Below are 113,509 nucleotides of genomic sequence, written 5' to 3' on the forward strand. Positions count from 1 at the left end.
CAGCAGCACCGATGACAGCATCACCACTTGGCTGCCCCTGAGGAACCCGGCGAGCACGGACATTTCCCACCCCGTCCCACCCCGTCGTGCCTGCCCCACCCGCGACGCGCGCCATTCTAGGCGGGCGGAGCCGTCACGGAGGCCGTCGTGCCCTGCCCGATACCGCGCGTGGAGACGGCGAGTTGGGCAGGGCACGCGGGAGGTCACAGCGCGGAGATCTCCTCCGTCAGATCGTCCAGGCCGAGCGAGCCCAGGGACAGGGCCGCCATGTGCCACGCCTTCAGGTCGAACGCCTCGCCCCGCGCCGCGCGGGCCGCGTCCCGGCCCGCCAGCCAGGCCCGCTCGCCGAGCTTGTAGCTGATGGCCTGCCCCGGCATGCCCAGGTAGCGGGTCAGTTCGGAGCGGGTGTACTCGGGCTCCTGGCCGGTGTGGGTCATGAAGAACTCGGTGGCCAGCTCAGGGGTCCACACCTCGCCGGGGTGGTAGCTCTCACCGGCCGGGACCTTCAGCCCCAGGTGCATGCCGATGTCGATGATGACCCGCACGGCGCGCAGCATCTGGCCGGAGAGGTAGCCGAGACGGTGCGCCGGGTCGGTGAGGTAGCCGAGTTCGTCCATCAGCCGCTCCGCGTACAGCGCCCAGCCCTCGGTGGCCGCGCTGACCGAGCCGACGCTCACCTGGTAGCGCGAGAGCCGTTCCTGCACCAGGACCCACTGCGCCAGCTGGAGGTGGTGCCCGGGGACGCCCTCGTGGTACCAGGTGGAGACGACGTTCCACACCGGGAAGCGGGTCTCGCCCAGCGTCGGCAGCCAGGTGCGGCCGGGGCGGGCGAAGTCCAGGGAGGGGCGGGTGTAGTACGGGGCGGCGGCGCTGCCGGGCGGGGCGATGCGGGCCTCGACGCGCTTGATCGGGTCGGCGAGGTCGAAGTGCGTACCGTCCAGGTCGACGATGGCGCGCTCCATCAGGTCCTGGAGCCACCGGCGCATCTCCTCCTCGCCGTCGATCGCCTGGCCCTTCTTCTCCAGGTGGTGCATCGCGGCGAAGGTCGACTCGCCGGGCAGGATCTCGGCGGCCACCGCGTGCATCTCGCGCTCCAGGCGGTGGAACTCCTCCCAGCCGTAGGCGTAGGCGTCCGCCAGGTCCAGGTCCGAGCCGGTCCAGCGGCGGGCGGAGAGGAGATAGCGTTCGCGGCCGACCGCGTCGGGGGTGCCGGCCACGGCGGGCAGGTAGTCGTCGCGCAGGTAGGCCCGCAGTTCGGCCAGGCCGCCGGTCGCGGCGTCGGCCGCCGCCGCCAGTTCGGCGCGCCGGGCCTCGGGGCCGCTCGCCGCGAAGGTGCGGTACCAGTCGGACTCCAGCCAGGCGTCGAGCTGTTCGATGACGGTCTCGACCTGGCGGGGCGCGGCGTTCAGGCCACGTCCGGTGCCCGCGCGCAGCGATTCGGCGTAATCGCGCAGCGCCGCCGGTACGTTGTGCAGGCGGCGGCCGATGACGGCCCAGTCGTCGTCGGTCGTGGTGGGCATCATCAGGAAGACGGAGCGCTGCTGTTGCAGCGGGGAGAACAGGTTGCTGACCTGCCGCAGGTTCTCGCCCGCCTCCTCCAGGGCGAGCGAGGCGCCCAGCCGTTCCCGCAGCAGCCGTGCGGCGCGCCGCTCGTCGGCCGACTCGGCCAGGCCGGCGCGTTCGGCGGCGTCCAGGGCGGTGAGGGTGTCGCGCTCGACGGTGGCGAGGGCGGCGTGGCCGTCCGGCGAGTAGTCGGGGAAGCCGTCCGCGCCGGGGTTGACGCCCAGTTGGGTACCGACGACGGGGTTGAGTTCCACGAGCTGGTCGACGTAGGCGTCGGCGATCCGGCGGGGCGTGGTGGGGGAGGAGTCAGATTGCTGCATCGTGCCATCCTCTACAACACGCGGACCAAAGGGAAGGAACGTCTGTTCGATTACCGCGTATCGTCGGGCGCACCATGACCACTGATCCCTTACTGATCGGACGCGACCACCCCGCCGAGGTCCTGCGCTCCGCCGTACGCCGGTCCGCCGGGAGCCACGGCGGGCTGATCCTCGTGACCGGTGAGGCGGGGATCGGGAAGACCACCCTGGTACGGCGCACGGCCGAGGCGGCGCGCCGCGAGGGCGCGCTGGTACTCAGCGGCTCCTGCTGGGACTCCGCCCACACCCCCGGCTACTGGCCCTGGGTGCAGGTCCTGCGGGCGCTGCGGCGGGAGGTCCCCGGCGCGCTCGCCGGGCCCGCAGGACCGGCGGACGGCGGGCGGGCCGGCCGGGAGGGCCCGCTGGCCGCGCTGCTCGGCGAGGGCCGGGCCGACGAGGGCGCGGACGAGTTCGCCCTCCACGACGCCGTGACCACCGCGCTGGTGACCGCGGCCCAGGAACGTCCGGTCCTGGTGGTCCTGGACGATCTGCACTGGGCGGACGGCGCCTCCCTGCGGCTGCTGGAGTTCGCCGCCCGCCACACCTGGTTCGAACGCGTGCTGCTCGTCGGCGCCTACCGCGACTCCGAGACCCGGCACCCCCCGCCCGCCGGGGCCACCACCCTCGTACTCGGCGGCCTCGGCCGCGCCGCCACCGGCGCGCTGCTCGCCCGGACCACCGGCCGCGAGCCCAGCCAGGAGCTGATCGACGAGACGCACCGGCGCACCGGCGGCAACCCGTTCTTCATCGAGCAGACCGCCGCGCTCGGTTCCGTCCCGCCCGGCGTGCGCGACGCGCTGCACCGGCGCCTGGGGCTGCTGCCCGCGCCGGTCGGGGCGCTGCTCACCGATGCCGCCGTACTGGGACGGGAATTCGCCCTGCCGCTGCTGGCGGCCACCGCCGGGATACCCGTCGCCGAGGCGGGGGAACTGCTGCGGCAGGCGCTCACCGCCCGGCTGGTCACCGCCGGGGAGGAGCCGGAACGGTACGCGTTCGCGCACGATCTGGTCCGCGAGGTGCTGTACGAGGCGCTGCCCCCGAAGCGGTCGCGGGAGCGGCACGCCGCCGCCGTCCGCGCACTGGAGGGCGCCGGCCGGGTCCGCGCCGCCGAACTGGCCCGGCACGCGCTGCCGGCGGGCGACGCGCTCCCCGCGGCCCGCCGGGTGGAGATCCTGACGGCCGCCGCCGGGGAGGCCACCCACCGACTGGCCCACGAGGAGGCCACCCGCCACCACCGGCACGCGCACGAGGTGGCACGCGCCGCCGGCGACACCCGCCACCAGGTGCTGACCGGGCTGCGCTACGCAGAAGCGCTCCAGCGCACCGGCGCCTCGGCACGCGCCTGGGAGGTCCTGCGCGACACCGCGGACATCTCCCTCGCGCTGGCCGACCCCGGGCTGCTGGCGCGGGTGGCGCTGTCCCTGTTCCAGACCGAGGGCGAGGGGGAGCAGGAGTTCAGGACCGAGTTGCTGCTGGCCGCCACCCGCGCCCTGGACTCGGTGGGCCGCGCTGCCGAGGCCGGCGCCGTGGAGGGCTGGTCGGGTCTTGAACGGCTGGCCCGCAAGGTGGCGCTGCGCGCGGCGGTGCACGCCCGCCGGGGCGGCGACGACGAGGCGCTCGCCTTCAGCCTGTGGGCGCGGCACAGCACCATCTGGTCGCCGGGGCACGCCGACGAACGCGAGGTGCTCACCCGGGAGATCATCACGCTCGCCCGGCGCGGCGAGGACCTGGAGGCCGAGCACTTCGGCATGGCCCTGCGCTGGGTCACCCTGGTGGAGCTGGGCGATCCGCGCTTCGCGGAGGCGCTGCGCGAGTTCACCGCCGTCGCCACCCGGCACGGCTCGCCCCGGTTCCGGGTGTCGGTCCTCATCGACGAGTCCATCGCCGCCGCGCTGCGCGGCGACTTCGCCCTGGCCGGGCGCCGGTTGCGGGAGTTGCGCGCGCTGGACGCCGACACCGAGATGCACGCGGGGCAGTTGGCGTTCACGCAGATCCATCTGGGCTGGGCGCTCGGCATGCTGCGCGGGGACGCCGCCGCGCTGGAGGCGCTGACCGGGCGGCTCGACCCGGCGGACCACCCGTGCGGCGAACTGCTGGCGGGCATCGCGGCGGCGCAGCGCGGCGACCGGCCGGCGGTGCTGCGCGCGCTGGCCCGCACCGGCAAGGACGGGGCCCGGTACGCGGGTGATGTGCTGGCGCTGTGGCTGCGGTTCCAGGCGATGGCCGCCGCCGTCACCGGGGACCGGGAGCTGGCGTCCCGGGCCCGGGACGCGCTGGCCCCGTTCGCGCGGGAGTGGGCGGTCTCGCTGTACGGGTTCGACATCGGCGGGCCGCTGGTGCTGTGGCGCGGGGTCGCGGAGTCGGCGCTCGGGAACACCGGCGCGGCGGTGGCCGCCTTCGAGGCGGCGGTCGCCTCGGCGGAGCGGATGGGGGCGCGCCCGTGGGTGGTGGAGGCCGGGTCGCGGCTGGCGGCGGCGCTGGCGGAGCGCGGCGCGGCCGGGGACGTCGAACGGGCCGCCGCGCTGGGGGAGTCGGTACGCACGGAGGCCGCCGCGCTGGGGATGGCGCGGCTGGCCGGTGGCAGGACCCCGCCGGCGGCCGGCCCGGGGACGGCGGCGGGACGGACGGAGCGGGCGGCACGGGCAGCGGCGGCGGGCAATGAGTTCCGGCTGGCGGACGGCGTGTGGACGCTCACCTACGACGGGGTCACCGTCCACGTCCCCGACGCCAAGGGGCTGCGCGACCTGCGGCAGCTGATCGCGCGGCCGGGCACCGACATCCCCGCCGTACGGCTGCTCGGCGGCGACGGGGCCGGGGCCGCGCCCGCGCCCGGCTCCGATCCGGTCCTGGACGAGGAGGCGCGGTCCCGCTACCGGCGGCATCTGGCCGCCCTGGACGAGGAGATCGACCGGGCCGCCGCCCTGGGGAAGGACGACCGGGCCGCCGCGCTCGACGCGGAACGGGCGACGCTGCTGGCCGAACTGCGGGCCGCCGCGGGTCTCGCCGGCCGCCCCCGGCGGCTGGGCGACGCGGCCGAACGGGCCCGCAAGACGGTCACCGCCCGCATCCGCGACACCCTGCGCAGGCTGGACGCGCGCCATCCGGCGCTCGCCGCCCATCTGCGCGCCACCGTGTCCACCGGCACCCACTGCGTCTACCGCCCGCACGACCGGCCGGACCCCGGAGCGGCCCCGGCTCACTTCCGGTTGTAGGCCCGCATCGTCAGCGTCCCGAAGACGGCGGTCAGCAGCGCCGACGCGATCAGGACCCAGCCGATGTCGCCGGCCACCGGGGCGCCGTCCATCAGCCCGCGCACCGCCGCCACCACCCTGGCCACCGGGTTGACGTCGACGAAGCCCTGGAGCCAGCCGGGCATGGTGCCGGGGTCGACCAGGATGTTGCTGAGGAAGGACAGCGGGAAGATCAGCATCATCGACACCCCCATGACCGACTTCTCCGAGCGCAGCAGCATCGCCAGATACGTCCACAGCCAGGAGAAGGCGAAGGAGAACAGCACCAGCAGGCCCATTCCGGCCAGCGCGCCGGCGGCCCCGCCGCCCGGCCGGTACCCGAGCACCAGGCCGACCGTGAGGATGACGGCGCAGGCGACGGTGTACCGGAAGGCGTCGCCCAGCAGATAGCCGACCATGACGGACGGCCGCCAGATGGGCAGGGTCCGGAACCGGTCGAAGACGCCCTTGTCGATGTCGGTCTTGACGGAGACCCCGGTGTACATGGTGGTCATCACCACGCTCATGACCATGATCCCGGGGAGCAGGAAGTCCAGGTACTCGCTCGTCGAGCCGGCCAGCGCGCCGCCGAAGAGGTACGTGAACATCAGCGTCATCATCACCGGGAACGCGGTGACGTCGAAGAGCTGTTCGGGGACGTGTCTGATCTTGAGCATGCCGCGCCAGCCGAAGGTGAGCGAGGCGGACAGCGCGCTGGGGCGCGGTGGCCGGTCCGCCGGGGCCAGGACGGTCCCGAGCGCTCCGAGGTCCGCCACACCGGTGTCGGCGGAGGTGCCGGGCCCGCCGTCGGCGGGGGTGCCGGTCGTGGTGTCCACGCTGGTGCTCATGCGGCGGATGCCTCCTCGTGTGCCGTGGTCCTTGCGGTGCCGTGGTCCGTGCCGGTCAGGGCGAGGAAGACCTCGTCGAGACTGGGCTGGCCCAGCGAGAACTCGTCGACCGTGATGCCCGCCGCGCCGAGTTCGGCCAGTGCCCGCGCGGCCGGCCCGGCGGTGCCCCCGGCCGGTACCCGCGCGGTGAGCGCCACCGGGTCGGCGCCCGGCCGGACCTCGGTGCCCAGCGCCGCCGCCAGCACCTGCCGGGCCCGCTCGCGCTGCGCGGCGTCGCGCAGCCGGACCAGGACGGTGCCGGCGCCGACCGAGGCCTTCAGCTCCCCGGGGGTGCCCTCGGCGATCACCCGGCCCGTGTCGATGACGGCGATCCGGTCGGCCAGCCGGTCGGCCTCGTCCAGGTACTGGGTGGTGAGCACCACGGTGGTGCCCTGCGCGACGACGGCGCGCACGATGTCCCACACCTGGTTGCGGCTGCGCGGGTCCAGGCCGGTGGTCGGCTCGTCCAGGAACAGCAGCTCCGGTGTGTTGACGATGCTGGCCGCGATGTCCAGGCGGCGGCGCATCCCGCCGGAGTAGTTCTTCACCTGCCGGCCGGCGGCGTCCGTCAGCCCGAAGACGCCGAGCAGCTGGGCCGCCCGGTGGCGGGCCGCCGGTTTGCCGTGGCCCAGCAGCCGGCACAGCAGCACCAGGTTCTCGGTGCCGGTCAGGTCCTCGTCCACGGAGGCGTACTGCCCCGTGAGACTCACCCGGTCCCGTACGGCGGCGGCCTCCCGCACGACGTCGTGCCCGAAGACCAGCGCCCGCCCGGCGTCCGGGCGCAGCAGCGTGGCCAGCATGCGTACGGTGGTGGTCTTGCCGGCCCCGTTGGGTCCCAGCACCCCGTACACGGTGCCGGCCGGCACGGCCAGGTCCACCCCGTCGACGGCGCGCTGGGCGCCGAAGGTCTTCACCAGCCCTGTCGTCTCGATCGCGAGACTCATGGGTCCCCCTGTGTCTTCCGGTTCGCGTCCGTTCACCCGTGGGGCGCGAGATCCGGTCCAGCGGGTGCTGGACGGGAGTTGACCTCAGGTGAGGTTGAGGTTTTAGCGTCGGCTCCATGAGCGATCTGAGGGAATACCCCACCGAAGAACTGGCGGCCCAGCCCATCGGCTACTGGAGCACGGCGGTGAGCCGGGCGGTCCTGGGCCGGATCCGCGCCGAGTTGTCCACGGAGGGACTGACGCAGCCGCACTGGTGGACGCTGAACCACGTGGCGGGCGACCCGGGCGGCTGGGAGCGCGGCCCGCTGGCACGCAAGCTGCTGCCGTTCGCCGATCCGGGCACGGAGTTCGGGCCGGTCTTCGACGATCTCGTGGCGCGCGGCTGGCTGACGGAGAGCCCGGAGTTCACCCTCACCGGGGCCGGCGAGGCGGGCCGGCTGCGGGCGCGCGCGCTGCTCGGGGCGGCGCACGAGCAGATCCACCGGGGGGTGCCGGCGGGCGAGTACGCCGCCGCCGTCAACGTTTTGCGCCGGATGGCCGGCAATCTGGGCGGCGTCAGCGATCTCCCGTAGCGGCGGCCTGTGCCGCCGTCAGCGCGTACTCGACCTCGCCGTGCTCGGAGCCGGGGATGGCCTCCGGCCAGTCGCCGAAGTAGGTGCGGACGAAACGCAGTCCGGCCTTCTCCATCACGCGGCGCGAGGCGGCGTTGACCGCCATCGTGTTCGCGGTGACGCGCCGGGCCCCCAGGTCGGTGAAGGCGGCGGCGAGCAGGGCGCGGGCGCCCTCGGTCGCGTACCCCTGGCCCCAGACGGAACGGTTCAGCCGGTAGCCGAGTTCGAGAACGGCGGCGCTGTCCTCGTCCACCGGCAGCAGCTCGAACCAGCCCAGGAACGCGCCCGTCGCGCGGTCCTCGGCCGCCCAGAAGCCGGGCCGCCCACCCAGACAGGGGTAGCGGCGGGCCAGCCGGGGCAGGACCCGCTCCCGTACGTCCTGCGGCGTCCTGGGCCGGCCGCCGTTGATGTACCGCATCACCGCGGGGTCGCTGTCGAGCCCGAGGACCAGCGCCGCGTCGGACGCGTTCTCGGTGAAGGCCCGCAGGGTCATCCGTTCCGTCGCGCGCATCAGGGACGCTCCGCCCGTCGCGTGTGGTCGGCGATGGCGCCGACGATCAGCGGCCACAGTTCGCGCGGCCGGTCGTGCCCCATGTCGGGGACGAGCAGCAGTTCGGCGCCGGGGACCAGTTCGGCGGTGCGCCGCCCGCCGCTCGGGTCGATGAGGGTGTCGTCCAGACCGTGGATGACCAGGGTCGGCACCCGCAGGGTGCGCAGGGCGTCCGCGCGGGAACCGCTCAGCACCATGGCGCCCAGCTGACGCCCCGCCGCCTCCCGGATGGACGTGGCCGTAGCCACGGGCGGCCAGGTCCCGCAGGCCGGCCGGGTCCGGGTAGCGCCGGGAGGACCACACCAGGGCGCGCTCGGCCGCCGCGATGTACCCGGCGCGGTCGGCCGGCGCGGGCCGGGAGAGCGCGGCGCGGGCCTCGGGGGTGGACTGTCCGTAGGCGCTCTCGCCCGTCGAGGACATCATCGAGGTCAGCGTCAGCACCCGCTCGGGGTGCTCGATGGCCATCGTCTGGGCGATCATGCCGCCCATCGACGTGCCGACCACATGGGCGCGTTCGATGCCGAGCGCGGTGAGCAGGCCCAGACCGTCCGCCGCCATGTCCCGCAGCCGGTAGGGGACCATCGCGCGGGCGGCGTCCAGGTCCCCCGCCTCGACGGTGGCCATGAACCGACCCACGTCCACGGGGTGCTCGTCGAACGTCGTGGACAGGCCGCTGTCGCGGTTGTCGTACCGGATCACGTAGTGGCCCCGGCCGGCGAGCGCCCGGCAGAAGTCCTCGTCCCAGGCGATCAGCTGGGCGGCGTACCCCATCACCAGCAGCACCGGCGGATCGGCGGGGTCGCCGAAGGTCTCGTAGGCGAGGGTGACTCCGGGGGACGCGTCGGCGAACGGCATGCCCCGGATCCTGCCAGGCGACCTGAGCGGACGCAGCCGAATTGTCCGGGCGCCGGCGTGGCTACGCGTCGTAGTCGACCTCGACCGTGCCGGTGACGGGGTGCGACTGGCACGGGAGGATGTAGCCGGCGGCCAGTTCCTCCTCCTCCAGGGCGTAGTTGCGCGCCATCCGCACCTCACCGTGGAGCAGCCGCGCGCGGCAGGTGCCGCACACGCCGCCCTTGCAGGAGTACGGGGCGTCGGGGCGGTTGCGGAGCGTCGTCTCCAGCACCGTTTCGGCCGGGCGGGGCGGCCAGGTGTCGCGGCGGCCGTTCAGGGTGGCGGTCAGCAGCGCCCCGTCGGCCACGGCGGCCGGGGGTGGCGACGCGGCGGGCTCCGTACCGGCGTGGAAGAGCTCCGCGTGTATCCGGGTCCGGGCCACCCCGAGCGTGTCCAGCGCCGTACGCGCCTCCTCGATCAGCCCTTGCGGGCCGCACAGATACCAGGCGGTCACCTCCAGTACCGGCACCAGGGAGGGCAGCAGGGCGCGCAGCCGGCCGGCGTCCAGGCGTCCGGTGGCGGGCCCGGTGTGCCGTTCCTCGCGGGTGAGGGTGTAGAGGAGTTGCAGCCGTCCGGGGTGGCGGTCCTTCAGTTCGGCCGCCGCCTGGAGGAACATCGTGGCCGCGGCGGTGCGTTCGCTGCGCAGCAGCGTGAAGCGGGCCCCGGGGTCGCGGGCCAGGGCGGTGGCGGCCATCGACAGCACCGGGGTGATCCCGGAACCGCCGGTGATGGCGACCGCGTGCCCGCCGCTTCCCCCGGCCGCGCCGCGCAGCGTGAACCCGCCCACCGGGGGCAGGACATGCAGGGTGTCGCCCACCGCGAGGTCCTTGACGGCGTGCGCGGAAAAGGCGCCGCCGGGCAGGTGCCGGACGCCGATGGTCAGTTCGCGCACCGGGCCGTCGGCGAGGGGCACCGGGCCCGAGACGGAGTACGTGCGGCGCAGTTCGGCTCCCGACGCGTCGTGGTGACGGATCGTCAGATGTTGTCCGGGCGCGTAGCGGAAGGTGTCGCCCAGCGGCTCGGGCACGGCGAGGGTGAGCGCCACCGCGTCCTCGGTGAGCTGCTCGCGGCGGGCGATGCGCAGCGGGTGAAAGGCAGCCACCTCAGATCTCCTTCATGTGGTCGAAGGGCTCGGCGCACTGGGCGCAGCGCCGCAGCTCCATGCACGCGGTGCCGGAGAACCGGCTGATCAGCGGGGTGTCCACGGCATCGCAGCGCGGGCAGTGGATGGCCAGGGTGAGCGGCGTGCCCGCCGCGGCGCCGCCACCGCCCCGGGGCGGGGCGATCCCGGCGGCACGCAGCTTGCGGCGCCCGCTGTCGGTGATGTCGGCGGTGGACCACGGCGGGGTCAGCACGGTACGGACCACCACCTCTGCGACCCCGGCCGCGCGCAGCGCCGTGCCGATGTCGGCGGCCATGGTCTCCACGGCCGGGCAGCCGGTGTAGGTGGGGGTCAGCTCCACCTCGGCGCGGCCGGGGGCGGGCAGCCGGACGGCGCGCAGTACGCCGAGTTCGGCGAGGGTGAGAACGGGCAGTTCGGGGTCGGGCACGGCTCCGGCGACCGCGTACAGTTCGCGCTCGCGCTCGCTCACCACACCGGGCGCCGTACCGGCCGCCGCGGGCCGCCGCGCCCCGCTCACCACACCGCCCCGGGGTGGCTGCGGTGCAGGTGCTGCATCTCGGCGAGCAGCCGCCCGAACGGCTCGGTGTGGATGCCGTGCCGCCCGCCGCCCGCCGACCAGGCGGTGCGCGGCGGCGGCCCCTCGGGCGGGGTGAGGGTCGCGGTGTTCAGGGTGGCGGTCACCCGCTCCCGCCACGACTCGGCCAACTCCTCGTCGGTGTCGAACAGTTCTCCGGTGTACGGCCACAGCGCGTCCACCGCCCGCTGGGTGCGCGCGTGGCTCTCCGCCGTGCCGTCGCCGAGCCGCACCGTCCACAGTTCGGCGTGGTCGCGGTGGTAGGCGGTCTCGCGCACCGCCTTGGCCGCCAGCGGCAGCACCGGGGCGAGCTGCTCGTACCGCAGCTCCTGCCACACCGAGAAGTACAGCTGGCGGATGATGGTGTGCGCGAAGTCGCCGTTGGGCCGCTCGACCAGCTGGACGTTGCGGAAGTCGCGTTCGTCACGCCGGTAGGCGAGTTCGTCCTCGTCACCGACCAGGGAGAGCAGCACCCGGGCCTGCCCCAGCAGGTCGAGGGCGATGTTGGCCAGCGCCACCTCCTCCTCCAGCACCGGGGCGTGGCCCGCCCATTCGGCCAGCCGGTGGGAGAGGATCAGCGCGTCGTCGCCGAGTCCGAGCAACTCCTCCCGCTTCACAGGTGCTTCACCCCGTCCGGGATGGTGTAGAAGGTCGGGTGCCGGTAGGTCTTGTCGGCGGCCGGGGCGAAGAACGGGTCCTGTTCGTCCGGGGAGGAGGCGGTGATCGCCGCCGCCGGCACCACCCACAGCGAGATCCCCTCGCCGCGCCGGGTGAACAGGTCGCGGGCGTTGCGCAGGGCCAGTTCGGCGTCCGGTGCGTACAGGCTTCCGGCGTGGGTGTGCGCGAGTCCGCGCCGGCCCCGGACGAACACCTCCCACAGCGGCCAGTCCTCGGCGCTCATGCGGCCACCACCTCCTGCCGCGCGCGGCGTTCGCGCTGTTTGTCCGCGTGGGCGGCGGCGGCCTCGCGCACCCAGGCGCCCTCGGCGTGCGCCCGGCGCCGCTGTTCGAGTCGCTGCTCGTTGCAGGGCCCGGCGCCGCGCAGCACCGCCTTGAACTCGGCCCAGTCGATGGGCCCGTGGTCGTAGTGGCCGCGTTCCGCGTTCCAGCGCAGCGCGGGGTCGGGGAGGGTCAGCCCGAGGCTCTCGGCCTGCGGGACGCAGATGTCCACGAAGCGCTGGCGCAGTTCGTCGTTGGTGTGCCGTTTGATCTTCCAGGCCATCGACTGCCGCGTGTGCGAGGACTCGGCGTCCGGCGGCCCGAACATCATCAGCGAGGGCCACCACCAGCGGTCGATCGCGTCCTGGGCCATCGCGCGCTGCGCGTCCGTGCCGCGTGCCAGCGCCAGCAGCAGTTCGTACCCCTGCCGCTGGTGGAAGGACTCCTCCTTGCAGACGCGCACCATGGCGCGCGCGTACGGGCCGTACGAGCAGCGGCACAGCGGCACCTGGTTGGTGATCGCCGCCCCGTCCACCAGCCAGCCGATCGCGCCGACGTCCGCCCAGGTGAGGGTGGGGTAGTTGAAGATCGAGGAGTAGCGCTGGCGGCCCTCGTGCAGCGCGTCGAGGAGATCGGCGCGGGCCACGCCGAGGGTCTCGGCGGCGCCGTACAGGTAGAGGCCGTGCCCGGCCTCGTCCTGCACCTTGGCGATGAGGATCGCCTTGCGGCGCAGCGAGGGGGCGCGGGTGATCCAGTTCGCCTCGGGCTGCATGCCGATGATCTCGGAGTGGGCGTGCTGGGCGATCTGCCGGATCAGGGTGGCGCGGTACGCGTCGGGCATCCAGTCGCGCGGCTCCACCCGTTCGTCGGCGGCCAGTGTCCGCTCGAACGCTTCCGTCAGTCGCGCGGTGTGCGGGTCATGGGTGTGCGGGTCCGTCATGGAGCGGTCCTCCCGTCGATCCTCACCGACCGATCGTTCGGTCTGATGGTGGACGGAGGGCACGAACGTGTCAAGGCGGCGCACGACAGGTAGTACCGTGCTCGGGTCAAGCATGTGCAGTCTGGGGGAGCCGGCGGAGCATGGTGCCAACCGATCAGAACGATCAAGCCGATCAGTCAGGACCCGCCCGGGGTGGGACGGCGCCGCGGGACACCGCGACCGTACGGCTCGGCAGCCTGTCGCTGCCCGCCAGACTGACCATCGCGCTGGGCATCGGGGGCCTCGCGGTCTTCGCCGCCTGGCACGCGTTCGCCGCGTTCCTCTTCGTGGCCCCGTCCAACACGATCACCAAGGATCACGGACCGGCCATTCGCGGCTACATCTATCCGGAGTTCGAACAGAACTGGAAGCTGTTCGCTCCCAACCCCCTCCAGCGCAATGTCGCCGTCGAGGTCCGCGCAGAACTCACCGACCCCGCCGACGGCAGCATCGAGACCACCGACTGGATGGACCTGACGGCCATCGACGTCGCCCATATCCGGCACCAGCCCCTCCCCAGCCACACCGCCCAGAACGAACTGCGCCGGGCCTGGGACTTCTACGTCTCCTCGCACGACGAGGACGGTGCCCCGCGCGGGCTGCGCGGCGAGCTGTCCGAGCAATACGTCACCCGCATCGCGCTGCTGCGGCTGGGCGAGAACCTCGGCTACGACCTCGACACCGTGGAGCGCATCCAGCTGCGCTCGGCCACCACCCGCGTCCCGGCGCCCGCCTGGAGCGAGGAGAACATCGACACCACCACCGGCTACCAGGAGCTGGAGTGGCGCACGGTCCGCGCCGAGGACCTGCCCGGCGGGGGGAACACCCAGTGAGCACACCGAGCACCCCGAGCACACCCCGTACGCCGGACGCCCCGGGCACCCCGGACACGCCGGCCTCCGAACCCCCGCCCTCCCCCTTCGCCGGACTCGGCAAGAAGTTCGACGCATCCCTCGGCCGGGGGATCGGCCACATCACCCGCCGCGCCCTGGGCCCGTACCAGACGGCCATCGTACGGATCGGGTTCGCCGCCACCTGGCTGATCTTCCTGCTGCGCGAATGGCCCCACCGCTCCGAGCTGTACGGCCCCGACAGCCCGTGGGGCTGGGACATGGCGCAGCGCCTGCTCGCCGACAACGGCGCCTTCACCGTGCTGATGTGGTCCGACTCCACCCTGTGGTTCGAGTTCGTCTACCACGCGGCCATCGCCGCCAGCATCGGCATGCTGCTCGGCTGGCGCACCCGGCTGATGAGCGTGCTGTTCATGCTCGGCGTGCTGTCCCTGCAGAACCGCTCCATCTTCATGGGCGACGGCGGCGACAACGTCATCCACCTCATGGCCATGTACCTGGTGCTGACCCGCTGCGCCCAGGTGTGGTCGCTGGACGCCCGCCGCCGCGCACGGCCCGGCCGCACCGACCGCGCCGACATCGTCGTGTGGTCGGTGACCGGCGCCGCCCTGCTGGCCTCCCTGCTCAGCGGCAACCTGACCAGCCCCGTCTGGTCGCTGTTCCTGACCGGCCTGTGGCTGGTGTTCGCGGGCTGGTGGCTGCTGGAGCGGTACGCGCCGGCCGGTGAGCCGCGCACGGTCGCCGACATCCTCGGCAACCTCATCCACAACGCGACCCTGCTCGTCATCATGTTCCAGGTCTGCCTGATCTACGCGACGGCCGGCTGGTACAAGATCCAGGGCTCGCGCTGGCAGGACGGCACCGCCGTCTACTACCCCATGCAGCTCGACTACTTCACCCCGTGGCCCATGCTGACCGACCTGCTCAGCAACAGCGGCCTGGTGGTGATGGCGCTCTCGTACGGCACCGTCTTCGTGCAGGTCGCGTTCCTGTTCGCGCTGCTGAACCGGCGCGCGAAGAACGTCCTGCTGTTCCTGATGATCGGCGAGCACATCGGCATCGCGGTGCTGATGGGGCTGCCCTTCTTCTCCCTCGCGATGATCGCGATGGACGCCGTGTTCCTGCCCACCGCGTTCCTGCTGTGGCTGGGCTCGCGCACCGGCCGGGTACGGGACCGGCTGCTGCGCCGACCCCGACCGGGCGGGGGGACGGCACCCACCGGCACGGCGGCGCCCGCCGGGGCCACGCCCGGATCCGTACCGTCCCAGCTCCCGATCCCGCCGCAGGCCCCGCGCGACACCCCCGCCTGGGCGGACAAACCGTGAGCGGAACGGAACTGCCGAGCGGGACCGTCCTGCTGGACGGCTTCCACGCGCTCAAGCACGCCCTGCGCTTCGGCGCGCACATCACCGAGGCGCTGACCACCGACAAGGCCGCCGCCCTCACCCTGGCCGGGCAGCTCGCCCCCGACCTCACCGACCGCCTGGACACGCTGCTGACCGAGGTGTCCGCGCCGCAACTGGCGGCCCTCACCCCGCGCCCGCACCCCACCGGCGTGGCCGCCCGCGCGCTGCGGCCCGACCAGCACCTGCCCGACACCGGGCGCACCGCCCCCACCGTCGTCCTCGACAACCCCCGCCACCTCGGCAACATCGGCGCCGTCATCCGCCTCGCCGCAGGCAGCGGCGCCGCCGGCGTCATCACCACCGGCACCACCGACCCCTGGCACCCCAACGTCGTACGCGCCGCCGCCGGCCTGCACTACGCGCTCCCCGTCGTCCACCGCGACGGCCCGGCCCAGCTGCCTCCCGGCCCGCTCTACGCGCTCGACCCGGACGGCGCGGACATCCGTACCCTCACCACCCCCATCCCGCCCGACGCGCTGCTCGCCTTCGGCTCGGAACGCCACGGCCTGTCCGCCGCGACCCGCGCCCGCGCCACCCACCTCATCGCGCTGCCCATGCGGCCCGAGGTCTCCAGCTACAACCTCGCCACCAGCGTCGCCATGACCCTCTACCACTGGCTGCTCACCTCGGCCCCGGCAGCGGGCGGGGCCGGGCCCGAGCGCGGGCCGCACCACGGCCCGGACGCCGCGCCGCACTGAACCCGCGCCGCGCCACGACGCCCCGCGTCGCGGCGTCGTGCGGCGCCGGAGAGCGGCGAACGACGGCCCGGTACGCGGCCACCCTCACCCGGAGGAGCCGCCAGGCCCACGACCAGCCCGATGAGCCCGGCCAGGCCCACGGCACAGGCCACCCCGCCGAGGAACAGCAGGCCACCGGCGGTCGGATGAGCCGCGTACGGATCGAGGGCACCGTCCTCCTCCAGCCGCCCCCGGCAGACCCGGCACACCCCCGCATCCGCCCGCGTCACTCCCCCGCCCCCCGGTCCAGCTCCAGCTCCAGCTCCAGCTCCAGCAGCGGATTGCCCGGCCCCGGATCCACCCGCAGAAACCACTCACTCACCAGCCGGAACACCCGGTGCGCCGGCACCGCACCCGTGTGCCTCAGCGCCCAGCGCTCCACCCCCACCGACTCGTCCCGCACCGCCCCCGACTCCGCGCCGCAGGTCAGGCACACGGTCCGGAAGATCCCCCGGGGCACGCCCTCCCCGGTCTGCTCCGCCAGCACCCAGGCGGACCCGGCCACCACGAGCCGCCTCACAGCGCCTCCACGTCCTCGGGCAGCACGCACCACTCCCGCCCCCCGCCCTCGGGCCGCAACCACACCCACCCCACCTGGTGATCCATCACCCGGCCGGTCAGGTCGCGGACCGTGTCCCGCACCACCGAACCGATCTCCGGTTCCTTCTCCGGCCGCTGCCGCTCACCACTCATCCGGACGGTCTCCTTCCGTAGGGGGAGAAGCCTCGCGTGGAAGAGCCGGGCAAACCCATCCCAACTCCCTATAGGACGGCCCTATAGTCGGCGCATGGGCACTGGTGACACTCCGGATCTGTGGTCTCACCCACGGCTGTCGGCCGCCGCCCGGGAGGGTGACTGGGGCGCGGTCCTGCGGACCTACCGGTCGCTCACCGGCCTGAGCCAGACCCGGATCGGCGAACGGACCGGCCTGGCCCAGCCCGACATCTCCGCCATCGAGCGCGGTCGACGCGCCGTCACCTCCGCCGAGGTGCGGCAGCGGATCGCAGCCGGTCTCGGGATGCCGAACGCCCTGCTCGCCGGGCCGGACGGACCCTCAGCGGCACCATCACCCCCCGTCGCGTCCCTGGCCCTCGGCGGCGCCGCCCCCGACGCCGACCTGTTGGAGCGCATCACGGGAACGGTGCGTGAGGGGCGGCGGGTTGACGCCCCGACGCTCGACTGGCTCGACCGGCTGCTGGCCGAACACCGCCGCGCCGAGGACACCATCGGCTCACGCCCCCTGATGTCGGTGATGAGCCAGCAACTGTCCACGGTCGTGGACCTGCACGCGGGAGCGCGTGGCCCCCTGGGGCGCCGCGTGGTCCGGCTGGCGGCCGAGCACGCACAGTTCATGGCCTGGATGACGCACGACCAGGACAACACCGCCGCCGCGCTCGCCTGGTACGACCGCTCCCACGAGTGGGCGCTGGAGGCGGGAGACGCGGGCCTGGCCGCCACGACGCTCAGCATGAAGGCCCACATGGCCTGGTCCAAGCACCGGCCGGGGCGCTGCGTACGGCTGGCGGAGGCCGCCCGGTGGTCGGCTCCCGGCGCCTCGCCGGGCGTGCAGGGCATGGCGGCCCAGATGGCGGCCCGGGGTTACGCGCTGGGCGGTGACGCGTCGGCCGCCCACCGGCTGCTGGACGAGGCCCAGGAGCTGATCGGCCGGGCGGCCCGGCGGCCCGAGGACGAACCACCGTGGATGTACTTCTACGACGAGACGTGGTTCACCCTGCAACGCGGCATGGCCGACATGCATCTGGGCGACTGGCCCCGGGCGATCGAACAGCTCACCACCGGGCTCACCGGCCTGCCCGCCGACTACCGCCGGGACCGCGCCTGGTACCGCTCCTGTCTCGCCGCCTGCCTCGCCCGGCAGGGCGAAGCGGCGGCCGCACTGGACCTGGCGGTCGCCACGGCCCCGGACGCCGACGCGGTGGGCCGGCCGTACTCCTGGCAGCATCTGCACACCACCGCCGCGACACTGTTGCGCCACCGCGCTCCGGAGGGGCGCGCCCTGCTCGCCGTGCTCAAGGAGTACGGCAGCCCCTGACCACCGGTGCGCGTCCCCGATGGCCGGCCCCCGAACGCGTCCATGGGCCGCGCTCTCAGCCCTCGCGGCGTTGTCAGTGGTGGCTGCCATGCTGCGGGTATGGCTGAGAGTGTGAAGGGCCCCGCGAGTTATTTTCCGTCGATCGAGAAGACGTACGGCAGGCCGATCGCCGAGTGGAAGACGCTTCTGCGCAGCTCGCCCCTGACCAAGCACGGGGAGCTGGTCTCCTGGCTCAAGGCCGAGCACGGCCTGGGGCACGGGCACGCCAACGCCCTCGTCGCCCACACCCTCGCGGAGGACAAGGGCAAGTAGTCCACCGCACCCGGGCGGCGCCGGGTGGTGTCCGGCGAGGGGGCCGGGTGGCGGTGGTGGCTCGCGCCGGTAGAGGGCACCGCCGGGGCGGATCGGCCCGTCCGTCAGCGGCTTGAGGCAGGCGTGAGGGCCTGTTCCAGCAGGGTCTCCGCAGCCGCGCGCGCGTGCCGACCGTAGTCCGCCTCGTTCAGCACCATGGCCCGGCTGGCCGCTCCGTCAGCGAGGGTCACCAGCTGCTCGGCGAGTGCGGCGGGTTCACGGCAGCCCAGTTCCGCCACCAGATCGGCGACCAGCCGCACCATCCGGAGCTTCTGTTCCCGCGCGTACGCGTGGATCGGATGCTCCGGGTCGGGGAACTCCGCCGCCGCGTCGATGAAGGGGCAGCCCCGCACCGAGGACGTGTCCGTGGCGGGCTGTTCGAACAAGCTCAGGAGCCGCTCGCGCGGGCCGAGGTCCTCCCGGGCCAACACGCTCTCCATGGTGTTCCCCGAGGAGACCAGCGCCCGCAGGTGGGCGATCGCCAGGTCGTCCCTGGAGCGGAAGTGGGCGTAGAGGGTCCGCTTGGAGACCGGTGCCCGCTCCGCGACCTGCTCCATGCCGGTCCCCGTGATCCCTTGATCCGCGAACAGCCGGGCGGCGGCGGCCAGGATGCGGTCCCTGGCGCCTCGTCCTCCTCGCCGTGTCGTCTCACTCATCGCGTCCATGAAGAAAGTATACGTCTGCGTTTACTTTTCTGGGAGCACAGGGCTACCATCGATCCACAGGTAAACGGTCACGTTTACCTGTCCTGCCCCGTCCCTGAGGAGCCCCCATGAGCCAGTCCGCCCCCACCGAACTGAGCGGCTACGCCGAGAAGCTGATCCGCACGCGGCGTGCCACCCGCGCCTTCCGGCCCGAGCCCGTGCCCGAGGAGACGATGCGCGCGATGTTCTCGCTGGCCGGTGCCACGCCGTCCAACTCCAACGCGCAGCCGTGGCGGGTGGAGGTCGTCAGTGGCGCGCCGCGCGACCGGCTGGCGGCGTCCCTCCGGGCGGCCCACGCCGCACGGCGCACGTCGATCGAGCTCCCGTACAGCGATGACCTCTACTCACCGGTGCAGCAGGACCGGCGAGCCGCCTTCGGCGGCCGGCTCTACGGGGCACTGGGCATCGGCTTCGACGACCACACGGCGCGGGCCGCGTATGACGCCGAGAGCCTGGGGTTCTACGGCGCACCGCACGTCGCGTTCCTGTTCGTCCCCGAACAGGACAACGCGCGGCTGGCCGCCGATGTCGGCGCCTACATGCAGACGCTCCTGCTCGCGATGACCGCCTACGGCGTGGCCAGTTGCCCGCAGGGACTGCTGAGCTTCTACGCGGACGAGGTACGCGCCGAGCTCGGCGTCACCGAGGGGAAACTGCTCCTGGGCATCTCCTTCGGACACGCCGACGACGCCGCACCCGTGAATCACATCGTCACGGAGCGCGCCCCGCTGGCGGAGACCACGACGTTCCACGGCTGAGCGTTCACGTGTTCCGGGGGCACGGGGCCGAAGGGCCCCTTCCCGCACTCCCCCGCTTGCCGCGCCCGCCTGGCGGGAATCCGGCGGAAGGTGGCAGCGCAGGACGTGTTGCGGGCGCGGCCCGGTTCATAGCGTCGGGTGGTGAACAAGTTTCTGCTGAGTGTCCATGTGCTGGCGGCCATCATCGCGATCGGTCCGGTGACCGTCGCGGCCAGCATGTTCCCCCCGTACGTCCGCAAGGCGGTGGCCGACCCGGACGATCAGCGGACGGCCGCCGCGCTCGGGCTGCTGCACCGGATGTGCCGGGGGTACGCGGCGGTCGGCATCGTCGTGCCGGTCTTCGGCGTGGCCACCGCCATCGGGCTCGGGGTGCTCACGGACGCCTGGCTGATCGTCTCGATGGTGCTGACCGCCGGGGCGGCGGCCCTGCTGCTGGGGCGGATACTGCCGGTCCAGGCACGGCTGCTGGTGCCGCAGGGCGATGCGGCGCTCCAGGAGAGCAGGCGGCTCGGCATGACGGTGGGCGTCTTCAACCTGCTGTGGGCCGTGGTCGTCGTCCTGATGATCGTGCGGCCGGGGTCAACGACGGGCGTGTGATCAGTCCTTGACGGCCCCCGGCAGTGCCTCCCGCTGCCAGCCGACCGCAAGGATCTGCCCCACGGTGAGTACGCCGAGCGCGACCCAGATGGCGGCGGACACCTGCATGGCTTCCTCCAGCAGATGGACCGCCCCCATGTACGCGGCGGTCGGCAGGAGGAAGCCGACGACAGCGGTCACCGTGTGGAGCAGACCGGCGATCGTCGTGCCGATGGTGCCGGTGAGACTCCTGAGAGCGAAGTGCCCGAAGCGCACCAGAACAGTGGCCGTGGCGACTCCGGCGGCCACCGCGCTCAGGACGAGCAGGATGGTCACGGGCGGCAACGCGTCGTCGGGGAGCCGACGGAGAGCGGACTCGATGGGCGCCGGTCCCTCCAGCACGCCGGTCCGGGCCGGCCAGCACATCAGCAGCAGAGTCCCGAGCGACGCCCAACCCTGCCACGGCAGCGGCCCTGCGACCGGCCCCGGTGGGCGCGGCCCCGGCCGGTTCGCCGGGCTCTGCCGCTGCCCTGGGGGATCCGGCGTCTGCGGCACCCGGATCGTCCTGCGCAGCGTCCGTTCCTGACCGGCCAGTTCGGCGAGCGCGTCCGCGACGGTGGGGCGGTCGGCCGGGTCCTTCTCCAGCAGCCCGGTGATCAGCGACGCGAGCCGGCCCGCACGGCGCGGAGCGGGCGGCGGGTCGAACAGGACGGCCGTCAGGGTCTCCGTCGCCGTGTCCCGGCGGAACGGCGAGACGCCCTCGACCGCCTCGTACAGGGTCACCCCCAGCGAGAACAGGTCCCCGCCGGGCGCGGTCGTGCCGCGTGCCCGTTCGGGGGCGACGTACTCCATCGATCCCAGCAGCGCCCCGGTGACGGTGAGCGTGGTGTCCTCCTGGTGCACCGCGATCCCGAAGTCGGTGAGCAGCGCCCGGCCCTCGCCCGTCAGCAGGACGTTGGCCGGTTTCACGTCCCGGTGGACAATGCCGGCCTCGTGGGCCGCGCCCAGGGCCCGCAACAACGCCTGGGCGATGCCGGCCACCTCGTCCACCGGCAGCGGCCCGCCGCGAGCGATCCGGTCGGCGAGCGAGCCGCCCTCCGCCAGCCGCATGACGATCCACGGTGCGTCGTTCTCGATGACGACGTCGTAGACGGTGAGGACATCGGGGTGGTCGCGCAGCCGGGCGGCGTTGCGCGCCTCGCGTGCGGCGCGTGTCAGGCGTTCGGCCCGGTCCGTCTCCGGCAGGGCGGCGGGCAGCCGGAGTTCTTTGATGGCGACCGGCACCCCGAGCCGGTTGTCACGGGCGCGCCACACCCGCCCGAAGCCGCCGGACCCCAGTTCACCGTCGAGTTGATAACGTCCCCCGATATCCACCCGGTTCAGCGTACGCAGCGTCCCGCAGGCCCACTAGACCTTCGCGCGGAAGGCCCTGCGGTAGGCGCGGGGGCTGACGCCCACCACGCGGGTGAAGCCGTCCCGGAAGGAGGTCGGCGAGCCGCAGCCGACGTCCACCGCGATCCGTTCGACGGGCTGGTCGGTGGTCTCCAGCAGGGCCTGGGCGTGCCGGATGCGGACGCGGTGCAGCCAGCGCATCGGGGTGGTGCCGGTCTGTTCGCGGAACCGCCGGTTGAGGGTGCGCACCGACAGCGCGGCGTGTCCGGCGATGGCGGCCAGGGTCAGGTCGCGGTGGGCGTTCTCGCGCAGCCAGGCCAGCAGCGGTTCCAGCGAGGAGCCGTCCGGGGCGGGCGGCTCGTGGTTGATGAACTGGGCCTGGCCGCCGTCCCGTTCCAGCGGACTGACGGCCGCGCGGGCCACATTGGCGGCGACCGCCGCTCCGTGGTCGCCCCGGATCATGTGCAGGCACAGGTCGAGGCCGGCGGAAGCTCCGGCGGAGGTGAGCGTGCGGCCGTTGTCGACGTAGAGCACGTCGGGGTCGACGGTGATCGCCGGGTAGCGGGCGGCCAGCAGCGCGGTGCCCATCCAGTGGGTGGTGGCCCGCTGTCCGTCGAGCAGCCCGGTGGCCGCCAGCAGGAACGCACCGGTGCAGATCGAGGCGACCCGCGCGCCCCGGTCGTACGCGGCGCGCACCGCGTCCCGTACCCCCGGCGGCAGCGGGTCGGGCGGATCGTCGACGCCGCTGAGGATCACCGTGTCGGCGTCCGTCAGCGCCTCAAGTCCGTGCGCCACCCGGACGGTGAACGGCCCGGCCGCGATCTCCGCGCCCGGGGCCGTACCGCACACCCGTACCCGGTAGGCGGGGCTGCCGTCCGGGAGGCGCGCCCAGCTGAAGGTGTCGACGGGGTTCGACAGGTCGGAGGGCACGACCCCTTCCAGGGCGAGCACCGCCACGCTGTGGGAGGGGGCCATACCCCGGATTATCCAGACCCCGGATCAGCCGGGCCGGCGCACCTGCACCGTACGGAACCTGGGGGTGACGAAGGCGGCGTCCACCAGGGCGGCGTTGGCGGCCGGGTTGCCGCCGGAGCCGTGCAGGTCGGCGAAGGCCGCGGTCTGGTTGACGAAGACGTCGCCGGTGAGGTTGAGGGAGAGCTGCGCGCGTTCGTCGAGGCAGACGCCGACCAGTGCGCGTTCGACGTCGGGGGAGGTGGTGTAGCCGGAGACGGTCATGGCGCCGTGGGTGCGGATGGTGCGGCGCAGGACGGCGAGGGATTCGGTGGTGGAGGCGGTGGCGACGGCGAAGGCGATGGGGCCGAAGCACTCGGCCTCCACCGGTTCGGTGCGCTTGACCAGCAGCGGGGTGCGGATGGTCGCCTCGGGGTGTTCGGGGTGTTTGACGGTGCGGGAGGGCAGGGCGACCTCGCCGAGCGAGGCGGCGCTCTCCAGCCGGTCCAGGACGCCCTGGTTGACGATGGCGCCGAGCAGTCCCGCGGCGCGGGTGTCGTCCCCCAGCAGCCGGTCCACGGCGGCGGCCAGGTCGGCGACGACCTCGTCGTAGGTGCGGTGTCCGTCGTTCTCGGTGGTGATGCCGGCGGCCGGGATCAGCAGGTTCTGCGGGGTGGTGCACATCTGGCCGCTGTAGAGGGAGAGCGAGAAGGCGAGGTTGGCGAGCAGGCCGCGGTAGTCGTCGGTGGAGTCGATGACGACGGTGTTCACGCCCGCCTTCTCGGTGAACACGCGTGCCTGGACGGCGTTCTCCTCCAGCCAGTCGCCGAACGCGGTGGAGCCGGTGTAGTCGATGAGCGCCACCTCGGGGCGCAGCGCGAGCGTCTTGGCGCTGCCCTCGCCGTCCCGTTCGGCCGCGAGCGCCACGAGGTTGGGGTCGAAGCCGGCCTCGGCGAGCGTCTCGCGGGCGATCCGTACGGTGAGCGCGAGTGGCAGGACGGCGCGCGGATGCGGCTTGACGAGCACCGGGTTGCCGGTGGCGAGGGAGGCGAAGAAGCCGGGGAGGCCGTTCCAGGTGGGGAAGGTGTTGCAGCCGATGAGGAGGGAGATGCCCACGGGTACGGGGGTGAAGTCGTTGGTGAGCCGCAGCGTGCCGCGCCGCCCCTGGTCCTTGGCCCACGGCGCGCGCTCCGGCGTACGGGTCTGTTCCTGGTAGGCGTGCGCGATCGCTTCGAGCCCCCGGTCCTGGGCGTGCGGGCCGCCGGCCTGGAGGGCCATGACGTACGCCTGTCCGGTGGTGTGCATGACGGCCTGGGCGAACTCGGGGGTGCGGGCGCTGATCCGGTCGAGGATCTCCAGGCAGGTCAGCGCGCGCTGTTCGGGTCCGGCGTCGCGCCAGGCGGGTACGGCGTCGAGCATCGCGGGCAGCAGGACGTCGGGGTCGGGGTGCGGGTAGCTGATGCCGAGCGGGAAGCCGTACGGGGAGACCTCGGCGCCCACCCAGTCGTCGGTGCCGGGCTGGCCGGGGGCTTCGAAGCGGCCGCGTTCGCGCAGCGCGGCGAAGGCGGCGGCGCCTGCCGTCCCGTCGCCGTACGCCTTGGGGTGTTCGGGGTACGGGGACCAGTGGGAACGGGTCCGGATAGTCTCAAGTGCCGTGTCCAGCGTGGCGCGATGGCGCTGCGAAGATGTCATGGCCGGGACCAACTCCTCGTCGGCGGCAGTCAGGGTCGAGTGCGTCGGACATGCACGATACTGCTACCGAACGATCGGTCGGGCAAGACCGCGGAAGCGTGAAGAGGAAGAGGGAGAGCGCCCAGTGAGCGCGAGAGCCACGTACACGCCGGAGACCTTGCTGGAGGTCGCGGTCGCGGTGTTCAACGAGCGCGGCTACGACGGCACCTCGATGGAACACCTCTCGCAGGCCGCCGGGATCTCCAAATCCTCCATCTACCACCATGTGCGCAGCAAGGAAGAGCTGCTGCGGCGCGCCGTCAGCCACGCGCTGGACGGGCTCGCCGCCGTGCTGGAGGAGCCCGGCGCCCGGCAGGGCCGGGCCATCGACCGCCTGGAGTACGTGACGCGCCGCACCACCGCCGTCCTGATGCGCCGGCTGCCGTACGTGACGCTGCTGCTGCGGGTGCGCGGGAACACGGACACCGAGCGCTGGGCGCTGGCGCGGCGGCGGGAGTTCGACCAGCGGGTGGCGGCGCTGCTGCGGCAGGCGGCGGCGGAGGGGGATCTGCGGCCCGAAGTGGACGTACGGCTGGCCGCGCGGCTGCTGTTCGGGATGATCAACTCGGTGGCCGAGTGGTACCGGCCGCCGTCCGAGGAGGACCCGGACGCACTGGGCGTGGTGGACGAGGCCGTGGTGGACGCCGTGGTGAGCACCGCTTTCGCGGGGCTGCGGCTGCACCGCTGAACCCGCGCGCCCACCTGCCGCGGGCAAAGCGGTCCGGCATGTGCCACACATCAACTACTGTTATCGGCCAACCACTTTATTGACGGGGGCGTTGTCCGAGCCGCGCGCGCCAAGCACGCTTACCCCGGGGAGCCCATGAACAACGACCGTCTCATCGGACGCGCGCCCACCGCGCACCACCCGGACCAGGCGCCGGGGCGAGCGCCGGGACAGGCGCCGGCGCAGGCCACGGGACCGGCCACGGGACCGGCCAAGGCACCCGCGCAGCCGCCGGCGACGCCGCCACGGGTGCACGGACCGGCACCCACCCGGGCCCAGGCCCCGGCACCGGCGCCCGCACGGGAACCGGCGCAGGACACGAGCCCGCCGGCCGAGGCCGACTGGGACGAGGCGCAGGACTTCATCCGCCTCTTCTACTCCGAACACCCCGACCAGCCGCTCCCCCTCACCCTGCGGCTGCACCAGGTGCGCGAACACATCGAGCACACCGGCTCGTACCGGCACACCACCGACGAGCTGACCTTCGGCGCCCGGGTCGCCTGGCGCAACTCCAGCCGCTGCATCGGCCGCCTGTACTGGAAGAGCCTGCGCGTCCTGGACCGGCGCACCGCGCAGACCCCCGAGGAGATCCACACCCACCTGTGCGACCACCTGCGGGTGGCCACCAACGAGGGCCGCATCCGCCCGGTCATATCGATCTTCGCGCCCGAGACCCCGTACCGCGAGGCTCCCCGGGTCTGGAACAGCCAGCTGATCCGGTACGCCGGCTACCGCCGCCCCGACGGCACCGTCATCGGCGACCCGGCGCACGTCGAGTTCACCGAGAAGGTGCGCCAGCTCGGCTGGCAGGCGCCCGGCGGCTGGTTCGACGTCCTGCCGCTGGTCATCCAGGTCCCCGGCGACAAGCCCCAGCTGTTCGACGTGCCGCGCGAGCTGGTGCTGGAGGTGCCGATCGAGCACCCCGCCTACCCGCAGATCACCCGCATGGGACTGCGCTGGCACGCGGTCCCCGCGATCTCCCACATGCGGCTGTCGATCGGCGGCGTCAACTACCCGATGGCGCCCTTCAACGGCTGGTACCTGGGCACCGAGATCGGCGCCCGCAACCTCGTGGACGCCGACCGCTACAACCTCCTGCCGGTCATCGCCCGGCTCCTCAACCTGGACACCAGCAGCGAGACCACGCTGTGGCGCGACCGTGCCCTGGTCGAACTCAACATCGCCGTCCTGCACTCCTTCGCGGCCGCCGGCGTCAAGGTCTCCGACCACCACACCGAGTCCCAGCGCTTCCTCACCCACCTGGCGCGGGAGGAGGAACAGGGCCGCATCGTCCCCGCCGACTGGAGCTGGATCGTCCCCCCGATCTCCGGCGGCATCACCCCCGTCTTCCACCGCTACTACGACGAGGCGGAAATGCTCCCGAACTTCTACCTGGACGACGACGCCAGGGCCCGCAGCGAAGGCAAGTGCCCCGTCCAGCACCACGCGTACTGACCCGGTGGCCGGCGCCCCGGTGATCGCGGCCTACGCGTCGGCGGCGAAGGAGCCGTAGGACGGCTTGCCGGCCGGGCGGTACGTCTGGATGGTGACGCCGTGGGGCGTCACCGCGGAGCTGACCAGCGTCAGTGCCGCGGGTTCCGAGCCCTCGGGGAACAGGCGCTTCCCGGTACCCAGCACCACCGGGAAGATCAGCAGCCGGTACTCGTCGATCAGCCCGGCCCCGTGCAGGGTCCGCGCCAAATCGCCGCTGCCGTGGATCTGGAGCTCCCCGCCCGGCCGCTGGGGCTCGCGCTGCTTCAGGGCCGCCACCTCCGCCACCACGTCGGAGCCGAGCTGCGCCGAGTTACGCCACTCCAGGCGCAGCTCGGGGGTCCGGGAGGCCACGTACTTGGGCAGGCTGTTGAGCTGCCGCGCCACCGGCGGCTCCGCCGGGTCGGGAACGTTGGGCCAGTACGAGGCGAAGATGTCGTAGGTGCGCCGCCCCAGCAGGTAGCCCTCGCCCGCCCGGAACCAGCCCGCGATCGCCTCGCCGAACTGCTCGTCCGCGTACGGGAACGTCCATCCGCCGTGCGGGAAGCCGCCGCTGGTGTCCTCGTCGGGGCCCCCGGGGGCCTGCAGGACGCCGTCGAGGCTGAGGAAGGTGTGCAGGGTGACCGGGGTGCCCATCATGCTCTCCTGGGTGCGCAACGGATGCGGGGTGGCGGGACGCCGAGATCTCGTTCTCTCACAGGGCGGACCCGGCACCGGGCGCAAACTCACCGGCGTTCGGGCGGTGTCTTCTCCACCTGCCGCACCGGGCGGCGTTCGGGCAGCAGATCCGTTTCTTCGAACACCAGCAGCGTGCGGGTGCTGATCACCTCCGGAATGGCCTGGATGCGGGTCAGCACCAGCTCCCGCAACTCCCGGTTGTCCCGCGTGTGCACCAGCAGCAGCACATCGAAGTCCCCGCTGACCAGCGCGATGTGCGCGGCGCCCGGCAACCGCTCCAGGCGGGCCCGTACCGTGCGCCAGCTGTCCTGGACGATCTTCAGCGTGATGTACGCCGCCGCCCCCTGCCCGGCCCGCTCCTGGTCGACGCGGGCCGTGAAGCCCCGGATCACCCCGTTCTCAAGCATCCGGTTGATGCGGGCGTACGCGTTCGCCCGGGAGATGTGCACCCGCTGGGCGACCTCACGGACCGAGGCCCGCCCGTCCGCCCGCAGGTGCAGCAGGATCGCGCTGTCAATGGCGTCGAGGGGTCTGGCGGGGTTCGAAGTCATCTGGTCCTCCGGCATATGGAGCGGCCTCCCCTTTCTGGACGTACTGCACCCATAGCACGCCAATCGGGGCCAGCAGTCCACAGCGCCCGACCGGCTCTGGCCAACCTGCCTCATCAACCGAACAATCGGTAGGGAGATGGAGCAGGAGACGCGAGAGGGGAGGCGCGGACCCATGACCGTGCTGCACGAACCACCAACGTCGTCACCCACCGGACCGACCGCCACCGAACCGGCCGCCACCACGGAACCCCCGCCCCCCTGGCGGCGCGGCCCCCGCACCGACCCGGCGCCGCTGCTCCCGGAGACCGAGCCGTACCACGTCCTCGGCACCCCCCGCGAACAGCCCGACGCCGACCCCGGGCTGTGGCGCGAACTCCACCGCCAACTCGTCCTGGGCCGCCGCTACAACCAGCAGGCCACCGCCCTCACCCGGCAGGGCAGGCTCGCCGTCTACCCCTCCTCCACCGGCCAGGAGGCGTGCCAGATCGCCGCCGCGCTGGTTCTGGCCGAACAGGACTGGCTGTTCCCCAGCTACCGCGACACCCTCGCCACCGTCGCCCGCGGCCTGGACCCGGTCGCCGCGCTCGGCCTGCTGCGCGGCGACTGGCACACCGGCTACCGGCCGCACGCTCACCGCATCGCCCCGCTGGCCACCCCGCTGGCCACCCAACTGCCGCACGCGGTCGGCCTCGCCCACGCCGCCCGCCTCAAGGGCGACGACGTGGTCGCCCTGGCGCTGGTGGGCGACGGCGGCACCTCCGAAGGCGACTTCCACGAGGCGCTGAACTTCGCCGCCGTCTGGCAGGCACCGGTGGTGTTCCTGGTCCAGAACAACGGCTTCGCCATCTCCGTACCCCTCGCCCGGCAGACCGCCGCCCCGACCATCGCCCACAAGGCCGTCGGCTACGGCATGCCGGGGCGGCTGGTGGACGGCAACGACGCACCCGCCGTGTACGAGGTGCTGGCCGAGGCCGTGGGGCGGGCCCGCGCCGGCGGCGGGCCGACCCTGGTCGAGGCGCTGACCTACCGGCTGGAGGCGCACACCAACGCCGACGACGCCACCCGCTACCGGGAGGACGCGGAGGTCGCCGCCTGGCGCGAGCACGATCCGCTGCCGCTGCTCACCGACGCGCTGCGCCGGCACGGGCTGCTGAGCGAGGAACACGAACAGGCCGCCCGGGACGCCGCCGAGGAGATGGCGGCCGGGATGCGCGAGCGCCTGAACGCCGAACCGGTGCTGAACCCCGACGAGCTCTTCGCCCACGTCTACGCGCGGCCGACCACCCAGCTCACCGAACAGGCGGCGCGGCTGCGGCAGGAGGCGAGGACCCGATGACGATCACCGAAGCCCGCTCGGCCACCCTGGCGGAGGCGCTGCGCCGCGCGCTGCGCGACGCGCTCGCCGAGGACCCCTCGGTGCACCTGCTGGGCGAGGACATCGGCACGCTGGGCGGGGTCTTCCGCGTCACGGACGGCCTGGCGACGGAGTTCGGGGCGCAGCGGTGCGCCGATACGCCGCTGGCCGAGGCCGGCATCCTGGGCACCGCCACCGGCATGGCGATGTACGGGCTGCGGCCGGTGGTCGAGATGCAGTTCGACGCGTTCGCCTATCCGGCGTTCGAGCAACTGGTCTCGCACGTCGCCCGGATGCGCAACCGGACGCGCGGCGCGATGCCGATGCCGCTGACGATCCGCATCCCGTACGGCGGCGGCATCGGCGGCGTGGAACACCACAGCGACTCCTCCGAGGCGTACTACATGGCCACCCCTGGGCTGCACGTGGTCACGCCGGCCACGGTCGCGGACGCGTACGGGCTGCTGCGGCAGGCCATCGCCTCCGACGATCCGGTGGTGTTCCTGGAGCCGAAGCGGATGTACTGGTCCAAGGACGCGGTCGATCTGGACGCACCGCCGCAGGTGCCGCCGCTGGGGCGGGCCGTGGTGCGCCGCCCCGGTACCTCGGCCACCCTCATCACCTACGGCCCCTCGCTGCCGCTGTGCCTGGCGGCGGCGGAAGAGGGCCGCGCCCGGGGCTGGGACCTGGGCGTGGTCGACCTGCGCACCCTGGTCCCGTTCGACGACGCGACGGTGTGCGCGGAGGTACGGCGTACGGGGCGGGCGGTCGTGGTGCACGAGGCGACCGGTTTCGCGGGGCCGGGCGCCGAGATCGCGGCCCGGATCACGGAACGGTGCTTCCATCACCTGGCCGCGCCGGTGCTGCGGGTCACCGGCCACGACATCCCTTACCCGCCGCCGCTGCTGGAACGGCACCATCTGCCGGACACCGCCCGGATCCTGGACGCGGTGGCCCGCCTCCAGTGGGAGGAGTGAACGCCATGACCGAGACTTTTCTCCTCCCGGACCTGGGCGAGGGCCTCACGGGGGCCGAGATCGTGCGCTGGCTGGTGGAGGTCGGTGAGGCGGTGACGGTCGACCAGCCGGTGGTGGAGGTCGAGACCGCCAAGGCGATGGTCGAGGTCCCCTGCCCCTACGCGGGCGTGGTCACCGAGCGGTTCGGCGCGGTCGGCGAGGAAATCCCGGTCGGCTCCCCCCTGGTCAGCGTCGCCCACCCGGCGACCGCCCCCGGCCGGGGTCCGACGCCGGGCACCGGCACGGACCCGGCCGACGGCGACACCCCCGCGGCCCACAGCACCGGCATCGCCCCGAACGGCACCGCACCGCACGGTGTCACGGCCACCGGCGCCACGGCCACCACCGACGGTACGAACGGCCCGAACGGCGCGAGCGGTACGAACGGCCACGGGACGCCCACCGCCCCGCCGAACGGCGAACCGTCCGGCGGCGGTTCCGGTCAGGTCCTGGTGGGCTACGGCACCGGCACCACCACCTCCCCCGGGTCCCCTCCCCCGCCCCCTCCCTCCGCCTCCTCGTCCCCCGCCCGGTCGGCGGTCGCGGTGATCTCGCCGCTGGTGCGCAAGCTCGCCCGTGACCACGGCATCGACCTGCGGACCGTGCAGGGCTCCGGGCCCGACGGCCTGATCCTGCGGGCCGACGTCATGGCACGCACCGCACCGCCCACACCCACACCGCCCCCGCCCGCATCGGCGTCCCCGCGCGGCCAGGACCCGGCCGGGACGGCGCTGCGGACTCCGCTGCGCGGCATCGCGGCTGCCGCCGCCGCCAAGCTCAGCCGCAGCAGAACCGAGATCCCCGACGCCACCTGCTGGGTGGACGCCGACGCCACGGAACTGCTCGCCGCCCGACGTGCCACCGAACTCCCGCTGCTCGCCCTCCTCTCCCGGATCTGCGTCGCGGCCCTCGCCCGCTATCCGCAGCTCAACGCCACCTTCGACGCCGCCACCAACGAGATCGTCACCCTTCCCGCCGTCCACCTCGGCTTCGCCGCCCAGACCGACCGCGGTCTGCTGGTCCCCGTCCTGCGCGACGCCCACACGCGCACCACCCGTGAACTGGGCGCCGAACTCGCCCGCCTCACCGAGACCGCCCGCGCCGGCACCCTGTCCCCCGCCGAACTCACCGGCTCGACCTTCACCCTCAACAACTACGGGGTGTTCGGCGTCGACGGCTCGACCCCGATCCTCAACCATCCCGAGGCGGCCATGCTCGGCGTCGGCAGGATCGTTCCCAAGCCATGGGCCCACGAAGGTGAGCTGGCCCTGCGACATGTCGTCCAGCTGTCGTTCACCTTCGACCACCGCGTCTGCGACGGCGCGGTAGCCGGAGGCTTCCTGCGCCACGTGGCCGACCGGGTGGAATCCCCCCTCTCCCTTCTCGCCGATCTCTGAAGCCGCCCCCATCGGACCTTCGCCGGGCCGCGCCCCCGGCTCTGGGGGCAGCTCCCGGCCGAAGGCCGACTCGACCTTGAGGCCGCGCGGCACCTGCCATGCGCCGCGCCGCCGGATCCGCCCCCCGCCGGGGCGATCGTGGCGGTCATCCCGGCAACGTACTGCCGCACCGACGACCCGGACCCGCACCCGGCCGGCCCGCCGGCCACCACCGGCCGTCCCTCAGTCGACCCATACGGACCTGCCGATCGAGGCGGAAAAGTCGCCGGACGTGCCACCGGGCGCGATGACTTCGGCGATCGCCCCCGTGCAGTCCCGGTTCTGGTAGACGAGGGCGTACTCGTTGGTGAAGTTGTAGACCTTGAGCGGCAGCTCGGGGACGTTGACGCAGCCGCTCGGATTGGTCACGAACCAGTGCTGGCCGCGCAACTCCCCGTGCGCCGCGGACGCCGGGGCGGCGAGACCCACCCCCGACCCGACGGCGATCGCCAGCAGACCGGCCACGGCGGCGAGACGAGACCCCATCACACTCAACTCCTCGGAAGAACATCGCCGGGGTGGCGGACCCGCCCCGCGTCGATCGTTCGCTACTCAGCGTAGTTGCGCATCATCACTGCGTCATCACTCCGGAGAGTGAAAGGGCCCCGTTCGCGAGATGGCCGAGCGGGCCACCCTCTGGCTGCCACGCCTCGTCTACAGTGCGGAACGTGACGGCCGACCATCCCGCGTTCGACGCGATCGTGCTCGCCGGCGGCGCCGCACGCCGCCTCGGCGGCGTGGACAAAGCGGCGGTGACGGTCGGCGGCCGGCCACTGCTCGAACGTGTGCTCGACGCCTGCCGCGACGCGGGCCGCACCATCGTCGTGGGCCCGGCCCGCCCCACCCGGCGCCCCGTCCACTGGGTACGCGAGGACCCGCCCGGCGGCGGCCCGCTCGCCGCGCTCGCCGCCGGAGCCGCCCACGCCACCGCCCCCCTGGTCACCGTCCTCGCCACCGACCTGCCCTTCCTCACCCCCGACACCCCGCGCACGCTCATCGGCGCCCTCCCCCCGGCCGCGGACGGCGTGCTGTTCCAGGACTCCGAGGGCCGCGACCAGCCCCTGACCGCCGTCTACCGCACCGCCGCCCTGCGCGCCGCGCTGGGGGCGCTGCCCGCGACCCGGCACGCCCCCCTGCGTACGCTGCTCCCGGCCCTCGACCTGCACCGGCTGGCCGGGGCCAGCACCACGTTCGACTGCGACACCTGGGCGGAGATCGCCACCGCCCGGGACCGGATCAAGGAGCATGGGACCGTGCTGGACGAATGGATCGCCGCCGCCGCCACCGAACTCGACATCGAACCGGGCGAACACCGCACCGTGCTGCTCGACGCGGCCCGCGACGTCGCTCACGCGGTCGCCCGCCCGGCCGCGCCACTGACCACCTTCCTCATCGGGTACGCCGCCGCCAAGCACGGCATCACCCCCGCCGAGGCCGCCCGCCGGGTCACCGCGCTCGCCGCCCGCTGGGAGGCCGAGAAGGACTCCGGAAAGGACTCCGGCGAGGACTCCGGGAAGACGCCCGGCGGGGAAGCCGTGCGCCAACGCCGCGACCAGGACGAGCAGGGCCGCGGCGAGGAGGGCCAGGAGGGGAAGGTCCAGGGGGGGAAGGAGGCGTCCGCCGGGACGTCATCAGGGGGTCCGGACGGCAAGGAAGGGCACCCCGCATGACCGACGAGTTCGACGACGCCCTCGCGCTCGCCAACGGCCACCGCCCGCATGAGCGCCACCCCCACCGCACCCAGGAGCACCCCACCACCCCCGCCGCCCCCGTCATCCCCGACCCACCACGCGCCCCCGACGAGCGCCCCGTGCCCCCGCACACCTGGGAGTCGGCCCGCACCGTCGCGTACCGCAGCGCGGTCCCGCTCACCCCCCGTCGGCTCCCCCTGGACCGCGCCCTCGGCCACACCCTGGCCGCCCCGCTGACCGCCCTCACCGACCTGCCCGCCTTCGACACCGCCGCCATGGACGGCTGGGCGGTCAACGGCCCGGGCCCCTGGGAACTCGCCGGCGGCCCCGGTCTGCTGGCCGGCGCCCCCGGACACCCCACCCGGCTCGGCGACGGCCAGGCGCTGCGCATCGCCACCGGTGCCCGCGTCCCCGAGGGCACCACCGCCGTCGTCCGCGCCGAACACGCCACCGCCCGCGGCGGCCGGCTGCAGGGCCGCCTCCCCCGCCTGGGCGCCGACATCCGCCCCCGCGCCCAGGAGTGCCGCTCCGGCGCCGAACTCCTGCCCTCCGGAACCCGCCTCACCCCCGCCGCCCTCGGCCTGGCGGCGGCCGCCGGCTACGACGAACTCGCCGTGCACCCCCTCCCGCGCGCCGAAGTGCTCGTCCTGGGCGACGAACTCCTGCACCACGGCCTGCCGCACGACGGCCGCATCCGCGACGCGCTCGGCCCGATGACCGGCCCCTGGCTGGCCGCCCTCGGCGCCGAGGTCCTGGTCACCCGCCGCCTCGGCGACGACGCCGACGCGCTGCGCGAGGCCATCGAGACCAGCCGCGCCGACCTCATCGTCACCACCGGCGGTACGGCCGCGGGCCCCGTCGACCATCTGCGGTCCACCCTGCGCGCCCTGGACGCCACCACCCTCATCAGCGGCGTCACCGTCCGCCCCGGCCACCCCATGCTGCTCGCCGAACTGCCCGAGCACGGCACGCCCGTCGTCGGCCTGCCCGGCAACCCGCTCGCCGCCGTCGCCGGGCTGCTCACCCTGGCCGCGCCGCTGCTGCACGCGCTCTCGGGCCGGATGCCGCCGGTCACCCGCACCGCCACCGCGGGCGAGGCGTTCGGCGGCCACCGCACCGACACCCACCTGGTGCCCGTACGCTGCCCGGCCGGTGACGGCGGCAGCGGCGAGGGCGGAGGCGCGGGCGTCGCGGTGCCGCTGAACTACGCGGGCCCGGCCATGCTCCGCGGCATCGCCGCCGCGTCCGCCCTCGCGGTCGTCCCACCGGGCGGGGTCGCCCCCCACGACCCGGTCCAGCTTCTGGAGCTCCCGCCGGCATGAGACTGCCGAGGCTCGCCGCCTTCCCCACCGTCGCGCCCCAGCGCGGCGACGTCGACGACCAGTCGCACGGCGTCCATCTGCCGCGCTCGGTCGGCGGGCCGCTGCTCCAGGTGGTGCGGCGGCTGTTCATGGCGACGGCGGTGATGGCCGCGGCCGTGATCATCGTCTACTTCGACCGGCACGGGTACCGGGACAACATCACCGGGGAGCCGGTCGGCTTCCTGGACTCCCTCTACTACGTCACCGTCTCGCTCTCCACCACCGGCTACGGCGACATCGTGCCGGTCAGCGACAAGGCGCGGCTGCTGACGACGTTCCTCATCACACCCCTGCGCATACTGTTTCTGATCATCCTGGTCGGGACGACACTGGAGGTCCTGACCGAGCGCACCCGCGAGCAGTGGCGGCTGGCCCACTGGAGGAAGATCTTGCGCGACCACACCGTCATCGTCGGCTTCGGCACCAAGGGCCGCAGCGCCGCCGAGACCCTCATGAGCACCGGGCTGACCCAGGACCAGATCGTGGTCGTCGACCCCAGCAAGGGCGTGGTGGCCGCCGCCAACGCCGCCGGCTACGCGGGCGTGGTCGGCGACGCGACCCGCAGCGACGTGCTGGTACGGGCGCGGGCGGACCGGGCCCGGCAGATCGTGATCTCCACCCAGCGCGACGACACCGCCGTGCTGGTCGCGCTGACCGCGCGGCAGCTCAGCAAAACGGTCAAGATCGTGGCCTCGGTCCGCGAGGAGGAGAACGTGCCGCTGCTCAAGCAGTCCGGCGCGGACTCGGTGATCACCAGTGCCAGCGCGGTGGGCCGGCTGCTCGGCCTGTCGATGATCAGCCCGAGCAGCGGCGCGGTGATGGAGGACCTGATCCAGCAGGGCAAGGGGCTGTCGCTGCGGGAGCGGCCGGTCACCAAGGCGGAGGCGGGCCGTTCGCCGCGCGAGGTCGAGGACCTGGTCGTCTCGGTCATACGGGGCCACCGCCTGCTGCCCTTCGACCACCCGGACGCGGCCACCCTGGAGCTGACGGACCGGCTGGTGGTCATCCACCGCATCCGCGAGGCGGACGAGACGCTGCCCGTGCCGCCCGACGGGGAGCGGGGCACGCCCCGCAAGGGCCCGGGCTCCTGGCGCATCCCGCGCCGCTGACGCCCGCCACGACGCCCGCACCCGCACCCGCACCCGTCGTCCCCGGGTGACGGTGCCGGTCCCGGAAACGGCTGGGGCGTCCCCGGCCGGGGCGGGCGATCGACGATAGCGTCGGGGCATGCGAGCGATCACGATCACGAAGCCGGGCGGGCCCGAGGCGCTGGTGTGGAACGAGGTGGCGGAGCCGGCGGCTCCCGGCGAGGGGGAGGTGCTCGTCGAGGTGGCCGCCGCCGGCGTCAACCGGGCGGACCTGCTGCAGCGGCAGGGGTTCTACGACCCGCCGCCCGGGGCCTCGCCGTATCCGGGCCTGGAGTGTTCGGGCACCGTGGCGGCGGTCGGGGCCGGGGTACGCGGCTGGTCGGTGGGGCAGCGGGTGTGCGCGCTGCTGGCCGGCGGCGGGTACGCGGAGCGGGTGGTGGTGCCGGCCGGGCAGTTGCTGCCGGTGCCGGCGGGGGTGTCCCTGGTGGAGGCGGCGGCGCTGCCCGAGGTGGTGTGCACGGTGTGGTCGAACGTGTTCATGGGGGAGGGCGGGCTGCGGGCCGGCCAGACGCTGCTGGTGCACGGCGGGGGCAGCGGGATCGGGACGATGGCGATCCAGTTGGCGGTGGCCCGCGGTGCGCGGGTCGCGGTGACCGCGGGCAGTGCGCGGAAGCTGGCGGTGTGCCGGGAGTTGGGGGCCGAGGTGCTGGTCAACTACCGGGAGGAGGACTTCGCTCAGGTGCTGGCGGACTCCTGCGATCTCGTGCTGGACATCGTCGGGGCGCAGTATCTGGACCGCAATCTGCGGGCGCTGGCGACGGGGGGCCGGATCGCGGTGATCGGGCTCCAGGGGGGCCGCAAGGGCGAGTTGAACCTGGGGGCGCTGCTCGCCAAGCGCGGCACCGTCACCGCCACCTCGCTGCGGGCCCGCCCGGCGGCCGGGAAGGCGGAGATCGTGGCGGCGGTGCGCGAGGGGGCGTGGCCGCTGATCGAGGAGGGGCGGGTGCGTCCCGTGGTGGACCGTGAGCTGCCGATGAGTGAGGCGGGCGAGGCGCACCGGATCGTGGAACGCAGCGACCACACAGGGAAGATCATCCTGACACCCTGAGATTTTCCCCGTGTTCAGGATGCCCGTTTCCTTCGCATATGTGACGCTGGTTACATCATCGGACGGTCTACGGAGGATCGAGCGCCGTGAGGGTGTGGGTGTGGACGGAAGTCATCATGATCGCGGCGGCGCTCGCCACCCTTCTCGTGCTGGCGGTCCCGGCCGCCCACGCGGACGGGGCCGCCGACCACAGCGTCGGCCAGCAGCGCGGTGAGCCGGCCCCGTACCGCGAGGCGGACCCGGTGGTACGGGGCGGCGAGGTGCTGCCCGTCCTGCCGCTCGGGGCCGGACTGGCCTGCCTGGGCGCGGGCCTTGGCGTCCTGGCACTGCGACTGCGGCGTATCTGACGTGTAACAAGACGCCCGCCGGTTTGCCAAGGGGGGAACATACTCGGTATACATACGCGGTATGTCCATCCGCTACGGCCTGCTGGCCCTCCTCGACCACGGCCCGAAGTACGGTTCCCAGCTGCGCGCCGAATTCGAGTCCCGCACCGGCGCCACCTGGCCGCTCAACATCGGCCAGGTCTACACGACCCTCGGCCGCCTCGAACGTGACACGCTCATCGAGCCCGCCGGTGAACGCGACGGCAAGCAGCAGCGCTACCGCATCACCGAGTCCGGACGCCGCGAGCTCGCCGAATGGTACCGGCAGCCCGTCGACCGCACCCACCCCTCCCGCGACGAACTCGCCATCAAGCTCGCCATGGCCGTGGGCACCGAGGGCGTCGACGTGGCCGGCATCATCCAGGCCCAGCGCCGCCACACCCTCAAGGCCATGCAGGACTACACCCGCCTCAAGGCCCAGGCGCTCGCCGACGGCGGCCCCGAGTCCGGCGAGGAGATCGCCTGGCTGCTGGTCCTGGAACAACTCATCTTCTCCGCCGAGGCCGAGGCGCGCTGGCTGGACCACTGCGAGTCCCGACTGCTGCGCCTCGCGGCCCGGCGCCCCGCGAGGCCGCTGACCGGGACCGAGCCCGATGACAACGGCGCCGACGAACACGTCCACCACGCACAGCACACCGATCACCGCGATCACCACCACATCACCGGGGGAAGCACCGCATGACCAGCCCGAACACCACCGCCAACGGCAACACGCCCGTCCTGGAGCTGCGCGCCCTCAGCCGCGTGCACGGCACCGGCGTCACCACCGTCCGGGCACTGGACAACATCGACCTCACCGTCCGGGCCGGTGAATTCGTCGCCGTCATGGGCCCCTCCGGCTCCGGCAAGTCCACCCTGCTCACCCTGGCCGGCGGTCTGGACACCGCCTCCAGCGGCCAGGTCCTCATCGAGGGCACCGACCTCGGCGCCCTCACCAAGAGCCAGCTCGCCAAGATCCGGCGCACCAGCATCGGCTACGTCTTCCAGGACTACAACCTCATCCCGGCCCTCACCGCGGCCGAGAACATCGCGCTCCCCCGCGAACTCGACGGCATATCCGCCCGCGCCGCCCGCAAGGAAGCCCTCGCCGCGCTGGAGGAGATCAACCTCGTCGACGTCGCCGACCGCTTCCCCGACGAGATGTCCGGCGGCCAGCGCCAGCGCGTCGCCATCGCCCGCGCCCTCGTCGGCGACCGCCGCCTGGTCCTGTCCGACGAGCCCACCGGCGCCCTCGACTCCGAGACCGGCGAGGCCGTGCTCGCCCTGCTGCGCAAGCGCTGCGACCAGGGCGCGGCCGGGGTCATGGTCACCCACGAGTCCCGGTACGCCGCCTGGGCCGACCGCGTCGTCTTCCTGCGCGACGGCTCCATGGTCGACCAGACCGTCTCCCCGTCCGCCGAGTCGCTGCTCACCGGCGAGGTGGCGCAGTGAATCGCACGCTCAACCGCTGGCGGCTCGGACTGCGCATCGCCCGCCGCGACGCGCTGCGCGCCAAGGGCCGCAGCGCCCTGGTCGTGGCCATGATCGCGCTGCCCATCCTGGGCGTGGCCGGCGCCGACCTGGCCGTGCGCACCAACCAGCTCTCCACCGAGGAGAGCCTGGCCCGCCAGATCGGCACCGCCGACGCCGAGTACCAGGTGTACGAGGCCGGCACCCCGATCATGCAGCACCCGACCAACGACGACCTGTGGTCCTCCTCCTGGGAGGAGGACGACAACGCCCGCGGCGAGGAGCCCGAGGCCGGGGCCGAAGCCGCGGACTTCCGCATCGAGGACCACCTCCCGGACGGCGCCACCGTGCTGCGCGAGCGCACCGGGTACGCGGACGTCACCACCGACTACGGCGTCATGTGGGCCGACATCCAGGAGACGGACCCCGCCGACCCGCTCAGCCGCGGCAAGTACACCCTGCTCAGCGGCGAGTGGCCGGCCGGCCCCGGTGAGGTGGCCGCCACCGAGCAGTTCCTGAGGGACAGCGGGCTGCGGGTCGGGGAGGACGTCGAACTCCCCGAGATCGACCGGACCGTCCGCATCACCGGCTCCTACGAGCTGCCCAACGACCTGAAGTCCACCGAGCTGCTGGCGCTCAACGACACGCTGCTGCCGCTGCTGCCCCGCGAGGACGGCGGGGACGACGCCCGCTACCTGGTCGCCGTGGACGGGGGCGTCAGCTGGGACACGGTCATGGAGGCCAACACCCACGGGCTGAAGGTCCTCTCCCGCCAGGTGCACCTGAACCCGCCGGCGGACAGCGAGATCCCGCTGGTCCAGCGCGCCGACTACCACCGCTGGAGCTCCGGCGGGGAGGCCGAGCTCTACGCCGTGCTCGGCGTCGCCATCGCCCTGGTCGTCCTGGAGATCTGCCTGCTGGCAGGCCCCGCCTTCGCGGTCGGCGCCCGCCGCTCCCGCCGCCAGCTCGGCCTGGTGGGCTCCAACGGGGGCGACCAGGCCCAGCTGCGCGCCATCATGCTCTCCAGCGGTGTCGTGCTCGGCGCCGTGGCGGCCGTGGCCGGCATCATCCTGGGCATCCTCGCCGTCTTCCTCGCCAGGCCCTTCCTGGAGAGCATGAACGGCGCCCGGTTCGGCGCCTGGGACTTCCGCTGGGCGGAACTGCTCGGCGTCGCGGCCTTCGCCGTCTTCATCGGCACGCTGGCCGCCCTCATCCCCGCCATCAACGCCTCCCGCTCCTCCGTCCTGGAATCGCTCACCGGCACCAAGGGCGTGCGCCGCGGCAGCAGGGCGCTGCCCATCGCCGGAACCATCGCCCTCATCGGCGGCACCTCCCTCGCGCTGTTCGGCGGCCTGTCGATGAGCAGCATCGAGATGGTCGGTGTCGGCGCCGTCATCGCCGAACTCGGCCTGGTGGCACTCACCCCGCTGCTGGTCGGCGGCTTGGGCCGGCTCGCCCGCTTCCTCCCGCTGTCCGGGCGCCTGGCCATGCGCGACGCCGCCCGCAACCGGGGCCGTACGGCGCCCGCCGTCGCCGCCGTGCTCGCCGCCACCGCCGGTGCGGTCGCGGTGGCCACCATCATCGCCAGCGGCGAGGCGGACCAGCGCGCCGGATACATCCCCGACCTGCCGGACGGCACCGTCGCCCTCACCGTGTGGAACGCCGGCGAGGACCAGCTGGACCCGCTGCGCGCCGCCGCCGACAAGACACTGCCCGTCACCGATCGCGCCGACCTGTCCTCGGCCGTGCCCGCGCTGCCCGCCTGCGGGTCCGGTGCCCGCGACGAGTGGGGCAACAACCTCTCCGACTGCTACATCGAGGTGGTCACCCCGCCCGAGAAGATCTGCCCGCTGTGGGAGGAGGACTCGGACCACACCGAGGAGGAGATGCGCGAACTCCGCCAGGACGAGCGGTGCATGTGGAACAGCGACGGCGGCTGGGGCCTGAGCAACCTCGGCTCGATCGCCGTGGGCGACGCCACCATCCTCAAGGTCCTGGGCATCGACCGCCCCGAATACCGGGAGACGCTGGAGAACGGCGGGGCCCTGGTCTTCGACACCAACCGCATCGAAGACGACGGCACCGTCACCCTCAACCTGTACGACAACTGGGACAGCGAGAAGCCCACCGACGTCGCGGTCCTGCCCGACAGCCGGCTCGTGGAGGGCAACGGCTACGGCGTCGACGCGCTGATCACCCCGGAGACCGCCGAGAAGGCGGGCCTGGCCACCACGTTCGCCGGCAGCTACTACGCCACCTCGCACGTGCCCACCAGCGCGGAGGAGCAGGCGTTCCGCGGTGAGATCGACGACCTGACGCTCGCCGCCACCGACTGGCGGATCGAGAACGGCTTCAAGGCCGACAACTCGGCGGCGATGCTGATCATCGCCCTCGCCGCCACCGTCATCGCGCTGGGCGCGGCGGGCATCGCCACCGGTCTGGCCCAGGCGGACTCCGAGGCGGACCTGGCCACCCTCGCGGCGGTCGGCGCGGCACCCCGCATCCGGCGTACCCTCTCCGGACTCCAGTGCGGACTGATCGCCGCGATGGGGGTGGTGCTGGGATGCCTGTCGGGGCTCGTCCCGGCGGTGGGCCTGGTACTGGCCAACTACCAGGACCGGCTCAGCTGGTGGAAGGAGGATCTCGCCGCCGGCTGGCAGGTGGGCGAGCGTCCCGAGCTGCACCTGGCGCTGCCGTGGGAGACCTTCGGCCAGCTCATCGTGGTCGTGCCGCTCATCGCGCTGGTCTTCGCCGCGCTGCTCACCCGCTCCCGGGTGACCCTCGCCCGACGCGCGGGGTGACCTTCATTGCATGATGGAGGTATGACTCAGCCGAGGAATGAACCCTCTCAGGAGAGCCAGAACCAGAACCCACAGGTCCTGGTCGTGGGGCCGGACGGCATGGCGCTCGCCGGTGCCGCCCCGCGCGAGGGCGAGGGCGGCGGCGACGAGCACTCCGAGGTTCCCGTGACGGAGATGGTGGAGCAGCCGGCGAAGGTCATGCGGATCGGCAGCATGATCAAGCAGCTGCTGGAAGAGGTCAAGGCGGCCCCGCTGGACGAGGCCAGCCGGTACCGGCTCAAGGAGATCCACTCCAGCTCCGTGAAGGAGCTGGAGGAGGGTCTCGCCCCGGAGCTGGTGCAGGAGCTGGAACGGCTCTCGCTGCCGTTCACGGACGACCGGCTGCCCACCGAGGCGGAGCTGCGGATCGCCCAGGCGCAGCTGGTCGGCTGGCTGGAGGGGCTCTTCCACGGCATCCAGACGGCGCTGTTCGCCCAGCAGATGGCGGCCCGCGCCCAGCTGGAGCAGATGCGCCGGGCGCTGCCGCCCGGGGCGCTGCCCGACGAGGGTGAGCACCCCGCCGATCCGCACGGCCCGGCACGCTCGGGTCCCTACCTCTGACGGGCGACACCCACGAGGAACGAGAAAGGCGCCGGCCCCTGGGGGCCGGCGCCTTTCCGCCGTTCCGGTGTGACCCGCCCGGGGCGGTCAGCCCCAGGTGAGCAGGCGCCTGGGGTGTTCCAGGACGCCCGCGATGTCGGCCAGCAGCCGCGAGCCGAGTTCGCCGTCGATCAGGCGGTGGTCGAAGGACAGCGCCAGGGTGGTGACCTGGCGGGGCTTGACCTTGCCCTTGTGCACCCAGGGCTGGGCCTTGATCGCGCCGACGGCGAGGATCGCGGATTCCCCGGGGTTGAGGATCGGGGTGCCGCTGTCGACGCCGAAGACCCCGACATTGGTGATGGTGACGGTGCCGCCCTGCATGTCTGCGGGGGTGGTCCGGCCCTCGCGCGCCGTGGAGACCAGTTCGCCGATCGCGGTGGCCAGCTCGGCGAGCGTCTTGCGGCCCGCGTCCTTGATGTTGGGCACGAGCAGCCCGCGCGGGGTCGCCGCCGCGATGCCCAGGTTGACGGCGTCCTTGTAGACGATCTCCTGGTTGGCCTCGTCCCAGGCGGCGTGCGCGTCGGGGTTGCGGCGCAGCGCGACCAGCAGCGCCCTGGCGATGATCAGCAGCGGGTTGACCCGTACGCCCGCCAGGTCCGGGTCCTCCTTGAGCCGGGCCACCAGCTTCATGGTGCGGGTGACATCGACCGTGATGAACTCGGTGACGTGCGGCGCGGTGAAGGCGCTGCCCACCATCGCCTGGGCGGTCGCCTTGCGCACGCCCCGGATCGGGACGCGGCGCTCGCCGGCGGCCGGGACGGGGGCCGCGGCCTCCGTCTCCCGCTCCGGCTCGGGTACGGCCCCGGTGCCGGCCGGCTGCGGCGCGGGCACGGCGGCGGCCTGGACGTCCTCGCGGGTGATCGTGCCCTCGGGGCCGGTCGGCCGGACCACCCGCAGGTCGATGCCCAGGTCCTTGGCGAGCTTGCGCACCGGCGGCTTGGCCAGCGGCTTGCCGCCGGCGGCGGGCACGGACGCGGGCGCGGGTGCCTGCTCGGGTGCGGCGGCCGGCTCCGGTACGGCGGCCGCCGGCGCCTTGCGCGGGCGGCGCTTGGTGGCGGCGGTGGAGACGCCGTAGCCGACGAGCACCGGCTGCCGGGCCGGCGGCTTCTCCGGCCCGGGCTCCTCCCCCGGCTGCTCGGGGGCGGGCGCGGGCTCGGCCGCCGCCGGTTCCGGCGCGGCGCCGGCCGGTGCCTCCGGCGGCTCACCGGGGGCGGTGTCCACCGTGATGATCGGCGAGCCCACATCGACGGTGTCGCCCTCCGCCCACAGCAGCTCGTGCACCGTCCCGTCGAAGGGGATGGGCAGTTCCACGGCGGCCTTGGCGGTCTCGACCTCCACGACCACCTGGCCGTCGCTCACCGTGTCACCGGGCTGAACGTGCCACCTGAGGATCTCGGCCTCGGTGAGGCCCTCTCCCACGTCGGGCATCTTGAATTCGCGGTAGCGCTGGGTCACAGCAGCCATCGTCACGACGCTCCTCAGCCTCTCTCAGTACGCCAGCGAGCGGTCGACACTGTCGAGCACCCTGTCGAGCCCGGGGAGGTAGTCCTCCTCAAGTCGCGCCGGCGGATACGGGGAGTGGAAGCCGCCCACCCGCAGCACCGGGGCTTCCAGATGATAAAAGCACCGTTCTGATATCCGCGCGGCCACTTCCGCCCCGGCCCCGAAGAACACCGGCGCCTCGTGCACCGTCACCAGCCGGCCCGTCTTCTCCACGGAGCGCTGCACGGTGTCGAAGTCGATCGGGGAGATCGAACGCAGGTCGATCACCTCCACCGACCGGCCCTCCTCCTGCGCGACCGCCGCCGCCTGGAGCGCGGTGCGCACGGTCGGCCCGTACGCCACCAGGGTGAGGTCAGAGCCGGGGCGCACCACGCGCGCCGCGTGCAGCGGCCCGGGGATGCCGGACGTGTTGACCTCGCCCTTGTCCCAGTAGCGGGACTTGGGCTCGAAGAAGATCACCGGGTCGTCGCACTCGATGGCCTGGCGCAGCATCCAGTAGGCGTCGTCGGCGTTCGAGGGGGAGACGATCTTGAGCCCGGCGACGTGCGCGAACAGCGCCTCGGGCGATTCGCTGTGGTGCTCCACCGCGCCGATGCCGCCCGCGTACGGGATGCGGATGACGACCGGCAGCTTGACCTTGCCCAGTGAGCGCGCGTGCATCTTGGCCAGCTGGGTGACGATCTGGTCGTAGGCGGGGAAGACGAAACCGTCGAACTGGATCTCCGCCACCGGCCGGTAGCCACGCAGCGCGAGGCCGATCGCGGTGCCGATGATGCCGGACTCGGCGAGCGGGGTGTCGATGACCCGCTCCTCGCCGAAGTCCTTCTGGAGGCCGTCGGTGATCCGGAAGACGCCGCCCAGCTTGCCGACGTCCTCGCCCATGACCAGGACCTTGGGGTCGGACTCCAGGGCGTTGCGCAGCGCGGTGTTCAGCGCCTTGGCAATCGGCAGCTTGGCTGTCGCCGAGTCGGCCATGTCAGTTCTCCTCCGGCTCGAACGAGGCGAGGTACGCGGCGTACTGGGCGCGTTCCTCGTCGACCAGGGCGTGGCCGTCCGCGTACACGTTCTCGAAGATGGCCATGCTGTCGGGGTCCGGCATGGTGCGGATGGTCTCCCGCACCCGGCGCCCCAGCACGTCGCTCTCCTCCTCGACCGCCGCGTAGAACGCGTCGTCCGCCGCGCCGGTCAGGTCGAGGTGGCGGCGCAGCCGCAGGATCGGGTCCTTGGCCTCCCACTGGGCCAGCTCGTCGTCGGGGCGGTAGCGGGTCGGATCGTCCGAGGTGGTGTGGGCGCCCATCCGGTAGGTGAACGCCTCGACGAGCATCGGGCCCTCGCCGGAGCGGGCGCGCTCGACGGCGGCGCGGGTCACGGCGAGCACCGCCAGCACGTCGTTGCCGTCCACCCGCACCCCGGGGAAGCCGTAGCCGGCCGCGCGCTGGTAGAGGGGCACCCGGGTCTGCCGTTCGGTGGGCTCGGAGATGGCCCACTGGTTGTTCTGGCAGAAGAAGACGATCGGCGCGTTGTAGACGGCGGAGAAGGTGAACGCCTCCGCCACGTCGCCCTGGCTGGAGGCACCGTCACCGAAGTAGGCGATGACGGCGGAGTCCGCGCCGTCCTTGGCCACTCCCATGGCGTAACCGGTGGCGTGCAGGGCCTGGGAGCCGATGACGATCGTGTAGAGGTGGAAGTTGTTGTCGCTGGGGTCCCAGCCGCCGTGGTTGACGCCCCGGAACATGCCCAGCAGGTTGGTGGGGTCCACCCCGCGGCACCAGGCGACGCCGTGCTCGCGGTAGGTCGGGAAGACGTAGTCGTCCGGGCGCAGGGCCCGGCCCGAACCGATCTGGGCGGCCTCCTGGCCCAGCAGCGAGGGCCACAGGCCCAGCTCGCCCTGGCGCTGGAGGGAGGTGGCCTCGGCGTCGAAGCGGCGGGTGAGCACCATGTCGCGGTAGAGGCCGCGCAGCCCGTCGGCGTCCAGGTCCAGCGCGTAGTCGGGATGCTCGACGCGTTCACCCTCGGGAGTGAGCAGCTGGACCATGGCGGGCCGGTCCTGCGGGCCGCCGGCCGCCGTGCCCCGGGCCGTCGTCCGCCGCGCGGTGGCCGCCTTCTCGCCCGCGGTCTTCTTGCCCGCGCTCTTCTTGGCCGGCGCCTTGGTGGCCGCGGTCTTCTTCGCCGCGGTTTTCTTCGCCGCGGTCTTTTTGGCGGCCGTCTTCTTGGCGGCGGTGCCCCGGCGCGGCGTGCCGCGTTCGGCGGTGCTCTCCACGGTCACTTGCTCCTCCGTCGGTCCGGCTCCCGGGGTCGTCCGGGCAGCCAGTGCGGCTCGCTCGGCCCCGTACGGCGCACGGGGTCGGGTGCGGCGCGGACGGATCCGAGCGGTACTGGATTGTCCCGTCCGGCGGCCCGCTAGAAGCACGGTACCCATTGTGCTCACAAGCCGCGAAACCACCCCTGACCTGCGGATTTACCTGGATTTCCAAGTAAATCGCGGAGGGTGGGGACGATCCGCGGAAAACACCGTGGTCACAGCCTCGCAAGTGCCTGGGACATGCGCACGTTATCCCCGCCACCCGGCGGAGCGGAAGGGTGATGCACGGGTGATGCGGGGCGGCGTTCGGGGAGCTGTGTGAAACTGAGCCCGTGCCCGAAGACGGAAAAATCACTGTATTCCTGCTTGATGACCACGAGGTGGTCCGGCGCGGGGTGCACGAGCTGCTGTCGATGGAATCGGACATCGAGGTGGTCGGCGAGGCCGGCACCGCCGCCGACGCGCTGGTCCGGATCCCGGCCACCCGCCCCGACGTGGCCGTCCTGGACGTCCGCCTCCCGGACGGCAGCGGGGTGGAGGTCTGCCGCGAGATCCGCTCGCGCGACGAGTCCATCGCCTGCCTGATGCTCACCTCCTACGCGGACGACGAGGCCCTGTTCGACGCGATCATGGCGGGCGCCGCCGGCTATGTCCTGAAAGCCATCCGGGGCACGGAGCTGCTGTCCGCGGTGCGGGACGTGGCCGCCGGGAAGTCCCTGCTGGACCCGGTCGCCACCCAGCGGGTGCTGGAGCGGCTGCGCGGCGGCACCACCGAGGACGCGCCCGACGACCGCACCGCCCGGCTGACCGACCAGGAGCGGCGGATCCTGGATCTGATCGGCGAGGGGCTGACCAACCGGGCGATCGGCGAGCGGCTGCACCTGGCCGAGAAGACCATCAAGAACTACGTCTCCAGCCTGCTGTCCAAGCTGGGCATGGAACGCCGTTCCCAGGCCGCCGCGTTCGTCGCCCGGCGGCAGGCCGAACGCGAGAGCCGGCGCGGCGCGGGGAGCACGGGCGGCGCCCCGGAATAGGGCCGTTCGCCCCCCGCCCCCGGGACCTTTCCCCCGTGTGGGCGCGTGGCGCGCGCGGGCAGGGTGGGGGACATGTATGCCGTTCCACCCGCCGATGACCAGCTGACCCAGGCTCTGCGGCTGCTGCCGCGCGCCCCGCACGGCCGGGCCGCGGTGACCCGGCACGCCCTGCCGTACATCGTCCCCGCCTGGCACCGGCTGGCGGACGACGGCAGGACGGTGCTGCTGCGCATCGCCGCCGGCGCCCTGGAGGGCGGGCGGCTGATCGACGGCACGGTGGTGGCGTACGAGACCAACAGCCGGGACGCCGGCGAGTCGCTGCACCCCTGGGGGGTGCAGGTGATCGGCACCGCCCGCGCGCTGGTCCCCTCGCCGGGCGAGCGGGGCGCCTTCCCCCCGCATCCCGCCGCCCCGCACTATCTGCGGCTGACCCCGACGCTGGCCACGGTGCGGCACTGATCTGCCCGTACCACCAGGTGGAACACTTGTGCCGTTCAGCGGTTCGATGATGTGATGCCGCCATGCCGGAAACCGACCAGGGCGGGGTCCGCAGCGTGCAACGCGCCGTGGATCTGCTCGCCCTCTACGACGCAGAACACCCCAGCCGCTCGGTCCGGGAGCTGGTCACCGCCACCGGTCTCCCCAAGTCCACCGTGGTGCGCCTGGTCCACACCCTCGAACAGTGCGGCCTGCTGTGGAGCCGCGGTGACGGCCGCACCGTCCCCGGCCCCGGACTCCTGCGCTGGGCCGAACTCGCCCGCACCACCTGGCAGCTGCCCGAGGAGGCCCTGCAACGGCTGCGCGAACTGAGCGAGGCCAGCGGCGGCGAGAGCATCGGCCTGTACGTACGGCAGCGCGACGTCCGGGTCTGCGTCGCCCGCCACGAGGGCAACCGCACCCTGCGCCACGTCGTGCGGGTCGGCGCCGAGATGCCGCTGTGGGCCGGCGCCGCCTCGCACGTCCTGCTCTCCCGCGCCGAACCCGCCGAGATCACCGCCGTCGCCGCCCACGGACCGCACCGCGAATGGGCCGACACCCTCGGGGAACGCGCCCGGCGCGCCGCCGCGCGCGGCTGGTCCGTCAGCCACGGCGAGCGCGAGCCCGGGGTGTCCGGCGCCGCCGCCCCCGTCTTCGACGCCGCCGGCCGGCTGGTGGCGGCCGTCGCGCTGGGCGGGCCCACCGTCCGGTTCACCGACGAGGCCATCGCCGGCTTCGTCCCCGCCCTGCTGGACACCGCCCGGGCGCTCACCGCCCTCGGCTCGATCGGAGGCACCGCCTGATGACGCCCCCCACCCCGCTGCTCGACGGCGTCCGCGTCCTGGACCTCACCAACGTCCTGGCGGGCCCGTTCGCCGGCTACCAGCTCGCACTCCAGGGCGCCGACGTCATCAAGGTCGAGATGCCCGGCAGCGGCGACCTCGCCCGCCAGCTCGGCGCCGACCGCACCCTGTCCGAGGAGCTGCTGGGCGCCTCCTTCCTCGCCCAGAACGGCGGAAAGCGCTCCCTCACCCTCAACCTGAAGGACCCCGAGGGCCGCGCCGCCCTGCTGCGCGCCGTGCGCACCGCCGACGTCCTGCTGGAGAACTTCCGCCCCGGCGTCCTGGACCGGCTCGGCCTGGGGTGGGAGACACTGCGCGCCGAGAACCCCGCACTCGTCTACTGCGCCATCTCCGGCTTCGGCCAGACCGGACCACTGCGCGACCGGCCCGCCTACGACCAGATCATCCAGGGCCTCAGCGGCATGATGAGCGTCACCGGCACCCCGGACACCGCGCCGCTGCGGGCCGGCTTCCCGGTCGCCGACACCCTGGGCGGCATGGCCGCCGCGTACGCCGTCACCGCCGCCCTGGTACGGCGCGGCCGGACGGGCGAAGGCGCGTTCGTCGACGTCTCCATGCTGGAGTCGGCGCTCACCGCCCTGGGCTGGGTGACCTCCAACTACCTCATCACCGGCCGCGCGCCGCAGCCGATGGGCAACGAGAACTTCACCGCCGCCCCCTCGGGCACCTTCCGCACCGCGGACGGACACCTCAACATCGCCGCCAACCGGCAGCAGCAGTACGCCACCCTGTGCCGGCTCACCGGCCGGGAGGATCTGATCACCGACGCCCGGTTCGCACACCCCGCCGACCGCAAGACCCACCGCGAGGAGCTGCGCGCCGAGCTGGAGTCGGCGCTGGCCGCGCGCGGGGCCGCCGCGTGGGAGGAGATCCTGTCCGCCGCCGGGGTCCCGGCCGCCCGGGTGCTGTCCGTGCCCGACGCGCTGGACCTGGACCAGCTCGCGGAACGGGACTTCGTCCACGAACTGCCCTTCCCCGGCGACCGGGACCGCCCGCTGCGGGTCCTGGGCGGGCCCCTGCGGGTGGACGGCGCGCCCCCGGTGCCCCCGGCCAGACCGCCGCTGCTGGGCGAACACACCGACACCGTCCTCGCCGAACTCGGCTACAGCGCGGCGGACATCGACGAACTCAGGGAACGGGGCGCGATATGAGCGAGCACGCCGACAGCACCGGCGGCACCGCGGCCGACCGCACGCGCGACACCCCGGCCGACCGCACCGAGACCGCCGTCACCGACTACTGGTCCACGGCCGTCAGCCGCATCCGCCCCGGCGAGATCCTGCTGCGCGGCTACCCCGTCGAGCAGCTCATCGGCGACATCACCTTCGCCGAACAGATCTGGCTGCTGCTGCGCGGCGACCTGCCCACCCCCGTCCAGGGCCGGCTGCTGGAGGCCGCGCTCGTGGCGGCCGTCGACCACGGCCCGCAGGCGCCGTCCATCGCCGCCGCCCGGATGGCCGCCACCTGCGGCGTCGGCCTCAACAGCGCCGTCGCCACCGGCGCGGGACTGCTCGGCGACGTGCACGGCGGCGCCGGCCAGCAGTGCATGGAGGTGCTGGCCCGCATCACCGGCGGGGACGACGCCCGCGCCGTCGTCGCCGAGTACCGGGCCAAGCGCGCGTACCTGCCCGGCTTCGGGCACCGCTTCCACCCGCGCGATCCGCGCCGCGACCCGCTGCTCGCCCTGGTGACGCGGGCGGTGGAGAGCGGCGAGGTGCCCGGGGACGCGCTCGCCGCCGGCCTCGCGCTGGAGGCGGCGCTGGCCGAGGGACGGAGCCGGCCCGTCCCGATGAACATCGACGGCGCCACCGCCATCATCTACGCCGAACTCGGCTTCCCGCCCGAGCTGGGGCGCGGCCTGTTCGTCCTCTCCCGCAGCGTCGGCATCCTGGCGCACGCCTGGGAGGAGAAGGAGAGCGGCACCCGCATCAAGGGCCCGCTGCCCCGGCCCCTGCTGGCCGGATACCACGGCCCCGCACCACGCGACCTGGGCCCGCGCGGCGGCGAGGAGGCACGCGGATAGGCCGTCCCTTCCAGATCCTCGCGGGACGGGCCACAGGGGGCGCCCGCCGGCGTCAGCCCGGGCAGCGGCCCGCACCGCGAGGATCCACCAGGGACGACCCGGTCAGTCGCAGAAGGCGTCCCGCACCGACCGCCGGTGCCCGGTCCACCACACCACCAGGGCCGAGGCCGCCGCGAACTGCGGATCGGTGCGGGTGTCGCCGCGCTCGTAGTGCCAGCGCAGCATCCAGAAGTCGTTCAGCCGCTCCCACCACACCCGGTGCACCGCCGCCGCCAGCTCCGCCGGATCCGCGCCCGCCGCGATGCGGTAGGCCCGGGCGTACGCGCTGATCTTGGACAGCTCCAGCGAACCGTCGGGCCGCAGGAAGAAGATCGCCGCCGCCCGCACCGCCTCCTCCGCGCGCGGGCGTATCCCCAGCCGGTCCCAGTCGATGATCGCCAGCGGATCGGCCGGCCCCTCCGCCCGGTACAGCAGGTTCAGCGGGTGGAAATCGCCGTGCACCCACCCCGCCGCGGGTATCTCGGTCACCCCCGGGCGCAGACCCCCGTACCGCCGCAGCAGCGCGCGCCGCTCCAGCAGCCGGTGCTCGGCCAGCTCGTCGAAGCCGCTGCGGCGCGGCCGGTGCCGTACCCGGGCGAGCAGATCGTCGATCACCTGGTGCGTCTCGTGCGGGCAGGCCGCGGTGACCCGGCCCGTGGCCGGTGCCGCGCCCGCGGGGGCCGTGCGCAGTATGACCCGTTCCAGCGCCCGGTGGACCAGGCCCAGCAGCGCGCCCAGCCGCCGGCAGTCCGCGCGGCCCAGGTCGCCGCCGGCCCGGTGCCGCCCGTCGATCCACGGGTGCAGCGAGAAGCAGTGGCCGGCCAGCAGCGTGACCGTGGCGCCGTCGCGGTCGGCCAGCGGCGGGGCGACGGGCAGGCCCAGGGCGGCCAGTTCGGCGGTGGCGCGGTGCTGGCGGGGCAGCGGCAGGACGGTGTCCGGGTCACCGGCCAGGTGCTGCTTGAGGAAGTACCGGCCACGGGTGGTGGCCAGCCGGTAGCCGCGGTTGAGCAGCCCCTCGGACAGGGGCTGGCAGGACAGCGGCTCGCCCGTCCCGTACCGGCGGGCCAGGGCGTGCAGCGCCGCACGGCCGGATAACTCCCGTGCGGCGGGGCGTGCGGGCGTACGGACGGTCAAGGCGGTGCAGGGTCCGGGCCGGGTCAGCTGGACCCCTCGAGGAGGCCACCGCTCTCGCCGCCGCCTGCCGCCGGGCCGCCGCCGGAGGGACCGCCCGCCGGGCCGCCGGACGCGTCCTGCCCGCCGTCACCCGGATCGGTGGTCGTGCTCCCGGACGAGGGGTCCGTCTCGCTCCCGCCCTGGTCGGCACCGTCGGCGCCGTTGTTCTCACCGGCCGCGCCCTCGGTGTCCTCCGAGCCGTTGCCCGCCGAGGTGTCGGTGGGGTCGGGGGAGCCGGAGTCCGTGTTCTCGGAGTCGGTCGGCTCGCCGGTGTCCTCGTTGGCCGGCGGGTCGTAGCTCCCGCCGCCACCACTGCTGTTGGAGTTGCCACCACCCGGGTTCCACTGGAAGTCGTCGTCGGCCGGCGGATCCTCCTCGGCGGTGTCCGTCTCCTCGTCGTCCGCCGGGTCGTCGGCCTCGCCTGTGGGGTCGCTGACCTGCTCGTTGTCGATGGGGGGCTTCTCCCCACCGTCGTCGCCGAGGTTGGCGGCGATCAACGCGCCCACACCGATGCCCACCACGGCGAGCACCGCCACCACGATCATCATCCCGCGCCGGCCGCGGCGGCCCGAGGAGCCGCCGTCGTACCGGTCGTACCCGTCGCCGCCCGCGTCGGGGTGGCCCAGCAGCAGCGGCGAGGTGTGGATGGCGCTGGTCGGCGCGTCGTTGCGGGAGGCGGCCGGGGTGCCCATCGGCGGGGTGCCGCCGGGCGTCACCGAGCCGGTGTTCCACAGCCCGGCGGTGTGACTGCCGTGCTCCTCCAGCATCCGCACCGCGTACTGCACCAGCGCGCGCATCTCCTCGGCCGTCTGGAACCGGTCGTCCGGGTCCTTGGCGAGGGAGCGCATCACCAGGCCGTCCAGCTCCGGCGGCGCCTGCGGGTTGACCTCGGAGGCCAGCGCCGGCATGTCCTGGACGTGCTGGTAGACGACGGACAGCGGGGTCTCGCCGACGAACGGGGGACGCAGCGCCAGCAGCTCGTACAGCATGCAGCCGACCGCGTACAGGTCGGAGCGGGTGTCGATGGTCTTGCCGAGCGCCTGCTCGGGGGACAGATACTGCGGGGTGCCCATCACCATGCCGGTCTGCGTCATGGTCTGGGCCGCGCCGTGCAGGGCACGGGCGATGCCGAAGTCCATGACCTTCACCGCGCCGGAGTCGGTGAGGGAGACGTTGGCGGGCTTGATGTCACGGTGCACGATGCCGTGCTGGTGGCTGTAGGCGAGCGCCTCCAGCACACCGGAGACGATGTGCAGGGCCTGGCCGACGGTGGGCGGCTCGGCGCCCATCAGCACTTCCCGGATGGTCTGGCCCTCGACCAGCTCCATCACCATGTACGGGACGACGTTGCGGCCGACGGTCTCCTCGCCGGAGTCGTACACGGCGACCACCGCGTGGTGGTTCAGGCCGGCCACCGACTGGGCCTCGCGCGTGAAGCGGGCCTTGGAGACCGGGTCCTCGGCGAGATCGGCGCGCAGCAGCTTGACCGCGACCGTACGGCCCAGGCGCACGTCCTCGGCGGCGAACACCTCCGCCATGCCGCCGCGCCCCAGGCGGTGCGTGAGCCGGTAACGGCCGTCACCCACCAGCCCGGCGTTTCCCCACATCTCGGGAGAGTCCGGCACTTCGCTGGCGGTCCCCCCGGCCTCATCCCCGCCCGGGCCCGACGCGCCTTGCTCCTGTGCCATCAGTCCTCGCCGTTGTCGCCGCGTGTCCAATCGCCATCAAACCCGTTCGGGGGTGGCGCTGACAAGTTGAGTATTGATGCGGTCGTTATCCGCCGCCACGCCGAGCCCGGAACGCGGGTCCGTATGATACGGGCGGGGATCCGGGGCCTTTCGCGCCCGGAACACTCCATATGCCTAGGGGGATCAGTACCGATGAATGACCAGGCCCGTCCGCCTGCGGACTTGACCGGCCGCACGGTGGGCGGCGGGCGCTACGTGCTGCGGGCCCTGCTGGGGCGCGGCGGCATGGCGTCCGTGCACCTGGCGTGGGACACGGTGCTGGAGCGGCAGGTCGCGATCAAGACCATGCACTCCGAGCTGGGCAGCGAGCGGGACTTCCGGGAGCGCTTCAAGCGCGAGGCCCAGTCGGTCGCCAAGCTCACCCACACCAACATCGTCTCGGTCTTCGACACCGGCGAGGACCTGCAGGGCGAGTCCCCTGTCCCCTACATCGTCATGGAGTTCGTCGAGGGCAGGCCGCTGCGCGACCTCCTGGACGAGGACGTCGAGCAGTACGGGGCGATGCCCGCCGCCACCGCGCTGCGGATCACCGCCGATGTGCTGGCCGCGCTGGACATCAGCCACGAGATGGGGCTGGTGCACCGCGACATCAAGCCCGGCAACGTGATGATCGCCAAGCGCGGCGGCACGGTGAAGGTCATGGACTTCGGCATCGCGCGGGCGATGCAGTCCAGCGGCACCGCCATGACCCAGACCGGCATGGTCGTCGGCACCCCGCAGTACCTGTCGCCCGAGCAGGCGCTGGGGCGCGGCGTCGACGCCCGCTCCGACCTGTACTCGGTGGGCGTCATGCTGTTCGAGCTGCTCACCGGGCGGCTGCCGTTCGACGCGGACAATCCGCTGGCCATCGCGTACGCGCATGTGCAGGAGGAGCCGCCGGCCCCGTCCACGGTGAACACGGCGCTGCCGCCCGCGGTGGACGCGCTGGTCGGCCGGGCGCTGCGCAAGAACCCCAACGAGCGCTTCCCCTCCGCCGAGGAGCTGCGCGCCGAGTGCCTGCGGGTGGCGGGCACACTGAGCGGCGAGGCACCGCGCATCGACCCGGCCGCCGCGGCGCCGGGCAACAGCGGGGCCGGGATAGCCGCGTCGGTGTACCCGCAGTTCGGCGCCCCGACCCCGCCGTCGGTCGCGCAGGCCGGCCCGGCCACGCCCCTCGCCTCGCCGTACGCGCCCGGCGGCTACGGCTACCCGCAGCCGGGCCACGGCCCCGGCACCCCCGCGCCGTACGCGATCACGCCCACCGTGCCGGTGTCACCCGGCGGCGGTGCCGCCGGTGCGGGCGGCGGTCGGCGCGGCGCGGTGGGCGTGGTGATCGCGGCGGTGGTGGCGATCGCGGTGGTCGCGGCGGTGGCCGTGTTCTCGCTGCTGAACGGCGAGGGAGACAAGGGCTCGGATGCGGGGGGCGGTTCGGACACGGGTGCCGAGGACGTGACCGACAACGAGACCGAACGGGAGCCCCGCTTCAAGGAGGGCGACCCGGAGAAGGTCATCGACGCGACCTCCTGCGTGCACGCCAACGACTACTGGGACCAGGACGGGAGCCCCGGTACGAAGTCCACCCCCAACTTCTACGGCTTCCACATCAACTCCGTGAAGGAGTGCATCCGCTCGGCCGGCTGGCGCTACGAGGAGAACCTCGTCTACAAGGACGAGGTGCTGCTGGGCGAGAACATGGTCGTCAACCAGACCCCGGCACGCGGTGAGCCCTTCGACCCCGAGGAGATGGTCATCGAACTGACCGTCTCCACCGGCCGGGAGCCCGACCGCGGCTGAGGCGTCAGGGCGTGACCGAGAAGTTGGCGAGAATCCGCCCCGCCAGCTCCTCGTCGCCCTCGATCTTCACCTTGTCGGCGACCCGGCGGGCCCGGGTACGGCCGCAGGCCAGCCGGAAGTAGGTCTCCCAGTCGAGGGTGAAGGTGACCACCGGGCCCAGCGACGGGCTGCGGTCCACCGAACCCTGGCCCTCCTCGTCGACCCGGACCGTCCGCAGGAACTCCACCGGCCCGTGCACGTCGAAGACCACGGCCGACTTCTTCGGCGCCTGCGCGTCGTGGGCCACGACCTTCGGGAGCATGCCGAGCAGCACGTCGCGGCTGATGACCGCCGCGTCCGTGGCGAGGTTGCCGGGCTTGCCGAGCGCGCGCCGCAGATCCTGCTCGTGCACCCACACGTCGAAGGCGCGCACCTTCAGGAACATCTCCAGCGTCATGTCGCCCAGCACAGGGTGCGACAGCTCGTGCCCCGGGTCGCGCTTCTCGTTCCGCAGCTGCCGGGAGCGGCGGATGATCGTGTACTCCAGCTCGCTGGTCATCTCCGGCCCGGTGTGGTGGCGGCGGACATCCACCTGCACCTCGGTGTAGCGGCCCGCCTCACTGCGTACGTGGTAGAGGTCGCGCGGCAGGGAGTGGATGGGGCGCGGGTCGCCGAGCGCCTCGCACTCGCTGCCGATGACATGCGAGATGACGTCCCGCACGGACCAGCCGGGGCATTCGGTGGCGCGATTCCACTCGCCGCCCACCAGCTCCGATGCCAGCTCGGATATCGCCTCGATCGACTGGGTCCAGGCATCGATGGACGGTTGCAGGCTGGGATGCACGGTCACGGGGCCCCTCGTGGCGATCGTCGCTTGGAGTATTCACACGGTACGCCGCTCGCGCGGGACCGGTGAATGCCTTGAGTGAGTCAAATCCTAGGGTGCGAACGCCTGTCAGTTCGAGGGGTTGCCGGGGCCGGTCCGCACCGTGGTGCGGACCGGCCCCGCTTCGCGCCCCCGTGGCAGCGGACTCAGTGCCCCAGGAAGGACGTCATGGTGTTCGCCAGCAGGTACGGGTCGGCGGCGCCGCACAGCTCGCGCGCGGAGTGCATGGACAGGATCGCCACCCCGATGTCGACGGTGCTGATGCCGTGCCGGGCCGCGGTGATCGGCCCGATGGTGGTGCCGCACGGCACGGCGTTGTTGGACACGAACGTCTGCCACGGCACCCCCGCCCGCTCGCATGCCTCGGCGAACACGGCCCGGCCCCGCCCGTCCGTGGCGTACCGCTGGTTGACGTTCACCTTGAGGATCGGCCCCAGGCCCGGCATGGGGTGGTGGCCCGGCTCGTGCCGCTCGGCGTAGTTGGGGTGGACGGCGTGCCCGGTGTCCGAGGACAGGCAGAACGTTCCCGCCAGCGCCCGCGCCCGGTCCTCGGGCGTGCCTCCCCGCGCGTAGACCGAGCGCTCCAGCACCGAACCCAGCAGCGGCCCGCCCGCCCCGGTGTCCGACTCGCTGCCGCACTCCTCGTGGTCGAATGCGGCGAACACCGGGATGGCGGTGGGCTCCGCCCCGGCGGCGGCGATGAGCGCGGCGACCCCGGCGTGCACGGACAGCAGGTTGTCCATCCGCGGCCCGGCCACCAGCTCGCGGTCCTTGCCGAGATAGGCGGGCGCCTCGACGCTGTGCGCCATCAGGTCCCACCCGGCGACCTGCCCGGCCTCGACGCCGGCCTCGGCGGCGAGGAACTCGATCAGCTCGCCCTCCCGCGGCTCACCCAGGCCCCACAGGGGGGTCATGTGCTGCTGCCGGTCGAGCTTGAGCCCGTCGTTGACACCGCGGTCCAGGTGGATGGCCAGCTGCGGCACCCGCAGCAGCGCCCGGTCCACGTGCACCAGCACGCTGTTGCCGCCGCGCAGCGACAGCCGCCCGGACAGGCCCAGGTCGCGGTCGAGCCAGGTGTTGAGCAGCGTGCCGCCGTACACCTCGACGGCGATCTGCTTCCAGCCGTGCCGCCCGCTGTCCGGCACCGGCTTGACCCGCAGGTTCGGCGAGTCGGTGTGCGCGCCGACGATCCGGAACGGGGTGGCCGGGGTGGCGCCCTCGGGCACGTACCAGGCGATGATCGCCCCACCCCGGGCGACGAACTTCCCCCCGCTCTCCCCGTCCCAGGCGGCCTCCTCCGCGACCTGCCGGAAGCCGGCCTTCTCCAGCCGCTGCGCGGCATTGGCCACCGCGTGGTACGGCGAAGGCGTCGCGCCGAGGAACCCCATGAGGTCGTCGGTGTGCGCGAGATCGAAGGGTCTGGACGAAGAAGGCGAAGAACTCATACCCCTCAGCATACGAATCCCCCGAATGCCACCTTCCGCCGAGAGCACGCACGACGGACACCACCCCCGCCGGCCGTGGTCCGCCCGGGCCAGGCCGTCAGCCGCCGGCCGCCGCCCGCCCCCGCTCCGGGTCGGCACTGTGCAGATGCGCCATGAGGTGCTGGAACACCTGCCAGTCGCCGTCCGGGACCGGGTAGTACAGCCCGGGCCGCTCCGCCGGGTCCAGCCGCACGGGGGTGGTGGACACGGGTGGGCGCAGCGCGTGCGGCAGCCCGATGCGGTGCACGTCGTCCGCCCCGAGCGCGAACGCCAGCGGCGCGGGCCCGGCCTCCAGCTGGGCGGGCACCGCGAGATCGGCACGGGCCCGGCGGTGCTGCGCCAGCAGCGACACCAGGCCGTACCGGGCGGACAGCTCCCCGGCCAGCTCGGGCAGGCCGAGCACCTCGGCGGGGGCGTCGCCCGCCCGCCCGAGCGCGAAGGTGACCTCCTCCTCCACGCCGCCCGTGGTGATCCGCACCCGCAGGGTGGCGATCGCCGCCGCGCCCTCGGGATGCCCCACGACCACCAGCCAGGTCGGCTTCGGTGCCCGGCCCCGCACCAGGCCGGTCAGTTCCTCCCGCGACCACGGAAGCGCCGCCGGCTCGCAGGTCCCCCACCCCGCGGGCGGTCCGCCCGTCAGCGCCCGCCACACCGTCTCCAGCGGCCCGCCCAGCAGCAGTTCCCGTTCGGCGGGCCGCCGGGTGGTGAAGGTGAGCAGCAGTTGCCGCTCCTCGCTCACCGCCGCCCGCGGCACCCCGTCCAGGAACTGCGGCGCGGGCGTGCCGGTCGCGGCGAACGCCCCGTCCTGCCAGCGCAGTACGGACCCGGACAGCCCGTCGTAGTACCCGCCCGCGCCGTCCTGCACCACCCACCGGTTGGGCAGCCCGCCCAGCAGCGAACGCGTCGGCAGGGACAGCCGGGCACCGCGCGGGGTCACGATCTGCAGCGCCCGTCCCGCGGCCTGCGCCGCCCGCAGCGCGTCGCCCAGCCAGGCCGTCGCCGCCACCAGCGGCCGCTCCTGGATGACGACGGCCGCGCTGTCCGTCAGCACGTCCACCGCGGGCTGCGCCGCGGCCGGGGCCGCCGCGCCGACCACGCCGGTCACCGGGGCCTCGCCGCCGTCGGGCGGCACCGCCCCCGGGGGCCACACCGTGCCGCCGAGACGGCGCGCCAGCCGGGCGGCGATGATCCCGGCCAGCTCCGGCGCCCGCCGCGTACCGGTGGCGGCCCGCACCTCCGTCCACCACACCGGGCCGCTCACCGCCGCCTCCGCTCCCAGCAGCCGGGCCACCTCGCCAGGCAGCCGCACCAGCATCGGCGCCTCGACCGACACCACCGGCCTGCCTTGCCCGTCGCAGAGCTGGAGCAGCGCCCCCTGGGCCCGCTCGGCCGACAGCAGCGTGTCGGGGCCGCCGGCCATCAGGCCGGCCACCAGACTCCACGGGTCGGGCATCCGCTCGGTGAGCGCGATGACGTCCGTCGTCACTCTTCCTCCCCCTGCGCGGTGGTCACCGCTGCTCCGGTTCGCGGGCCAGCGCGGTCTGCACGAGCCGGTGCGGCTCCCCACGGCGTACGAACGTGCCGCGCCCCGGCGGCTGGGCCTTGGCGTAGAGACCGGGGAACAGCTGGCCCTCGGAACGGTCGCCGGTCATCACCAGCGCCGAGGTGCCGCTCTCCCGCAGCGTCATCAGGAACGGCTCGTACATCGCCCGGGACGCCCCGGCCACCCGCCGGGTCACCACGAAGTGCAGCCCGATGTCCTGTGCCGAGGAGAGGTAGGGGACGAACGGGTCGAGCGGCTGCTGGCGCGCGGTGGTGAGGATGTCGTAGTCATCGACGACGACCACGATCCGGGGCCCGCCCGGCACCGCGCCGCCCGCCGCCAAGGCCTCCGGCGACAGCGTGTCGTCCGGCATCCGCTTGTCGAGTTCCCCGGCGATCCCGGCGGACAGCGCCGCCGCCAGCCGGGCGTTGTGCGCGTAGCCGCCCCGGTACGGCTCGGGAACGGCGCTGTGCAGCCCGCGCCGCGGATCCATCACCGCGAACACCAGCTCCTCGTCGCCGTACCGCTCCACCAGGCCGTCCACGATCAGCTTCAGCAGGTTGGTCTTGCCGCACTCGCTGTCGCCGAGGATCAGCAGATGCTGATCGCGTGCGAAGAGATCGAGCGGCAGCGGGCGCAGCGCGTTCTGGTCCAGGCCGATCGGCACGCGCAGCGGCTCGGCGGCCAGGCCGGGCAGCCGGCGTGCGGGCAGCCGGGTGGGCAGGACCCGTACCGGCGGCGCGCCCGGCCCCGACCAGGCGGCCCGCACGGCGCTCACCGCGCGTTCGACGGCGGCGCGCAGGTCGGTGTCGTCGGCCCTGGCGTCGATCCGCGGGAGCGCGGCGTGCGCGAACAGCTTGCCGTCGGTCAGCACCCGGCCCGGCTCGTCGGCGCTCAGGGTCTGGGCGAGGCGGCGTTCGATGCCGCTGTCGCCGGGGTCGTTCAGCCGCAGTTCGACGCGGGTGCCGAAGGTGGACTGGACGGCCAGGCGCGCGTCGTTCCAGCGCAGCATCGCGGCCACCACGTGGATGCCGTACCCGCCGCCGCGTCGCAGCAGTTCGCCGATGGTGTCCTCCAGGTCGGAGAACTCCTCCCGCAGTTCGCCGAAGCCGTCGATGACGAGCACGATGTCGGTGGAGCCCAGTTCGGGGAAGCCGCCGGCCGCGCGCAGCCGCCGCAGATGGTCGATCGAGTCGATGCCGTGCTCGCGGAACAGCTCCTCGCGGGCCGTCAGCATCGTGCGGATCTCCTCGACGGTGCGCGCGGCCCGTTCCCGGTCGGCCCGGCCCGCGACCCCGCCGGTGTGCGGCAGCCCGGCCATCGTCGCCAGTCCTCCGCCGACCAGGTCCAGTCCGTAGACGGCGGCCTGGTGCGGGGTGTGGCCCAGGGCCAGGGAGAGCATCAGGGTGCGCAGCAGGGTGGTCTTGCCCGACTGCGGGCCACCGATGATCGCCGCGTGCCCGCCGGCGCGGGTGAGGTCCAGGACCCACTGGCCCTGCCACTGTTTGCCGGGGTCATCCAGCAGCCCGAGCGGGATGCGCAGGGCGCCGCCCGCCGGAGGCCGGGAGAACCGCAGCCCCCGGGAGGCCGGGTCACCGGCCTCCAGCGGCCCGGCGACCGCGTCGAGCGGGAGCGCGGCCGGCAGCGGGGGCAGCCAGATCTGCGCCACGGGCGGGGCCGCGTGCTTGAGCTGGTCCACGACGGTGGCCAGCAGGCTGGGGCCGGCGGTGCGCCGGGCGGGAGCGGGTGCCGCGGGCTCCTCGCCGTCCTTCGACCCGTCCTGGCCGAGCGTGTTGTAGGCCGGGTACGGGAGGGCCCTGGGCCCGTCGTCCCGCGCGGTCCGCTCCTGCCGCACCGGCCGCTGGTAGGGCCCGGACACGTAACTGGCCTTGAAACGGTCGTACGCGCTGGTGTCGACCTTGAGGTAGCCGAAACCGGGCAGGGGCGGCAGGTGGAAGGCGTCCGGGGTGTCCAGGACGGTCCGTGACTCCTCCGGGGAGAACGTGCGCAGTCCCAGCCGGTAGGAGAGGTAGGTGTCCAGGCCCTTGAGCTTGCCGCCCTCGATGCGCTGGCTGGAGAGCAGCAGATGGACGCCGATGGACCGCCCGATCCGCCCGATCGACAGAAACAGGTCGATGAAGTCGGGCTTGGCGGTGAGGAGTTCGCCGAACTCGTCGATGACGACGAACAGGTGGGGCAGCGGCTCCAGTCCGGGGCGCTCCTCGCGGGCTGCGGCGTAGGCGGCGATGTCCGGCAGCTCACCGGCCCGCTTGAGCACCTGCTGGCGGCGCTGCACTTCGCCGGCCAGGCTGGCGTGCACGCGCTCCACCAGCCCCGCCTTGTTCTCCAGGTTGGTGATGACCCCGGCGACATGCGGCAGCGGCGCGAACGGCGCGAAGGTGGCACCGCCCTTGTAGTCCACCAGCACCATCGCCAGATCGTCCGGCGGATGCGTGGCGACCAGGGCCAGGACCAGGGTCCGCAGCAGCTCGCTCTTGCCCGAGCCCGTCGCCCCGACGCACAGCCCGTGCGGGCCCATGCCGAGTTCGGCGGACTCCTTCAGGTCGAGCAGCACGGGCTCCCGGGTGTCGCCCAGGCCGATCGGCACCCGCAGGAACGCCTGATCGCCGCGGCGCGGCGCCCACAGCCGGTCCAGGTCGAGTGCCCCCGGGTCCTCGACCCCCAGCTGGTCGCCGAAGTCCACCGGGCCCGAGAGCGGGGCGCCGGACGCGGCCGACTCGGGGGTGAGCCGCAGCGGGGCGAGCATCCGGGCCAGACCGGCCGCCCCGGCGGCCGTGACCTCGTTCAGGGTGCCGGTGAGCGTGACCGGTTCCTCGCCCCGCAGGTCCTCGACGGAGACGGCCGGCTCGCCGGCGGCGTCCCTGGTGACGGTGATCCGTACGGACACGTGCCCGGGTTCGTCGGTGCGTTCGGCGAGCGGGTACAGCACGGTGATGCCCATGTCGGTGAGCGACACCGCGTCATCGGGCCGGGCCAGCTCACCCGCGGTGCCGCCGTAGCCGTCGGCCACCACGACCATCCGCTTCGCCTGCCGCAGCGCCTCCCGCCCGGCCAGCCCGCGCCGTACCTCGGCGGCGAAGGTGGCCCGCTGCCGCAGCTCGCCGCCGAGCGCACGCGCCAGCTCCGGCAGCCCGGAGGCGATCCGCCGGGCGGGTACCGGCCCGTCGTGCTCCTCGCCGTCCAGGATGTGCGGCAGCCACTTCAGCCAGGCCCAGTCGCCCAGCCGCTCACGCGGGACGGCCAGGGCGAGCGCCACGTCGTCCGGGGCATGGCCGACAGCGGTCTGGGCGAGCAGCGTCCGCACCACGGCCAGCACATCGTCCCGCTCCCCCAGGACGCTGACGTGGCCCGCCCGGTCCAGCGGCACGGTCAGCGGCATCTCGGGGGCGGTGCTGAAGCGTTCGCGCAGCCCGGCGGCCTCATTGATCATGAACCGGTCCGGCGGGGTGAGCACCGAACCGCTCTTGGTCTCCAGGCGCAGCGCCCGGACCGGCACCTGGCCGGTGCCCAGCCGGGCGCGCAGGAAGTCACGGTCACCGCGGCGCCGCTCCCACAGCCGCGCCGGATCGGCCACCACGTCGTACAGGGCCTCGGGAGCGGGAGACAGCACCCGGGCCGCGGCCCGGCGGGCGCGGTCCTCCGCGCTCAGCTCCTCGCGCAGTTCCTCCAGGTACTCCAGGTAGCGCTCGCGCTGGGTGCGCCGCGTGCGCTGCGCCCGCCCCCGCTGGGAGAACAGCAGCCCGATGCCGCCGACCAGCGCGATCACCAGCACCACGGCGCCGATCACGGCGAACTGGCTGCTGCGGACGATGGTCATCATCGCCATCGAGCCCATCATCCCGGCCAGCGGCAGCAGCGAGGTGACGGCCGAGCCCGTCTTGCCCTCGGGGAGGTTGGGCGGTGCCTCGATGAGCCGCTCGGCGGGCTCGGGCAGCGGACGGGTGGTGCGCGCCGGCCGGTGCACCTGCCGGTTGCTCATCCGCCCACCCCGGCGGCCGTTCCGCCGCCCCTCGCTCCGCCCCGCCCCCGGGACATGGCCCGGTCCATGACCTCGGCGGCGAGCCCGAGCGCGGCCTGCCGCGTCGCGCGCCCGAGCAGTTCGGTGCGCACCTGCCCGCCCTCCGCCAGCGCCCGGTCGTAGGGCAGCGGGACGACGGCGGCGCCCCCCACGCCCAGATACTCGGCGGCCCTGCGGGCATCGACGCCCATGCCGGGGGAGGTGTGCGCGAGCGCCACCACCGTGGTGGGCAGCATGCTGCGGTGCAGCCCGCCGATCCAGTCCAGGACGGTACGGGTGGTGGCCACCCCGGCGGCGGTGGCCGGAGCGACCAGCACCCGCGCCTGGGTGGTGGTCAGCGCCGTCCTGGCGACCTCGGCGGGCAGCGTCTCGCAGTCCACGACGGTGGTGCCGAACCAACGCCGCAGCGAGGTCATCACGATCCGGTAGGAGTCGATGTCGAGCTGGGCACCGACAGCACCCTGGCTGCCGGGCAGCAGCCAGCCACCGCCCGCGTAGGGCAGCAGATAGCCCGTCACATCGGTGACCCGCATGGAGGGATCGAGGATCCGCGCCAGGTCGTGGAACGTCCAGCGGACCTCGCTGGCGCCGAGCAGCCGCGGCAGGGTACCCAGCGCCGGGTCGGCCTCGATGGCGAGCACCGGGTCGGCACGGTAGTGCGCGAAGGTCAGCCCCAGCAGCGCCGCCACCGTGGACTTCCCCGCACCACCGCGGATACTGGTGACCGCGATCTGCCGCCCGGTGGTGATGGGCTGTTGCACGGACCTGGCCAGCCGGGTGGCCTCCTCGGTGTCCCGCGCGGTGGACGACAGCCCGTCGCGCAGCGCCCGCACGGCCCGCCGGCCCAGCGGATCACCGTGCCGGGCACGCTGCCCCGCGCGCCGCACCGCGGGCGTCACCACGGGTACGGAGACGGGCGCGGGGAGCGGAGGAGCCGCCGCGGCGACGGGCCGATCGGCGGCCGGCGGCGCGGGCACAGCCGGAGGCTCGGGCCCGGGCGGCACCGCTTCGGCCGCCACCCCGCCCAACTCCTGAAAGACATCCCGCTGCCAATCCCCCGGTACCGGTGCGGACATCACCGCCTCCCCTTCCCTGTGTCAGAACGTGTCGAGCAGCCGGCCGTACGCACCGAACGCCCCCAGAGCCACCGGTATCAGGGCCACCACCGCGACCGATTCGATGCCGTTCGCCAACCGCCGCAGCCGGACCCGTACATGGTCGGGCGGCCGGGCGACCAGCAGGGCCAGCGGCAGTACGGCGGATGCCCCGAGTACCACCAGCGGCCACGCCGCCGACTGATCGGGGGTCTGCGCCCACAGCACGATCAGCCGCACCCACAGCACGGCCCCGGCGGACAGCAGCGCGAGGACCTCGACCGCGAGCGGGAAGGCCCGGGCACGGGAGAGCAGAATCATCCCGAGCAGCGCCGTGACCGCCACCGTCCAGCCGCTGACCTCGCCGACCGCCAGCCATCCGGCGGCCGCGGCCGAGGCCGCGACGGCCACGGTGGCCAGGGCCAGACCGCGGTGGGTGGCGGACAGCGCGGTGTCCACCCGGTACCGGCTGACCGAGACGCTGCCCGAACGCTGATCGTCCAGCCGCGTCAGCCCGGCCGCCATCATCGCGAACCGCGGCAGAAAACCCAGTGCCAGCACGGAAATCACCCCCAGCAGCACCCCGGTCCTCGCCCCGCCGATGAGCAGGGCCCCCATCTCCCAGACACCGACGATCAGCGCGACCGCGACAGCACCGACCAGCCCGCCCCGGCCCAGCGGGGTGAGGGCACCGAGCAGCGCCAGCACGACGACCACGGCGGCCCCCGCGGCGGCGAGCCGCACGGCACCGCTCTGCGACCAGGTCATGACCAGCGCCCCGTACACCCCGAGCACGCCACCCAGCAGGATCAGCGCCGTCCCCAGCTCCCGGGCCCTGAACCAGACGGCAGGCCCGCTCGCGGCCGCCGCGCCCACGGCGGCCAGGACGATCCACCCGCCGACCCGGTCGGTCCCGTACCAGGCGGTCGCGAGGGCGACGGCGACGAGCACGAGCAGCAGCGAGAACCCGCCGGCGCTCAGGGTGCGGACCGACGCGTCCCATCTCCCGCGCCGCAGATCCAGATCCTCGGCCACCTCATCGGTGACGTCGTGCACGACCGGGGCGGCCGGCGTCTCCTGCTCCCGGACCAGCCGCAGCACCGCTCCGTCGGCCACACCCGCCGAGGCGAGCGTGTCGTCCTGGGCGAGCACGGCGCCGTCGGAGGTGACCAGCCGCCGCAACGCGGGGGTACGGCCGGGCCGTTCGCCCAGCAGCCGCAGCACGTCGGGCAGCAACTCCCCGATCGGGTCCTCGGCCGGCAGCACCAGATCGATCCGCCGCCGGTCACCGACCAGCGTCACCCGGCTCACCACGAGCCCGACCCCATCCGCCCGGAGAGGAACGACCATCCCACACAACCGGCACACAGCACGGCGCCCAGCACGATCCCGCCGACGCTCTTCCCCAGGTTCTCGTCCAGGGTCATCCGGACGCGCTGCCCCCCGAACAGCAGGGCGTCCCGCAGCCGTCGGCGCCGCACCGACACCGACTCCAGCAACTGACTGTCATAGTCCCGAGCCACGACGTCCCCCTCCCACTCCGCTCACCACCCTACGATCCCGTACGGACACGTGCCATGATCGGAGCGTCACATCCGGGGAACCATTCCGGCAGACAGAACGTCATCACCCGTACACGGACCCAGGGGAGGGGAGCCGGACCATGGGCATGAAGTTCGACATGGGCAACCAGGTGCTGTCGACGCTGCGTCAGCAGTCGCAGGGTGCCAGCACGGATCTGGGCACGCTCATCCAGCAGCTGATCGCGGCGGCGGAGCCGCTGGAGGGCAAGTTCAGCGGGGGCGGCAAGGCCGCCTTCGACGCCTTCAAGGCACGCTCCACCGAGATCTCCGCGGAGCTGAACGGCGCGCTGAGCGCGATCCTCGGCGGCCAGGCCGGCATGGACGAGGCGTTCCGTACCGGTGACCAGGAAGCCACCGACAACGCCCGGCAGGCGATGTCGGCGGCCAACTTCGACGGCGCCCGCTTCTCGGGCCGCTGACAGGGGGCGGGATGAGCAACGACAGGATCGGGTATGACGTCAACGCCTCGGGGGAGGCGCAGACCAACATCCACGGCGTCATCCAGCAGTTGGAGCAGGTGATCAGCGCCCGCGACGGCCACGTGAAGAACGCCATGGCCGACTTCCAGGCCGACGGGGTCTCCGAGCAGTACCACGGCGCGGAACAGCGCTGGAACACGGCGGCCGAGGAAGTCCGCACCATCATCGGCCTGCTCAAGTCGACGCTGGAGAACAACGACGGCACCGCGCAGAACACGCTGCGCCGCGCACAGGGCGCGGTGGACGGCATCGGCTGACCCGGCTCACGGAGGGGACGACGGGGATGACGGGGTGGGACATCGATCCGGAGGGCGTGCAGGGCGTCCTGGAGGCGGCCGGCGAACGGGCGTCGGATCTGGAGGGGTGGGGCGAGCATTACGGCTCGACCCTGGAGAGCGCGGCGGCAGCGGCCGGCACGCTGTCGTTCGGAGGCGGGGGCGGGGGCGGCGGCGAGGGTGAGGGCGTCGGCCTCGTCGGCCTGGCGCTGTCCCAGTTCGCCGAGAACACCCGCGGCGATGTGATGTACATCGGCGCGCGTATCGGCAAGTCGCTGGAAGGCGCCTACAACGCCGCCGTGGCCTATCTGGAGGGCGACGAGGCGATGGCCGCCGAGGCCCAGCGCCTGGCACTGCTCGCCCCGGTGCTCGACCTGCGCGCGCCGGGCGAAGACCCCAACGGGCCGGTGTAGGTGCCATGAGCGAGGAAGTGGAGCGGGTCGACCCCTCCGGCATCCCCGAGTTCACCGGCAACCTGTCCATGCTGGCGGCCAACTGCATGGGCCTGGACGCGGCCGAGTCCGGCATCCGCGGCATCGGATCGGACGTCCACGACGAATTCCAGGGCCTGTCCTCCTTCTACACCGCCCCCGAGGCGGAACAGCTCTTCGCCACCACGGGACCGGCCCGGGACCGGGCCGCGGAGTTCGCGGACGATCTGGCGGCGGTGCGCTCCGCCCTGTGGGATTACCACGAGGAGATCACCCCGATCGTCGGCCGGCTGAACCGGCTGCGGTACGAGACCGAGCAGTTCGTCGAGTCCATCCGGAACGACGACGACTGGAAGAAGAGCGAGTCCAAGGTCGACCGCAACAACGGACTGCTCACGGACATCTCCACCACCATCGCCCAGTTCTGGGCCGCCGAGCGGTCCTGCGCCAACCGGATCAACGCCCTGTGGGGCGGCCCGCAGTGGACCACGGACGACGGCTCCGGCGGCGAGCACATGTACGGCGTCAGCGAGGAGGAGATGGCCCAGGCCGGTGAGACGCCCTGGGGCCGCGCGGTGGAACGCGAGTACTCCTGGTACCGCGTCGACCAGCACCTCAAGAGCTTCGTGTGGGACGGCATCATCGTCGACGGCATCTGGGGAACGATCACCGGGCTCGGCGGGCTGCTCGGCTTCCAGGGCTGGGACGTCTTCAAGGAGTCCTGGAAGGGCCTGGGCCAGCTGGCGACGGGCCTGGCGATCGTCACCAGCCCGCTGAACGCGCTGGCCTACTCCCTGATGCCGGACGGCGCGGTCAAGGACTGGATGGACGACAGCCTGGACGTCACCCGGGAGACCGCCAAGGGCCTGGTCGCCTGGGACATGTGGAGCGAGGATCCGGCCCGTGCGGCCGGCCTGACCACGTTCAACGTCCTGACGACGGTCGCCAGTTTCGGCGCCGGCGCCGGTGTCCGGGCGGCGGCGAGCGGAGCGGGCACGGCGACCCGCATCACCGCCGCGGCGGCCCGGGTGGGCACGGTCATCGACCCGATGACCTACATCACCCGTGGGCTGACCACCATGACACGCTTCGGGGAGATCAGCACCCAGCTGGCGAACCTGACCACCACCCGTGCCTTCGAACTCCCCGACGGCAGCCTGCGCCTGGACAACGGCTCGGTGATCCCGGCCAACGGCCCCTTCAACAGGGACGCCCTCCCTCCGGGCCACCACGCGGTGGGCCGGCCGGACGGCTCGACCCTGTGGGACGACGGCACGATCCTCCACCCGGACGGCCGCCTGGAATCCCCCACCGGCCAGACCATCCAGGCCGCCGACGAGATCCCGGTCGAGATCTCCGCCCGCGACCGCTCCATCCTGGACTCCACCACCCCCGAACCCGCCCTGGCCGGCGCCACCAGACCCGACCTCAACGCCCAGGCCAACGCCAACCCCCCGGACTCCCCACCACCGTCCCAGCGCCCGGACACCGTGCCGACCGAGGGCACCACCAGAGACCTCCCCGGCCAACGGAACCCCGACAGCACGCCGTCCTCACCCAGCGGCGGTGGCGGTGGCGGCAACTTCTCCGAAAATGTGGGGCGTTCTGGCGACAGCCTTCCCGAATCGTTCCCGGGTAATGGCGGCGACCCGTTGCCTGGCCACGAAGGGCCTTCACGCGAGGGACCAGATGGTCCTTCCGATCAGCCCTCCGGTGGATCCCACGGCGACACTCCTTCCGGAGATATCACCCCGTCTGCGGAATCGCCGCTCCCGGGCCCAGGCGAAAAGCTCTTGGCCCAATTGGATTCGAGCAGAACGGAAATCTCCGACGGCCTCATTACACATGTTGACGGTCGACCGGTAAACGAATACCTCGACACGCTGGCACGAGAGCGAACCCACGCCTACCAACATGCCAAAAATGAGGGAATTTTCTCTCGGAAACAAACCGGAGAATGCGTCGGCGTAGTTGTAGATCTAAGGACGGGCAGAGTATTCGAGGGAATCAATGGTCGCACCACGGATATTATCGCCCCCGACGAACTCCACCCCACCCTCGCAGAGCGCTACGCAGATATAGCGGATTCACCGCCTCACCCTGACCACCCCCTCGGCCATGCCGAGGTCAAGGCAACCAATCAGCTACTGTGGGAACGCACAAGGAACGGGCTCCCCGACGGCCCCGAGGCATTGCGGGACATGACAGCTTCGGTGGAGTTTCCCTTCAAGAAGGATCCCAGCACATCACTTCCGGGACGCGGAGCTCCCTTCTGTGCCAACTGTGCACATATGCTCGACGAGGCATCAAGCACCCATGGACGCTTCACCGGGTGGCCCCCCGGAGATGAAAATCTTGTACTCAGGTGATAAGAATGCAGCGATTTGATATCGATGACCCGGATGTAGATATCGATTTCGGCCATCGCCTCCTTTACAAAGGAAAGCCGATCAGCGGCGAAGTCGAAGAGTACCAGAGAGGATCCTTGATTTCCCGCGAGGAATACTCGGATGGAATCAGGCAAGGCCCGACGCAAGAATGGCACAGGAATGGACTGCTTAAATCTCAGGGAATCCATCACCGCGGGGTACTGGTGGGGGAATTCCGGGAATGGCATTCCAACGGAACTCTCGCAAAGCTGACAGTAAACAACGACACCGGCACCAAAATTCTCACCATTCAAGAATGGGACGAGGACGGAAATCTGACCAAATATTGGCAAGCAGATAACGCCTGACCGTGGGCTAGGATATCCACGCGCCACCTTTGCACTGCGCGAACTTAAAAATGGGCCGGTCCGCGGCTCTCTTTATCGAACCGTCTCAAGAATGACACTCGTGCATGCTCAAATCCAGCAACCGCTCACCTGAGAGGGGATGGACGGGCCACCGACTCCGCCTGTTCTTCGACCCCCGAGTGAGTACCGACCCTGGCACCCGCCTCGATGACAGACGGCATAGATAAGAAAAATCGTCTGCCACAATGTGAGGCGCGAGTCAATCAGGAATTCGTGCTCAGCAGTGCTCCGCTGGGCGGCGCTGCGCTCCGGACAGCCGGGGGAAATTTCTAGGATTGATGGCCTCGACGAGCCGTTGCTTCTCATACATGAGCGGGGACATGCATTTACAACGACCACGGAATCTGCCCCGGAATTCAGATCTACCGCAGAAGAGTTCCGCAACAAATCGGCGACCAGGAAACCTCGGAGTCGAAGTGAAATAGAGAGCAATTGATGAGCTGCTACTTTCAAGTCCAAGACATGAGTCTTTGGAACCCATCAAATTCTGCGGCAAGAATCTTTGTCGGCCACGTATTGACATTGTCAAATGAAATGGCGATCGATTCTGGCGTGGGAGAAATAATCGAGGATGAATGTGAAATTGACGAAAATGCATTTTCGGCATTTCTTCACACTTTACTGCTGAAGCACGGAAATTCCAACAACCAGGCCCTCCGATCACTTTTGGAGGGCGTACTGGCCATCGGCCTCGTCATCGCAGAGAGGGCAGGTTGGGATATGCCCGGTGTAAGCACAGGGGATAATTCATTCTGGGAAGAGAAGAGAGCGCAGCTGGCGAGAAGCATGCCAACTGGCTGATGTCAATCATGAAAACTGGGCGAGATAACAGGGGCCAATCACCAAGGGCACCTTCCTGGGCGACGCCGCAGAGAGGAGACCAAGAGGGAAAGGCGGGTCGATAAATGAATGTGAAGTGAGGCATGAATGCACCCGCGATCCGCCTTCGAGCGCCTGAAGTCCATCGATTGGCTCGACGACACCGGCGCCTTTGACCACACGGGCTCAAGAATGGCACTGATGCGTGAATATCTTCGCCGTTCCGCTCAGTGGGCAGAAGCGATCGGCGCTACCGAATCGTGGCCTTTCTTCGATCTCGGGGAAGCCATTGAACCCGGCATTCACGTCGTCGGCGATCTGGCTGCCGCAATGGAAAACTTCCTCTATCAGAATGTGACACGCGGATCCATCAGGAATACATGCTGGGGAGTTGTCCACTGGGCAGCCCTTCCTCCGGATAAGCTGGCAGAATTTCCCGGACTCGACGATCCGTACGAACCGCTACTTCTCTTCTACGAACGGGGTGGCCCGTTCACGGTCGAGGGCCCATTCATCAATGTGGGCGAGGGGATGGTCTTGCACAAGAACGTTGAAGATCACCTCTCCCCTCACCCTGTCACCGATTTGGACGAGATCTCATTGGATTACCTCGACGCGGATGAAAACCGTTAGATACCCCTTCACGGCTGGGAGCGACATCCCGGCTGAAATATCGCGATACAGCGCAAGAAACAGCTCCGGTCCCCGACACCTGTAAGTGCCGGGGACCGGAGCCGTCATCGTGGCCGGAGGCTCAGAACGCCGCTTCGTCCAGGTCCATCACGCTCGGGTCCGTCGTTTCCGCCGCCGTGCGCGTTGCCGTCACCTTCGGGAGGACCGTGGTCGCGAAGTGCTTGGCCGCCGCGATCTTGCCCTCGTAGAAGGGCTTGTCCTTCGCCGAGGCGCCGGGCAGCGCCTCCGCCGCCACCGCCGCACCGCGCAGCAGCAGGTAGCCGACGATCACGTCGCCCGTCGCCAGCAGGAAGTCGGTGGTGTTCAGGCCCACCTTGTAGATGGACTTCACGTCCTTCTCGGTGGCCGCGAGGTCGGTCAGCATGATGCCGGCGATGACCTCCAGGTCCGCGGCCGCCGTGCTCAGGCGTTCGCGGGCGGTGGCCAGGTCCTCGCCGCCCGGGGCGTCGGTCAGGAACTTCTTGATCTCGGCCGAGACCGTGCCCAGCGCCACGCCCTGGTTGCGGACGATCTTCCGGAAGAAGAAGTCCTGCCCCTGGATCGCGGTCGTGCCCTCGTACAGGGTGTCGATCTTGGCGTCCCGGATGTACTGCTCCAGCGGGTACTCCTGGAGGTAGCCGGACCCGCCGAAGGTCTGGAGGGACTGCGCGAGCTGCTCGTAGGAGCGCTCCGAGCCGTACCCCTTCACGATCGGCAGCAGCAGGTCGTTGATCGCCTCGTCCGCCGAGACGTCCTCGCCCGCCGCGCGCTTGAGCTCGATGCCGTCCTGGACGCTCGCCGTGTACAGCACCAGGGCCCGCATGCCCTCCGCGTACGCCTTCTGCGTCAGCAGCGAGCGGCGCACGTCGGGGTGGTGGGTGATGGTGACGCGCGGCGCGGTCTTGTCCGTGAAGCGGGCCAGGTCCGGGCCCTGGACGCGGTCCTTGGCGTACTCCAGGGCGTTCAGGTAGCCGGTGGACAGGGTCGCGATGGCCTTCGTGCCGACCATCATCCGCGCGAACTCGATGATCTTGAACATCTGGCGGATGCCGTCGTGCTTCTCGCCCAGCAGCCAGCCCCTGGCCGGCGTCCCGCCCGCGCCGAAGGTCAGCTCGCAGGTGTTGGAGACCTTCAGGCCCATCTTGTGCTCGACGTTCGTGGCGTAGACGCCGTTGCGGCCGCCCAGCTCGCCGGTCTCCCAGTCGAAGTCGTACTTGGGGACGATGAACAGGGACAGGCCCTTGGTGCCGCCCGCGTGCCCCTCGGGCCGCGCCAGCACGTAGTGGACGATGTTCTCGCTCAGGTCGTGCTCGCCCGAGGTGATGAAGCGCTTGACGCCCTCGATGTGCCAGCTGCCGTCCTCCTGGCGCACCGCCTTCGTGCGGCCCGCGCCGACGTCCGAGCCGGCGTCCGGCTCGGTGAGCACCATGGTGGAGGCCCACTGCTTGTCGACCATCAGCTGGGCGATCTTGCGCTGCTCCTCGGTGCCCTCGTCGTACAGGATCGAGGCGAAGGCCGGCCCGGAGGCGTACATCCAGATCGCCGGGTTGGCGCCGAGGATGAACTCGGCGAAGCCCCACAGCAGCGAGCGCGGGGCGACGGTGCCGCCGAGCTCCTCGCCGATGCCCAGCCGCCACCACTCGGCGTCCATGTACGCGGCGTAGCTCTTCTTGAACGACTCGGGCAGCGGGGCGGTGTGCGTCGCGGGGTCGAAGACCGGGGGGTTGCGGTCGCCGTCGGTGTACGAGGCGGCCAGCTCGTTCTCGGCGAGCCGGGCGATCTCCCGCAGGACGGTGCGGGCGGTGTCGGTGTCCGCCTCCGTGAACGGCCCGGTGCCGTACACCGAGCCGCGGCCGAGGACCTCGAACAGGTTGAACTCGATATCGCGGAGATTCGACTTGTAGTGACCCATGGCGACGACTCCAGCTCGCTCCAGTACCGGGCAGTAACTCCCATCATGCTACCCACCGGTAATAAGAAGCAAGCGGAAACCGGGCTCTCCTCACTCAGTAGGCTGCTGCGCATGTACGGCTACGACCAGACCCCGTACCAGGGTCAGCAGCAGCAGCCCTACGGGGACGCCTACAACGGGCAGCAGCTCTACCCCGAGCCGCCCCAGCCCCAGCAGCAGGCCGCCGCGGCCCCCGCCGCCGGTGGCACCGCCCCCGCGCCCCCGTCGTTCACCGACGCCCTGCGCGCGTACACCTCGGGCGCGCTGTCCTCGGAGGAGTTCCACGACATCTTCCTCGCCGCCAAGATCTACTGTCCGCGCGGGGAGACCCCCGGTTTCCTGGCGCTGCACAACACCCAGCAGCCGGTCATCCCGCTGTTCACCTCGCTGCGGGAGCTGCGCCGCTACGCCGGCAAGGAGTCGCGCTACTTCACGGTCACCGGTGGTGAGGTGCTGGACCTGCTGCCCACCGGCTACGGCTTCGCGCTGGACATGGAGGGCGAGCACCGCCTCGTCCTGGAGGCCGCCGCCGTGAACGAGATGGTCGACTACACCATGCGGCGTATGTACGGCTGACCCGGGAGCAGCGCCGGGGGCGCCCACTCGACGAATGTTCATCGTTCAACTATTCTGATGACCGTTGCCGAGGAGGTACGCCATGCCCGCCATCACCGTAGAGAACCCGCTCACCCTGCCCAAGGTCGCCGCCCCCGCCGCCACCGGCGACACTCCCGTGCCGTCCCGCAAGGTGCTCACCGTCGCCACCGCGCCCACCGGCTTCGAGGGGGAGGGCTTCCCGGTCCGCCGCGCCTTCGCGGGCATCAACTACCGGCACCTCGACCCGTTCATCATGATGGACCAGATGGGCGAGGTGGAGTACGCCGCCGGCGAGGCCAAGGGCACCCCCTGGCACCCGCACCGCGGCTTCGAGACCGTCACGTACCTCCTGGACGGCACCTTCGTCCACCAGGACTCCGAGGGCGGCGGCGGCGTCATCAAGGACGGCGACACCCAGTGGATGACCGCGGGCTCCGGCCTGCTGCACATCGAAGCCCCGCCGGAGGAGCTGGTCCTCAAGGGCGGCGTCTTCCACGGCATCCAGCTGTGGGTCAACCTCCCCGCCAAGAGCAAGATGACCAACCCCCGCTACCAGGACATCGGCGGCGGCAACGTCAAGCTGCTCTCCACCCCCGACGGCGGCGCCCTGCTGCGCCTGATCGCCGGTGACCTCGACGGCCACGAGGGTCCGGGCGTCACGCACACCCCCATCACCCTCATCCACGCCACCGTCACGGCCGGCGCCGAGCTGACGCTGCCCTGGCGTCCCGGCTTCAACGCGCTCGCCTACGTCCTGGCCGGACGCGGCACCGCGGGCACCGAGCGGCGGCCGGTCGAGCTGGGCCAGACCGCCGTCTTCGGCGCCGAGGGCGAGACGCTCACCCTGCGGGCGGACGAGCGCCAGGACTCCCACACCCCGGCACTGGAGGTCATCCTGCTGGGCGGGCAGCCGATCCGGGAGCCGATGGCCCACTACGGGCCCTTCGTGATGAACTCGCACGCCGAGCTGTCCCAGGCGTTCGACGACTTCCAGGCCGGGCGGCTCGGGCGCATCCCGGCCACCCGCCAGAAGCGCTGAACGACGGGAGGGAGCCGAGGGGAGACAAGCGGTCTTTCGCACCCTTTGACCGCTTTATCCCTTTGCGGTGACCGGGCCCTGGACGGGACGGTAGTCTGAGTGGTCCATTCCCGGAACGTGTTGACGACTTGGATGAATGATGCATAGGTACCGGTCCCACCTCTGCGGCGAGCTGCGCTCCGCGGACATCGGCAAGGATGTCCGACTGTCGGGATGGCTGCACAATCGCCGCAATCTGGGCGGCATCCTCTTCATCGACCTGCGCGACCACTACGGCATCGTGCAGCTGGTCGTCCGCCCCGGCAGCGCCGTGAACGAGCAGCTCAGCTCGCTCTCCAAGGAGACGGTGATCCGCGTCGACGGCACGGTCGTGGCGCGCGGCGCGGACAACGTCAACCCCGAGCTGCCCACCGGCGAGATCGAGGTCGAGGTCGGCGAGGTCGAGGTGCTCGGCGCCGCCGACCAGATCCCGTTCACCATCAACGCCGACGACGGGGTGAACGAGGAACGCCGCCTGGAGTACCGCTTCCTGGACCTGCGCCGGGAGCGGATGCACCGCAACATCATCCTGCGCTCGCAGGTCATCTCCGCCATCCGGCAGAAGATGACCGCCCAGAACTTCACCGAGCTGGCGACCCCGATCCTCTCCGCCACCTCCCCCGAGGGCGCGCGCGACTTCCTGGTGCCCTCGCGGCTGCACGCCGGCAAGTTCTACGCCCTGCCGCAGGCTCCGCAGCAGTTCAAGCAGCTGCTGATGATCGCCGGCTTCGACCGGTACTTCCAGATCGCGCCCTGCTTCCGCGACGAGGACGCCCGCGCCGACCGCTCGCCCGGCGAGTTCTACCAGCTCGACGTCGAGATGAGCTTCGTCGAGCAGGAGGACGTCTTCCAGGTCATCGAGAAGGTGATGACCGAGCTGTTCGAGGAGTTCGGCGGCGGGCGCCACGTCACCTCGCCCTTCCCGCGCATCCCCTACCGCGAGGCGATGCTCAAGTACGGCTCCGACAAGCCGGATCTGCGCGCCACGCTGGAGCTGACCGACGTCTCGGAGATCTTCGCGGGCTCGGGCTTCAAGGCGTTCGCCGACAAGCACGTGCGCGCGCTGGCCGTCCCGGACACCGCCGGGCAGCCGCGCAAGTTCTTCGACCAGCTCGGTGAGTACGCCATCACCCAGGGCGCCAAGGGCCTGGCCTGGGTCCGGGTCGGCGAGGACGGCCGTACGCTCACCGGTCCGATCGCCAAGTTCCTCACCGAGGCCGACACCGACGCGCTGCTCGGCAAGCTGAACGCCACCGCGGGCACCGCGGTGTTCTTCGGCGCCGGTGACTTCGAGGAGGTCTCGAAGATCATGGGCGCGGTGCGGGTGGAGGCCGCGCGCCGTGCCGGGCACTTCGAGGACGGCGTCTTCCGGTTCTGCTGGGTCGTCGACTTCCCGATGTTCGAGCGGAACGAGGACACCGGCCAGATCGAGTTCTCGCACAACCCGTTCTCCATGCCGCAGGGCGGCCTGGAGGCGCTGCGCGGCAAGGACCCGCTGGACATCCTGGCCTGGCAGTACGACATCGTGTGCAACGGTGTCGAGCTGTCCTCGGGCGCCATCCGCAACCACGAGCCCGACGTCATGTACGAGGCGTTCGGCATCGCCGGCTACTCCCGGGACGACGTGGAGCGGGAGTTCGGCGGCATGCTGCGGGCGTTCAAGTTCGGCGCCCCGCCGCACGGCGGGATCGCCCCGGGCGTGGACCGCATCGTGATGCTGCTGGCGGACGAGCCGAACATCCGCGAGACCATCGCCTTCCCGCTCAACGGCAACGCCCAGGACCTGCTGATGGGCGCCCCGAGCGAGGTGGACGAGGCCCGGCTGCGGGAGCTGCACCTGAGCCTGCGCAAGCCGCCGCCGGCGCAGGAGAAGTAACACGCGGACGAGGAAGAAGCCCGGGAGGACGGACGCACCGCCTCCCGGGCTTTTCCGTGGGCGCGATCAGCCCTCGGGGTTGGCCGAGGAGTGGTGGCTGACGATCAGCCACTCGCCGGTCCTGGTGTTCTTCTCGTAGACGAAGGTGTAGCGGGCGTCGACGGTCGAGGTGACGCCGTCCTCGGTGAGGGTGAAGGTGTACGAGCCGGAGTCCACGGCGGAGGTCGGGCTCAGGATGTCGACGTGGGACTCGTTGATCTCACCGACCGGGTGCTTCTCCAGGAAGTGTTCGAAGTAGTCGACGATGCCGTCGCGGTCCGAACGTATCTGGTTGGAGAGGGTCGGGAGCAGCACACCGTCGGGGGCGTAGAGGTCGGCGACCTGCTCCGGGTCCAGCGTGGCGAGGGCGTCGTTCCAGGTGTCGAACTGCTCCCGGATCTCCTGCTGGGTGGGGTAGGTGGTGTGCGGCCGGTGATGACCGTGACCAAACGTTTCCGCAGTGGTGTCGGCAGAGGCGACGGCGGTGGCCCCGGAGGCCGCGGTGAGCAGCAGCAGGCTGCTGGCGGCGACGGCGTAGCCGGTCCGGGATCGCGAAGTGATCTTACGCATAGGGCCCATGAGTACAGGCCCCCGGTGAAACGCTCTCCAAGAGTTGGTCAAGGAACTGGCATGGCAGGGCAAGGAGTTGACCAAGCCCGGCCATGTTCGTTCACATCCGGTCAGTTGAGTTTAAAGGTCGAACTCAGCCGGGGGGATGTCCAGCGCGAAGCAGACATCGCGGACGACCTTGCGCTCCTGGGCGTCGAAGTCCCCGTCCGCGCCGCCGATCACGATGCCGATCTGGATGACGGCACGCGCCTCGGCCGGCTTCTTCTTCACCTTGGCGATCTCCTGCATCACCCCGATCTTCCCGAAGTCGAAGTCGGCGGTGAGCTGGTCGACATACTTGTTGAACCGCTGCCGCAGATCGTCGGCCGGGAAGTTCTGGAGCACCTCGTTGCCGCCGATGAGCGCCGCGACCCGCTGCCGCTCGGCCGGGTCCACCGAACCGTCGGCGGCGGCCACCAGCGCGCACATGGCCATGCTGGCGTCCCGGAACGCCCCGCTCTTGAGGTCGTTCTTCTTCGCCACCAGCTGGGACTGCATGGTCTGGGCGGAATCCTTGATCCGGTCCCACAGGGCCATGGTCTGCTCTCCTCGACGTGCGTTGCGTCAGCCTTACCTGACGTCAACGAACCCGGGTGGGACACGAGTTCCGTACGGACGGGGGCGCGTTGTCACAGCCCGGGCCCCGGGCGCAGGGCGCGGAAGTACAGGAACCGGGGCGCGGTGGAGAGCAGTTCGAACCACGGCGGGTCCTGCTCCCTGGCCTCGGGGCGGGGCATCGGTTCCTCCAGCCGGTCCACCGTGAAACCGGCGTCCCGCAGGGCGTTGAAGGCGGCGCCGAGCGGGCGGCGGTAGAACCGTACGGTGCGGGGGCGGCCGGCCACCGTCCAGGTGTCCCTCACCTGCTCGGTGCGGAAGTAGTCCGGCCGCTCGAACCAGTGCCAGTCCTCGCCCGGGTGGTGCACCGACATCACCAGCGCGCCGCCGGGGCGCAGCACGCGGCGCAGTTCGCTCAGGGGGCCGCTCCAGTCCTCCAGGTAGTGCAGCACGAGGGAGGCCGTGACCAGGTCGAAGGAGGCGTCCGGGAGGAAGTCCAGCGGGGCGGCGAGGTCCGCGTGGTGGAAGCGGCCGCTGTCGCCGCAGTGTTCGGCCGCCAGCCGCACCATCTGCGCGCTGGCGTCGATCCCCGTGACGGACGCGGCGCCGCGCTCGATGAGCAGCGCGGACAGGTGCCCGGCGGCGCAGCCCACGTCGAGCACCCGCCGGCCGGTCACGTCGCCCGCCAGCGCGAGGACGGCGGGCCGGTCGTAGTGCGCGTTGACGATGTTCGTGGCGGTGTGCTCGGCGTACTCCGCGCCCATCGCGTCGTACTGGTCGGGCTCGTCCGGCGGCGGGAACGGGGCGGGCGGGGTAGACGGGTCGGGCTGGTCGGGCTGGTCGGGCTGTCGCGTCATCGCCCCAGGGTCGCCCATCGGCGCGCCCAGCGGGACGACGGCGGCCGGGAATCGCTCCCCGGCCGCCGCCCGCCCCGCGCGCCGTCACCGGCGTTCGGCCGCCCGGAAGGTGCGCAGCCGCAGGCTGTTGGCCACCACCGACACCGAGGAGAAGGCCATCGCGGCGCCCGCCAGCATCGGGTTCAGCAGCCCGGCCGCCGCCACCGGCAGCGCGGCGACGTTGTAGCCGAACGCCCAGACCAGGTTGGTCTTGATGGTGAACAGCGTCTTGCGGGAGAGCCGGATGGCGTCCGCAGCCACCCGCAGGTCGCCGCGCACCAGGGTGAGGTCGCCGGCCTCGATCGCGGCGTCCGTCCCGGTCCCCATCGCCAGGCCCAGGTCGGCGGTGGCCAGCGCGGCGGCGTCGTTCACGCCGTCGCCGACCATGGCGACCGTCTTGCCCTCGGCCTGCAGCCGCCTGACGACATCCACCTTGTCCTGCGGCATCACCCCGGCGATCACGTGCTCGGCGTCGATGCCGACCTCCGCCGCCACCGCCCGGGCCACGGCCTCGTTGTCACCGGTCAGCAGGATCGGGGTCAGGCCCAGGTCGCGCAGTCGCGCGACCGCCTCGGCGCTGGTCTCCTTCACCGCGTCGGCGACCTCGAACACGGCCCGCGCCTCGCCGTCCCAGGCGACGGTGATCGCGGTGCGGCCGGCGGCCTCCGCCCGTGCCCGCGCCGCCGCCAGCGCGTCCGGCAGCTCGATGGCCCACTGCGTCAGCAGCCGTTCCCGGCCCACCAGGACGGCGTGGCCCTCCACGACCCCCTGCACGCCGAGCCCGGGCACATTGGCGAAGTCCTCGGGGGTGGGCAGCGCCGCCCCCAGGCGCTCCGCCGCGCCCGCCGCGACCGCCTGGGCGATCGGGTGCTCCGAGGCGTGCTCCAGCGCCCCGGCCAGCCGCAGCACGTCGGCCTCCGGCGTACCGTCCGCGACGTGCACGTCCAGCAGGGTCATCCGGCCGGTGGTGACCGTACCGGTCTTGTCGAGCACGATCGTGTCGGCCTTGCGGGTGTTCTCCAGGACCTCGGGGCCCTTGATGAGGACGCCGATCTGCGCGCCGCGCCCCGTGCCGACCATCAGGGCCGTCGGGGTGGCCAGGCCCAGCGCGCACGGGCAGGCGATGATCAGGACGGCCACGGCGGCGGTGAACGCGGCGGACGCCCCGCCGCCCGTCAGCAGCCAGAAGGCGAGCGTGCCCAGGGCCAGGACGATCACGGCCGGTACGAACACCGCCGAGATCCGGTCGGCGAGCCGCTGGGCCGCCGCCTTGCCGTGCTGGGCGTCCTCGACCAGCTTCGCCATCCGTGCCAGCTGGGTGTCGGCGCCGACCCGGGTGGCCTCGACCACCAGCCGGCCGCCGGCGTTCACGGTGGCGCCGGTGACCGCGTCGCCGGCCGCGACCTCCACCGGTACGGACTCCCCGGTCAGCATGGACGTGTCCACGGCGGACGAGCCCTCGGCCACCACACCGTCGGTGGCGATCTTCTCGCCGGGGCGCACCAGGAAGCGGTCGCCGACCGCGAGGCGGCCGACCGGCATCAGGACGGGTACGCCGTCCCGCAGCACCGTGACTTCCTTGGCGCCCAGTTCCATCAGGGCCCGCAGGGCCGTGCCCGCCGTGCGCTTGGCGCGGGCCTCCAGATAGCGCCCGGTCAGCAGGAAGGCGGTGACCCCGGCCGCCGCCTCCAGGTAGATGTTGCCGCTGGCGTCGCCGCGCTGGATGGTCAGCTCGAAGGGGTGGGTCATGCCGGGGTGGCCGGCCATGCCGAAGAACAGCGCCCACACCGACCACAGCAGCGCGGCCAGGGTGCCGATGGACACGAGGGTGTCCATGGTGGCGGCGCCGTGCCGGGCGTTGGTGAAGGCGGCCCGGTGGAAGGACCAGCCGCCCCAGATCACGGCGGGCGCGGCGAGGGTCAGGGAGAGCCACTGCCAGTATTCGAACTGCCAGGCCGGCACCATGGCCAGGGCGACCACGGGGACGGACAGCGCCACGGTGACCAGCAGCCGGTGCCGCAGCGTGGCCAGTTCGTCGGGGGCGCCGGGGGCGGCCCGGGCACCTGTGCCGCCCGGTGCGGCGGGGGCCGGCTCGGGCACCGGTGGTTCCGGTACGGCGGCGGTGTACCCCGTTCTCTCGACCACGGCGATGAGATCGGGCACCGCCACCTCGCCGCCGTAGCTGACCCTGGCCTTCTCGGTGGCGTAGTTGACGCTCGCCGTCACCCCCTCCATGCGGTTGAGCTTCTTCTCGATCCGCGCAGCGCAGGAGGCACACGTCATCCCGCCGATGGCGAGCTCGATCTCGTCCCTGGTGCCGCTGTCGCTGATGCTGTCGTTCATGCCTGCTCTCCTCACGGGTGAATATACCCTAGGGAGGTATCCCGTCCCCTGTCTCCTGTATACCCCCATGGGGTATCACGGCGCAAGAAGCCCGAAGGAATACGCATCGACCCCGGGGGGTTCCGGGTAGGGGCAGCCGGAACCCGAACCCGCATGGCCGAGAGAGTGAGAGTGCGATGACCACCATCGAGCTGACCAAGGACAACTTCGAGGAGCAGGTCGCCAGCAAGGGGATCGCCTTCGTCGACTTCTGGGCCTCCTGGTGCGGGCCCTGCCGCAAGTTCGCCCCCGTCTTCGAGGAGGCGGCCGGCCGGCACGACGACATCATGTTCGGCAAGGTGGACACCGAGGCCCAGCAGGAGCTGGCCCAGGCCTTCCAGATCACCTCCATCCCCACCCTGATGGCGATCCGCGACAACGTCGTGCTGTACTCCCAGCCCGGCGCCATCCCCGGCACCGCGCTGGAGGAGCTGATCGCCAAGGTCCGCGAGGTCGACATGGCCGAGGTGCACGAGAAGCTCGCCGAGCAGCAGGCCGGGGAAGAAGGCGCGCAGCAGCCCGGCCAGGGGCCCGCCGCCTAAGGTGGGTCCATGAGCAGCGGCAGCCGGGCGATCGCGACCTCCGTCTTCACCGAGATGACCGAACTGGCCCGGCGCACGGGGGCCGTCAACCTCGGGCAGGGCGTGCCCGAGCTGCCCGGCCCGCCCGCACTGCTGCGCGACGTGAGCGAGGCGGTGCTGGCCGGCGACAACCAGTACCCGCCCGCCTACGGGCTGCGCGCCCTGCGCGAGGCCATCGCCGCCCACCAGCTGCGCCGCTACGGCCTGCGGCACGCGCCGGACGGCGAGGTCCTGGTCACCACCGGCGCCACCGAGGCGCTGGCCGCCGCTGTCCTCGCCCTCACCGGGCCGGGCGACGAGATCCTCACCTTCGACCCCTGCTACGACGCCTACCCGGCCGGCGCCCGGCTCAGCGGCGCCACGCTGACGGCCGTGCCGCTCGCCGCGGACGGGGACCGCTTCGTCCTGGACGCCGACGCGCTGCGCGCCGCCGTCACCCCGCGCACCCGGCTGCTGCTGTTCAACTCCCCGCACAACCCCACCGGCAAGGTCTTCACTCCCGCCGAGCTGGAGGCCGTCGCGGCGGTGTGCCGCGAGCACGACCTGATCGCGGTCACCGACGAGGTGTACGAACACCTGCTGTACGACGCGGGCGACCGGCACCTGCCGCTCGCCGCGCTGCCCGGGATGCGCGAGCGCACCCTGACCATCTCCTCGGCCGGCAAGACGTTCAACGTCACCGGCTGGAAGGTGGGCTGGGTCTGCGGCCCGTCCTCCCTGGTCAGCGCCGTCACCTCCGTGAAGCAGTTCCTCACCTACGCCTCGGGCACCCCGTACCAGGCGGCCCTGGCCCGCGCGCTGGACGGCGTCGAGGAGTGGGCGGCCCAGCTGCGGGACACGCTGCGGGCGAACCGGGCGCTGCTCACCGAGGGGCTGACGGCGGCCGGGCTGCGCCCGTACCGCGCCGAGGCCGGGTACTTCCTCCAGGCCGATGTCCGGCCCTGGGGGTATCAGGACGGGGTGCGGTTCTGCCGTGAACTGCCCGAGCGTGCCGGGGTGGTCGCCATCCCGACCTCCGCCTTCCAGCTGAACCCGGGCGGGCCGGGCTCCCCGCCGTACCTGGCGCGGTTCTCGTTCTGCAAACGGCCCGCGTCGCTGCGGGAGGCGGCGGAACGGCTCAGCGCGGCGGCACCGGCGGCGGGGCCGGCTCCGACGGCCGCGCCACCACGCCCCACGGCGTAGGCCCCGTCCCCTCCGGCGGCCGTTCGCCGGCGGCCAGCCTGCGCAGCGGGCCGGTGACCGCGCGCCGCAGCATCGCCTTGAGCGCTGTGCGTTCGGCCTCGTCCAGATCGGCCAGCGCCAGCCGTTCGATGGCCGCCACCTCGGCGCGCGCGGCGGCCAGGGCCCGCTGTCCGGCGTCGGTGGCCGTGACGATGCGCGCCCGGCGGTCCTCCGGGTCCGGGCGCCGGGTGATCAGCCCGGCCTTCTCCAGGTCGTCCAGGACGGCGACCATCTTGCTCTTGTCGATGGACGACGCCTCGGACAGCGCCAGCTGGGTGCGGGCCGGCTCCTCCGCGAGCCCGAGCAGCACGGTGTAGCCCCACAGGTCCATGCCGTGCTGCCGCACGGCCCGGTCCTCGGCCACGGTGAGCCCGAACTTCATCTGCAGCAGCAGCCATCGCAGGTCGTCTTCAAGCTCGCCGCTGCTCATGCGCAGATGCTAGCAAGCCCAAGATCTTCTCCAGCAGAAATGGGAAGTGGGTAAATTCATTCGCTTTGCAAACTATTTTCCCTCGGATCCGATGGGCAGGCCGCCCCACGGACACCGGACGCACGGACGGTGCCGCCACCGCCCGCACCCCGGGATCCACGGCTGACACCCGGCGCACCCCTACAGGCCGCGCCCGGATCCGTACCGCTCCCCCTGTACGGGCCACCCGCCGTCACCGGGCGTCTCTTCGGACGCGGTCACGTCGTTAGGCGCTGTGACCACGACATACGACGGACAGCGCGAACGACGCGACCGCACCCCCGGAGGGACCGCCGCTCATGCCCACGCACCCCCTGCGCCCCCGCTTCGCCTGGCTGGAGATCACCGGCTTCTGCAATCTGCGCTGCCGGCACTGCTACGCCGATTCCTCCCCGCAGGGCACCCACGGCGAGATGACCGACGCCGACTGGCTGCGGGTGCTCGGCGAGCTGAGCGAACTCGGCGTGCGCGACGTGCAGTTCATCGGCGGCGAGCCCACCCTGCACCCCGGTCTGCCCGCGTACATCCACGGCGCCCGCCGGCACGGCATGGAGGTCGAGGTGTTCAGCAACATGACACACATCGGCCCCCCGCTGTGGGAGGCACTGCGCCGCGACGGGGTGCGGCTGGCCTTCAGCTACTACAGCGCGGACCCCGCCGCCCACGACGAGATGACCGGAGCGGCCGGGTCGCACGCCCGCACCCGCGCCAACATCCGCCGCGCCCGCGAACTGGGCGTACCGCTGCGCGGCAGCCTCATCGAGGAGGTGCGCACCGTGCCCGAACAGCGCGCCGGGGACGGCGGCCGGCGCGATCTGCTGGAGCTGGGCGTGCGCGAGATCGGTACGGACCGGGTCCGCCCGTACGGACGTGCCGCCGACGGCGCGGGAGGCGCCCCGCAGTGCGGCGGGCTGTGCGGACGCTGTGGCCACGGGCGGCTCGCGGTGCTCCCCGACGGGCGCGTCACCCCGTGCGTGTTCTCCCGCTGGCTGGCCATGGGCAACGCGCGCGAGCAGAGCCTGCGGGAGATCTGCGCCGGCGACGCGACCCTGCGGGCGAGGCAGGAGCTGGCGGCGCACTTCCCGCCGGCGGCCGTGCACGCCACCCCCGTCTGTCTCCCCGACTGCGCCCCCGCCGCGAGCGTCAGGAAGAAGCGCAAGGAGGACGAAGAGGGGACGGGCGGCGGAACGGAGCCGGCGCCCGGCACGCACAGCGCCGCGGGCCGCTGACGGCGTCGGCCCGCCCCCGTGGGTCGGGCCGGCCCGCTACAGGACGAACGGCTCGCCCGCGTCGCTCACCAGCGGCTTCCCCGCCTCGTGCCAGGCCTGCAGCCCGCCCGCCACATTGGTCGCGTCGATGCCCTGCTGCACCAGGTACCCGGTGACCTGCGCCGACCGGCCGCCCACCCGGCACAGCACGTACAGCGGTCCGTCCCCGGCCCGCTCGGTGATCTCCGGAAGCCGGTCCACCACCTCACGGATGGGGACGTGCAGCGCGCCCTCGGCGCGCCCTGCCGCCCACTCGTCCGGCTCACGCACGTCCAGGAGTACGGCGTCGGCGGGCACGTCGCCCACGGGAACGGTGGGGATGTTCGGGAAGTTCATACGACCGACCCTAACGCTCACTCGCCGGCCAGCAGGGCGGCGAGTTCCGCCTCCTTGGCCGTGACCTTCTGCCGCAGTTCGCCGGCGATCTCCTCCAGCAGCGCATCCGGGTCCTCGGGCGCCATCCGCAGCATCGCCCCGATCGCGCTGTCCTCCAGCGCGGCGGCGGCGTCCGCCAGCAGTTCCTTCCGGTTGGCCAGCCACTCCAGGCGCGCGTACAGCTCCTCGCGCCGCCCGTACGCGGCGGGCTCCGGGGAGGGGCCGACACCGTTGTCCCACTCGGTGGTCAGCTCGCGCAGCGCCTTCGCGTCGCCGCGCCCGTACGCCTGGTTGACGCGCACGAGAAAGGCCCCGCGCCGGTCGCGCTCGGTCGGGTCGGCGACCAGGTCGGGGTGGGCCCGGCGGACCAGCTCGCGGTAGAGCTTGCGCGCCTCCTCGCCGGGGCGCACCTTCGGCGGGGGCTGCACGGACTGCTCGGTGAGCATCGCGGCGGCCTCCGGCGAGAAGCCCTCGCCGTCCAGCCAGCCCTGGAACAGCTCGGAGACCTGGGGCATCGGCGCCACCATGGCGCGCGCCTCGCGGGCCCGGCGCTCGTCCTCAGGGTCCTTGGTGCGGGCGGCCACCGCCTCGGCGATCTCCGCCTCGAGCTCCTCGAGGCGGCCGTAGAGCGGGCCCAGGCGCTGTTCGTGGAGCCGGGAGAAGTTCTCCACCTCGATGCGGAAGGTCTCCACCGCGATCTCGAACTCGATCAGCGCGGCCTCGGCGGCCCGCACCGCCTGATCGAGGCGCTCGGTGGCGGCGGCTTCCTCACGCTCCTCGCGCTCGTCGCGGGCGTCGGGCTCGTCGCGGGCTTCGTGCTCTTCCCCTGTTGTCACCCCGTCAGCCTAGGCGGTCATTCGCGCAGCGCCTCCGGGCACTGCTCCGCACCGTTCACCAGGTGCTGCTCGGCCCAGCGCGACAGCTCCACCAGGGCCGGGCGCAGGTCCTCCCCGGCCGCCGTGAGCCGGTAGGTGACGCGCAACGGGGGGCCGGGGTCCACCTCGCGCGAGACGAGTTCGAGCGCGGCCAGCTCGCTCAGCCGGTCCGAGAGCATCCGTTCGCTGATCCCGGGGATCGAGCGGCGCAGTACCGCGAACTGACCGGGTCCACCCATCAGGGCGGCCACCACCAGCCCCGTCCACCGCTTCCCGAAGACGCCGAAGACCCGGGTCATCGCGTCGTCGGGCTCGGTACACCGGCCGCCGTCCGTCTCCTTCACCCCCACGGGGGGCCTTTCCTCGCCATCCCGGTGCTCCGCCATGGACCCACTCTACGGGAAGACGGGCACGTTGCTAAATAAAAGTAAGCTGCTACGCTAAAGAAATCTGCGCACTCTGCCGCAGTAACGTACCTCTTTCATCACCGCGTGTCCCAGCCACGGTGACCGTCACGAAGGAACCACCCTCATGCCCACGCTGCTGCACATCGACTCCTCCCTGAACGGCGACAACTCCGTCTCCCGCGAGGTCACCAAGACCTTCCGCGAGGAGTGGCTCGCACACCACCCCGACGGCAAGGTCATCTACCGCGACCTGGCCGCCGAGCCGCTGCCGCACACCACCGCCATCTCGCACTACGCGCCCAACGTCGACGCCGGGGACCGCACCCCCGAGCAGCAGGCCGCGTACGCGCTCCGCGACGAGCTGGCCAAGGAGCTGGAGGAGGCCGACGCCGTCGTCCTCGGCGCGCCGCTGTACAACTACACGATCCCCTCCACGCTCAAGAGCTGGCTGGACCACGTGATCATCGGCGGCCGCACCTCGGCGGCCGAGACCCCGAGCGCCGCCGGCACGCCCGTCACCGTGGTCACCAGCCGTGGCGGCTCGTACGCGCCCGGCACCCCCATGGAAGGCAACGACTTCGCCCAGAACTACCTCACCTGGGTTCTCGGCAGCACCCTCGCCCTGGACGTCACCTTCATCGTTCCGGAGCTGACCCTGGCCCGCATCGTGCCGGCCATGTCCGGGCTGATCGAGCAGGCCGACGCCTCCCGCGCCAAGGCGCACGAGCAGGCCCGCGACCGCGCCAAGGCCCTCGCCACCGCCTGAGCCGACGCGAGCCGTCGCCGCGCGCGACGGACAGCGGACGCCACGAAGCCCCGCCCGTGACGGGCGGGGCTTCGCGCTGTCCGGCGCCGCTCCTCAGCCGGCGGAGGACCGGGCCTGTTCCTGCCCCGCCACCTCCACCGTCCCGCCCGGCTCGGCCGCCCCGTCCTCGCCGTCCTCGCCGGCCTTCCCGGACTTCCCGGCGTCGCTCTGCTGGGCGGCCGGCCGGGGCACGCTCGGCACGGACACCCCCGCCGTCGCACCACCGGGCACGCTCGCCAGCCGCGCCAGCCGCTGCCGCACCGCCTTCACCAGCCGCCCCGCCGTGAAGGACGCCCCGTAGACGAACCGCATCGAGGGCCCGAACGTCGGCGCCGCCAGCAGCCCCGCGAAGAAGAGACCGGGCCGCGAGGACTCGAAGCCGGCGTCCAGCTGCGGCGCCCGCGTCCCCAGCACCGCCGTCAGCCCGTCCCGCAGCGCCGGGTCGAGCAGATCGAGCCGGCGCAGATCCGGTACGAAGCCGGTGGCCGCGATGACGTGCTCCGTCTCGATCAGCGACCGCCCCTCACCCGGCGTGGCCAGTTCGAGCCGCACGCCGTCCTCGATCCGTACCGCCCGCCGGATCCGGTGTCCCAGCCGGACCGGCACCGCTCCCTCCACCCGCTCCCGCAGCCACCATGCGCCCGCCGGGCCCAGCGCCGTCGTGGCGATCTTGACCCGGGTGGTCTCCGGCAGCCGGCGCACCGCCCACGGCACCCGCGAGTACGCCCAGCTGCTCCACCCCGTGCCGAGCCCGCTGTGCGGGGCGCGCAGCCGGGCGAGCGGGTTGCGGCGCAGCGGCTGCGGCACGGTGTTCCAGTTGATGGCGCCCGCCCGGGCCACCACGGTGGGCAGCGCGCCGTGCTCCAGCAGCAGCGCGGCCGTCTCCAGCGCCGCCTGCCCCGCGCCGACCACCGTCACCTCCTGCCCCTTGAACGCGGCCAGGTCCCGGTGCCCGCTGCTGTGCGAGGCCAGTTCCGGTGGCAGGTCGCGCAGCGCCTGCGGCAGATGGACGAACGGCATGACGCCGATCGCCAGCGCGAGCGTGCGGCACAGCATGACCTCGCCGGTGTCCGTCTCCACCCGGAAGCCGTCGCCGTGCGGCGTCACGGACACGACGTTCTGTTCCTCCACCGGCACCGGGAGCCGCCGCGCGAACCACATGCCGTAGTCCGTGAACGTCTCGATCGGCAACGGATGGCCGTGCTCGGCCCGTTCCTCGCGCTCCGCGCAGTAGGCGGCGAGGGTGTGCTCGCGCGCCGCGTCGGACAGATTGGACGCCCAGGGCTCCGACTTCAGGAACATGCCGCCAGGCATGTGATCCCGCCAGGACGCCATCGGCCGGCCCAGGATCCGCAGATCCAGACCGGCCGCGGCCGCGTGCGCGGCGATCGACAGGCCGTACGGGCCGGCGCCTACCACTACCAGGTCGTGCATCGGGGTTCGCCGCTCTCTCTCACTGGGTTGGGTGGGGTGGAAGGGGGGAGGACGCGGGCACCGGCGCGGTGCCCGGAGCCGGGATCGCGCGGGAGGGCGGGGCAGGGGCCGGGGGGCGCGGGGAAGGAGACCGGGAGGAAGAGGAGAGGGACCGAGCCCGTTCCCACCCCTTGCGCGCCGCCCGCGCCGTCCACCCGCCCGCCATCGCCGCGAACGGCGCCGGATCGTCCGCCGCGAACCACGCCGTCTCCACCGGCCGCCCGCGCAGCGCCGCCACCCGCGCGGGGGCGGTCAGGGCGGCCAGCAGCCCGTAGTTCTCGGCGACGAACATCCGCCCCGGCACCGCCCGCCCCGCCGGCACCCGCCGCCCCGTCAGATCCAGGTGCAGCGCCCGCACCACATCGAGCCCCGACGGATCCGTGAACAACCGGAACTGCGCCCCGGGACGCGGATTGACATCCAGCAGGTGGTACGCGCCGGAGCCGGCCTCGCGGCGGAAGTCCAGGTCGAGGATGCCGTGATGGCCCAGGTGCGCCGCCAGCCGCCGGGCCGCCGCCGCCACCTCGGGGTTCTCCCGCCAGCTCCCCACGGCGGTGGCCCCGGCGCCCAGCGGCCACGACACGTCCTTGCGCCCGGTGCCCCCGTACAGCGGCACCCCGCCCCGGCCGAAACAGCCGTGGAAGAACCAGTCGGCGTTCCGGCCGCCGGCCAGCCGCCGCTGGAGCAGCAGCCGGCTCCCGGCCCGGGCACTCGCCGCGTACAGCCGCAGCGCCTGACCGGCCGAGGTGATCACGGTCGCGCTGCGCAGCCCGCTGTCCTTCGGCAGCAGCCAGGGGCGGCTCCACTTGGCGATCAGCGGCAGCCCCAGCTCCCGTACGGCGGAGGCCACCTCCTGCGGCCCGTCCGGGACGACGGTCGCGGGGTGCGGCAGCCCGAGCTCCGTGCACAGCCCGGCCAGCCGCTCCTTGTCGGCGGCCCGCTCCACGGCGCCGGGTGTCGTCCCGGGCAGCAGATAGGCGCCGCGCAGGCGGTCGGCGAGGCCGGAGGCCAGGGCGAGCGCGCCCGCATCGTCCATCGGAAGGAGAACGGCGGGCCGCCCGATGCGTTCCGCGGTACGCAGCAGCAGCCGCTCGAGATCGATATCCGCGGCCCCGGGAATGGGGTGCGCCCGGTGCAGATAACGGGACCGGGCGAGCGGACCGCGCGGGGATTCCACGAAGGCGTGCACTTCCACGCCCGCCCGGCCGAGTGAGCGAACGGCACCGAGCGAACCGTGGTGAAAGGGATGGTGATCGAGTCGGAGCAGCAGTGCGGGCACTCTGGTGTCGAGCGGCGACATGCCCCAGATCATTCCCCGGACCCGCGCATACGATCGGCAGCGTCCTCGATCGGCCTATCAGAATGCCTTCTTGCGGCCCATTCAAGGGATTTTGTGCTTAATCTCGGATCATGATCGGCCTCGGAATCGCCACGACCGTCCTGCTGGCGGCCACCACCTCCGTCACCCCCCTTTCCAACGATTCCTTCGGCGCGTTCCTGGGCTCGGGCGCGGAGGGCGTGGACCGCGCCGAACTGCTGGAGCACTGGCTGGGCGGCACGGAGATGACGGTCGGCCGCACCTACCTGCCCGGGGACCTGTGGTCGAACATCGAGGGCCGGCCCGAGTTTCTCGCCCCCTGGGCGGGATGGCGCCAGGAGAAGGACGACCGGCTGTTCGTCCTCAACGTCCCCATGCTGGAGCGCAACGAGGACGATCTGCCCGACCACCTGGTGGGGCAGCTGCTGCGTTCGGGGGCCTCGGGAAGCTACGACCAGCACTTCCGGGTGCTGGGCGAGCGGCTGGTGGCGGCCGGGCTCGCGGACGCGGTGCTGGTCCTGGGGTGGGAGATGAACGGCACGACGTACACGCACCGCTGCGCGCCGGATCCCGAGGCGTGGAAGCGGTACTGGCGGCGCATTGTGACCACGATGCGCGCCGTACCGGGACAGGACTTCCGTTTCGATTTCGCACCGAACAGGGGAACCGACGCGATCGAGTGGGACCGCTGTTATCCGGGGGACGACGTGGTCGACATCATCGGAATGGACACCTACGACCAGCCGCCCGGCGAAACGTTTGACGAGCAGATCAGCCAGCCGTACGGACTTCAGTTCCATGTCGATTTCGCGGCGGCGCACGGGAAGCCGATTTCCTTCCCGGAATGGGGCCTGTTCCGCAATGGGGACAACGCCGAATACATGCGGCGGATGCTGGAATGGATCGACGCGGTCCAGCCCGTGTATCACTCCATCAGTGACTACTGCCCGCACGGTGTGTGGCAATGCGTCCAGAACCCGGCGTCCTCGGAGGTCTTCCGCACCGCGCTGTCGGCGACGCCGCCGGGCTCCGGGGCGGGCGGGCCGGGACGCGGACCGCGCCCCGGCGAAGACGGCGACGGCGGCGCCGGGGACCCGGGCCGCGGCCCGCGCCCGGGCGAGGGCTAGGGCGTCTCGTTCGGATCTTCGTGGATCAGGTCGCGGCGTCGGGTGCGGTGCTCCCCCAGCCTTCGACTGGGAGATGCCCCCATTCGCTTCGCTCAAGGCGCCGGAGTGCCCTCAGGTGGTTTCCTGTGGGCATTTCGGCAACGCGGCGAGGTTCCACCGGCCTTCGGCCGGGGGTGCCCCCAGTAGCCGGCGTCGCGGCCCCGCGAAGATCCAGACGAGACGCCCTAAGCGGGCCGACCGGACATCGGATGGTCCGTCCGGGGCCGCGGTGCCGCCCGCTCCCGCTCCTCGGACGGGTCGTGCCGGCCGCTCTGGTCGCGCGGCTGGGCCGGCACGGTGGTGACCGGCCCCGGCGGGTCACCGGCGTTCGTCCGCACCAGCAGCACCAGCAGCCCCACCAGCAGCCCCGCCACCAGGCCCACCGCCAGCCGCACGAGCGGAGCGGCCGACACGGGGGCGGCCGAGGGCTGCGCCTCGGCGAAGACGGTGAGCCGGGCACCGGTGCTGTCCGTGGCGTCATTGCCGTACGCGATCAGGGCACGGGTGACGGCGTTGGCCATCTCGGCGGCCCGCGCCGCCCGCGCGGCCGTGCCGGTGATCTCGATCATCGGCGCGTCGGGGGAGGTCGATGCCCGCACGCCGTCCCGCAACCTGTCGAGTGAGACCCCGGCGTCGGTCTGAGCGGTGGTCAGCACGGCGTCCCCGGTGGCGATCCGCCCGAACGCCTGGGCCAGCCCCACGGCGGCGGCCGGATCCGCCCCCTCACCGGTGTCCCGGACGACCACATAGCTACTGGCGGCGTACTCCCGGTCGGCCAGCAGCCCGTACCCCCCGCCCAGCAGCGCACCGGCCATCCCGCACAGCGCCAGCGGCCACCACAACGGAACCCGGCGGTGGGCGCGCGCCCACGCCACGACGCGCCCGAGGTCCCGGCGCCCGGCGGATCCCGCGCGCCTGGCCCGGGCCACCCACCGGCCCACCAGCACGGCACCCGGCGCGCCACCGGCACGGTGTCCCGGCACGTTCCGGTGCGGAGCCGGCTCCGCACCGGGCGTCTCTCCACCGGGCCGCCGGCCGGACGGCCGGGCCGCTGCCGCCCCCGGGTCCCCCGGCGAACCCGCCGGGGCGGTCCGCGCACACCCTTCCTCACCCGCCGGCACGCCGGGTTCCGGCCCGCGCCGCTCCGGCGCTGCCTCCGCCTCAGCGTCCGGCGGGCCGGCCGGGGGAGGCGTGGGTTCCGCACGTTCACCGCCGACTCGCCGCCGCTGTCCCGCTCCCGCCCCGCTGTCCGGCGCGGCAGCCGCGAGGGGCGTCCGCTCCGCGCCGTCAGCCCTGTCGCCCTGGGCGTCCCGCGCCGCCGGCCGCCTCGGCCCCGGATCCGCCGCGCGGTCGCCGCTCCGACTCGGCACGGCCCCCGGGTCGCCCGCCGGCTGCCGGGCGGCAGCGGCCAGCAGCCCAGGCGCCGTACGGACCCGGCCGGCGCGTCCCGGCCGGAATCCGGGGATGCGCGCCGGGCGCGGCCGGCGGGAGGCCGGGACGCCCGCCCGCCGGGTCCGCAGCGGGCGCCGGGCGTTGATGAGGAACCACAACAGCCAGCCCACGCCCACCATCCGCGCGACGCCGTGCCCACGACGGCCGCCCCGGGGTGCCCGGGAGGCGGCGGGTGACGCGTCCGCGCCGGAGGCGGCACCGGACGGTGGCGTGCCGGCTTCCCCGTGGACCACGTCCGGCTCCTCGGAGCGGGCGGACGACCCCTCGGCGCCGCCCTCCGCCGCACGGTCGGCCCCGGCGTCCGGGGCCCCGTCGGCGCCCACGGCGTCCGGGGGCTCGTTCCCGGGACGCTCAGCCGCGCCCCCGGCACCGGCACGGACGGTCGGCGCCCCGGCCTCCGCCCCGGCCCCGGAAGCCGTGCCCGCCTCCACCGCACCGGCCTCCGCCGCCACGGCCTCCCCCGCCGCCCGCCCCTCCCGGCCCGCCCGCTCCACCGGTCGGGCCTGGCCGGCCGGCCGTTGCCGCTTCGGGCGGACCATGGCCTTCGCTCGTGTCTTCGCCTTGCGTCTCATCGGCTCTGCGCCCCTTCGTACACATCCATCAGTCGCCCGGCCGCCCGGCCGATGTCGTAGTGGTGCACCGCCTCGGGCACCGGGAAGCGGCACGGGGCCCGGTTCACCTCGGTGCGCAGCGCCGCCCGCAGGGCGTCCGCCCCGCCCCGCACCCGGCGCGCGCCCGGGGCGGCCTGCCGGGGGAGTTCGTCGATGGCCGGGCAGGTCACGTGCAGCACCGGCAGCCCGGCCGCCAGCGCCTCCAGCGTGGCCAGCCCGAACGTCTCCTCCGTCGAGGCGGAGACGAAGATGTCCATCGCCGACAGCAGCGCGGGCACCTCGCACTCACCCGGCAGCAGGACCCGGTCCCCGATCCCGCACTCCGCCGCCAGGCGTTCCAGTTCGCCCCGCAGCGGCCCCTCGCCGCCCAGGACCAGCCGCACGTTCCCGGGCAGCCCGGCCACCGCCCGTACCAGGTCGGCGAAGCCCTTCCCGGGCACCAGCCGGCCCACCCCGCCCACCAGCACCGCGTCCGGCGGGACGCCCAGCCGGGCGCGTTCCGCCGCCCGTGCCCCGGCCGCGTACCGGAACCGGCGCGCCGCGATGCCGTTGGGCACCACGTGGATCCGCTCCGCCGGCACCCCCCACTCCCGCAGCCGGCCCGCCACCGTGCCGGAGACGGCGACCGTGGCCCGGCCCAGCCGCTCGGTCGCCAGATACAGCTCGCGCGTCCCCCGGGTCAGCGGCCTGCCCTCCATCACCTTCTCGCCCAGCGAGTGCTCGGTCGCCACGACCGCCCGTACGCCGGCCAGCCGGGCGGCGACGCGCCCGTACACGCAGGCCCGGTAGAGATGGGTGTGCACCACGTCGTACCGGCCCCGGCGGATCAGCCGGGCCAGTTTCGGGAGGGCGCCCACGTCGCGGTTGCCGGCCATGCCCAGGTGCGTCACGCGGACGCCGTCGGCGCGCAGTTCGCGGGCGACCGCGCCCGGGTTGGTGAGGGTCACCACCTCGCTCTCCACCGGCAGCCGCGCGATCAGTGACCGCAGTTGGCGTTCGGCACCGCCGACGCCCAGGCCCGTGATGATGTGCAGGGCCCGCTTCACGCCGCGACCTGCCCGTCCCCCACGACCGGCAGGGCCTCCACCGGGCGGCGGCGCAGCGGGTGCAGCAGCCGCTTGGCCCGCAGCCGCGCCCCGCCGTCCGACTGCCCGACGTGGACGCGCGGCAGCGCGTGCCGCCCGGTCAGCGGGCCGGGGTCGATGGCGCAGGCGTACGCGTAGCCCGCCTCCCGTACGGCGTCCACCGACCGCTGGTCGATCGTGCCGTAGGGGTAGCAGAAGCCGGCGATGTCCTGGCCGGTGAGCTCGGCCAGCCGCTCCCAGCTGCCGGCGGTCTCGGCGCGCAGGGTGTCCTCGTCGAGGTCGGGGAGCGCCCGGTGCAGCAGCCCGTGCGAGCCGATCTCCATGCCGGCCTCGGCGGCGGCCAGGATGCCCTTCTCGTCGAGGAGTTCCTTGCGCGGGCCGAGTTCGTCCCACTCGTTCTCGCCGCCGAGCCGCCCGGGCAGCACGAACACGGTCGCGGTGAACCCGTGCTGGCGCAGCAGCGGTAGGGCGTGCCGGGTGAAGTCGGTGTAGCCGTCGTCGAAGGTGAGGGCGACCAGTCCCGAGGGGTCGCCCGCGTCGTGCGCGGCGAGGAGTTCGGCGGCGGAGACGCCGCGCAGGCCGCGCTTGCGCAGCCAGCCGAGCTGGCTGCGCAGCCGGTCGGGGGTGACGGTGATGTTGTACGGGTCGGCGGGGGTGACCGTGACCGAGTGGTACATCAGCGTCCACAGGTGACGTCGCGCGGCGCGGCCCCGTACGGGCGCCGGCTCCCGTTCCCCTTCCCGGTCCTGCTCCGGCTCGGCGTCCGTGAGCAGTTCGTCGAGCGAGGACGTCGTGTCCCGTTCCGTCTCGGTCATGGTGTGGCCTTCAGCTTTCGTTGAGCGGCGGACAGCAGCGCCACGGCCTCCGGTACCCGGAGCGCCCACGCGCCGGCGGCGAACACCGCCGGCACCGCCAGGGCGGCGAGTGCGGCGGACAGCGGCGGGGAACCGGCCGCGTCCGCCACCGCCCACCCCGCCGCGCCCGCGGCGAGACCGGACAGCAGCAGGCGGCCGAGCCCGGCCATGACGGTGGCCGGGTCGATGGGGACGACCCGCCCGGCGAGGCCGCGCATCAGCAGCAGGGCGGTGGCGGTGATGCCGGCGGCGTTGGCCGCCGCGATCCCGGCGGCGCCCCAGTGGCGGACGGCGACGGCGCCCGCGACCACCGTGATGGCGAGCCCCACCCCCATGGCGGCCAGCGGGAACCAGGTGGGTCTGGCGGCGGAGAAGAACGGCCGGATGAGCGCGCCCACCAGGGTGTGGCCGAGCAGCCCGAGCGCGTACACGCGCATCACCTCGGCGGTGGCGGCGGTCGCCTCCGCCGTGAACTCGCCGCGCTGGAAGAGGAGCTGCACCAGCTGCGGGGCGCAGGCCATGACGTACGCGGCGCCCAGCACGGCCACGATCCCGACCAGCAGCAGGTCGCGTTCCACCCGCCGTCTGGCGCCCTGGGTGTCGCCCTCCGCCATGGCGCGCGCGACGAGCGGCAGGGTGACGGTGGGGATCATCAGCGCCAGCACCATGGGGATCTGGCTGACCTTCTGCGCGTAGTTGAGGTGCGAGATGGCGCCGGGGGTGAGGGAGGAGGCGAGGAAACGTTCCACCAGGACCTGGGCCTGACGGCTGATCGCGAAGAGGGCGATGGGCGCGACGAGGGCCACGGTCACGCCGAGGACGTACGGTCGCCCGCCCGGCGCCGCAGCCGTACGGCGCCGGGCGCGCCAGTCGGCCCAGGCGCCGCGCACCGGCAGCCGGCGCAGGAAGAACGGCAGTTGCAGCAGCACCATCAGCGCGCCGCCGACCGCGACGCCCAGGGCGGCGGCGCGTACCCCGAACCGCGTGTGCAGCGCCAGCGCGGTGGCGATGATGCCGATGTTGTAGCCGATGTAGATGGCGGCCGGGGCCAGGTAGCTGCGGTGGGCGCGCAGGGCGGCGCTGAAGTAGCCGGCGATGCCGAAGGTGAGGACGGTGACGGCGGTGAGCCGGGTGCAGTCCACGGCGAGCGCCGGGTCGGCGAGGCCGGGGGCGAGCAGCCGTACGAGCAGGGGGGCGGCGAGCGCGGCGAGCGCGGCGGCCACCGCCAGGCCCAGGAGCACGCGCGGCAGGGAGTCGGCGAGCAGGCGCCGTACGGGGTCGGGGCCGAGGTCCTCGTCCGTGCCGCCGCTCCCGGCGGCCGCCCGCCGGGCGAGGGCCACACTGAACGCGGGTACCAGCACCAGCGCCATCGCCTCTTCGATCAGCAGGGTCGAGGCGAACTCGGGGAGGGTCCAGGAGACGAGGAACGCGTCCGTCGCTCCATCCGCACCGAACAAACGTGCGATCATCTGATCGCGCAGCAGCCCGAACAGCGCCCCGCCCGCCGCCAGCGCCGCCGTCAGGGTCGCCGCCCGCGCGACGAACCGGCTGCCGGTGTCCGCACCAGCGCCGGGGGCGGGCCGCTCCAGCACCCCGCCGGCCTCACCCCCGCTCATGACACACCGCCCCGGCCACCGGCACCGGCCGCTCACCCGGCGCCCGCGCACCGCCCGGCGGCGCCTCCGGGCGCAGCGCCGCCGGCGCCAGCGCCCACCACGCCACCAGGCCGAACGCCACCGCCGTCAGCACCGTCGTCGGCCCGCCGATGTCCGCGTACAGGAAGTTGACGGTCAGCCACACCACGAGGCCCGCCGCCAGCAGCCCGCCGTCCACCGGCCCGCAGCGCCGCAGCCGCAGCACCGCGCCCAGCAGCAGCGCCGCCCAGCTGCCCACCACCGCCGCCGCGCCCAGCAGCCCCTGCTCGCTCAGCAGCAGCAGATACATGTTGTGCGGCGACAGCAGCTCCTGCACCTGGAAGTCCAGGCCCGCCCCCGCGGTGTCGCTGCCGGCCGACAGCGCCAGCGAGGCGTGCGTGTCGCGGTACTCGGCGAACCCCTTGAGCCCCACCCCCGTCCACGGCTCCTGCCGCCACATCGCCCGCGCCGCGTCCCACATCGCGTACCGGTCGATCACCGACTGGTCCGGCGTACCGGTCACCTGTCCGATGCTGGTGAGCCGGTCCGCCACCGCGTCCGACACCAGCGCGGCACCGCCCACCAGCAGCGCGCCGCCGCACACCAGCAGCGCGAGGGTGCGGCGCGCCCGCCGCCACCCGGCGATCAGCAGCACCGTGCACACCGCCGCCCCGGTGGCCAGCCACGCTCCCCGGCTGAACGACACCGCCAGCGGGAGGCACAGCGCGCCCGCACAGCCCAGCGCCGCCGGCCGCCACCAGCGGGGCGCGCCCGCCGGCGGGGCCAGGCCGAGCGCGAGCGCGGCGATCAGCCCGTAGGAGACGACGGTGGCCATGCCCATCACGTTCAGCGGGCCGAAGGTGCCCACGGCCCGCACGTCCTCACCCATGTACGAGGCGCCGGTGCCGGTCGCGTACTGCGCCACCCCGACCGCGCCCTGCACCAGCGCGAGACCGACGACCGCCACGGCGACCAGCCGCACATCGCGGCGCGAGCGCAGCAGCAGCACCAGCGCCAGCGGCACCAGCACGAACACCTGCACGTAGCGCAGGAATCCGGGCAGCGCCGCCACCGGATCGGCCGCCCCGATCGTGACGACGGCGAACGCCACCGCCGGTGCGCCCAGGATCGCCGCGGCCTGCGCGCTGAGCCGTGGCGCGGCGGACCAGCGCCGCACCAGCACCAGCGCGCACGCCACCACCAGGGCGAGCGAGGCGGCGTCGGCCGGGGTGACCCGGCTGGTCACCGGCAGTGCCAGCAGCGCGACGGGCAGGACGGCGAGCAGCACCGTCCAGTGCGACGCGGCGGACCGCGCGGCGCGGGCGGGGAGGGCGAGTGCCGCCATCGTCAGCTGCCCCCGCCCCGGAAGCAGGAGGCGGTGGTGCGCAGCATGATGCGCAGGTCCGCCCACAGTGACCAGGTCTCGATGTAGAGGTTGTCGAAGCGGGTGCGGTCCTCGATGGAGGTGTCTCCGCGCAGGCCGCTGACCTGGGCCAGTCCCGTCAGCCCGACCGGCATCCGGTGGCGGTCGGCGTACCCGGGGTACGTACGGCTGAACTCGGCGACGAAGTGCGGGCGTTCGGGGCGCGGGCCGACCAGGCTCATGTCGCCGCGCAGGACGTTCCACAGCTGGGGCAGTTCGTCGAGGGAGGTGCGGCGCAGCAGCCGGCCGGCCGGGCTCATGCGGTCGTCGCCCGCGATGTTCCAGCGGGTGGCGGCCTCCTGGTCGGTGTCGGGGCGCAGGGTGCGGAACTTGAGCATGGTGAAGGGCTTGCCGGCCCGGCCGACGCGTTCCTGCCGGAAGATGACCCCGGGGCCGTCGGCGAGGCGGACGGCGAGCGCGCAGGCGCCGAGAACGGGTGCGGCGAGCAGCAGCGCGAGGGCGGCGCCGGTGATGTCGACCAGCCGCTTGAGGAAGTCGGCCCCCCAGGGGTGGCGTTCGGGCGGGTCCAGGCGGCGGCAGGTGTAACCCCACAGGTGGGTGGCGGGGGCCGGGAACCACAACGGCGGCTCGGGGTCCACCAGCCACACGGAGCAGCCGGCCTCCCAGCACCGGCGCAGCGGGGTGCCGTCCTCCTGGGCGCGGGTGAAGACGACGGTGCGCACGCCGTGTTCGGCCAGCGCGGCGGCCACCTCGTGCGGTTCGGCCTGGGCGGTGGGGCGCATGCCGTACTCGGGGTGCTCGGTGAGCAGCGCGGCGACCCGGCGGGCCGCGGTGCCCGTGCCCACGACGAGGGTGGCGCGCGGCCGTTCGCGCACGGCGACGCGGCGCAGCTGGTAGACGGCGCCGCGCCCGGCGGCGGCGAGCAGCGGCACGAGGAGGAAGGCGGGGCCGCCGCCGCAGAGCAGCCAGCCGAGCAGGCCGTGGCCGCACAGCCGGGGCAGTTCGTCGAGGGCGGCGGCCATGGGGCTCGGGCGGTAGAACCCGGCCCAGGCGTTGAGCGGCAGCAGGACGGCGAGTGCGGCGAGGCCGTGCAGCGGTTGGGTGCTCAGCGCGGCCACGAGGACGACGGCGAGCACGTCGGCGCCGAGCAGCAGCCCGGTGATGCCGGGCCGCCGGCGGCGCCGGGGGGCGCGGGGCCCGTCCGGCGGGGGTGCGGTGGCGCGTCCCGGCGCGGGCACCACGACGGGGGCGGGCCCCGGCGCGGGGGCGCGGATCGGCAGCAGGGTACGCGGCCGGATGCCGGTGTCCGGCACGCTGACGCTATCCGTGGGCATGCCCGCCTCCGTTCGCACCGGCGGCCGACGGGGAGGCGGAGGTGGACGCGGAGGTGGACGGGCTGTCGGCGAGCGCCCCGGACTCCGCGTCGGTGGCCGGCGGGGGCACGGCGAGGGCTGTCGGTTCGGTGCCGCGCACCGCTTCGCCGTCACGGGCGTCCGGGCCCTCCCCGCCACCGGTGGTCAGGGCGCCGCCGGGCGCGGGAACGGCTTCCGACGCCGCGGCGGGCAGGACACCGTGCGCGCCCACCGGGGGGCCGGCGGCGCCGTCCGGCACCGGCACCCCGTCCGGGCCATCCTTCCCCGGCGACCAGCCCGCGACCACGAACACGGCGCCCGGGCCCTTGCCCGGCAGTCGCTCCGGACCACCCGGGCCCCTGGGCGCACCGGCCCGCCCCGCCGGACGGGCGTCCGCGCCCCCGGCGGCGGATCCCGCGACCGGGGCCCTGCCGTCCCGTGTCGACGCCTCCCGGGCTCCTGCCGCCGGGTCGCCCGCACGACTCGCGCCGTTCCGCTCGCGCTCCCCGATAGCCGTCCCGTCGGCGACCGGCACCTGCGGGCCCACGTCGTCCACCCGCTCGTCGCCCGGCCCACCCCCGGCCGCTGTCGTGGCGGGGGCCGCCGGCCCGCGCCGCGCCGACCCGCCCGCGGCGGCCCGGACACTGCCGAGCCCGTGCCCGTACCGGTGCTGGTGCGCCGGCCCGCACGGGCCCCGTACGTCCGCGTACAGCTCCGCGTACGCCGCCGCCATCGTGTCCGTCCCGCGGGTGGCCCGCGTGTGCGCCTGCGCGGCCCGCGCCAGCGCGCGCCGCCGCTCGGGCGCGGTCAGCAGTGCCGTCATCGCCTGCCCCAGCGCGGCCACATCCCCCGCCGGGACCAGGCACTCGTCCGCCTGGCCGGGTGCCAGGCTCTCCCGCCCGCCGCCCACGTCGCTCAGCAGCACGGCCCGCCCCACCGCCATCGCCTCCAGCGGCGCGAGCGCCATCCCCTCCCACCGCGAGGGCTGGACGACCAGATCGGCCGCCGTGTACCAGGGCACCGGATCGTCCGTGTGCCCGGCGAACAGCACGTGCCGCGGGTCGGCCGTCGCCTCCAGCCGGGCCCGTTCCGGGCCGTCCCCGACCAGCACCAGCCGTGCGCCCGGCACCCGTTCGAGGACCCGCCGCCAGGCCGCGAGCAGCAGGTCCTGCCCCTTCTGCCGGCACAACCTCCCCACGCACACCACCAGCGGGGCCCGCTGCGGCAGCCCGTGCACGGCCGCCAGCGCGGCCCGCGCCTGCCGCCGGTCGACCTCTCCCGCGGCCGGGTACCGGGCGAGGTCGATCCCGTTCCTGATCACCGACCAGCGGGCGGTGACCCCGGCCCGCACTCCCAGGTCCCGCTCGGCCTCGCTGACGCACACCACCCGGTCCGCCCACCGGGCCGCGAGCCGTTCCCAGCGCACCGCGGCCCGCCGCGTCACCCCTTCCGCGGCCTCGAAGGACCAGGCGTGCGGCTGGAACACCGTCGGTACCCGCCCGCGTACCCCGAGCCGGCCCGCGAGGCCGGCCTTGGCGCTGTGCAGATGGACCACGTCCGGTCGCAGTCCGCGCACCGCGCGGGCGACGAAGGCGGCCTCCCAGGGCAGGTTGCCGCCCGGCTCCCGCCCGGCGACCCAGTCGCGCACCTCGGCGCCGGCCGCCCGGGCCGCCCCGCCGAGCGGACCGCCGGGCGGGCACAGCAGCGCGGTACGGACCCCGGCCGCGGTCTGGGTGCGCACCAGATCGGTCACGACCTGGGCGACGCCGCCGCCGGTGGGCTGCGCGACGTGCAATACGGTCATCGCTGTCATCGGGGGCCGCCTCACTCTCGGGCGTCGGCCTGGAAGAAGACCGCACCGAGCTGGTACGGCCGGGACCCGCCCGTGAACCGCAGCTCCAGCTCGTCGGGCCCGGCGCCCAGCGCGTCGGTCACGTCCAGCACGTTGGAGTCGTAGCCGAGGGTGTTGACGTACGCCGGGTCGCGCCCGGTGACGTTGCGCCCGTGGTCGGCGATGGTGGAATCCAGCGCCCGGTGCCGCACCGTCGCCCCGTCCGCGGCCCGCACGGTCAGCGCGTGCCCGCCCGCGGTGCGCTCGCCGTGGTAGCCGACGACCCCGACGGAGCCCTCGGCGCCCCGGGCGATGTTCAGTCCGTCCAGGGTAAGGACGACATCCGTGCCCGGCCCGTCCACGGACTCGAAGCCGTCCCAGATGGCGAGTTCGCGCAGCGGCTCGGCGGGGTTCTCGTAGGCGACGACGAGTGTCCAGCCGCCCCAGGCGCCCATGTCCGAGTTGCCCATGGCGACATTGATCTGGGCGACCGTCCAGGCGCCCGGCTGGGACCACCGCACCAGTTCGGTGATGTCGGCGGAGGCGGAGAACCCCTGGTGGACGTCCGCGTCGCGGTGCCCGACCACGGAGTCGGCGCGGATCTCCTTGTACTTCCCGCCGGGTTCCGCGACCAGGACGCGGTCGTTGTCGGCAGGCGGCTTCTGCTCGCCGACCCGGAGGTTGGCGCCCCAGTACAGGCGCGCGTAGCTCACCCGGGAGCCCTGCGGCAGCCGCAGATCGGCGCTGGAGGAGTTGTAGGTGTTGCGGTCGGAGTCGACGTCGATGTACGTCATCTCGTACTGCCCGCTGCGTCCGCCGGCCCCTTCGCGCTGCACGGCGGTGCAGGCGGGGGCGGTGATGGTGACGGCAGCGCCACAGGTGATGACGGAGTTGGCGGCCCGCGCGATCCCGCCGTGCTGCACCGCGTGATAGCGCTCGGCGAACGGTACGGTCTCGGCTTCCCCCCGATCGGAGGGCGCGGGGACGGCGGTGTGCTGGGACACCCCGATGGACAACAGCAGCGCGGACAGTGCACAGACCACCGCGCGTTTTCCGAACCCCACAGAAAAGCGCATGACTCACCTTCCCAAGCCATTTACCGACAGGCGTTGAAAACCATGACAGAAAACAAAAGGGAAAGCACGTAAAACACACGGCGTTGAACGCACGAAGCGACTCTAGGATTTACATACCATCAGGCATCAGGAATGGCGCACCGGACGAGGCGGAGAAGCGTCGTGTCCCACACCATCGCCGTACGCGGAGCGGTCCCTGCCGCTCCCGCCGGGCCGGGAGGTGCCTGCGGTGCCCCTGTCGGCACACGACCGGGCACACCCACGGCACCGCTCCGGTGCGGCGGCCCCGCCGGGAGAGGCCCGGGCGGCCGGGGCGGACCAGGGAATTCCGGAAGCGAACCGGACGCCGAGAACGGTGCGCGGCGGCCCCGCACCGGCGACCACGACGTTTCGGATATCGCGCCCCCGGCGAGTGCGTCGCCGATTTCGAAGAGCCGGGCGTCATCGGCCACATGAGGACAGTGGACAAGGGCCGTCCTGCACGGGGCACACATGTTCTGGAATTCGCCGGCCATGTTCGAGGCCGGCATCAGGGAGCGCGCCACCGCGCGCCGTCAGGACACCGGCGGGGAGTCGCTGGTGGGCTTCGCCCCCGGGCAGGACGCGGCCCGGCCGGCGGACCGCTGTCGGACCGCCATCGGTCACCCGCCGGAAAGCTCCGTGGTGTAAATCACACCGCAGTATTCTTCGGTTCGACCGGCATCCTCCGACCCCGGAGCCGATCACGGAGCGCAGCCAAAAGCGGAGCGGCCGGCATCGTGTTGACGATGCCGGCCGCTCCGACTGGTGCGCGAGGGGGGAGTTGAACCCCCACGCCCTTTCGGGCACTGGAACCTGAATCCAGCGCGTCTGCCTATTCCGCCACCCGCGCATTGGGTGTTGCCGCCTTGTTCTGCGTCGGGACCGTGGTCCCTGGCGACGAACAGAAGATTAGCACGCACCGGGCACCGCTCTCACCTCGGTGATCCACGCCCCCGTTCCGCACCCCCGCGACCCCGGCCCACGGCCGTAAACCCTCCCCATCCCTCCGCAGAACCTTCGCGCATGCGGGACACTGTTCTCTGCTCCCCTTTACGATCCCGGGGGGAGCAGCGGCGTGCGTGCGGGCACCGTCCGGGGCCACCCCGGGAACCACCTGATCGTCTCGCGCGTGGATACGATCAGTAAGCATGACCGCGCCGAACCGCAGGCTGTCGGGACACCGGAAGGAGGTGCGTCATGGGAGTCTTGAAGCGTTTCGAGCAGCGCCTCGAAGGTCTCGTCAACGGCACCTTCGCCAAGGTCTTCAAGTCCGAGGTGCAGCCGGTGGAGATCGCCGGCGCTCTCCAGCGCGAGTGCGACAACAACGCCACCATCTGGAACCGTGACCGCACCGTCGTCCCCAACGACTTCATCGTCGAACTGAGCGGCGGCGACTACGACCGGCTCGCCCCCTACTCCGGGCAGCTCGGCGACGAACTGGCCGGAATGGTCCGCGAGTACGCCAAGCAGCAGCGCTACACCTTCATGGGCGAGATCAAGGTCAACCTGGAGAAGTCGCCCACCCTGGACACCGGTCTCTACCGGGTCCGCAGCCGCACACTGGCCTCCAGCAGCAGTGCGCAGGGCCCGGGCGCCCCGACCTTCGGCGGCTCCGCCCCCACGGCACCGCCGCCCGGCGCGCCCCGGATGCCGGCGGGCGCGCCCCCGGTGCCCGCCGGGCCGCCGCCCGGTGCCCGGGGCGCGGTGCGCCGCTGGGTGGAGATCAACGGCACCCGGCACCAGATCTCCCGCCCCACGCTCGTCCTCGGTCGCAGCACCGAGGCCGACGTCCGGATCGACGATCCCGGTGTCTCCCGCAGGCACTGCGAGATCCAGGCCACAGAACCGGCCACAATCCGGGACCTGGGTTCCACCAACGGCATCGTGGTCGACGGGCAGCACACCAAACGCGCTACGCTCCGCGACGGCTCACGCGTCGTCGTGGGCAGCACCACCGTCATTTACCGGCAAGCCGAAGGGTGAAGCGGGGGCAATGTCAGAGCTGACCCTGACGGTCATGAGGCTGGGTTTCCTGGCCGTTCTGTGGCTGTTCGTGATCGTCGCCGTACAGGTGATCCGCAGCGACCTGTTCGGCACGCGGGTCACCCAGCGCGGCGCCGCCCGCCAGAGCGCCGCCCCGATGCAGCCGCGCAGCCGGCAGCAGCAGTCGCCGCAGCAGGCCAAGCCCGCTCGCGGCGGCCGGCAGCGTCGCGGTGCCCCGACGAAGCTGGTGATCACCGAGGGTTCCCTCACCGGAACCACTGTCGCCCTCCAGGGGCAGACCATTACGCTCGGCCGGGCACATGACTCGACGATCGTGCTGGACGACGACTACGCCTCGGGGCGGCACGCGAGGATCTACCCCGACCGCGACGGCCAGTGGATCGTCGAGGACCTCGGATCGACCAATGGCACGTACCTCGAGCGCGGCCGGCTGACCACCCCGGTACCGATCCCGCCCGGAGCGCCGATCCGGATCGGCAAGACGGTCATCGAGCTGCGGAAGTAGGGACGGCCATCATGAGGACCGGGATGACCGGAGGGCGGGCAGCGTGTTCGGAGCCCCGGAACAGGCGGGTGAGGTGAGCATGACACTGTCCTTGAGATTCGCCGCCGGATCGCACGTCGGCATGATCCGTGACCACAACGAGGACTCCGGCTACGCCGGGCCCCGGCTGCTGGCCATCGCGGACGGCATGGGCGGCCAGGCGGCCGGCGAGGTCGCCTCCTCCGAAGTGATCTCCACCCTCGTCCAGCTCGACGACGACATCCCGGGCTCCGACATCCTCACCTCGCTCGACGCCTCCGTCCAGGGCGCCAACGACCGGCTGCGCGCCATGGTCGAGGAGGACTCCCGCCTCGACGGCATGGGCACCACGCTCACCGCCCTGCTGTGGACCGGCCAGCGGCTCGGCGTCGTCCACGTCGGCGACTCCCGCGCCTACCTGCTGCGCGGCGGCGAGCTGACGCAGATCACCCAGGACCACACCTGGGTGCAGCGCCTGGTCGACGAGGGCCGCATCACCGAGGAAGAGGCCACCACCCACCCGCAGCGCTCGCTGCTGATGCGGGCCCTGGGCAGCGCCGATCACATCGAGGCCGACCTCTCCATCCGCGAGGTACGGGCCGGCGACCGCTACATGGTCTGCTCCGACGGCCTGTCCGGAGTCGTCAGCCACGACACCCTCCAGGACACCCTCGGCACCTTCCTGCCCCCGCAGGACACCGTCCGCGACCTGATCGAGCTGGCCCTGCGCGGCGGCGGCCCCGACAACATCACCTGCATCGTGGCCGACGTCCTCGACGTCGACACCCAGGTCGGGGACACCCTCGCCCAGCAGATGTACGACGCCCCGCAGATCGTCGGCGCGGTCGCCGAGACGCAGGCGCAGACCGGCGGTGACGCCCCGGCCACCCCCGCCTCGCGCGCCGCCGAACTGGGCCGCGCCCAGCCCGGCGCCCCGGCCGGCGCGGCGGAGGGCTCGGTACCGCCCGGCACCTTCGGAGCGTTCACCGACGAGGAGTACGTACCGCAGCGGCCCCGGCGCCGCCCCTGGCGCACCATCACCCTGTCCGTCCTGGCCCTCGCCGTCGCCGGCGCCGCTCTGTACGCCGGCTACCGCTGGACGCAGGACCAGTACTACGTCGGCGCCAACGGCGATCACGTCGCGCTCTTCCAGGGCGTCAGCCAGGACCTGGGCCCGCTCAGCCTGTCCAGCGTCAAGGAGGACCATCCCGAGATCACCCTGGAGATGCTCCCCGACTACCAGCGCAGCCAGGTCGAGGGCTCCATCTCCGTCAACGATCTCGCCGAGGCGCAGACCCGCATCACCGAGCTGGGTGAGCAGGCGGACGCCTGCCAGGCGCTCGCCGACTATCGCGACGCCCTCGATCAGGCCGAGCAGGACAAGCAGGACGCCAAGAACGACGGCAACAGCCCGACCCCGGACGCCCCGGACACCCCGGAGGACTCCGAAGCCACCGATCCGCCCAGCGGGGGCGACGAAGCCGCCGCACCCGAGATCCCGACCCTCACCGAACGCCAGCAGCAGCTCTCGCGGCAGTGCGCCCCTTAGCAGGCGTCCCGCGTGAGCGCGGCCCGTACCGGCCCCCTCCCGGGCCGTACGGCCTGGCGCGACCCAGAGACCTGAAGCGATGAGCACCAGCAACACCACCGTCTCCACCGGAGGGCTGCCGAGCCGCCGGAACACCGAGCTGGCGATGCTCGTGTTCGCCGTGCTCATCCCCGTGCTGGCCTACGTCAACGTGGGCCTGGCCAAGGACGGCACCGTCCCGACCGGCACCCTCGGCTACGGCCTGGGCCTGGGCCTGATGGCCGCCGTCGCGCATCTGGTGGTCCGGCGCTGGGCGCCGTACGCCGACCCCCTCATGCTGCCGATCGCCACCCTGCTCAACGGCATGGGCCTGGTGCTGATCTGGCGTCTGGACCTGGAGCCGACCATCACCACCGCCCGGCTGGGCGGACCGATGGCCCCGAACCAGCTCATGTGGTCGGCGCTGGGGGTGGCGCTCTTCCTCGGGGTGCTGATCTTCCTCAAGGACCACCGCATCCTGCAGCGCTACACCTACATCTCCATGGTGGTCGCGCTGGTGCTGCTGATCTCCCCGCTGTTCTTCGGCGAGGTCAACGGCGCCCGGATCTGGGTCACCATCCCCGGGGTCGGCTCGCTGCAGCCCGGTGAGTTCGCCAAGATCGTCATCGCCGTGTTCTTCGCCGGCTACCTGATGGTCAAGCGCGACGCCCTCGCGCTGGCCTCGCGCCGGGTACTCGGCGTCTACCTGCCGCGCGGCCGCGACCTGGGCCCGATCCTGGCGATCTGGGCCGTCTCCCTGATGATCCTCATCTTCGAGACCGACCTGGGCATGTCCCTGCTGTTCTTCGGGATCTTCGTGGTGATGCTGTACGTCGCCACCGAGCGCACCAGCTGGATCATCTTCGGTCTGCTGCTGTCGGTCTCCGGCGCGGTGGCGGTCGCCTCCGTCAACGCCCACGTGGGCGAACGCGTCAACAACTGGCTGGACCCGCTGGCGCTGGGCTCCAACGGCGGCGTCACCGAGACCGCCCAGTCCATGTACGCCTTCGGCTCCGGCGGGCTCTTCGGCTCCGGGCTCGGCCAGGGGTACTCCCGCCTCATCGGCGGCATCGCCACCAAGTCCGACTACATCCTGGCGACCGTCGGCGAGGAGCTCGGCCTGGTCGGCCTGATGGCGGTCATCCTGCTGTACGGGCTGCTCGTCCAGCGCGGCATGCGCACCGCCCTCGCCGCCCGCGACCCGTTCGGCAAGCTGCTCGCGGTCGGCCTCTCCGGCGTCTTCGCGATCCAGATCTTCGTCGTGGCCGGCGGTGTGACCGGCCTCATCCCGCTCACCGGTATGACCATGCCGTTCCTCGCCCAGGGCGGCTCCTCCGTGATCGCGAACTGGGCTTTGATCGCGCTCCTACTTCGGATCAGCGACACTGCACGACGACCCGCACCCGCCCCCGCGCCCAACACGGACGTCGAACAGACTCAGGTAGTACGAGTATGAACAAACCAATGCGACGCGTCGCTGTCTTCTGCGGCCTGCTCATCCTCGCCCTGCTGGTCCGCGTCAACTGGGTGCAGTTCGTCCAGGCCGACGAGCTCCAGACGGATGCCAACAACCGGCGGGTGCTGATCGAGCGGTACGCCCACCCGCGCGGCGACATCATCGTCGAGGGCAACTCCATCACCGGCTCCGTCGAGACCGACGACAACGACTTCGCCTACAAGCGCACCTACACGGACGGCGAGATGTGGGCGCCGGTCACCGGCTTCGCCTCGCTGTTCAACACCACCCTGCTCGAGGGCATCTACGACTCGATCCTCACCGGCGACGACGACCGGCTGTTCTTCAACCGCACCATCGACATGCTCACCGGCAAGGACCGCACCGGCGGCAACGTCGTCACCACCCTCAACGAGGACGCCCAGCGGGCCGCCTTCGAGGGCCTGGGCGACAAGAAGGGCGCGGTCGCCGCGATCGACCCCCGCACCGGCGAGATCCTCGCCCTGGTCTCCACCCCCTCCTACGACCCCTCCACCTTCACCGGGAACTCCTCGGACGACACCGAGGCGTGGAGCGCGCTCCAGAAGGAGAACAACCCGGACGACCCGATGCTCAACCGGGCGCTGCGCGAGACCTACCCGCCCGGCTCCACCTTCAAGGTGGTCACGGCGGCGGCGGCGCTGGAGAACGGCCTGATCGACGGCGTGGACGAGAAGACCGCCTACCCGGACCCGTTCCCGCTGCCCGACACCAACGGGCAGGAGGTCGGGAACCTGATCGACGGCTACTGCCCCGACGCCTCGCTGCGCACCGCCCTGATGTGGTCCTGCAACACCGTCTTCCTCGGCATCAGTGACGAGCTGGGCAACGAGACGATGATGGACACCGCGGCGACCTTCGGCTTCAACGAAGAGGTCTTCACCCCGGTCCGCGCCGAGGCCAGCCAGTACCCCGAGGACAACCGGCCGCAGAACGCCATGGCCGGCATCGGCCAGGCGTCCAACCGCGCCACCCCGCTCCAGATGGCCATGGTCGCCGCCGCCATCGCCAACGACGGCAAGCTGATGCAGCCGTACATGGTGGACCAGCTGGTCGCCCCGAACCTGAATGTGATCGAGCAGACGGAGCCGCAGGAGATGTCCCGGCCGCTGTCCGCCGAGAACGCCCAGGCGCTCCAGTCCGCCATGGAGTCCGTGGTCGACGAGGGCACCGCCTCCAACGCCCAGATCGACGGGGTGAAGGTCGGCGGCAAGACCGGTACCGCGCAGCACGGCGAGAACAACGAGGCCATCCCGTACGCGTGGTTCATCTCCTACGCCATGACGGACAACGGCTCGCCCGTGGCGGTCGCCGTCGTCGTGGAGAACGGCTCCCAGGACCGCAACGAGGTCGGCGGCAACGCGCTCGCCGCCCCCATCGCCAAGGACGTCATGGAAGCCGTCCTGGCCGGCCAGAATTGACCACACCGTGACAACCGCGCCCACCTGTCACACGTCATACACATGACCGGCCCGTACTGGGCCCTTCCCGGCGGCACGCGATACCGGTTGCGTATCGGCGAGCGGCCGGGAGCCGGGCGCCCGGCTCGCGGCGGGTACCGTAAGCCAGAGCTTGGACCCCTCGTGCCCGAGGGCGGGGGACCCCAGCCGGGCCGACCACAGGTGCGGCCGGGATCGAACGGAGAGGGCAGGAATCATGGATGAGCCGCGTCGCCTCGGCGGGCGGTACGAACTGGGCCACGTGCTCGGTCGCGGAGGCATGGCCGAGGTGCACCTCGCCCATGACACGCGCCTGGGCCGGACCGTCGCCGTCAAGACCCTGCGCACCGACCTCGCCCGCGACCCCACGTTCCAGGCCCGCTTCCGCCGCGAGGCCCAGTCCGCGGCCTCACTGAACCACCCCGCGATCGTCGCCGTGTACGACACCGGCGAGGACTACGTCGACGGCATCTCCATCCCGTACATCGTGATGGAGTACGTGGAGGGTTCCACGCTGCGTGAGCTGCTGCACTCGGGGCGCAAGCTGCTGCCCGAGCGCGCGCTGGAGATGACGATCGGGGTGCTCCAGGCGCTGGAGTACTCGCACCGCAACGGGATCGTGCACCGCGACATCAAGCCGGCGAACGTGATGCTCACCACGTCCGGCCAGGTCAAGGTCATGGACTTCGGCATCGCCCGCGCGATGGGCGACTCCGGCATGACGATGACGCAGACATCGGCGGTGATCGGCACCGCCCAGTACCTCTCCCCGGAGCAGGCCAAGGGCGAGCAGGTCGACAACCGCTCCGACCTGTACTCCACGGGCTGCCTGCTGTACGAGCTGCTCGCGGTCCGGCCGCCGTTCATCGGGGACTCCCCGGTCGCGGTGGCCTACCAGCATGTGCGCGAGGAGCCGCAGCCCCCGAGCGTCTTCGACCCGGAGATCACTCAGGACACCGACGCCATCGTGCTGAAGGCCCTGATGAAGGACCCGGACTACCGGTACCAGAACGCCGACGAGATGCGCGCCGACATCGAGGCCGCCCTCGACGGCCGCCCGATCTCGGCCGCGCTGCCGGTGGGCGCCGCGGCGTACGGGTACGACGACCGGCCGACGACCGCGCTGCGGGCGACCGACCCGCAGACCGCGATGATGCCGCCCGCCGACGGCGGCGGCTACGACGACGGCTACGGGCGGGCCGACCGGCGCCAGCGCAAGAGCAACACCTCCACGATCCTTTTGGTACTGGCCGGTGTGCTGGTGCTGATCGGCGCGATCTTCATCGGCAAGGCGCTGTTCGCGGGTGACCCGCCGGCCAGCTCGATCAAGGTGCCGAACCTCGCCGGGCTCACCCTGGAGGAGGCCGGGCAGCAGGCCAACGGCTTCGAGCTCAAGGAAGACGGCAGCAAGGCGTGCGAGGAGGCCGAGGGCACCATCTGCGAGACCGACCCGGCGGCCGGCTCGGACATCAAGCGCGGTGACACGGTCACGGTGATCATGTCCGATGGCCCGGCGGCCATCGAGGTCCCGGACGTCACGGACAAGTCGTACGACGACGCCTTCGCCGAGCTCGAGGGGGCGGGCTTCACCTCCATCGAGCAGGAGACCGAGGTCAACGCCGACGTCGAGCCCGGCACCGTGCTCTCCCAGGACCCGGAGGGCGGTTCGGAGGCGAAGCCGGACGAGACCATCACGCTCACGGTGGCGACCGAGCCGGACACCATCGCGGTGCCGGATGTGGTGGGCCAGCCCTTCGACAGCGCGAAGTCCACCCTGGAAGGTGCGGGCTTCACCGTCACCCGGGTCAACCAGACCGATGACTCGCGTGACGAGAACACCGTGATCAGCCAGTCGCCGACCGCGGGCAGCCAGCAGTCGCCCACCGGCACGGTGACCCTGACGGTGGCGATCCCGTCGCCGAACCAGCCGCCGGAGCAGGTGCAGATCCCCGAGCTGGCCAACCAGCCGATCGGCTCGGCACGGCAGACGCTGGAGGGTCTGGGCCTGCGGGTGAAGGTCGAGGGCCCGGAGAACGACACGGCCGTGGTCACCGTCACCAACCCGGCGCCCGGCCAGACGGTGGACAAGGACACCGAGGTGACCGTCTACACCTACGACCCCGGCGCGGTCGGCGACCCGGGCGGCGGTGACGGCGGCAACGGGAACGACAACGGAGGCGGTGGCGGCTGGCCGTTCGGCGGCGCGACCGGCTGATCCCCGCGGGAGCGCGGAGTCGAGCAGCACACGGGTGAGGGCCCGGCAGCACACGCTGCCGGGCCCTCACCCGTATCCGGATCTGCCCGGTGGGCGTCGGCGGGTCTCCCGTCCCGGCCCCGGAGGGATAGGCGCGCTCCTCGCCCGCCGCCCCCTGGGCCCGGGAGGGTCCGGCCCCGCCGCCACCGGGTGGCGGTCCACCGCAGGGCTTTCTACGGGCGCGGTGCGCTGTCCTCGCCCAGGACGTCGGGGTCCCGGGGGGAGTCCGCCGCGTCGATATCCGTGGGCGGGGTGGGCTCCATCAGCCAGTCGGGGCTGGACTGGTTCTGCCACAGCCGCCAGGCCACCACCGTCACCCCGACCACCACGCCGGCCACGCCCAGCCGCCGCAGGCGGCGCCGGCGCCGCGCCGCACAGCGGCGGCGGTGCAGGACCTGCTGGATCTCCTGGGGCGTCACCTGTCCGCGGAGCGCGGCCAGCGCCGCCGTGGACCGTTCCGCGGCCTCGTGGCTCGCCGGACCGGCAGCCGCCATGGCCGCCTCGATCCGTGGCCCCGCGACCTCCCGGGTGCGGATGGCGGCCACCCGGGCCCGCTCGGCGGCGCGTACGGCGGCGGCGTCCATGCCCTCGGGCAGGTTCTGCCGCGCCTGGCTGAACCCCTGCCGCATGCCGTCCCGGGCGGCACAGGCCGCGCGCTGGGCGTGTGGGGCCAGATACGCGCCGGCGCCGCGCGCGTAGCAGGCCGCCTGCTCGCGTACCGACCGCACCCCTTGCTTGTGCGTCATACGTCCTCCTCCATACCGCTTTTCTGCGATCAAGACCTGCTCTCCACTTGTGTGGAAATCATGCCGCTTGGGGGAGGTCTCAGCACGCGAAACGGGCATCCGGGCGCAGGGTGTGTCGCCACCGCATGGCAGGATCGTTCACCGTCACTGACGTAAACGGAAGGTACATCGTGGCTGAGAAGCTGTACGCCACTCTGAAGACGAACCGCGGCGACATCGAGCTGGAGCTCTTCCCGAACCACGCGCCGCAGACGGTGAAGAACTTCACCGAGCTGGCCCAGGGCACCCGGGAGTGGGTCAACCCCTCCACCGGCGTCAAGAGCACCGACAAGCTGTACGACGGCACGGTCTTCCACCGGGTGATCGAGGGCTTCATGCTCCAGGGCGGCGACCCCCTGGGCAACGGCACCGGCGGTCCGGGCTACAAGTTCAAGGACGAGATCCACCCGGACCTGGCCTTCACCAAGCCCTACCTGCTGGCGATGGCCAACGCGGGCCCGGGCACCAACGGCTCGCAGTTCTTCATCACGGTCTCGCCGACCACCTGGCTGACCGGGAAGCACACCATCTTCGGCGAGGTCACCAACGACGAGTCGAAGAAGGTCGTGGACGCGATCGCGACCACCCAGACCAACCCGCGGACCGACCGCCCCGTCAACGACGTGGTGATCGAGTCCGTGGTCATCGAGAGCCGCTGATCCGGGACTCGCACCCGGACCCGTACCTCGGGAACCATTGAGGCCCCCCTGTCCGTAGGATCAGGGGGGCCTATCCATGGTGCCGGGAGCCGAGGGGATGTCATGACGGAGCAGCAGGGACAGCAGCCGCCACCCGCGGGTCTGGCCGTCTGCTACCGCCACAGGGACCGCGAGACCGGTATCCGCTGCACCCGCTGCGAGCGTCCCATCTGCCCGGAGTGCATGATCTCGGCCTCGGTCGGCTATCAGTGCCCGTCCTGCGTGCAGGGCGCCTCGGCGGCCTCGCGCGCCAGTGCGCCGCGCACGCTGGCCGGCGGTTCGCTGGTGGCGGACACCCGGCTGATCACCAAGATCATCCTGGCGCTGAACGTCGCCGTGTTCATCGCGGTGCTGTCGGCCGGGGACCGGGTGGTCACCGATCTGGGCATGCTCGGGCACGCCTGGGACCCCTCGCGCGGCGGCTGGGACTTCATCGGTGTCGCCGACGGCCAGTGGTACCGGATGCTGACCTCGGCCTTCCTGCACCAGGAGATCTGGCACATCGGATTCAACATGCTGGGGCTGTGGTTCCTGGGCCCGCAGCTGGAG

Annotated in this window: 104 protein-coding genes, 1 tRNA gene and 1 pseudogene (2 of these 106 only partly in view); 53 read left to right on the plus strand and 53 right to left on the minus strand. The window is 72.8% G+C overall.

Going from position 1 to position 113,509, the window contains the following annotated elements:
- Together H7827_RS14120 and H7827_RS14125 are read right to left on the minus strand one after the other, a co-directional pair.
- On the minus strand, positions 1-63 hold the 5' end (the start) of the coding sequence (locus tag H7827_RS14120) for a hypothetical protein (protein ID WP_432745486.1). It extends 498 nt beyond the left edge of the window; only the first 63 of its 561 coding nucleotides appear in the window; the start codon lies at positions 61-63; its stop codon lies beyond the left edge, outside the window.
- 140 nt (positions 64-203) lie between these two features.
- A complete protein-coding gene (locus H7827_RS14125; RefSeq protein WP_432745488.1) occupies positions 204-1,883 on the minus strand; it encodes a DUF885 domain-containing protein in 1,680 nt (559 codons plus the stop codon).
- 74 nt (positions 1,884-1,957) lie between these two features.
- Here H7827_RS14125 and H7827_RS14130 point away from each other — a divergent pair, with 74 nt between their 5' ends.
- Positions 1,958-5,134, plus strand: coding sequence for an AAA family ATPase (locus H7827_RS14130; RefSeq protein ID WP_432745490.1), 3,177 nt, complete (start codon positions 1,958-1,960; stop codon positions 5,132-5,134).
- Here the strand turns inward: H7827_RS14130 and H7827_RS14135 are convergent.
- Positions 5,119-6,000, minus strand: a complete 882-nt coding sequence (locus H7827_RS14135) for an ABC transporter permease (RefSeq protein WP_386535546.1) — start codon at positions 5,998-6,000, stop codon at positions 5,119-5,121. The two genes, H7827_RS14130 and H7827_RS14135, sit on opposite strands and share 16 nt — an antisense overlap.
- Positions 5,997-6,983 (minus strand): ATP-binding cassette domain-containing protein, encoded by a 987-nt coding sequence (locus tag H7827_RS14140; protein ID WP_386535542.1) that lies wholly within the window; start codon positions 6,981-6,983, stop codon positions 5,997-5,999. The genes H7827_RS14135 and H7827_RS14140 overlap by 4 nt, the downstream gene beginning before the upstream one ends.
- 116 nt (positions 6,984-7,099) lie before the next feature.
- On the opposite strand from H7827_RS14140, the gene H7827_RS14145 reads away from it, so the two are divergent.
- Entirely contained in the window at positions 7,100-7,555 is a 456-nt protein-coding gene (locus H7827_RS14145; protein ID WP_386535539.1) for a MarR family winged helix-turn-helix transcriptional regulator, read from the plus strand.
- Here the strand turns inward: H7827_RS14145 and H7827_RS14150 are convergent.
- The 7 genes and pseudogenes from H7827_RS14150 to paaA all read right to left on the minus strand — a co-directional run bounded on the left by H7827_RS14150 (position 7,539) and on the right by paaA (position 12,613).
- A complete protein-coding gene (locus H7827_RS14150; protein WP_432745493.1) occupies positions 7,539-8,105 on the minus strand; it encodes a GNAT family N-acetyltransferase in 567 nt (188 codons plus the stop codon). The genes H7827_RS14145 and H7827_RS14150 overlap by 17 nt on opposite strands.
- Positions 8,105-8,999, minus strand: a pseudogene (locus tag H7827_RS14155) (alpha/beta fold hydrolase). Before H7827_RS14155 ends, H7827_RS14150 begins: the two are co-directional and overlap by 1 nt.
- Positions 9,000-9,060: 61 nt before the next feature.
- Positions 9,061-10,140 carry a 2Fe-2S iron-sulfur cluster-binding protein gene (locus tag H7827_RS14160; protein WP_432745495.1) on the minus strand — a complete coding sequence of 360 codons (1,080 nt, stop codon included), beginning with the start codon at positions 10,138-10,140 and terminating at the stop codon, positions 9,061-9,063.
- Between the two features lies 1 nt (position 10,141).
- The gene (gene paaD, locus H7827_RS14165) at positions 10,142-10,678 is read right to left on the minus strand and encodes a 1,2-phenylacetyl-CoA epoxidase subunit PaaD (RefSeq protein ID WP_432745497.1); all 537 of its coding nucleotides are present in this window, start codon (positions 10,676-10,678) and stop codon (positions 10,142-10,144) included.
- The gene (paaC, locus tag H7827_RS14170; RefSeq protein ID WP_432745499.1) at positions 10,675-11,352 is read right to left on the minus strand and encodes a 1,2-phenylacetyl-CoA epoxidase subunit PaaC; all 678 of its coding nucleotides are present in this window, start codon (positions 11,350-11,352) and stop codon (positions 10,675-10,677) included. The genes paaD and paaC overlap by 4 nt, the downstream gene beginning before the upstream one ends.
- The gene (paaB, locus tag H7827_RS14175) at positions 11,349-11,636 is read right to left on the minus strand and encodes a 1,2-phenylacetyl-CoA epoxidase subunit PaaB (protein ID WP_030732874.1); all 288 of its coding nucleotides are present in this window, start codon (positions 11,634-11,636) and stop codon (positions 11,349-11,351) included. The genes paaC and paaB overlap by 4 nt, the downstream gene beginning before the upstream one ends.
- Complete coding sequence (gene paaA / locus H7827_RS14180; RefSeq protein ID WP_432745502.1) at positions 11,633-12,613, minus strand: 1,2-phenylacetyl-CoA epoxidase subunit PaaA; 981 nt, start codon at positions 12,611-12,613, stop codon at positions 11,633-11,635. The genes paaB and paaA overlap by 4 nt, the downstream gene beginning before the upstream one ends.
- 140 nt (positions 12,614-12,753) lie before the next feature.
- Between paaA and H7827_RS14185 the strand changes: the two genes are divergently transcribed.
- Genes H7827_RS14185 through H7827_RS14195 form a run of 3 tightly spaced genes read left to right on the plus strand, consistent with a single transcriptional unit; the run spans position 12,754 to position 15,607 of the window.
- A complete protein-coding gene (locus H7827_RS14185) occupies positions 12,754-13,485 on the plus strand; it encodes a DUF5819 family protein (RefSeq protein ID WP_386535520.1) in 732 nt (243 codons plus the stop codon).
- Positions 13,482-14,828 carry an HTTM domain-containing protein gene (locus H7827_RS14190; RefSeq protein WP_432745504.1) on the plus strand — a complete coding sequence of 449 codons (1,347 nt, stop codon included), beginning with the start codon at positions 13,482-13,484 and terminating at the stop codon, positions 14,826-14,828. The genes H7827_RS14185 and H7827_RS14190 overlap by 4 nt, the downstream gene beginning before the upstream one ends.
- Complete coding sequence (locus H7827_RS14195) at positions 14,810-15,607, plus strand: TrmH family RNA methyltransferase (RefSeq protein ID WP_432747987.1); 798 nt, start codon at positions 14,810-14,812, stop codon at positions 15,605-15,607. The genes H7827_RS14190 and H7827_RS14195 overlap by 19 nt, the downstream gene beginning before the upstream one ends.
- Positions 15,608-15,872: 265 nt before the next feature.
- Here the strand turns inward: H7827_RS14195 and H7827_RS14200 are convergent, their stop codons facing one another.
- Complete coding sequence (locus tag H7827_RS14200) at positions 15,873-16,166, minus strand: hypothetical protein (protein ID WP_432745506.1); 294 nt, start codon at positions 16,164-16,166, stop codon at positions 15,873-15,875.
- Positions 16,163-16,339: a hypothetical protein gene (locus H7827_RS14205; protein ID WP_168222767.1), complete on the minus strand. Its 177-nt coding sequence runs from the start codon at positions 16,337-16,339 to the stop codon at positions 16,163-16,165. Before H7827_RS14205 ends, H7827_RS14200 begins: the two co-directional genes overlap by 4 nt.
- A gap of 94 nt (positions 16,340-16,433) precedes the next feature.
- Between H7827_RS14205 and H7827_RS14210 the strand changes: the two genes are divergently transcribed.
- Together H7827_RS14210 and H7827_RS14215 are read left to right on the plus strand one after the other, a co-directional pair.
- Positions 16,434-17,699, plus strand: a complete 1,266-nt coding sequence (locus H7827_RS14210) for a helix-turn-helix domain-containing protein (RefSeq protein WP_432745508.1) — start codon at positions 16,434-16,436, stop codon at positions 17,697-17,699.
- A 99-nt stretch (positions 17,700-17,798) separates the two neighbouring features.
- Positions 17,799-18,011 (plus strand): DUF4287 domain-containing protein, encoded by a 213-nt coding sequence (locus H7827_RS14215; protein WP_364245794.1) that lies wholly within the window; start codon positions 17,799-17,801, stop codon positions 18,009-18,011.
- Between the two features lie 104 nt (positions 18,012-18,115).
- On the opposite strand, the gene H7827_RS14220 is transcribed toward H7827_RS14215, so the two are convergent.
- A complete protein-coding gene (locus H7827_RS14220; protein WP_432745510.1) occupies positions 18,116-18,715 on the minus strand; it encodes a TetR family transcriptional regulator in 600 nt (199 codons plus the stop codon).
- A 107-nt stretch (positions 18,716-18,822) separates the two neighbouring features.
- On the opposite strand from H7827_RS14220, the gene H7827_RS14225 reads away from it, so the two are divergent.
- Together H7827_RS14225 and H7827_RS14230 are read left to right on the plus strand one after the other, a co-directional pair.
- A complete protein-coding gene (locus H7827_RS14225; RefSeq protein WP_432745512.1) occupies positions 18,823-19,512 on the plus strand; it encodes a nitroreductase in 690 nt (229 codons plus the stop codon).
- A 141-nt stretch (positions 19,513-19,653) separates the two neighbouring features.
- Positions 19,654-20,109: a hypothetical protein gene (locus tag H7827_RS14230; protein WP_432745514.1), complete on the plus strand. Its 456-nt coding sequence runs from the start codon at positions 19,654-19,656 to the stop codon at positions 20,107-20,109.
- On the opposite strand, the gene H7827_RS14235 is transcribed toward H7827_RS14230, so the two are convergent.
- From H7827_RS14235 to paaN, 3 genes are read right to left on the minus strand one after another with little or no spacing between them, the layout of a single operon-like run.
- Entirely contained in the window at positions 20,110-21,462 is a 1,353-nt protein-coding gene (locus H7827_RS14235; RefSeq protein WP_432745516.1) for a serine/threonine-protein kinase, read from the minus strand. It abuts the gene before it with no gap.
- A gap of 33 nt (positions 21,463-21,495) precedes the next feature.
- Positions 21,496-22,455, minus strand: a complete 960-nt coding sequence (locus H7827_RS14240; RefSeq protein WP_432745518.1) for a GlxA family transcriptional regulator — start codon at positions 22,453-22,455, stop codon at positions 21,496-21,498.
- A 24-nt stretch (positions 22,456-22,479) separates the two neighbouring features.
- Positions 22,480-24,123 (minus strand): phenylacetic acid degradation protein PaaN, encoded by a 1,644-nt coding sequence (gene paaN / locus H7827_RS14245; protein WP_432745520.1) that lies wholly within the window; start codon positions 24,121-24,123, stop codon positions 22,480-22,482.
- Positions 24,124-24,247: 124 nt separating this feature from the next.
- On the opposite strand from paaN, the gene H7827_RS14250 reads away from it, so the two are divergent.
- Entirely contained in the window at positions 24,248-24,850 is a 603-nt protein-coding gene (locus H7827_RS14250) for a TetR family transcriptional regulator (RefSeq protein ID WP_432745522.1), read from the plus strand.
- Between the two features lie 135 nt (positions 24,851-24,985).
- A complete protein-coding gene (locus tag H7827_RS14255) occupies positions 24,986-26,344 on the plus strand; it encodes a nitric oxide synthase oxygenase (RefSeq protein WP_432745524.1) in 1,359 nt (452 codons plus the stop codon).
- Positions 26,345-26,374: 30 nt separating this feature from the next.
- Here H7827_RS14255 and H7827_RS14260 read toward each other — a convergent pair whose 3' ends face one another.
- Both H7827_RS14260 and H7827_RS14265 read right to left on the minus strand, forming a co-directional pair.
- The gene (locus H7827_RS14260) at positions 26,375-27,019 is read right to left on the minus strand and encodes a dihydrofolate reductase family protein (RefSeq protein WP_432745526.1); all 645 of its coding nucleotides are present in this window, start codon (positions 27,017-27,019) and stop codon (positions 26,375-26,377) included.
- A gap of 86 nt (positions 27,020-27,105) precedes the next feature.
- Positions 27,106-27,624 carry an Lrp/AsnC family transcriptional regulator gene (locus H7827_RS14265; protein WP_030732838.1) on the minus strand — a complete coding sequence of 173 codons (519 nt, stop codon included), beginning with the start codon at positions 27,622-27,624 and terminating at the stop codon, positions 27,106-27,108.
- Positions 27,625-27,781: 157 nt separating this feature from the next.
- Between H7827_RS14265 and pdhA (H7827_RS14270) the strand changes: the two genes are divergently transcribed.
- The 3 genes from pdhA (H7827_RS14270) to H7827_RS14280 are packed head-to-tail and all read left to right on the plus strand — an operon-like array spanning position 27,782 to position 31,376.
- Complete coding sequence (pdhA, locus tag H7827_RS14270) at positions 27,782-28,945, plus strand: pyruvate dehydrogenase (acetyl-transferring) E1 component subunit alpha (protein WP_432745528.1); 1,164 nt, start codon at positions 27,782-27,784, stop codon at positions 28,943-28,945.
- A complete protein-coding gene (locus H7827_RS14275) occupies positions 28,942-29,940 on the plus strand; it encodes an alpha-ketoacid dehydrogenase subunit beta (RefSeq protein WP_432745530.1) in 999 nt (332 codons plus the stop codon). The genes pdhA (H7827_RS14270) and H7827_RS14275 overlap by 4 nt, the downstream gene beginning before the upstream one ends.
- A 5-nt stretch (positions 29,941-29,945) precedes the next feature.
- The gene (locus H7827_RS14280) at positions 29,946-31,376 is read left to right on the plus strand and encodes a dihydrolipoamide acetyltransferase family protein (RefSeq protein WP_432745532.1); all 1,431 of its coding nucleotides are present in this window, start codon (positions 29,946-29,948) and stop codon (positions 31,374-31,376) included.
- 222 nt (positions 31,377-31,598) lie between these two features.
- On the opposite strand, the gene H7827_RS14285 is transcribed toward H7827_RS14280, so the two are convergent.
- The gene (locus tag H7827_RS14285) at positions 31,599-31,901 is read right to left on the minus strand and encodes a hypothetical protein (RefSeq protein ID WP_200365885.1); all 303 of its coding nucleotides are present in this window, start codon (positions 31,899-31,901) and stop codon (positions 31,599-31,601) included.
- A 182-nt stretch (positions 31,902-32,083) separates the two neighbouring features.
- On the opposite strand from H7827_RS14285, the gene H7827_RS14290 reads away from it, so the two are divergent.
- The 9 genes from H7827_RS14290 (at position 32,084) to H7827_RS14330 (ending at position 41,899) form a co-directional block, all read left to right on the plus strand.
- On the plus strand, positions 32,084-33,085 hold the full coding sequence (locus H7827_RS14290) for an NTP transferase domain-containing protein (RefSeq protein ID WP_432745534.1): 1,002 nt from the start codon (positions 32,084-32,086) through the stop codon (positions 33,083-33,085).
- Positions 33,082-34,428, plus strand: coding sequence for a molybdopterin molybdotransferase MoeA (locus H7827_RS14295; protein ID WP_432745536.1), 1,347 nt, complete (start codon positions 33,082-33,084; stop codon positions 34,426-34,428). Before H7827_RS14290 ends, H7827_RS14295 begins: the two co-directional genes overlap by 4 nt.
- Entirely contained in the window at positions 34,425-35,576 is a 1,152-nt protein-coding gene (locus tag H7827_RS14300; RefSeq protein ID WP_432745538.1) for a potassium channel family protein, read from the plus strand. The genes H7827_RS14295 and H7827_RS14300 overlap by 4 nt, the downstream gene beginning before the upstream one ends.
- A 118-nt stretch (positions 35,577-35,694) precedes the next feature.
- Positions 35,695-36,663 carry an NAD(P)H-quinone oxidoreductase gene (locus H7827_RS14305; RefSeq protein WP_432745540.1) on the plus strand — a complete coding sequence of 323 codons (969 nt, stop codon included), beginning with the start codon at positions 35,695-35,697 and terminating at the stop codon, positions 36,661-36,663.
- Between the two features lie 86 nt (positions 36,664-36,749).
- Entirely contained in the window at positions 36,750-37,010 is a 261-nt protein-coding gene (locus H7827_RS14310) for a hypothetical protein (RefSeq protein ID WP_432745542.1), read from the plus strand.
- A gap of 61 nt (positions 37,011-37,071) precedes the next feature.
- Positions 37,072-37,731 carry a PadR family transcriptional regulator gene (locus H7827_RS14315; protein ID WP_432745544.1) on the plus strand — a complete coding sequence of 220 codons (660 nt, stop codon included), beginning with the start codon at positions 37,072-37,074 and terminating at the stop codon, positions 37,729-37,731.
- Positions 37,728-38,480: an ABC transporter ATP-binding protein gene (locus tag H7827_RS14320; RefSeq protein WP_432745546.1), complete on the plus strand. Its 753-nt coding sequence runs from the start codon at positions 37,728-37,730 to the stop codon at positions 38,478-38,480. Before H7827_RS14315 ends, H7827_RS14320 begins: the two co-directional genes overlap by 4 nt.
- Positions 38,477-41,299, plus strand: coding sequence for an ABC transporter permease (locus tag H7827_RS14325; protein ID WP_432745548.1), 2,823 nt, complete (start codon positions 38,477-38,479; stop codon positions 41,297-41,299). The genes H7827_RS14320 and H7827_RS14325 overlap by 4 nt, the downstream gene beginning before the upstream one ends.
- A gap of 21 nt (positions 41,300-41,320) precedes the next feature.
- Complete coding sequence (locus tag H7827_RS14330) at positions 41,321-41,899, plus strand: bacterial proteasome activator family protein (protein WP_200365895.1); 579 nt, start codon at positions 41,321-41,323, stop codon at positions 41,897-41,899.
- 87 nt (positions 41,900-41,986) lie between these two features.
- On the opposite strand, the gene H7827_RS14335 is transcribed toward H7827_RS14330, so the two are convergent.
- The 3 genes from H7827_RS14335 to pdhA (H7827_RS14345) are packed head-to-tail and all read right to left on the minus strand — an operon-like array spanning position 41,987 to position 45,707.
- Positions 41,987-43,402, minus strand: a complete 1,416-nt coding sequence (locus tag H7827_RS14335; protein WP_432745550.1) for a dihydrolipoamide acetyltransferase family protein — start codon at positions 43,400-43,402, stop codon at positions 41,987-41,989.
- Between the two features lie 24 nt (positions 43,403-43,426).
- Positions 43,427-44,416 (minus strand): alpha-ketoacid dehydrogenase subunit beta, encoded by a 990-nt coding sequence (locus H7827_RS14340; RefSeq protein ID WP_386537693.1) that lies wholly within the window; start codon positions 44,414-44,416, stop codon positions 43,427-43,429.
- A gap of 1 nt (position 44,417) precedes the next feature.
- Positions 44,418-45,707 carry a pyruvate dehydrogenase (acetyl-transferring) E1 component subunit alpha gene (pdhA, locus tag H7827_RS14345; RefSeq protein WP_432745552.1) on the minus strand — a complete coding sequence of 430 codons (1,290 nt, stop codon included), beginning with the start codon at positions 45,705-45,707 and terminating at the stop codon, positions 44,418-44,420.
- Between the two features lie 368 nt (positions 45,708-46,075).
- Between pdhA (H7827_RS14345) and H7827_RS14350 the strand changes: the two genes are divergently transcribed.
- The 5 genes from H7827_RS14350 to H7827_RS14370 all read left to right on the plus strand — a co-directional run bounded on the left by H7827_RS14350 (position 46,076) and on the right by H7827_RS14370 (position 50,140).
- Positions 46,076-46,777 carry a response regulator gene (locus tag H7827_RS14350; RefSeq protein ID WP_200365900.1) on the plus strand — a complete coding sequence of 234 codons (702 nt, stop codon included), beginning with the start codon at positions 46,076-46,078 and terminating at the stop codon, positions 46,775-46,777.
- 72 nt (positions 46,778-46,849) lie between these two features.
- Positions 46,850-47,236 carry a pyridoxamine 5'-phosphate oxidase family protein gene (locus H7827_RS14355; RefSeq protein ID WP_386537690.1) on the plus strand — a complete coding sequence of 129 codons (387 nt, stop codon included), beginning with the start codon at positions 46,850-46,852 and terminating at the stop codon, positions 47,234-47,236.
- A gap of 62 nt (positions 47,237-47,298) precedes the next feature.
- On the plus strand, positions 47,299-48,057 hold the full coding sequence (locus tag H7827_RS14360; protein WP_432745554.1) for an IclR family transcriptional regulator: 759 nt from the start codon (positions 47,299-47,301) through the stop codon (positions 48,055-48,057).
- On the plus strand, positions 48,057-49,268 hold the full coding sequence (locus tag H7827_RS14365; RefSeq protein WP_432745556.1) for a CaiB/BaiF CoA transferase family protein: 1,212 nt from the start codon (positions 48,057-48,059) through the stop codon (positions 49,266-49,268). Before H7827_RS14360 ends, H7827_RS14365 begins: the two co-directional genes overlap by 1 nt.
- A complete protein-coding gene (locus H7827_RS14370; protein WP_432745558.1) occupies positions 49,265-50,140 on the plus strand; it encodes a citryl-CoA lyase in 876 nt (291 codons plus the stop codon). The genes H7827_RS14365 and H7827_RS14370 overlap by 4 nt, the downstream gene beginning before the upstream one ends.
- Positions 50,141-50,242: 102 nt before the next feature.
- Here the strand turns inward: H7827_RS14370 and H7827_RS14375 are convergent, their stop codons facing one another.
- Positions 50,243-51,313: a phosphotransferase gene (locus H7827_RS14375; RefSeq protein WP_432745560.1), complete on the minus strand. Its 1,071-nt coding sequence runs from the start codon at positions 51,311-51,313 to the stop codon at positions 50,243-50,245.
- Positions 51,314-51,336: 23 nt separating this feature from the next.
- Positions 51,337-53,040, minus strand: coding sequence for a protein kinase domain-containing protein (locus H7827_RS14380; RefSeq protein WP_432745562.1), 1,704 nt, complete (start codon positions 53,038-53,040; stop codon positions 51,337-51,339).
- Positions 53,041-53,232: 192 nt separating this feature from the next.
- Here H7827_RS14380 and H7827_RS14385 point away from each other — a divergent pair, with 192 nt between their 5' ends.
- A complete protein-coding gene (locus H7827_RS14385; protein ID WP_432745564.1) occupies positions 53,233-54,873 on the plus strand; it encodes a protein kinase domain-containing protein in 1,641 nt (546 codons plus the stop codon).
- Positions 54,874-54,877: 4 nt separating this feature from the next.
- Here the strand turns inward: H7827_RS14385 and H7827_RS14390 are convergent, their stop codons facing one another.
- From H7827_RS14390 to H7827_RS14420, 7 genes are all read right to left on the minus strand, one after another.
- On the minus strand, positions 54,878-55,702 hold the full coding sequence (locus tag H7827_RS14390) for a maleylpyruvate isomerase family mycothiol-dependent enzyme (RefSeq protein ID WP_386537679.1): 825 nt from the start codon (positions 55,700-55,702) through the stop codon (positions 54,878-54,880).
- A 182-nt stretch (positions 55,703-55,884) separates the two neighbouring features.
- Positions 55,885-57,183, minus strand: coding sequence for a M18 family aminopeptidase (locus tag H7827_RS14395; protein ID WP_432745567.1), 1,299 nt, complete (start codon positions 57,181-57,183; stop codon positions 55,885-55,887).
- 97 nt (positions 57,184-57,280) lie between these two features.
- Entirely contained in the window at positions 57,281-58,708 is a 1,428-nt protein-coding gene (locus H7827_RS14400; RefSeq protein ID WP_432745569.1) for a DUF6177 family protein, read from the minus strand.
- Positions 58,709-58,730: 22 nt separating this feature from the next.
- A complete protein-coding gene (gene eccCa, locus H7827_RS14405) occupies positions 58,731-62,765 on the minus strand; it encodes a type VII secretion protein EccCa (protein ID WP_432745571.1) in 4,035 nt (1,344 codons plus the stop codon).
- Positions 62,762-63,880: a hypothetical protein gene (locus H7827_RS14410; RefSeq protein WP_432745573.1), complete on the minus strand. Its 1,119-nt coding sequence runs from the start codon at positions 63,878-63,880 to the stop codon at positions 62,762-62,764. The genes eccCa and H7827_RS14410 overlap by 4 nt, the downstream gene beginning before the upstream one ends.
- 21 nt (positions 63,881-63,901) lie before the next feature.
- Positions 63,902-65,248: a type VII secretion integral membrane protein EccD gene (eccD, locus tag H7827_RS14415; RefSeq protein ID WP_432745575.1), complete on the minus strand. Its 1,347-nt coding sequence runs from the start codon at positions 65,246-65,248 to the stop codon at positions 63,902-63,904.
- Positions 65,206-65,421 (minus strand): hypothetical protein, encoded by a 216-nt coding sequence (locus tag H7827_RS14420; protein WP_030732764.1) that lies wholly within the window; start codon positions 65,419-65,421, stop codon positions 65,206-65,208. Before H7827_RS14420 ends, eccD begins: the two co-directional genes overlap by 43 nt.
- A gap of 146 nt (positions 65,422-65,567) precedes the next feature.
- Here H7827_RS14420 and H7827_RS14425 point away from each other — a divergent pair, with 146 nt between their 5' ends.
- The 7 genes from H7827_RS14425 to H7827_RS14455 all read left to right on the plus strand — a co-directional run bounded on the left by H7827_RS14425 (position 65,568) and on the right by H7827_RS14455 (position 70,915).
- Positions 65,568-65,900 carry a hypothetical protein gene (locus tag H7827_RS14425; protein ID WP_030732762.1) on the plus strand — a complete coding sequence of 111 codons (333 nt, stop codon included), beginning with the start codon at positions 65,568-65,570 and terminating at the stop codon, positions 65,898-65,900.
- 11 nt (positions 65,901-65,911) lie between these two features.
- Positions 65,912-66,217 carry a pore-forming ESAT-6 family protein gene (locus H7827_RS14430; protein ID WP_030732761.1) on the plus strand — a complete coding sequence of 102 codons (306 nt, stop codon included), beginning with the start codon at positions 65,912-65,914 and terminating at the stop codon, positions 66,215-66,217.
- Positions 66,218-66,243: 26 nt separating this feature from the next.
- Entirely contained in the window at positions 66,244-66,648 is a 405-nt protein-coding gene (locus tag H7827_RS14435) for a DUF6507 family protein (RefSeq protein ID WP_030732759.1), read from the plus strand.
- A gap of 5 nt (positions 66,649-66,653) precedes the next feature.
- Entirely contained in the window at positions 66,654-69,035 is a 2,382-nt protein-coding gene (locus H7827_RS14440) for a hypothetical protein (protein WP_432745578.1), read from the plus strand.
- A 5-nt stretch (positions 69,036-69,040) separates the two neighbouring features.
- On the plus strand, positions 69,041-69,403 hold the full coding sequence (locus tag H7827_RS14445) for a toxin-antitoxin system YwqK family antitoxin (RefSeq protein ID WP_432745580.1): 363 nt from the start codon (positions 69,041-69,043) through the stop codon (positions 69,401-69,403).
- A 495-nt stretch (positions 69,404-69,898) separates the two neighbouring features.
- Positions 69,899-70,264: a DUF6086 family protein gene (locus H7827_RS14450; protein ID WP_432745582.1), complete on the plus strand. Its 366-nt coding sequence runs from the start codon at positions 69,899-69,901 to the stop codon at positions 70,262-70,264.
- A gap of 126 nt (positions 70,265-70,390) precedes the next feature.
- Positions 70,391-70,915 carry a hypothetical protein gene (locus H7827_RS14455; protein ID WP_432745584.1) on the plus strand — a complete coding sequence of 175 codons (525 nt, stop codon included), beginning with the start codon at positions 70,391-70,393 and terminating at the stop codon, positions 70,913-70,915.
- Between the two features lie 121 nt (positions 70,916-71,036).
- On the opposite strand, the gene H7827_RS14460 is transcribed toward H7827_RS14455, so the two are convergent.
- Complete coding sequence (locus H7827_RS14460; RefSeq protein WP_386537658.1) at positions 71,037-72,866, minus strand: acyl-CoA dehydrogenase; 1,830 nt, start codon at positions 72,864-72,866, stop codon at positions 71,037-71,039.
- Positions 72,867-72,977: 111 nt separating this feature from the next.
- Here H7827_RS14460 and H7827_RS14465 point away from each other — a divergent pair, with 111 nt between their 5' ends.
- The 3 genes from H7827_RS14465 to aspS all read left to right on the plus strand — a co-directional run bounded on the left by H7827_RS14465 (position 72,978) and on the right by aspS (position 76,456).
- Complete coding sequence (locus tag H7827_RS14465; protein ID WP_432745586.1) at positions 72,978-73,481, plus strand: SseB family protein; 504 nt, start codon at positions 72,978-72,980, stop codon at positions 73,479-73,481.
- Positions 73,482-73,563: 82 nt separating this feature from the next.
- Entirely contained in the window at positions 73,564-74,541 is a 978-nt protein-coding gene (locus H7827_RS14470; protein WP_386537656.1) for a pirin family protein, read from the plus strand.
- Between the two features lie 139 nt (positions 74,542-74,680).
- Positions 74,681-76,456, plus strand: a complete 1,776-nt coding sequence (gene aspS / locus H7827_RS14475; protein ID WP_262833537.1) for an aspartate--tRNA ligase — start codon at positions 74,681-74,683, stop codon at positions 76,454-76,456.
- A 66-nt stretch (positions 76,457-76,522) separates the two neighbouring features.
- On the opposite strand, the gene H7827_RS14480 is transcribed toward aspS, so the two are convergent.
- The 4 genes from H7827_RS14480 to H7827_RS14495 all read right to left on the minus strand — a co-directional run bounded on the left by H7827_RS14480 (position 76,523) and on the right by H7827_RS14495 (position 80,898).
- A complete protein-coding gene (locus tag H7827_RS14480) occupies positions 76,523-77,065 on the minus strand; it encodes an SgcJ/EcaC family oxidoreductase (RefSeq protein ID WP_432745589.1) in 543 nt (180 codons plus the stop codon).
- 120 nt (positions 77,066-77,185) lie between these two features.
- Positions 77,186-77,641: a tellurite resistance TerB family protein gene (locus tag H7827_RS14485; RefSeq protein WP_030732730.1), complete on the minus strand. Its 456-nt coding sequence runs from the start codon at positions 77,639-77,641 to the stop codon at positions 77,186-77,188.
- A 92-nt stretch (positions 77,642-77,733) separates the two neighbouring features.
- Entirely contained in the window at positions 77,734-78,516 is a 783-nt protein-coding gene (locus tag H7827_RS14490; protein WP_432745591.1) for a class I SAM-dependent methyltransferase, read from the minus strand.
- Positions 78,517-78,600: 84 nt separating this feature from the next.
- Complete coding sequence (locus tag H7827_RS14495) at positions 78,601-80,898, minus strand: heavy metal translocating P-type ATPase (RefSeq protein ID WP_432745593.1); 2,298 nt, start codon at positions 80,896-80,898, stop codon at positions 78,601-78,603.
- 176 nt (positions 80,899-81,074) lie between these two features.
- Between H7827_RS14495 and trxA the strand changes: the two genes are divergently transcribed.
- Positions 81,075-81,479 carry a thioredoxin gene (trxA, locus tag H7827_RS14500; RefSeq protein WP_432745595.1) on the plus strand — a complete coding sequence of 135 codons (405 nt, stop codon included), beginning with the start codon at positions 81,075-81,077 and terminating at the stop codon, positions 81,477-81,479.
- 9 nt (positions 81,480-81,488) lie between these two features.
- Positions 81,489-82,700 (plus strand): aminotransferase class I/II-fold pyridoxal phosphate-dependent enzyme, encoded by a 1,212-nt coding sequence (locus tag H7827_RS14505; RefSeq protein WP_432745597.1) that lies wholly within the window; start codon positions 81,489-81,491, stop codon positions 82,698-82,700.
- Here the strand turns inward: H7827_RS14505 and H7827_RS14510 are convergent.
- The gene (locus tag H7827_RS14510) at positions 82,636-83,169 is read right to left on the minus strand and encodes a MarR family winged helix-turn-helix transcriptional regulator (protein ID WP_200365937.1); all 534 of its coding nucleotides are present in this window, start codon (positions 83,167-83,169) and stop codon (positions 82,636-82,638) included. The two genes, H7827_RS14505 and H7827_RS14510, sit on opposite strands and share 65 nt — an antisense overlap.
- A 338-nt stretch (positions 83,170-83,507) precedes the next feature.
- Between H7827_RS14510 and H7827_RS14515 the strand changes: the two genes are divergently transcribed.
- On the plus strand, positions 83,508-84,437 hold the full coding sequence (locus H7827_RS14515; protein WP_432745599.1) for a radical SAM protein: 930 nt from the start codon (positions 83,508-83,510) through the stop codon (positions 84,435-84,437).
- A gap of 36 nt (positions 84,438-84,473) precedes the next feature.
- Here the strand turns inward: H7827_RS14515 and H7827_RS14520 are convergent, their stop codons facing one another.
- From H7827_RS14520 to H7827_RS14530, 3 genes are read right to left on the minus strand one after another with little or no spacing between them, the layout of a single operon-like run.
- Positions 84,474-84,812: a rhodanese-like domain-containing protein gene (locus H7827_RS14520; RefSeq protein ID WP_030732712.1), complete on the minus strand. Its 339-nt coding sequence runs from the start codon at positions 84,810-84,812 to the stop codon at positions 84,474-84,476.
- 17 nt (positions 84,813-84,829) lie between these two features.
- A complete protein-coding gene (locus tag H7827_RS14525; RefSeq protein WP_432745601.1) occupies positions 84,830-85,687 on the minus strand; it encodes a hypothetical protein in 858 nt (285 codons plus the stop codon).
- 17 nt (positions 85,688-85,704) lie between these two features.
- Complete coding sequence (locus H7827_RS14530; RefSeq protein WP_046725643.1) at positions 85,705-86,025, minus strand: winged helix-turn-helix transcriptional regulator; 321 nt, start codon at positions 86,023-86,025, stop codon at positions 85,705-85,707.
- A gap of 232 nt (positions 86,026-86,257) precedes the next feature.
- Here H7827_RS14530 and H7827_RS14535 point away from each other — a divergent pair, with 232 nt between their 5' ends.
- Positions 86,258-86,899: an FMN-dependent NADH-azoreductase gene (locus H7827_RS14535; RefSeq protein ID WP_432745603.1), complete on the plus strand. Its 642-nt coding sequence runs from the start codon at positions 86,258-86,260 to the stop codon at positions 86,897-86,899.
- A gap of 93 nt (positions 86,900-86,992) precedes the next feature.
- On the opposite strand, the gene H7827_RS14540 is transcribed toward H7827_RS14535, so the two are convergent.
- Together H7827_RS14540 and H7827_RS14545 are read right to left on the minus strand one after the other, a co-directional pair.
- The gene (locus tag H7827_RS14540; RefSeq protein ID WP_432745605.1) at positions 86,993-88,372 is read right to left on the minus strand and encodes an NAD(P)-binding domain-containing protein; all 1,380 of its coding nucleotides are present in this window, start codon (positions 88,370-88,372) and stop codon (positions 86,993-86,995) included.
- Between the two features lie 19 nt (positions 88,373-88,391).
- Positions 88,392-89,711 (minus strand): ATP-grasp domain-containing protein, encoded by a 1,320-nt coding sequence (locus H7827_RS14545; RefSeq protein WP_432745607.1) that lies wholly within the window; start codon positions 89,709-89,711, stop codon positions 88,392-88,394.
- A gap of 110 nt (positions 89,712-89,821) precedes the next feature.
- On the opposite strand from H7827_RS14545, the gene H7827_RS14550 reads away from it, so the two are divergent.
- A complete protein-coding gene (locus H7827_RS14550; protein WP_432745609.1) occupies positions 89,822-90,856 on the plus strand; it encodes a glycoside hydrolase family 26 protein in 1,035 nt (344 codons plus the stop codon).
- 224 nt (positions 90,857-91,080) lie between these two features.
- Here H7827_RS14550 and H7827_RS14555 read toward each other — a convergent pair whose 3' ends face one another.
- From H7827_RS14555 to H7827_RS14590, 8 genes are all read right to left on the minus strand, one after another.
- Positions 91,081-92,919: a hypothetical protein gene (locus H7827_RS14555; RefSeq protein WP_432745611.1), complete on the minus strand. Its 1,839-nt coding sequence runs from the start codon at positions 92,917-92,919 to the stop codon at positions 91,081-91,083.
- Positions 92,916-94,004, minus strand: coding sequence for a glycosyltransferase (locus H7827_RS14560; RefSeq protein ID WP_432745613.1), 1,089 nt, complete (start codon positions 94,002-94,004; stop codon positions 92,916-92,918). Before H7827_RS14560 ends, H7827_RS14555 begins: the two co-directional genes overlap by 4 nt.
- The gene (locus tag H7827_RS14565; RefSeq protein WP_432747988.1) at positions 94,001-94,720 is read right to left on the minus strand and encodes a polysaccharide deacetylase family protein; all 720 of its coding nucleotides are present in this window, start codon (positions 94,718-94,720) and stop codon (positions 94,001-94,003) included. The genes H7827_RS14560 and H7827_RS14565 overlap by 4 nt, the downstream gene beginning before the upstream one ends.
- A 134-nt stretch (positions 94,721-94,854) precedes the next feature.
- Positions 94,855-96,513 carry a lipid II flippase MurJ gene (locus H7827_RS14570; RefSeq protein ID WP_432745615.1) on the minus strand — a complete coding sequence of 553 codons (1,659 nt, stop codon included), beginning with the start codon at positions 96,511-96,513 and terminating at the stop codon, positions 94,855-94,857.
- Positions 96,500-97,876, minus strand: a complete 1,377-nt coding sequence (locus H7827_RS14575; RefSeq protein ID WP_432745617.1) for an O-antigen ligase family protein — start codon at positions 97,874-97,876, stop codon at positions 96,500-96,502. The genes H7827_RS14570 and H7827_RS14575 overlap by 14 nt, the downstream gene beginning before the upstream one ends.
- 2 nt (positions 97,877-97,878) lie before the next feature.
- Positions 97,879-99,249, minus strand: a complete 1,371-nt coding sequence (locus H7827_RS14580; RefSeq protein ID WP_432745619.1) for an exopolysaccharide biosynthesis polyprenyl glycosylphosphotransferase — start codon at positions 99,247-99,249, stop codon at positions 97,879-97,881.
- Positions 99,236-101,071 (minus strand): glycosyltransferase, encoded by a 1,836-nt coding sequence (locus H7827_RS14585; RefSeq protein WP_432745621.1) that lies wholly within the window; start codon positions 101,069-101,071, stop codon positions 99,236-99,238. The genes H7827_RS14580 and H7827_RS14585 overlap by 14 nt, the downstream gene beginning before the upstream one ends.
- Positions 101,072-101,091: 20 nt before the next feature.
- Positions 101,092-102,174 (minus strand): DUF3344 domain-containing protein, encoded by a 1,083-nt coding sequence (locus H7827_RS14590; RefSeq protein ID WP_432745623.1) that lies wholly within the window; start codon positions 102,172-102,174, stop codon positions 101,092-101,094.
- Between the two features lie 492 nt (positions 102,175-102,666).
- On the opposite strand from H7827_RS14590, the gene H7827_RS14595 reads away from it, so the two are divergent.
- Positions 102,667-102,843, plus strand: a complete 177-nt coding sequence (locus H7827_RS14595) for a hypothetical protein (RefSeq protein ID WP_432745624.1) — start codon at positions 102,667-102,669, stop codon at positions 102,841-102,843.
- A 115-nt stretch (positions 102,844-102,958) separates the two neighbouring features.
- On the opposite strand, the gene H7827_RS14600 is transcribed toward H7827_RS14595, so the two are convergent.
- Positions 102,959-103,045: transfer RNA gene (locus H7827_RS14600), tRNA-Leu, on the minus strand.
- Between the two features lie 347 nt (positions 103,046-103,392).
- Here H7827_RS14600 and H7827_RS14605 point away from each other — a divergent pair.
- From H7827_RS14605 to pknB, 6 genes are all read left to right on the plus strand, one after another.
- Entirely contained in the window at positions 103,393-104,178 is a 786-nt protein-coding gene (locus tag H7827_RS14605; RefSeq protein WP_030732675.1) for an FhaA domain-containing protein, read from the plus strand.
- A gap of 10 nt (positions 104,179-104,188) precedes the next feature.
- Complete coding sequence (locus tag H7827_RS14610; RefSeq protein WP_390115678.1) at positions 104,189-104,704, plus strand: FHA domain-containing protein FhaB/FipA; 516 nt, start codon at positions 104,189-104,191, stop codon at positions 104,702-104,704.
- A gap of 79 nt (positions 104,705-104,783) precedes the next feature.
- The gene (locus H7827_RS14615) at positions 104,784-106,271 is read left to right on the plus strand and encodes a PP2C family protein-serine/threonine phosphatase (protein ID WP_432745628.1); all 1,488 of its coding nucleotides are present in this window, start codon (positions 104,784-104,786) and stop codon (positions 106,269-106,271) included.
- 79 nt (positions 106,272-106,350) lie between these two features.
- The gene (locus tag H7827_RS14620) at positions 106,351-107,745 is read left to right on the plus strand and encodes an FtsW/RodA/SpoVE family cell cycle protein (protein ID WP_432745630.1); all 1,395 of its coding nucleotides are present in this window, start codon (positions 106,351-106,353) and stop codon (positions 107,743-107,745) included.
- Entirely contained in the window at positions 107,742-109,205 is a 1,464-nt protein-coding gene (locus H7827_RS14625) for a peptidoglycan D,D-transpeptidase FtsI family protein (protein WP_262833548.1), read from the plus strand. Before H7827_RS14620 ends, H7827_RS14625 begins: the two co-directional genes overlap by 4 nt.
- Before the next feature lie 235 nt (positions 109,206-109,440).
- A complete protein-coding gene (gene pknB, locus H7827_RS14630; RefSeq protein ID WP_432745632.1) occupies positions 109,441-111,438 on the plus strand; it encodes a Stk1 family PASTA domain-containing Ser/Thr kinase in 1,998 nt (665 codons plus the stop codon).
- Positions 111,439-111,650: 212 nt separating this feature from the next.
- Here the strand turns inward: pknB and H7827_RS14635 are convergent, their stop codons facing one another.
- Entirely contained in the window at positions 111,651-112,223 is a 573-nt protein-coding gene (locus H7827_RS14635) for a DUF5324 family protein (RefSeq protein ID WP_432745634.1), read from the minus strand.
- Between the two features lie 170 nt (positions 112,224-112,393).
- Here H7827_RS14635 and H7827_RS14640 point away from each other — a divergent pair, with 170 nt between their 5' ends.
- Together H7827_RS14640 and H7827_RS14645 are read left to right on the plus strand one after the other, a co-directional pair.
- Complete coding sequence (locus H7827_RS14640; RefSeq protein WP_386537831.1) at positions 112,394-112,921, plus strand: peptidylprolyl isomerase; 528 nt, start codon at positions 112,394-112,396, stop codon at positions 112,919-112,921.
- Between the two features lie 102 nt (positions 112,922-113,023).
- Positions 113,024-113,509, plus strand: partial view of a rhomboid family intramembrane serine protease gene (locus H7827_RS14645; RefSeq protein WP_386537833.1) — the 5' portion only. Its footprint extends 402 nt past the window's final position; the window shows 486 of its 888 coding nt (coding positions 1-486); the start codon lies at positions 113,024-113,026; its stop codon lies beyond the right edge, outside the window.

This window comes from Streptomyces sp. JH002, from assembly GCF_050916115.1.
In the GTDB taxonomy this organism is placed as follows: domain Bacteria; phylum Actinomycetota; class Actinomycetes; order Streptomycetales; family Streptomycetaceae; genus Streptomyces; species Streptomyces xiamenensis.

Coding starts and splice junctions, on each gene's coding strand:
- H7827_RS14465 (WP_432745586.1), top strand. CDS start 72,978: ATGTACGGCTACGACCAGACCCCGTACCAGGGTCAGCAGCAGCAGCCC.
- H7827_RS14530 (WP_046725643.1), bottom strand. CDS start 86,025: ATGACCCGGGTCTTCGGCGTCTTCGGGAAGCGGTGGACGGGGCTGGTG.
- paaA (WP_432745502.1), bottom strand. CDS start 12,613: ATGACGGACCCGCACACCCATGACCCGCACACCGCGCGACTGACGGAA.
- pdhA (WP_432745528.1), top strand. CDS start 27,782: ATGACCGTGCTGCACGAACCACCAACGTCGTCACCCACCGGACCGACC.
- H7827_RS14575 (WP_432745617.1), bottom strand. CDS start 97,876: ATGGCGGCACTCGCCCTCCCCGCCCGCGCCGCGCGGTCCGCCGCGTCG.
- H7827_RS14260 (WP_432745526.1), bottom strand. CDS start 27,019: ATGATGGGCACCCCGGTCACCCTGCACACCTTCCTCAGCCTCGACGGC.
- H7827_RS14185 (WP_386535520.1), top strand. CDS start 12,754: ATGGTGCCAACCGATCAGAACGATCAAGCCGATCAGTCAGGACCCGCC.
- H7827_RS14450 (WP_432745582.1), top strand. CDS start 69,899: ATGAGCTGCTACTTTCAAGTCCAAGACATGAGTCTTTGGAACCCATCA.
- eccCa (WP_432745571.1), bottom strand. CDS start 62,765: ATGAGCAACCGGCAGGTGCACCGGCCGGCGCGCACCACCCGTCCGCTG.
- H7827_RS14495 (WP_432745593.1), bottom strand. CDS start 80,898: ATGAACGACAGCATCAGCGACAGCGGCACCAGGGACGAGATCGAGCTC.
- H7827_RS14385 (WP_432745564.1), top strand. CDS start 53,233: ATGAATGACCAGGCCCGTCCGCCTGCGGACTTGACCGGCCGCACGGTG.
- H7827_RS14360 (WP_432745554.1), top strand. CDS start 47,299: ATGCCGGAAACCGACCAGGGCGGGGTCCGCAGCGTGCAACGCGCCGTG.
- H7827_RS14610 (WP_390115678.1), top strand. CDS start 104,189: ATGTCAGAGCTGACCCTGACGGTCATGAGGCTGGGTTTCCTGGCCGTT.
- H7827_RS14330 (WP_200365895.1), top strand. CDS start 41,321: ATGACTCAGCCGAGGAATGAACCCTCTCAGGAGAGCCAGAACCAGAAC.
- H7827_RS14335 (WP_432745550.1), bottom strand. CDS start 43,402: ATGGCTGCTGTGACCCAGCGCTACCGCGAATTCAAGATGCCCGACGTG.
- H7827_RS14320 (WP_432745546.1), top strand. CDS start 37,728: ATGACCAGCCCGAACACCACCGCCAACGGCAACACGCCCGTCCTGGAG.
- H7827_RS14595 (WP_432745624.1), top strand. CDS start 102,667: ATGTTCTGGAATTCGCCGGCCATGTTCGAGGCCGGCATCAGGGAGCGC.
- H7827_RS14430 (WP_030732761.1), top strand. CDS start 65,912: ATGAGCAACGACAGGATCGGGTATGACGTCAACGCCTCGGGGGAGGCG.
- H7827_RS14380 (WP_432745562.1), bottom strand. CDS start 53,040: ATGGCACAGGAGCAAGGCGCGTCGGGCCCGGGCGGGGATGAGGCCGGG.
- H7827_RS14545 (WP_432745607.1), bottom strand. CDS start 89,711: ATGTCGCCGCTCGACACCAGAGTGCCCGCACTGCTGCTCCGACTCGAT.
- H7827_RS14205 (WP_168222767.1), bottom strand. CDS start 16,339: ATGAGTGGTGAGCGGCAGCGGCCGGAGAAGGAACCGGAGATCGGTTCG.
- H7827_RS14365 (WP_432745556.1), top strand. CDS start 48,057: ATGACGCCCCCCACCCCGCTGCTCGACGGCGTCCGCGTCCTGGACCTC.
- H7827_RS14265 (WP_030732838.1), bottom strand. CDS start 27,624: ATGCCGGAGGACCAGATGACTTCGAACCCCGCCAGACCCCTCGACGCC.
- H7827_RS14535 (WP_432745603.1), top strand. CDS start 86,258: ATGCCCACGCTGCTGCACATCGACTCCTCCCTGAACGGCGACAACTCC.
- paaN (WP_432745520.1), bottom strand. CDS start 24,123: ATGACATCTTCGCAGCGCCATCGCGCCACGCTGGACACGGCACTTGAG.
- H7827_RS14615 (WP_432745628.1), top strand. CDS start 104,784: ATGACACTGTCCTTGAGATTCGCCGCCGGATCGCACGTCGGCATGATC.
- H7827_RS14555 (WP_432745611.1), bottom strand. CDS start 92,919: ATGAGACGCAAGGCGAAGACACGAGCGAAGGCCATGGTCCGCCCGAAG.
- H7827_RS14275 (WP_432745530.1), top strand. CDS start 28,942: ATGACGATCACCGAAGCCCGCTCGGCCACCCTGGCGGAGGCGCTGCGC.
- H7827_RS14135 (WP_386535546.1), bottom strand. CDS start 6,000: ATGAGCACCAGCGTGGACACCACGACCGGCACCCCCGCCGACGGCGGG.
- H7827_RS14305 (WP_432745540.1), top strand. CDS start 35,695: ATGCGAGCGATCACGATCACGAAGCCGGGCGGGCCCGAGGCGCTGGTG.
- H7827_RS14605 (WP_030732675.1), top strand. CDS start 103,393: ATGGGAGTCTTGAAGCGTTTCGAGCAGCGCCTCGAAGGTCTCGTCAAC.
- H7827_RS14515 (WP_432745599.1), top strand. CDS start 83,508: ATGCCCACGCACCCCCTGCGCCCCCGCTTCGCCTGGCTGGAGATCACC.
- H7827_RS14585 (WP_432745621.1), bottom strand. CDS start 101,071: ATGACCGTATTGCACGTCGCGCAGCCCACCGGCGGCGGCGTCGCCCAG.
- H7827_RS14510 (WP_200365937.1), bottom strand. CDS start 83,169: ATGAGCAGCGGCGAGCTTGAAGACGACCTGCGATGGCTGCTGCTGCAG.
- H7827_RS14220 (WP_432745510.1), bottom strand. CDS start 18,715: ATGGACGCGATGAGTGAGACGACACGGCGAGGAGGACGAGGCGCCAGG.
- H7827_RS14570 (WP_432745615.1), bottom strand. CDS start 96,513: ATGAGCGGGGGTGAGGCCGGCGGGGTGCTGGAGCGGCCCGCCCCCGGC.
- H7827_RS14455 (WP_432745584.1), top strand. CDS start 70,391: ATGCACCCGCGATCCGCCTTCGAGCGCCTGAAGTCCATCGATTGGCTC.
- H7827_RS14395 (WP_432745567.1), bottom strand. CDS start 57,183: ATGAGTTCTTCGCCTTCTTCGTCCAGACCCTTCGATCTCGCGCACACC.
- eccD (WP_432745575.1), bottom strand. CDS start 65,248: ATGGTCGTTCCTCTCCGGGCGGATGGGGTCGGGCTCGTGGTGAGCCGG.
- H7827_RS14300 (WP_432745538.1), top strand. CDS start 34,425: ATGAGACTGCCGAGGCTCGCCGCCTTCCCCACCGTCGCGCCCCAGCGC.
- H7827_RS14355 (WP_386537690.1), top strand. CDS start 46,850: ATGTATGCCGTTCCACCCGCCGATGACCAGCTGACCCAGGCTCTGCGG.
- H7827_RS14215 (WP_364245794.1), top strand. CDS start 17,799: ATGGCTGAGAGTGTGAAGGGCCCCGCGAGTTATTTTCCGTCGATCGAG.
- H7827_RS14240 (WP_432745518.1), bottom strand. CDS start 22,455: ATGGCCCCCTCCCACAGCGTGGCGGTGCTCGCCCTGGAAGGGGTCGTG.
- H7827_RS14145 (WP_386535539.1), top strand. CDS start 7,100: ATGAGCGATCTGAGGGAATACCCCACCGAAGAACTGGCGGCCCAGCCC.
- H7827_RS14130 (WP_432745490.1), top strand. CDS start 1,958: ATGACCACTGATCCCTTACTGATCGGACGCGACCACCCCGCCGAGGTC.
- H7827_RS14150 (WP_432745493.1), bottom strand. CDS start 8,105: ATGCGCGCGACGGAACGGATGACCCTGCGGGCCTTCACCGAGAACGCG.
- H7827_RS14540 (WP_432745605.1), bottom strand. CDS start 88,372: ATGCACGACCTGGTAGTGGTAGGCGCCGGCCCGTACGGCCTGTCGATC.
- H7827_RS14125 (WP_432745488.1), bottom strand. CDS start 1,883: ATGCAGCAATCTGACTCCTCCCCCACCACGCCCCGCCGGATCGCCGAC.
- H7827_RS14480 (WP_432745589.1), bottom strand. CDS start 77,065: ATGCGTAAGATCACTTCGCGATCCCGGACCGGCTACGCCGTCGCCGCC.
- H7827_RS14625 (WP_262833548.1), top strand. CDS start 107,742: ATGAACAAACCAATGCGACGCGTCGCTGTCTTCTGCGGCCTGCTCATC.
- H7827_RS14315 (WP_432745544.1), top strand. CDS start 37,072: ATGTCCATCCGCTACGGCCTGCTGGCCCTCCTCGACCACGGCCCGAAG.
- H7827_RS14460 (WP_386537658.1), bottom strand. CDS start 72,866: ATGGGTCACTACAAGTCGAATCTCCGCGATATCGAGTTCAACCTGTTC.
- H7827_RS14485 (WP_030732730.1), bottom strand. CDS start 77,641: ATGGCCCTGTGGGACCGGATCAAGGATTCCGCCCAGACCATGCAGTCC.
- H7827_RS14410 (WP_432745573.1), bottom strand. CDS start 63,880: ATGTCCGCACCGGTACCGGGGGATTGGCAGCGGGATGTCTTTCAGGAG.
- aspS (WP_262833537.1), top strand. CDS start 74,681: ATGCATAGGTACCGGTCCCACCTCTGCGGCGAGCTGCGCTCCGCGGAC.
- H7827_RS14620 (WP_432745630.1), top strand. CDS start 106,351: ATGAGCACCAGCAACACCACCGTCTCCACCGGAGGGCTGCCGAGCCGC.
- H7827_RS14140 (WP_386535542.1), bottom strand. CDS start 6,983: ATGAGTCTCGCGATCGAGACGACAGGGCTGGTGAAGACCTTCGGCGCC.
- H7827_RS14370 (WP_432745558.1), top strand. CDS start 49,265: ATGAGCGAGCACGCCGACAGCACCGGCGGCACCGCGGCCGACCGCACG.
- pknB (WP_432745632.1), top strand. CDS start 109,441: ATGGATGAGCCGCGTCGCCTCGGCGGGCGGTACGAACTGGGCCACGTG.
- H7827_RS14255 (WP_432745524.1), top strand. CDS start 24,986: ATGAACAACGACCGTCTCATCGGACGCGCGCCCACCGCGCACCACCCG.
- H7827_RS14285 (WP_200365885.1), bottom strand. CDS start 31,901: ATGGGGTCTCGTCTCGCCGCCGTGGCCGGTCTGCTGGCGATCGCCGTC.
- H7827_RS14225 (WP_432745512.1), top strand. CDS start 18,823: ATGAGCCAGTCCGCCCCCACCGAACTGAGCGGCTACGCCGAGAAGCTG.
- H7827_RS14445 (WP_432745580.1), top strand. CDS start 69,041: ATGCAGCGATTTGATATCGATGACCCGGATGTAGATATCGATTTCGGC.
- H7827_RS14425 (WP_030732762.1), top strand. CDS start 65,568: ATGAAGTTCGACATGGGCAACCAGGTGCTGTCGACGCTGCGTCAGCAG.
- H7827_RS14295 (WP_432745536.1), top strand. CDS start 33,082: ATGACCGACGAGTTCGACGACGCCCTCGCGCTCGCCAACGGCCACCGC.
- H7827_RS14440 (WP_432745578.1), top strand. CDS start 66,654: ATGAGCGAGGAAGTGGAGCGGGTCGACCCCTCCGGCATCCCCGAGTTC.
- H7827_RS14550 (WP_432745609.1), top strand. CDS start 89,822: ATGATCGGCCTCGGAATCGCCACGACCGTCCTGCTGGCGGCCACCACC.
- paaB (WP_030732874.1), bottom strand. CDS start 11,636: ATGAGCGCCGAGGACTGGCCGCTGTGGGAGGTGTTCGTCCGGGGCCGG.
- H7827_RS14590 (WP_432745623.1), bottom strand. CDS start 102,174: ATGCGCTTTTCTGTGGGGTTCGGAAAACGCGCGGTGGTCTGTGCACTG.
- H7827_RS14470 (WP_386537656.1), top strand. CDS start 73,564: ATGCCCGCCATCACCGTAGAGAACCCGCTCACCCTGCCCAAGGTCGCC.
- H7827_RS14505 (WP_432745597.1), top strand. CDS start 81,489: ATGAGCAGCGGCAGCCGGGCGATCGCGACCTCCGTCTTCACCGAGATG.
- trxA (WP_432745595.1), top strand. CDS start 81,075: ATGACCACCATCGAGCTGACCAAGGACAACTTCGAGGAGCAGGTCGCC.
- H7827_RS14490 (WP_432745591.1), bottom strand. CDS start 78,516: ATGACGCGACAGCCCGACCAGCCCGACCAGCCCGACCCGTCTACCCCG.
- H7827_RS14210 (WP_432745508.1), top strand. CDS start 16,434: ATGGGCACTGGTGACACTCCGGATCTGTGGTCTCACCCACGGCTGTCG.
- H7827_RS14580 (WP_432745619.1), bottom strand. CDS start 99,249: ATGCCCACGGATAGCGTCAGCGTGCCGGACACCGGCATCCGGCCGCGT.
- H7827_RS14340 (WP_386537693.1), bottom strand. CDS start 44,416: ATGGCCGACTCGGCGACAGCCAAGCTGCCGATTGCCAAGGCGCTGAAC.
- H7827_RS14520 (WP_030732712.1), bottom strand. CDS start 84,812: ATGAACTTCCCGAACATCCCCACCGTTCCCGTGGGCGACGTGCCCGCC.
- H7827_RS14280 (WP_432745532.1), top strand. CDS start 29,946: ATGACCGAGACTTTTCTCCTCCCGGACCTGGGCGAGGGCCTCACGGGG.
- H7827_RS14635 (WP_432745634.1), bottom strand. CDS start 112,223: ATGACGCACAAGCAAGGGGTGCGGTCGGTACGCGAGCAGGCGGCCTGC.
- H7827_RS14565 (WP_432747988.1), bottom strand. CDS start 94,720: ATGTACCACTCGGTCACGGTCACCCCCGCCGACCCGTACAACATCACC.
- H7827_RS14435 (WP_030732759.1), top strand. CDS start 66,244: ATGACGGGGTGGGACATCGATCCGGAGGGCGTGCAGGGCGTCCTGGAG.